The sequence below is a fragment of the Leptospira kemamanensis genome (genome assembly GCF_004769665.1).
Classification (GTDB): Bacteria; Spirochaetota; Leptospiria; order Leptospirales; family Leptospiraceae; genus Leptospira_A; species Leptospira_A kemamanensis.
In genome coordinates this window covers 57672-173014 of the sequence record NZ_RQGG01000007.1, presented here as the reverse complement: position 1 = coordinate 173014, position 115343 = coordinate 57672, and the positions used below count along the sequence as shown (strand labels likewise).

100 protein-coding genes (2 of these 100 cut by a window edge) are annotated in these 115343 nt (G+C 38.9%); 51 read left to right on the top strand and 49 right to left on the bottom strand.

Going from position 1 to position 115343, the window contains the following annotated elements:
* The 4 genes from EHQ59_RS02025 to EHQ59_RS02010 form a co-directional block, all read left to right on the top strand.
* A protein-coding gene (locus EHQ59_RS02025) for a glycoside hydrolase family 36 protein (RefSeq protein WP_135617474.1) crosses the window boundary here: on the top strand, window positions 1-1242 show its 3' portion. It extends 645 nt beyond the left edge of the window; the window shows 1242 of its 1887 coding nt (coding positions 646-1887); the start codon falls outside the window, past its left edge; the stop codon is at window positions 1240-1242.
* 70 nt (window positions 1243-1312) lie between these two features.
* Entirely contained in the window at window positions 1313-1777 is a 465-nt protein-coding gene (locus EHQ59_RS02020; protein ID WP_135617473.1) for a putative lipoprotein, read from the top strand.
* Window positions 1778-1788: 11 nt separating this feature from the next.
* Entirely contained in the window at window positions 1789-3627 is a 1839-nt protein-coding gene (locus EHQ59_RS02015) for a hypothetical protein (protein WP_244245332.1), read from the top strand.
* The gene (locus tag EHQ59_RS02010) at window positions 3624-5246 is read left to right on the top strand and encodes a dolichyl-phosphate-mannose--protein mannosyltransferase (RefSeq protein WP_135617472.1); all 1623 of its coding nucleotides are present in this window, start codon (window positions 3624-3626) and stop codon (window positions 5244-5246) included. Before EHQ59_RS02015 ends, EHQ59_RS02010 begins: the two co-directional genes overlap by 4 nt.
* On the opposite strand, the gene EHQ59_RS02005 is transcribed toward EHQ59_RS02010, so the two are convergent.
* From EHQ59_RS02005 to EHQ59_RS01995, 3 genes are read right to left on the bottom strand one after another with little or no spacing between them, the layout of a single operon-like run.
* The gene (locus EHQ59_RS02005) at window positions 5203-6315 is read right to left on the bottom strand and encodes a SpoIIE family protein phosphatase (RefSeq protein ID WP_135617471.1); all 1113 of its coding nucleotides are present in this window, start codon (window positions 6313-6315) and stop codon (window positions 5203-5205) included. The genes EHQ59_RS02010 and EHQ59_RS02005 overlap by 44 nt on opposite strands.
* 28 nt (window positions 6316-6343) lie before the next feature.
* Complete coding sequence (locus EHQ59_RS02000; protein ID WP_135617470.1) at window positions 6344-7159, bottom strand: hypothetical protein; 816 nt, start codon at window positions 7157-7159, stop codon at window positions 6344-6346.
* Window positions 7159-8058 carry a histone deacetylase family protein gene (locus EHQ59_RS01995; RefSeq protein WP_135617469.1) on the bottom strand — a complete coding sequence of 300 codons (900 nt, stop codon included), beginning with the start codon at window positions 8056-8058 and terminating at the stop codon, window positions 7159-7161. Before EHQ59_RS01995 ends, EHQ59_RS02000 begins: the two co-directional genes overlap by 1 nt.
* Window positions 8059-8150: 92 nt before the next feature.
* On the opposite strand from EHQ59_RS01995, the gene pyk reads away from it, so the two are divergent.
* Window positions 8151-9587 (top strand): pyruvate kinase, encoded by a 1437-nt coding sequence (pyk, locus tag EHQ59_RS01990; protein WP_135617468.1) that lies wholly within the window; start codon window positions 8151-8153, stop codon window positions 9585-9587.
* Here pyk and EHQ59_RS01985 read toward each other — a convergent pair.
* The 6 genes from EHQ59_RS01985 to EHQ59_RS01960 all read right to left on the bottom strand — a co-directional run bounded on the left by EHQ59_RS01985 (window position 9580) and on the right by EHQ59_RS01960 (window position 15748).
* Window positions 9580-10824: a BaiN/RdsA family NAD(P)/FAD-dependent oxidoreductase gene (locus EHQ59_RS01985; protein WP_135617467.1), complete on the bottom strand. Its 1245-nt coding sequence runs from the start codon at window positions 10822-10824 to the stop codon at window positions 9580-9582. The two genes, pyk and EHQ59_RS01985, sit on opposite strands and share 8 nt — an antisense overlap.
* Before the next feature lie 108 nt (window positions 10825-10932).
* The gene (locus EHQ59_RS01980) at window positions 10933-12120 is read right to left on the bottom strand and encodes a sterol desaturase family protein (protein WP_135617466.1); all 1188 of its coding nucleotides are present in this window, start codon (window positions 12118-12120) and stop codon (window positions 10933-10935) included.
* Between the two features lie 172 nt (window positions 12121-12292).
* A complete protein-coding gene (locus EHQ59_RS01975; RefSeq protein WP_135617465.1) occupies window positions 12293-12910 on the bottom strand; it encodes an ABC-type transport auxiliary lipoprotein, LBF_0736 family in 618 nt (205 codons plus the stop codon).
* 5 nt (window positions 12911-12915) lie between these two features.
* The gene (locus tag EHQ59_RS01970; protein WP_135617464.1) at window positions 12916-13863 is read right to left on the bottom strand and encodes an MlaD family protein; all 948 of its coding nucleotides are present in this window, start codon (window positions 13861-13863) and stop codon (window positions 12916-12918) included.
* Window positions 13860-14627 (bottom strand): ABC transporter ATP-binding protein, encoded by a 768-nt coding sequence (locus tag EHQ59_RS01965; RefSeq protein WP_135617463.1) that lies wholly within the window; start codon window positions 14625-14627, stop codon window positions 13860-13862. The genes EHQ59_RS01970 and EHQ59_RS01965 overlap by 4 nt, the downstream gene beginning before the upstream one ends.
* The gene (locus EHQ59_RS01960; protein ID WP_135617462.1) at window positions 14624-15748 is read right to left on the bottom strand and encodes an MlaE family ABC transporter permease; all 1125 of its coding nucleotides are present in this window, start codon (window positions 15746-15748) and stop codon (window positions 14624-14626) included. Before EHQ59_RS01960 ends, EHQ59_RS01965 begins: the two co-directional genes overlap by 4 nt.
* A 40-nt stretch (window positions 15749-15788) precedes the next feature.
* On the opposite strand from EHQ59_RS01960, the gene EHQ59_RS01955 reads away from it, so the two are divergent.
* The 5 genes from EHQ59_RS01955 (at window position 15789) to fliE (ending at window position 19550) form a co-directional block, all read left to right on the top strand.
* Window positions 15789-16925 (top strand): helix-turn-helix domain-containing protein, encoded by a 1137-nt coding sequence (locus EHQ59_RS01955; protein WP_244245331.1) that lies wholly within the window; start codon window positions 15789-15791, stop codon window positions 16923-16925.
* Between the two features lie 113 nt (window positions 16926-17038).
* Window positions 17039-17908: a sterol desaturase family protein gene (locus tag EHQ59_RS01950; protein WP_135617461.1), complete on the top strand. Its 870-nt coding sequence runs from the start codon at window positions 17039-17041 to the stop codon at window positions 17906-17908.
* Between the two features lie 278 nt (window positions 17909-18186).
* Window positions 18187-18618 (top strand): flagellar basal body rod protein FlgB, encoded by a 432-nt coding sequence (gene flgB / locus EHQ59_RS01945; protein ID WP_135617460.1) that lies wholly within the window; start codon window positions 18187-18189, stop codon window positions 18616-18618.
* A 10-nt stretch (window positions 18619-18628) separates the two neighbouring features.
* Window positions 18629-19090 (top strand): flagellar basal body rod protein FlgC, encoded by a 462-nt coding sequence (gene flgC / locus EHQ59_RS01940; protein ID WP_012387770.1) that lies wholly within the window; start codon window positions 18629-18631, stop codon window positions 19088-19090.
* 76 nt (window positions 19091-19166) lie between these two features.
* The gene (gene fliE / locus EHQ59_RS01935) at window positions 19167-19550 is read left to right on the top strand and encodes a flagellar hook-basal body complex protein FliE (protein ID WP_279638174.1); all 384 of its coding nucleotides are present in this window, start codon (window positions 19167-19169) and stop codon (window positions 19548-19550) included.
* A gap of 38 nt (window positions 19551-19588) precedes the next feature.
* On the opposite strand, the gene EHQ59_RS17810 is transcribed toward fliE, so the two are convergent.
* The 3 genes from EHQ59_RS17810 to EHQ59_RS01920 form a co-directional block, all read right to left on the bottom strand.
* On the bottom strand, window positions 19589-20068 hold the full coding sequence (locus tag EHQ59_RS17810; RefSeq protein WP_244245330.1) for a hypothetical protein: 480 nt from the start codon (window positions 20066-20068) through the stop codon (window positions 19589-19591).
* Between the two features lie 10 nt (window positions 20069-20078).
* Complete coding sequence (locus EHQ59_RS01925) at window positions 20079-21011, bottom strand: MBL fold metallo-hydrolase (protein WP_135617458.1); 933 nt, start codon at window positions 21009-21011, stop codon at window positions 20079-20081.
* Window positions 21012-21115: 104 nt separating this feature from the next.
* Window positions 21116-22714 (bottom strand): xylulokinase, encoded by a 1599-nt coding sequence (locus EHQ59_RS01920; protein ID WP_135617592.1) that lies wholly within the window; start codon window positions 22712-22714, stop codon window positions 21116-21118.
* Between the two features lie 250 nt (window positions 22715-22964).
* On the opposite strand from EHQ59_RS01920, the gene EHQ59_RS01915 reads away from it, so the two are divergent.
* Window positions 22965-24170: an MFS transporter gene (locus tag EHQ59_RS01915; RefSeq protein WP_135617457.1), complete on the top strand. Its 1206-nt coding sequence runs from the start codon at window positions 22965-22967 to the stop codon at window positions 24168-24170.
* Here the strand turns inward: EHQ59_RS01915 and EHQ59_RS01910 are convergent.
* Window positions 24167-24820: a TetR/AcrR family transcriptional regulator gene (locus EHQ59_RS01910; RefSeq protein ID WP_135617456.1), complete on the bottom strand. Its 654-nt coding sequence runs from the start codon at window positions 24818-24820 to the stop codon at window positions 24167-24169. The genes EHQ59_RS01915 and EHQ59_RS01910 overlap by 4 nt on opposite strands.
* A 163-nt stretch (window positions 24821-24983) precedes the next feature.
* Between EHQ59_RS01910 and EHQ59_RS01905 the strand changes: the two genes are divergently transcribed.
* On the top strand, window positions 24984-26450 hold the full coding sequence (locus EHQ59_RS01905; RefSeq protein WP_135617455.1) for an aspartate aminotransferase family protein: 1467 nt from the start codon (window positions 24984-24986) through the stop codon (window positions 26448-26450).
* A 54-nt stretch (window positions 26451-26504) separates the two neighbouring features.
* On the opposite strand, the gene EHQ59_RS01900 is transcribed toward EHQ59_RS01905, so the two are convergent.
* Together EHQ59_RS01900 and EHQ59_RS01895 are read right to left on the bottom strand one after the other, a co-directional pair.
* Complete coding sequence (locus EHQ59_RS01900; protein WP_135617454.1) at window positions 26505-26885, bottom strand: PIN domain-containing protein; 381 nt, start codon at window positions 26883-26885, stop codon at window positions 26505-26507.
* The gene (locus tag EHQ59_RS01895; protein WP_135617591.1) at window positions 26882-27097 is read right to left on the bottom strand and encodes a DUF2191 domain-containing protein; all 216 of its coding nucleotides are present in this window, start codon (window positions 27095-27097) and stop codon (window positions 26882-26884) included. The genes EHQ59_RS01900 and EHQ59_RS01895 overlap by 4 nt, the downstream gene beginning before the upstream one ends.
* Before the next feature lie 247 nt (window positions 27098-27344).
* On the opposite strand from EHQ59_RS01895, the gene fliF reads away from it, so the two are divergent.
* On the top strand, window positions 27345-29045 hold the full coding sequence (gene fliF / locus EHQ59_RS01890) for a flagellar basal-body MS-ring/collar protein FliF (protein ID WP_135617453.1): 1701 nt from the start codon (window positions 27345-27347) through the stop codon (window positions 29043-29045).
* Between the two features lie 27 nt (window positions 29046-29072).
* On the opposite strand, the gene EHQ59_RS01885 is transcribed toward fliF, so the two are convergent.
* On the bottom strand, window positions 29073-31634 hold the full coding sequence (locus EHQ59_RS01885) for an adenylate/guanylate cyclase domain-containing protein (protein WP_135617452.1): 2562 nt from the start codon (window positions 31632-31634) through the stop codon (window positions 29073-29075).
* A gap of 77 nt (window positions 31635-31711) precedes the next feature.
* Here EHQ59_RS01885 and EHQ59_RS01880 point away from each other — a divergent pair, with 77 nt between their 5' ends.
* On the top strand, window positions 31712-32608 hold the full coding sequence (locus EHQ59_RS01880) for an alpha/beta fold hydrolase (protein ID WP_135617451.1): 897 nt from the start codon (window positions 31712-31714) through the stop codon (window positions 32606-32608).
* Between the two features lie 89 nt (window positions 32609-32697).
* Here the strand turns inward: EHQ59_RS01880 and EHQ59_RS01875 are convergent, their stop codons facing one another.
* From EHQ59_RS01875 to dapA, 4 genes are read right to left on the bottom strand one after another with little or no spacing between them, the layout of a single operon-like run.
* Window positions 32698-33744 carry a CdaR family protein gene (locus tag EHQ59_RS01875; RefSeq protein WP_135617450.1) on the bottom strand — a complete coding sequence of 349 codons (1047 nt, stop codon included), beginning with the start codon at window positions 33742-33744 and terminating at the stop codon, window positions 32698-32700.
* Window positions 33741-34571 (bottom strand): diadenylate cyclase CdaA, encoded by an 831-nt coding sequence (cdaA, locus tag EHQ59_RS01870; protein ID WP_135617449.1) that lies wholly within the window; start codon window positions 34569-34571, stop codon window positions 33741-33743. Before cdaA ends, EHQ59_RS01875 begins: the two co-directional genes overlap by 4 nt.
* A gap of 1 nt (window position 34572) precedes the next feature.
* On the bottom strand, window positions 34573-35376 hold the full coding sequence (gene dapB / locus EHQ59_RS01865; RefSeq protein ID WP_135617448.1) for a 4-hydroxy-tetrahydrodipicolinate reductase: 804 nt from the start codon (window positions 35374-35376) through the stop codon (window positions 34573-34575).
* Window positions 35369-36253 (bottom strand): 4-hydroxy-tetrahydrodipicolinate synthase, encoded by an 885-nt coding sequence (dapA, locus tag EHQ59_RS01860; RefSeq protein WP_135617447.1) that lies wholly within the window; start codon window positions 36251-36253, stop codon window positions 35369-35371. Before dapA ends, dapB begins: the two co-directional genes overlap by 8 nt.
* 77 nt (window positions 36254-36330) lie before the next feature.
* On the opposite strand from dapA, the gene EHQ59_RS01855 reads away from it, so the two are divergent.
* Together EHQ59_RS01855 and EHQ59_RS01850 are read left to right on the top strand one after the other, a co-directional pair.
* Complete coding sequence (locus EHQ59_RS01855) at window positions 36331-37398, top strand: MraY family glycosyltransferase (protein WP_135617446.1); 1068 nt, start codon at window positions 36331-36333, stop codon at window positions 37396-37398.
* A gap of 27 nt (window positions 37399-37425) precedes the next feature.
* Complete coding sequence (locus EHQ59_RS01850) at window positions 37426-38409, top strand: DUF368 domain-containing protein (protein WP_135617445.1); 984 nt, start codon at window positions 37426-37428, stop codon at window positions 38407-38409.
* Here EHQ59_RS01850 and EHQ59_RS01845 read toward each other — a convergent pair.
* Genes EHQ59_RS01845 through EHQ59_RS01835 form a run of 3 tightly spaced genes read right to left on the bottom strand, consistent with a single transcriptional unit; the run spans window position 38375 to window position 42510 of the window.
* Window positions 38375-39907, bottom strand: coding sequence for an aromatic amino acid ammonia-lyase (locus EHQ59_RS01845; RefSeq protein WP_135617444.1), 1533 nt, complete (start codon window positions 39905-39907; stop codon window positions 38375-38377). The two genes, EHQ59_RS01850 and EHQ59_RS01845, sit on opposite strands and share 35 nt — an antisense overlap.
* A 43-nt stretch (window positions 39908-39950) precedes the next feature.
* Window positions 39951-41426 carry a sodium:proton antiporter gene (locus EHQ59_RS01840; protein WP_135617443.1) on the bottom strand — a complete coding sequence of 492 codons (1476 nt, stop codon included), beginning with the start codon at window positions 41424-41426 and terminating at the stop codon, window positions 39951-39953.
* Between the two features lie 46 nt (window positions 41427-41472).
* Window positions 41473-42510: an MBL fold metallo-hydrolase gene (locus tag EHQ59_RS01835; protein ID WP_244245329.1), complete on the bottom strand. Its 1038-nt coding sequence runs from the start codon at window positions 42508-42510 to the stop codon at window positions 41473-41475.
* Window positions 42511-42540: 30 nt separating this feature from the next.
* Here EHQ59_RS01835 and EHQ59_RS01830 point away from each other — a divergent pair, with 30 nt between their 5' ends.
* The 5 genes from EHQ59_RS01830 (at window position 42541) to EHQ59_RS01810 (ending at window position 47139) form a co-directional block, all read left to right on the top strand.
* Window positions 42541-42999: a hypothetical protein gene (locus EHQ59_RS01830; RefSeq protein ID WP_244245328.1), complete on the top strand. Its 459-nt coding sequence runs from the start codon at window positions 42541-42543 to the stop codon at window positions 42997-42999.
* A 29-nt stretch (window positions 43000-43028) separates the two neighbouring features.
* Window positions 43029-43805, top strand: a complete 777-nt coding sequence (locus EHQ59_RS01825) for a YdcF family protein (RefSeq protein WP_135617442.1) — start codon at window positions 43029-43031, stop codon at window positions 43803-43805.
* A 102-nt stretch (window positions 43806-43907) separates the two neighbouring features.
* On the top strand, window positions 43908-44300 hold the full coding sequence (locus tag EHQ59_RS01820; RefSeq protein ID WP_135617441.1) for a cytochrome c maturation protein CcmE domain-containing protein: 393 nt from the start codon (window positions 43908-43910) through the stop codon (window positions 44298-44300).
* Window positions 44297-46504 (top strand): heme lyase CcmF/NrfE family subunit, encoded by a 2208-nt coding sequence (locus tag EHQ59_RS01815; RefSeq protein ID WP_135617440.1) that lies wholly within the window; start codon window positions 44297-44299, stop codon window positions 46502-46504. The genes EHQ59_RS01820 and EHQ59_RS01815 overlap by 4 nt, the downstream gene beginning before the upstream one ends.
* Window positions 46501-47139 (top strand): cytochrome c-type biogenesis protein CcmH, encoded by a 639-nt coding sequence (locus EHQ59_RS01810; protein WP_135617439.1) that lies wholly within the window; start codon window positions 46501-46503, stop codon window positions 47137-47139. Before EHQ59_RS01815 ends, EHQ59_RS01810 begins: the two co-directional genes overlap by 4 nt.
* A gap of 41 nt (window positions 47140-47180) precedes the next feature.
* On the opposite strand, the gene EHQ59_RS01805 is transcribed toward EHQ59_RS01810, so the two are convergent.
* Window positions 47181-48338 carry an aminotransferase class I/II-fold pyridoxal phosphate-dependent enzyme gene (locus tag EHQ59_RS01805; protein WP_135617588.1) on the bottom strand — a complete coding sequence of 386 codons (1158 nt, stop codon included), beginning with the start codon at window positions 48336-48338 and terminating at the stop codon, window positions 47181-47183.
* A gap of 74 nt (window positions 48339-48412) precedes the next feature.
* Here EHQ59_RS01805 and EHQ59_RS01800 point away from each other — a divergent pair, with 74 nt between their 5' ends.
* Both EHQ59_RS01800 and EHQ59_RS01795 read left to right on the top strand, forming a co-directional pair.
* Window positions 48413-49168 (top strand): SIR2 family NAD-dependent protein deacylase, encoded by a 756-nt coding sequence (locus tag EHQ59_RS01800; RefSeq protein ID WP_135617438.1) that lies wholly within the window; start codon window positions 48413-48415, stop codon window positions 49166-49168.
* Between the two features lie 96 nt (window positions 49169-49264).
* On the top strand, window positions 49265-49621 hold the full coding sequence (locus EHQ59_RS01795; RefSeq protein ID WP_135617437.1) for a DMT family protein: 357 nt from the start codon (window positions 49265-49267) through the stop codon (window positions 49619-49621).
* Here EHQ59_RS01795 and EHQ59_RS01790 read toward each other — a convergent pair.
* The 4 genes from EHQ59_RS01790 to EHQ59_RS01775 form a co-directional block, all read right to left on the bottom strand.
* Window positions 49607-50284: a phosphopantothenoylcysteine decarboxylase domain-containing protein gene (locus EHQ59_RS01790; protein ID WP_135617436.1), complete on the bottom strand. Its 678-nt coding sequence runs from the start codon at window positions 50282-50284 to the stop codon at window positions 49607-49609. The two genes, EHQ59_RS01795 and EHQ59_RS01790, sit on opposite strands and share 15 nt — an antisense overlap.
* Window positions 50281-50811: a phosphopantothenoylcysteine decarboxylase gene (locus EHQ59_RS01785; RefSeq protein WP_135617435.1), complete on the bottom strand. Its 531-nt coding sequence runs from the start codon at window positions 50809-50811 to the stop codon at window positions 50281-50283. Before EHQ59_RS01785 ends, EHQ59_RS01790 begins: the two co-directional genes overlap by 4 nt.
* Window positions 50812-52182 (bottom strand): hemolysin family protein, encoded by a 1371-nt coding sequence (locus tag EHQ59_RS01780; RefSeq protein WP_135617434.1) that lies wholly within the window; start codon window positions 52180-52182, stop codon window positions 50812-50814.
* 204 nt (window positions 52183-52386) lie between these two features.
* On the bottom strand, window positions 52387-54999 hold the full coding sequence (locus EHQ59_RS01775; protein ID WP_135617433.1) for a hypothetical protein: 2613 nt from the start codon (window positions 54997-54999) through the stop codon (window positions 52387-52389).
* Window positions 55000-55052: 53 nt separating this feature from the next.
* Between EHQ59_RS01775 and EHQ59_RS01770 the strand changes: the two genes are divergently transcribed.
* The 3 genes from EHQ59_RS01770 to EHQ59_RS01760 are packed head-to-tail and all read left to right on the top strand — an operon-like array spanning window position 55053 to window position 62195.
* Window positions 55053-58547 carry a PAS domain-containing hybrid sensor histidine kinase/response regulator gene (locus tag EHQ59_RS01770; RefSeq protein WP_135617432.1) on the top strand — a complete coding sequence of 1165 codons (3495 nt, stop codon included), beginning with the start codon at window positions 55053-55055 and terminating at the stop codon, window positions 58545-58547.
* A 40-nt stretch (window positions 58548-58587) separates the two neighbouring features.
* Window positions 58588-60465: an ABC-F family ATP-binding cassette domain-containing protein gene (locus EHQ59_RS01765; protein WP_135617431.1), complete on the top strand. Its 1878-nt coding sequence runs from the start codon at window positions 58588-58590 to the stop codon at window positions 60463-60465.
* Window positions 60462-62195, top strand: a complete 1734-nt coding sequence (locus EHQ59_RS01760; RefSeq protein WP_135617430.1) for a SpoIIE family protein phosphatase — start codon at window positions 60462-60464, stop codon at window positions 62193-62195. The genes EHQ59_RS01765 and EHQ59_RS01760 overlap by 4 nt, the downstream gene beginning before the upstream one ends.
* Before the next feature lie 46 nt (window positions 62196-62241).
* On the opposite strand, the gene EHQ59_RS01755 is transcribed toward EHQ59_RS01760, so the two are convergent.
* The 4 genes from EHQ59_RS01755 to EHQ59_RS01740 form a co-directional block, all read right to left on the bottom strand.
* On the bottom strand, window positions 62242-62922 hold the full coding sequence (locus EHQ59_RS01755; RefSeq protein ID WP_135617429.1) for a hypothetical protein: 681 nt from the start codon (window positions 62920-62922) through the stop codon (window positions 62242-62244).
* Complete coding sequence (locus tag EHQ59_RS01750; RefSeq protein ID WP_244245326.1) at window positions 62919-63413, bottom strand: hypothetical protein; 495 nt, start codon at window positions 63411-63413, stop codon at window positions 62919-62921. Before EHQ59_RS01750 ends, EHQ59_RS01755 begins: the two co-directional genes overlap by 4 nt.
* Window positions 63414-63434: 21 nt before the next feature.
* Window positions 63435-63782, bottom strand: a complete 348-nt coding sequence (locus tag EHQ59_RS01745) for a hypothetical protein (RefSeq protein WP_135617428.1) — start codon at window positions 63780-63782, stop codon at window positions 63435-63437.
* A gap of 292 nt (window positions 63783-64074) precedes the next feature.
* Window positions 64075-65985: an OmpA family protein gene (locus tag EHQ59_RS01740; protein ID WP_135617427.1), complete on the bottom strand. Its 1911-nt coding sequence runs from the start codon at window positions 65983-65985 to the stop codon at window positions 64075-64077.
* 523 nt (window positions 65986-66508) lie between these two features.
* On the opposite strand from EHQ59_RS01740, the gene ilvC reads away from it, so the two are divergent.
* Together ilvC and EHQ59_RS01730 are read left to right on the top strand one after the other, a co-directional pair.
* On the top strand, window positions 66509-67510 hold the full coding sequence (ilvC, locus tag EHQ59_RS01735) for a ketol-acid reductoisomerase (RefSeq protein ID WP_012387727.1): 1002 nt from the start codon (window positions 66509-66511) through the stop codon (window positions 67508-67510).
* Between the two features lie 48 nt (window positions 67511-67558).
* A complete protein-coding gene (locus EHQ59_RS01730; RefSeq protein WP_135617426.1) occupies window positions 67559-68878 on the top strand; it encodes a thiolase family protein in 1320 nt (439 codons plus the stop codon).
* 246 nt (window positions 68879-69124) lie between these two features.
* Here EHQ59_RS01730 and EHQ59_RS01725 read toward each other — a convergent pair whose 3' ends face one another.
* Window positions 69125-69991 carry a hypothetical protein gene (locus EHQ59_RS01725; protein ID WP_135617425.1) on the bottom strand — a complete coding sequence of 289 codons (867 nt, stop codon included), beginning with the start codon at window positions 69989-69991 and terminating at the stop codon, window positions 69125-69127.
* Window positions 69992-70109: 118 nt separating this feature from the next.
* On the opposite strand from EHQ59_RS01725, the gene EHQ59_RS01720 reads away from it, so the two are divergent.
* A complete protein-coding gene (locus EHQ59_RS01720) occupies window positions 70110-70949 on the top strand; it encodes an SH3 domain-containing protein (RefSeq protein ID WP_135617424.1) in 840 nt (279 codons plus the stop codon).
* A 6-nt stretch (window positions 70950-70955) separates the two neighbouring features.
* Window positions 70956-72206 carry a phospholipase C/P1 nuclease family protein gene (locus EHQ59_RS01715; protein WP_135617423.1) on the top strand — a complete coding sequence of 417 codons (1251 nt, stop codon included), beginning with the start codon at window positions 70956-70958 and terminating at the stop codon, window positions 72204-72206.
* Window positions 72207-72208: 2 nt separating this feature from the next.
* Here the strand turns inward: EHQ59_RS01715 and EHQ59_RS01710 are convergent, their stop codons facing one another.
* The 3 genes from EHQ59_RS01710 to EHQ59_RS01700 all read right to left on the bottom strand — a co-directional run bounded on the left by EHQ59_RS01710 (window position 72209) and on the right by EHQ59_RS01700 (window position 75126).
* Entirely contained in the window at window positions 72209-72589 is a 381-nt protein-coding gene (locus EHQ59_RS01710) for a DUF2237 family protein (protein ID WP_135617422.1), read from the bottom strand.
* 156 nt (window positions 72590-72745) lie between these two features.
* Window positions 72746-73948, bottom strand: a complete 1203-nt coding sequence (locus tag EHQ59_RS01705) for a M23 family metallopeptidase (protein ID WP_135617421.1) — start codon at window positions 73946-73948, stop codon at window positions 72746-72748.
* Entirely contained in the window at window positions 73948-75126 is a 1179-nt protein-coding gene (locus EHQ59_RS01700; RefSeq protein WP_244245324.1) for a M23 family metallopeptidase, read from the bottom strand. The genes EHQ59_RS01705 and EHQ59_RS01700 overlap by 1 nt, the downstream gene beginning before the upstream one ends.
* A gap of 125 nt (window positions 75127-75251) precedes the next feature.
* Between EHQ59_RS01700 and EHQ59_RS01695 the strand changes: the two genes are divergently transcribed.
* The gene (locus EHQ59_RS01695) at window positions 75252-75989 is read left to right on the top strand and encodes a glutathione S-transferase N-terminal domain-containing protein (protein ID WP_135617420.1); all 738 of its coding nucleotides are present in this window, start codon (window positions 75252-75254) and stop codon (window positions 75987-75989) included.
* Here the strand turns inward: EHQ59_RS01695 and cutA are convergent.
* Window positions 75959-76282 carry a divalent-cation tolerance protein CutA gene (cutA, locus tag EHQ59_RS01690; protein ID WP_135617419.1) on the bottom strand — a complete coding sequence of 108 codons (324 nt, stop codon included), beginning with the start codon at window positions 76280-76282 and terminating at the stop codon, window positions 75959-75961. The genes EHQ59_RS01695 and cutA overlap by 31 nt on opposite strands.
* Window positions 76283-76333: 51 nt before the next feature.
* On the opposite strand from cutA, the gene EHQ59_RS01685 reads away from it, so the two are divergent.
* Window positions 76334-77122 carry an NADase-type glycan-binding domain-containing protein gene (locus tag EHQ59_RS01685; protein WP_135617418.1) on the top strand — a complete coding sequence of 263 codons (789 nt, stop codon included), beginning with the start codon at window positions 76334-76336 and terminating at the stop codon, window positions 77120-77122.
* Between the two features lie 11 nt (window positions 77123-77133).
* Here the strand turns inward: EHQ59_RS01685 and EHQ59_RS01680 are convergent, their stop codons facing one another.
* Together EHQ59_RS01680 and EHQ59_RS01675 are read right to left on the bottom strand one after the other, a co-directional pair.
* Window positions 77134-78192: a hypothetical protein gene (locus tag EHQ59_RS01680; RefSeq protein WP_135617417.1), complete on the bottom strand. Its 1059-nt coding sequence runs from the start codon at window positions 78190-78192 to the stop codon at window positions 77134-77136.
* A 99-nt stretch (window positions 78193-78291) separates the two neighbouring features.
* Window positions 78292-79386 (bottom strand): DegT/DnrJ/EryC1/StrS family aminotransferase, encoded by a 1095-nt coding sequence (locus tag EHQ59_RS01675; RefSeq protein WP_135617416.1) that lies wholly within the window; start codon window positions 79384-79386, stop codon window positions 78292-78294.
* Window positions 79387-79519: 133 nt separating this feature from the next.
* Here EHQ59_RS01675 and EHQ59_RS01670 point away from each other — a divergent pair, with 133 nt between their 5' ends.
* The 3 genes from EHQ59_RS01670 to EHQ59_RS01660 are packed head-to-tail and all read left to right on the top strand — an operon-like array spanning window position 79520 to window position 85425.
* Window positions 79520-80794 (top strand): valine--pyruvate transaminase, encoded by a 1275-nt coding sequence (locus tag EHQ59_RS01670; RefSeq protein ID WP_135617415.1) that lies wholly within the window; start codon window positions 79520-79522, stop codon window positions 80792-80794.
* Window positions 80791-83109: a hypothetical protein gene (locus EHQ59_RS01665; RefSeq protein ID WP_135617414.1), complete on the top strand. Its 2319-nt coding sequence runs from the start codon at window positions 80791-80793 to the stop codon at window positions 83107-83109. The genes EHQ59_RS01670 and EHQ59_RS01665 overlap by 4 nt, the downstream gene beginning before the upstream one ends.
* Window positions 83110-83157: 48 nt before the next feature.
* Entirely contained in the window at window positions 83158-85425 is a 2268-nt protein-coding gene (locus EHQ59_RS01660) for an arginine/lysine/ornithine decarboxylase (protein ID WP_135617585.1), read from the top strand.
* 51 nt (window positions 85426-85476) lie between these two features.
* On the opposite strand, the gene EHQ59_RS01655 is transcribed toward EHQ59_RS01660, so the two are convergent.
* Complete coding sequence (locus EHQ59_RS01655; protein WP_135617413.1) at window positions 85477-86118, bottom strand: hypothetical protein; 642 nt, start codon at window positions 86116-86118, stop codon at window positions 85477-85479.
* Here EHQ59_RS01655 and EHQ59_RS01650 point away from each other — a divergent pair.
* Entirely contained in the window at window positions 86117-87151 is a 1035-nt protein-coding gene (locus EHQ59_RS01650) for a sodium:calcium antiporter (protein WP_135617412.1), read from the top strand. The genes EHQ59_RS01655 and EHQ59_RS01650 overlap by 2 nt on opposite strands.
* On the opposite strand, the gene dprA is transcribed toward EHQ59_RS01650, so the two are convergent.
* Entirely contained in the window at window positions 87141-88070 is a 930-nt protein-coding gene (gene dprA / locus EHQ59_RS01645) for a DNA-processing protein DprA (RefSeq protein ID WP_135617411.1), read from the bottom strand. The genes EHQ59_RS01650 and dprA overlap by 11 nt on opposite strands.
* 11 nt (window positions 88071-88081) lie before the next feature.
* On the bottom strand, window positions 88082-88999 hold the full coding sequence (locus tag EHQ59_RS01640) for a tetratricopeptide repeat protein (protein ID WP_135617410.1): 918 nt from the start codon (window positions 88997-88999) through the stop codon (window positions 88082-88084).
* A gap of 50 nt (window positions 89000-89049) precedes the next feature.
* On the opposite strand from EHQ59_RS01640, the gene EHQ59_RS01635 reads away from it, so the two are divergent.
* Genes EHQ59_RS01635 through EHQ59_RS01620 form a run of 4 tightly spaced genes read left to right on the top strand, consistent with a single transcriptional unit; the run spans window position 89050 to window position 92093 of the window.
* Window positions 89050-89478, top strand: coding sequence for a GNAT family N-acetyltransferase (locus EHQ59_RS01635; RefSeq protein ID WP_135617409.1), 429 nt, complete (start codon window positions 89050-89052; stop codon window positions 89476-89478).
* Window positions 89475-90248 carry an SDR family NAD(P)-dependent oxidoreductase gene (locus EHQ59_RS01630; RefSeq protein WP_135617408.1) on the top strand — a complete coding sequence of 258 codons (774 nt, stop codon included), beginning with the start codon at window positions 89475-89477 and terminating at the stop codon, window positions 90246-90248. The genes EHQ59_RS01635 and EHQ59_RS01630 overlap by 4 nt, the downstream gene beginning before the upstream one ends.
* 1 nt (window position 90249) lies before the next feature.
* Complete coding sequence (locus tag EHQ59_RS01625; RefSeq protein WP_135617407.1) at window positions 90250-91593, top strand: DUF445 family protein; 1344 nt, start codon at window positions 90250-90252, stop codon at window positions 91591-91593.
* Window positions 91590-92093: a hypothetical protein gene (locus tag EHQ59_RS01620; protein ID WP_135617406.1), complete on the top strand. Its 504-nt coding sequence runs from the start codon at window positions 91590-91592 to the stop codon at window positions 92091-92093. The genes EHQ59_RS01625 and EHQ59_RS01620 overlap by 4 nt, the downstream gene beginning before the upstream one ends.
* On the opposite strand, the gene EHQ59_RS01615 is transcribed toward EHQ59_RS01620, so the two are convergent.
* The 7 genes from EHQ59_RS01615 to EHQ59_RS01585 all read right to left on the bottom strand — a co-directional run bounded on the left by EHQ59_RS01615 (window position 92085) and on the right by EHQ59_RS01585 (window position 101889).
* Window positions 92085-92927, bottom strand: coding sequence for an alpha/beta hydrolase (locus tag EHQ59_RS01615; protein ID WP_244245320.1), 843 nt, complete (start codon window positions 92925-92927; stop codon window positions 92085-92087). The genes EHQ59_RS01620 and EHQ59_RS01615 overlap by 9 nt on opposite strands.
* Window positions 92890-94878: an Lnb N-terminal periplasmic domain-containing protein gene (locus EHQ59_RS01610; protein WP_135617405.1), complete on the bottom strand. Its 1989-nt coding sequence runs from the start codon at window positions 94876-94878 to the stop codon at window positions 92890-92892. Before EHQ59_RS01610 ends, EHQ59_RS01615 begins: the two co-directional genes overlap by 38 nt.
* A gap of 43 nt (window positions 94879-94921) precedes the next feature.
* On the bottom strand, window positions 94922-95407 hold the full coding sequence (locus EHQ59_RS01605) for a DUF3015 family protein (RefSeq protein ID WP_135617404.1): 486 nt from the start codon (window positions 95405-95407) through the stop codon (window positions 94922-94924).
* Between the two features lie 16 nt (window positions 95408-95423).
* Window positions 95424-95927 carry a DUF3015 domain-containing protein gene (locus EHQ59_RS01600; RefSeq protein WP_135617403.1) on the bottom strand — a complete coding sequence of 168 codons (504 nt, stop codon included), beginning with the start codon at window positions 95925-95927 and terminating at the stop codon, window positions 95424-95426.
* 391 nt (window positions 95928-96318) lie between these two features.
* A complete protein-coding gene (locus EHQ59_RS01595; RefSeq protein WP_244245319.1) occupies window positions 96319-98136 on the bottom strand; it encodes a serine hydrolase domain-containing protein in 1818 nt (605 codons plus the stop codon).
* 249 nt (window positions 98137-98385) lie between these two features.
* Window positions 98386-100512, bottom strand: a complete 2127-nt coding sequence (locus EHQ59_RS01590; protein ID WP_135617401.1) for a toprim domain-containing protein — start codon at window positions 100510-100512, stop codon at window positions 98386-98388.
* A gap of 6 nt (window positions 100513-100518) precedes the next feature.
* On the bottom strand, window positions 100519-101889 hold the full coding sequence (locus tag EHQ59_RS01585; protein ID WP_135617400.1) for a DNA gyrase subunit A: 1371 nt from the start codon (window positions 101887-101889) through the stop codon (window positions 100519-100521).
* A gap of 80 nt (window positions 101890-101969) precedes the next feature.
* Here EHQ59_RS01585 and EHQ59_RS01580 point away from each other — a divergent pair, with 80 nt between their 5' ends.
* The 11 genes from EHQ59_RS01580 to EHQ59_RS01530 all read left to right on the top strand — a co-directional run.
* The gene (locus EHQ59_RS01580) at window positions 101970-102842 is read left to right on the top strand and encodes a hypothetical protein (protein WP_135617399.1); all 873 of its coding nucleotides are present in this window, start codon (window positions 101970-101972) and stop codon (window positions 102840-102842) included.
* On the top strand, window positions 102839-104392 hold the full coding sequence (gltX, locus tag EHQ59_RS01575) for a glutamate--tRNA ligase (RefSeq protein ID WP_135617398.1): 1554 nt from the start codon (window positions 102839-102841) through the stop codon (window positions 104390-104392). The genes EHQ59_RS01580 and gltX overlap by 4 nt, the downstream gene beginning before the upstream one ends.
* 93 nt (window positions 104393-104485) lie before the next feature.
* Window positions 104486-105088, top strand: coding sequence for an ATP-binding protein (locus tag EHQ59_RS01570; protein ID WP_244245318.1), 603 nt, complete (start codon window positions 104486-104488; stop codon window positions 105086-105088).
* A 1-nt stretch (window position 105089) separates the two neighbouring features.
* Window positions 105090-106196, top strand: a complete 1107-nt coding sequence (locus tag EHQ59_RS01565) for a glycosyltransferase (RefSeq protein WP_135617397.1) — start codon at window positions 105090-105092, stop codon at window positions 106194-106196.
* Complete coding sequence (polA, locus tag EHQ59_RS01560; protein ID WP_135617396.1) at window positions 106193-109024, top strand: DNA polymerase I; 2832 nt, start codon at window positions 106193-106195, stop codon at window positions 109022-109024. The genes EHQ59_RS01565 and polA overlap by 4 nt, the downstream gene beginning before the upstream one ends.
* Window positions 109011-110717, top strand: a complete 1707-nt coding sequence (locus EHQ59_RS01555; protein WP_135617395.1) for a hypothetical protein — start codon at window positions 109011-109013, stop codon at window positions 110715-110717. Before polA ends, EHQ59_RS01555 begins: the two co-directional genes overlap by 14 nt.
* 83 nt (window positions 110718-110800) lie before the next feature.
* On the top strand, window positions 110801-111754 hold the full coding sequence (locus tag EHQ59_RS01550; RefSeq protein ID WP_135617394.1) for an Lcl C-terminal domain-containing protein: 954 nt from the start codon (window positions 110801-110803) through the stop codon (window positions 111752-111754).
* Window positions 111755-111860: 106 nt separating this feature from the next.
* Window positions 111861-112637 carry a GNAT family N-acetyltransferase gene (locus EHQ59_RS01545; RefSeq protein WP_135617393.1) on the top strand — a complete coding sequence of 259 codons (777 nt, stop codon included), beginning with the start codon at window positions 111861-111863 and terminating at the stop codon, window positions 112635-112637.
* Window positions 112634-113764: a hypothetical protein gene (locus EHQ59_RS01540; protein WP_135617392.1), complete on the top strand. Its 1131-nt coding sequence runs from the start codon at window positions 112634-112636 to the stop codon at window positions 113762-113764. Before EHQ59_RS01545 ends, EHQ59_RS01540 begins: the two co-directional genes overlap by 4 nt.
* Before the next feature lie 80 nt (window positions 113765-113844).
* The gene (locus tag EHQ59_RS01535; protein WP_135617391.1) at window positions 113845-114525 is read left to right on the top strand and encodes a biliverdin-producing heme oxygenase; all 681 of its coding nucleotides are present in this window, start codon (window positions 113845-113847) and stop codon (window positions 114523-114525) included.
* A 3-nt stretch (window positions 114526-114528) separates the two neighbouring features.
* A protein-coding gene (locus EHQ59_RS01530; protein ID WP_135617390.1) for an MFS transporter crosses the window boundary here: on the top strand, window positions 114529-115343 show its 5' portion. The gene runs 439 nt beyond the window's last position; 815 of the gene's 1254 nt are visible here — the first part of the coding sequence; its start codon is at window positions 114529-114531; its stop codon lies off the right edge, out of view.

Genomic DNA, 115343 nt, shown 5'->3' with positions numbered 1-115343 from the left:
CTCGGGAAAAAAGAAGGCCCAACCAATTTACCCAAAAAAGTGCCAACAGGTTGGTGTTCTTGGTATTATTATTATACTGGCATTGATCAAAAAACCATTTTAGACAATCTAACAAAAGTTAGAGAGCTTAATCTTCCTTTTGAATTTTTCCAAATCGATGATGGTTACCAAAGAGAAATTGGTGATTGGCTTTATCCCAATGACAAATTTCCAGGGGGCATGCGAATCCTTGCTGATGAAATCAAACGAGTTGGATTAAAACCTGGAATCTGGCTTGCACCATTCCTTGTTCGGAAAAAATCGGAATTCTTTCGTAAGTATCCAGAAGCAATTCTCAAAGATCAAAATGGCAAACCAGTGCCTGCTTTGTACAATCCACTTTGGGGTCGTGGATATACTTACGCATTGGACATCACTCACCCAACTGCACTCGCTTACATTGAAAAAGTTTTTACCACAATCGTAAAAGAATGGGGTTACCCTTATCTAAAATTAGACTTTTTGTATGCAGGTCTTTTGCCAGGTGATGTCTATAACAAAAGTTTATCACCACAAGCAAGATACCAAAATGCTTTGGATCTAATCCGAAAGGTAGTCGGAAAAAACACATTCCTTTTGGGATGTGGAGCTCCTATGTTACCATCCATAGGTTATTTTGATGGAATGCGAATTTCTTGTGACGTGGCTCCGTTTTGGTATCCGCAAACGTTGCGTGTGTTTCTAAAAGACAGAAATGCACTTTGTACAGAAAAAGCACTGATCAACGATATCACAAGATCCTCGATGCACCGTCATTTGTGGTTAAATGATCCAGATTGTTTACTTGTTCGCAAAAAAAAGAACAAAATGAACGAAGCACAAACCAAACTGATGGCTTCCGTCATGGGAGTGTCAGGTGGTATGTTGCTTGTTTCTGATGATTTAACAAAATTAGAAATGGATCGATTGGATTTATTAAAAAAGGCCTTCCAACTCAACAGAGAATGCCAAGCCTATACACCAATCCCTCTTGGCATTTTTGAAAATGAATTCCCAACTGCTTTATATAACCCAGGTGGTTATTTAGGAATTTGGAATCCAACAGAAGTAGAGAAAGTGGTTCGGATCACATTACCTCCAGGTGTGAAAACCAAAGCACCGTTTCTCGATTATTGGACGGGAACACGAGTGGATTTACAGCCGGTTGAAGGTGGTTTTGAAGTCACACTCCCTGCCTTTGGATCCGTTGTTGTTTCTGTTTAGGAAAGAAAATTCATTGACGAGGAAGGAAAAAAACTTAGAATTCTTTGCAATTCGACGTAAGAGGTTTTTTATGCGTTCCATTAAAGTTTTTACATTGATTTCTGCATTGGCACTATTCATTGCAGTTAACAATTGTTCCTTCCTAGATTCTGCTTCCGGAAGTATTAGCCGTTTGACAATGTCTGTCTCTGATTCCACTTCTGCACTTGTAAAATCAATTTCTAATAGTATCTCCTCCATTTCTGAAGAAAGCAAAGAAAAAGTGATGAACGAATACCAAGAAGATATTATCGCAAGTGTTGCTCTTCAAATTCGTTACGAAAACCAAAAACAAGAATTGGAAAACCAACTTTCCCTCATCGCTAAAAAACATGGACTTGTGGCTTGGAGATCTAAATCAGCAACTTACATTGCGATTGGACAAGGCTTAAAACAAGCAAACCTAACTCCTTCTGAAATGAAACAAGTTGCAGAAGATGTTTCTAAACAAAACCTAACTGTTGCTAAATTGATCTTAGAAGGATACCACCTATAATTCAGTTTGCCTTGGGGCGGATCCGTTCCGCCCTATTCCTCATTTTCTTTTTTTCTACCTGCTTCTCGCTCTTTGCCTCTCCCAAACAACAGGAATATAGACGTTATGGATTTTTATACATCGATTCTAACTCTGGTCAATCCAGTGGTGGTCACTCTGCATTACTGCTCGGGGATCGTGTTTATCATCTGCAATATTCTTTTGAGGACCAAATCTTTCATATCGTACGAGAGAATTGGTATGATTTCCGTTTTCAATACGGTGTGATTGAAAATCGGAATATCGAATTTTATGAATGGAAACTTTCTGATCGTGCAAAACGAATTTTGCGACAAAAATGGAATGAATTGTACTTGGTGCAAGAAACTCATATCCAAAACCAAAAACGTTTGGAAGAAGAATGGGAATGGAAAGAATCCGTTCCAACAAAAGAACCACTTCGACTGGGAATACCAGGTTTTGGATATTTTACGAAGATAGAAGATTTGAATTCCACCTATACGGAATTATTTGCCTTCACCAATGATGAGTACCAAAAAATCAATGCTTCGATAGAGACTCTGAAGTCCCAAGAAAAAGATTTAAATTCCTTTCCTGTAAAAACAAATCAACCCCTGCCAGAAACCAAATCTGCGTTCCAATTGGTAGCAAGCATCCAAACGGAAACAAGTCTCTATATACAAAAGGAAAGGAAATCCTTTGTTCGTAAGTTTTTATTAAAACCAGTCTTATTATATGAACAAGCTTTTGTTCGTTTAGATCCAAATGAATTTGGATTTTCGGAAGAAGAATTGGTGATCCTTCAAACCTATCTCAAAGAACTAAAAAATGAGTTAAAAACCTGTTTATTTGTAGAAGATTGTCAAGATTGGGAAGAGATGACCTTACTCCTCAGGATCATTTATCTGCAAAAATCAATCGAAGAAAAATCCATTGTATTTCCTAGAAAAAATTTTGAAGGTTTTTCTTATATCGACTATGTCAATTTACCAGAATCCGTGTTTGCCACCAAACTGAAAGAATACAGCATCCTTCTTCGAGAAAAACGAAAAGAATTTTTATTATCTTACCATCCCATCCATTTTTATAATTGGGAATCCTTCCTTAGCAGGTATCTCAGTTTTATTGAAGGGAAATCCTATTCCGAAGGAATTGAATTCAATTGGGTCGGACAAAATCCTTATGGAGAAACCCAATCCTTAACCATACAAAAAAGGGAAGAGGATTCCTTACTTTCTGCCAAACAGAATTGGGAAGTTTATACAAAAAACGTACAAGGTTTGTATTCCTATCATTTGGTCTTTCAAAATTGTACAAATGAACTCTTCCAATATATGAATTTGATGTTCCCAGATGGAAAAATTGAAAACCAACAATTTTGGGATCCACTACACAGTTCTTGGATTCATTTCAATTTTGTTCCTTCCATTGCTGCCGTGAAATTAGCAAATAGCCGTTATACGGGACAAGTCAAAGTTTTTCCTTCCTACCGAAATTTAAAACGAAACAAAATCAAAAGTTGGAGTGAAAAAAATCTAAAGGAACGTTTTGTTCCCACAGCAACAATTTACAAACCCAATCCTTTAGATCATTCCTTTTTATTTTTTACCGAAGAGTCGATTTGGAATCGGCCGATTCTAGGTTTAGCCAATGTGGTGTGGGGAATTGGTTATACGGGTATGGGAATTGTGAAATCACCAATGGATCGAGGAAAATCCTTTACCAAAGGAACAGAAACGATCTTTTATAGCTTACCGGAACTTTTTTTCTTTAACATTCGGAAAGGTCATTTTCCATTGATAGCAGCTGAAGAAATTCCAGAAGAGTATTACGAAACAGAAACCGAATGAAATCTTTTTATTTTTTTATCCCTTATCTCTTTGTTTTAGGTGCGCAGTGGTTTCCATCGAAACTCTGGTTTTTCCCTGGAGAATCTTCCACATATATCACATTATCGATTGTGATGATTCTCATCCAAACACTCTGCCTATTTGGAAAGCGATTGGGTTTCTTCAATATCAATCACAATACATTAGAACGATATCTTCTACCGAATTGGATCATCGCTAGTTTCTATTTTTTATTTATGTTAATTTTTCCACTGCGAAACCGTAGTTGGGGAGATGGATTATTACTTCTTGAAACAAATTTATTAGAAACTAAACTTTTTGGTTTTCAATTCACCTTGGACGAAATTTTGGAAAGCATTCTCCACAGTGGACTTTCACAACTGCTCAATACATATCACATTACAAATGATCCCATCGTGTCGTATTCGATTCTTTCCTATGGGGTTGGTATTTTCTTTTTGTTTGGATTTCTACATTTAAGTAAAAACAAACCAAAGGATCTTTCCATTTTGTTTTTACTCTCTTCTGGTGGGATTTTACTTAGTTTTGGATACTCAGAGCATTATACCTTAGTCACTGCAGTACATTTCGGTTTGTATCTCTTTCTCAATCGATACACAAAAGCCCCTAAAGACAACGACATTCTATTGTATGGGAGCACAATCCTTGTCGCCTTAGCCATGTTATTCCATTTGGTTTCAGGTTACTTGGCGATTTTGTTGTTTTATTTATGGTATGTGCACTCACCCAAAGAAAAAAAAATCAAACATTTGTTGTATAATACACTGCTTGGTTCCTTGATTTTGATTCCATGGTTTATCTACTTTAGTATCATTCATGATCCAACAGTAGACAAAAATAGCACTCATCTCATCCATCCTCCCTTTTATCCGATGAAACGATGGATTTCTCTCAACCATTTCAAAGAAATAACCTCTGTCCTCTATTGGAATGCCTTTCTTTCTAGTTTTTATTTATTCTACCAATGGCAATTTCATAAAGACAAATGGAAACAATTCATTCAGAGACCTAATCACAAAGCATTGTTAGTTGTGGTTTTTTGTTTTTTCTTACACGGATTTTTGCATAACCCCCAATTGGGTTTTCCAGCTGATTGGGATTTGATGGGATTTTATTGGTTACCCATTACAGTCCTTGCCTTTTTGTATTGGAATCAGGAAAAAAATATCGATTGGGAATGGATTCCTGTATTTGTTTTTAGTGTTCTCATTGTGATGGTCTCTGCGATCAAACTAAACGAATCAAATCCAAAAGATGAACTGGTTTGGGAAATCACAAAAAAAGCCATTCAAACATATACGGAAGAAAATCAAAGTTTTATCCAAAGTCTTCCCAAGGAAGAGAAAAAGTTTTTTGCCAAAGGAGACTTTTTATTTTTCAAAGGAGAATACATTACAAAACAATTATGTGATTTCCCTGAAAAGAAAATCCTCATCGATAAAATGATCTTACACCGCAAAGATTGGAAAGATGGTTTTTTAAAAGGCAAGTTTCAATCCAAAGCAGATTTAAATGCCTTTTTAACAGAAGCAACAAAAACAAATGTATTGTATCTTAAATCTCTAGAAGCAAATATGATATGTCATCCGATGCTTTAGAAGAAGTATCCAAATATTGGATGTAATTGGATATTTCTGTTTTCATCGCATCAAAACGAGTTTCTCCTTTGGGTAATTGCACCAAGGTCTGCACTAAGGGATGAGTGCTTGAGGCAAGAAGTCCATCAGAATATAAAAACAATATATCACCCGACTCAACAGGGATTTCTTTTTCAGCAAAATCCATTTCTTTCAGAATACCGAGGATTTGACCTGATTGGTCTTGTAAGATCAGAGGAGCACGACTTTCTTTTTGAAACACAATCGGGAAAGGATGACCACCACGCGCATAAGTGATTTTTTTCTCTAAATGATTTACAACGATACTAATCGCTGTCATACTATGAGTTCCAATTTCATTACACAATTCACGATTCAATCTAGATAATAATTCAGATGGTCGAACAGTGGTTGTGCGAGCAAGTTCTTTGTGAATTGTAGTCATGAGTATGGCAATTAGACCAGAGGTAACACCATGACCTTCGATATCTCCCATCAGAATTAAGGTTCTATTTTCATCCAAAGGCAAAACTTGGAAAAAATCTCCTGAAACAAAACTCACAGGTCTTATCTCTGAATGAATTTTTCGTTTTAAAATCGGCAAATTCATTGTTTTTGACTGAATTTTTGCCGCAAGTCTTAGATCTCGTTTGATCGATTCATCCATCGACTCTTTATCTTTCAGAAAATTATAATACTCAAATGCTCTCGAAATGGCAGCTTCAATTGATTTTGTATGAAATGGTTTTAAAATAAAATCAGATGCTCTATGATATAAAGAAGATACAACGGTTTGAATATCATGTTCCCCGGTCATCATGAGAACTTGGGTTTTGGAATCGATTGCTTTGATTTTTGGTAATATCTCCAAACCGGATGTTTGGGGCATGTTGACATCTAAAAAGACAATGGGATTTTTTTCTCTTTCAAAGTATTCCAAACCTTGCAAAGGATTTGTGAAATACCGCACAAAGTATCCGAGTCCATTCACAATTAATTCTAAAGTTTCACAGATTTCTGTGTCATCATCTATGATCAGAATTTCAGGTTTAAAAGAATACTCGGACATCTACGATGATTATCGGATTTTGAACCGCTTATTTTGAGACCAATTGGAATTTTAGTTTTTCTTTTACTTCATCCACACGGCGAAAATAAGCTTCATGGAAAACTTTTTTTTCCAAATATGGGTCGGTGCATGATATCATTTCTCCATACTTCCACTCATATGGTTCCCCATTTTCATATTGAACTCTGTTTTGATGAATTTGAGAAGATAAACTTCTGAGGTTCGTGCCACGAAAATTTTTCACGAGCGCACGAAACGTACCTTCTTTTTCAGGATCAATGAACCGAAATTTCCGTGAAAATAAAACAGCATCATGGAAATATTCAGGAACATTAAAAGCACCAGAAGTTCCTAAACGTTTTGATAAAACTCGTATAAAATCTGTAAATTCGTTAAGAACATTGAGACCTGGATACTCTTGCCCAAAGTACAATTCCTTTTTGATATCACCTGGTTCAAAATTAATATTTTGAGTGAGTAACCAATCGATGTAAATCATTGGGAATTGTTCGTCATCCCCTTTTAACTGGAATTGTGATACTTTAAGACGAGTATGCACTAAAATCTTTTTAGTTTCAGTTTTGACATAGATCCGATTATCAAAGTCATTTAGAATTTCAAGTTCGATGATTGGATTATGGAATCCACGTTTTTCTACCGCAGAAATGAGACCAGCACTCACTAACAACTGTTCTACTTCATAATGAGTAAAACGATTGAATAACTTTGGTTCCATGTTTAAGGAAGTATTTAGCTCTTTTGATACATCTACTAAAGACAAATCATCTAAATTCAACCAATCGGTTTGGTTTTTCTTTTTGTCTGTAGATGAAAAAACTCCCATTATTTTTCACCAAAAGCGGTGATTGTATTGAAGTGAATTTCGACTGTGTCTCGAAAGTCACGTGCATAACCACCTGCCAAAGTCACAACACAAGGAATGTTCAATGACTCTGCAAACTTTCTTACCATTCGATCTCTTTCTTTCAGACCTTTCATGGATACTTTTAGTTCTCCCAGAGAATCATCTTCGTAAGGATCAGCTCCTGCAACATAATAAATAATATTCGAATCAAAATCTTTTCGAATTTGATTTAACGATGTATCTAATATCGATAGATATTCATCATCCTTTATGTTAGGCTCTAAATTTACATCTAAGTTAGATGTTTCTTTCTTGGGATAAAGATTTCCTTGGTGCATCGAAAATGTGTAAACTTTGTCATCATATTGAAAAATATACGAATTGCCATTCCCTTGGTGAAGGTCTAAGTCAATGATTAATGCATTTTGATTTGGTTTGGATTCGCGTTGTTTCCGTATGGCGATGGCAACATCATTTAAATAACAAAATCCTTCTGCTCTATCAGGAAAACTATGGTGGTATCCTCCACCCATATTAAAAGCAAATTGGTGTTTGGCGGAAAGTTCACTCGCATAAACCGTTCCTCCCACTCCATACATAAAACTTTCCACAATACTTCGATTTAACGGTAATTCCGAATACATGGTTCGGGTCGTGTGTTCAAAACTAAACAGATCGTCTAAGTATTCTTTTGTGTGGACAAGTTCCAATTCAGAGTCGTCTGCTTTTTTAGGTAAAAGGATGTCAAAGGAAGCATACACAGGATCTCTTTTGACACGATTGTATAAATGAGAATACTTATGAGCGGGGAAAACATGACCAGGTAATTCGAGGTTGTACGAAGAATGGTAAATGAGAGCGAGTGCATTTGATGCCATTAAATTGAACTTTTTCTCGAAAAATGACACAAGTCAATTCAATCCATACAATTTACTTGCAGGAAAAAACAAAAAAGCCAAGTTTAGGGTCTATGCCGGAAGACGATAAAATCCCTAAAAAACGCACTAAAATTATCTGTACCATTGGACCTGCCTCTGCAAATCGAGAAACGATTCTCAATTTAATTTATGCGGGTATGGATCTTGCTCGGATGAATTTTTCTCATTCTACACACGAATACCACAAGGAGATTTTTGAATTGCTCCGGGAATGTGAACAGGAATCGGGCAAATCCATTGGAATTTTGGCAGATTTGCAAGGACCTAAAATTCGTACGGGCAAACTCGGCGGAGGTCCAATTGAGCTCAAAACAGGGGACCTCCTTGCTATCAACAACCATGCAGATTTTATAGGAACAAAAGACGAGATCGGTTGTACCTATCAGTACATTTTAAACGACATCGATGTCGGTCATAAAATTCTCATTGATGATGGTAAACTAGCGTTTGTCGTAAAATCAAAAACAAAAGAAAAAGCCGTTTTAGAAACAGTCATCGGTGGCATACTCAAAGACAATAAAGGTATCAATTTACCAGGAACTCCCATTTCTGCGCCCGCACTTTCCGAAAAAGACATTGAAGACTTACAATTTGCACTCTCTTTAGGAGTGGATTACATCGCGTTATCATTTGTGAGACGAGCTAGTGATTTAGAAATGGCACGTCAATTTATGAAAGATAGTTATGCAGGCCTCATTGCAAAAATTGAAAGACCGGAAGCCATTCAAAATATTGAAGAAATTATAGATCTTTGTGACGGGATCATGATTGCGAGAGGTGACTTAGGTGTGGAACTCGATACCCAATATGTTCCAATCATCCAAAAGGAAATGATCACAAAACTCAACCAACGCGGAAAACCAGTGATCACCGCCACACAAATGTTAGAGACGATGATCGACAATCCAAGACCTACAAGGGCCGAGGCAAGTGACGTTGCTAACGCCGTGATGGATGGCACCGATGCTGTGATGTTATCTGGTGAAACTGCATCTGGAAAATATCCCGTTGAAACAGTTAAAACCATGACAAGTATCATCCAAGCGGCAGAAGAATCTGAAATTTATTTATCACATTTACGAAGTATGGATCGTTCCGAATTTGAAGTGGAAAGAACCGCTCTTGGAAGTGCCGCTGAATCCATTTCCAGATCCATCCATGCAAAAGCGATTATCAACTTCACAAGATCAGGTTATTCCTCTTTGTTATCTTCTGAATTTCGTCCTCTAAATCCGATCTATTCCTTCACACCTTTTTTAGGTACTGCAAGGAAGATGCAATTATTTTGGGGAGTGGAATCCTACGTGATGCCAATGATGGATAAATTTCCAGATATGATTGCCTTTATGAGTAAAACTTTAAAATCAGAAGGAAAACTAAAATCAGGAGATACGGTAGTGATTTTATCAGGTGCACCAGGATCTGTAGCACAAACAGTTGATTTTATTCAAATCCACAAGATTAAGTAACAAGGATTTTGCGAATGCCTTGGGCGGCAATAACACTTGTCGTCCAAGCATTTTGAAAATTGAATCCACCAGTAATCCCATCAATATCAATCACTTCCCCCACAAAAAATAATTTTGGACAAATTTTACTTTCCATGGTTTGGAATTGGATTTCTTTTCGGTTCACTCCACCTGCAGTCACAAACTCATCTTTAAAAATACCTTTTGCCACCATTTCTAATTTTTTTTGTGTGAGGTTAAGTGATAAAGTTCGGATTTCTGCTTTGCTTAAGTCCGAGTAACGTTTGTTTGCTTGAATATTAGATTCTTTTAAAATCCAATCAAAAAAGCGAGACGGCAATTTCCAATTGGGATCTGGATTTAATTTGTCTTTGGGATTGGTTTCCTTTTTTTTCAAAAATGAATCTTCTAACATTTGAGTGGATTCACCACCAACCCAATTCACCGATAAATCTACTTTGTAATTGGCTTGAAATAAGGTCCGTGCTTCCCAAGCAGAAAGCCTTAAGGCACAAGGACCACTTAAACCCCAATGGGTAATCAAAACTGGACCTTTTTGAGATTTCCCTTTTGGTAAAATTCGAATTTCAGCATGAGGAATGACAAGTCCTGTCAAATCTATGAGATCGGTATTGGCAAGTGTCAGTGTAAATAAGGAAGGAACAGGATCGATGATGGAATGACCTAGTTTTTCGATGATGGACCAAACCTTACGATTCGAACCTGTTGCCATCACAACAAAATCGAAATATTCTTCCTTCCCACCTTCCCATAAAATTCGAAAAACCTCTTTTCGATTTTCAGTTTGATAGATTCCAACTAATGCCTGTTCATATCGGATTGGGATTTTATTTTTTTGTAGTTCATTTAAAAAACATTCGATGATGGTCTCAGATTTATCCGTAGTGGGAAACATCCTGCCATCAGCTTCTGCTTTAAGAGTGACTCCTCTTTTGGCAAACCATTGGACAGTGTCTTTGGGTTGAAACCGTTCGAAGGCCCATCGTAATTCTTTTTGTCCGCGGGGATACTTTTCAGAAAGTGGTTCTGGCTCAAATAATTGGTGAGTTACATTACACCTTCCTCCCCCAGAAATTCTAAGTTTTGCCAAAGGTTCTTTAGATTTTTCGAATATTTGAATGGAAGCATGCCCATCCAACGCCTCATAGATTTGTAGGGCTACAAAACAACCAGAGGCACCTGCTCCAATGACTGCAATTTTGGGCACATTCCCCAAAACTTACCACTCTCCCGCATTGGGCATAGATACCCAAAAAAAATGGAGAGCTTTCTCCAAATTTTGAACACGAATCATTGTATGTAAATATTTCATAGGGTTATCGTTCTATGATTGATAAAAATAAAGAATCAGAAATAGCCAAGAGAAATACTTGGGAATTTCGATAGTAAGCCAAAGTTTTTTTCCCTCTAATAATTTTCCCAAGGAATAGAAGGAAAACACCAGTAATGCGAATACAGAACTGACTTCGCCAAGTCCATAAAGATGCATTCGTTTTAAGAAATACAAAGTCAGAACGGTGGGTATGATAAATTGAAACAGTAAAAACACTCGGTAACCAAATGTTCCGGCAGATTTCCGATACACTTGATTGTGCACTTTGTTTGTTAATTCTAAACGGTGATTAGACAACCAAACTTTTGGATCTGTCACTCCTCGATCCATCGCCATTTGTAAATCATCTGGGCGAACCGAAGGATAAGAGAAAAAAGAAACAATGCCTTGCCATTTGTTTTTGGTTTTGACCAAATCTAAAAACAAATCTTTTAATACATGCACATTTGCATTGATTGGATCGTAATTGTGTAATTGTGTAGTGAGTCCATACCTTGGTTCAAAGGTCTCTTCACAATAAGTCCCGAATAGTTTATCCCAAATGATAAAAACACCACCGTAGTTTTTATCAATGTATTCGGGATTCATTGCATGGTGGACTCTGTGGTGAGACGGTGTTACAAATATGGCCTCAAACCAATTTGGTAGTTTATCGATCGCTCTAGTATGAACCCAAAATTGATAAGTGCGATTCAAAGCATCAATGATCAGATAAGACTCCACAGGAAAACCCAAAACTGCCAGTGGTAGATAAAACATTCCAATTCCAATATTGCGAATAAAGGATTGCCTAAGAGCCACAGACAAATTGAACTCTTCACTGGAATGATGCACCACGTGTGAAGCCCAAAGAATTTTGATCTCATGGCTATAACGATGAGCTAAATAAAACAAAAAGTCTAATAAAACAAAAAGAACTATCCAATGGAGAGGAGATGTTGGAGCCAGATACACTTTAGCAAGTGTTTCCACACCAAAGGATAAATCATATAACTTGGAATAAACAAAAACAAGACCAAGTAAAATCAATCCATCAAAGATACGACTGAGAACTCCCAAACTCAAATCTGCAATGGAGTCCTCAAAAAAATAAAAATTCTTTTTTTGGATACGCGTATAAATGATCTCAATGATCATCAGTACGAAATAAAATGGAACAATCGTTTCAATTAGTCTCATTTGTTTACCTTAAGCATTTCAATTCGGCCATAGGAGTCGATGGGAAAGCAAGTCGCTTTCCATTCGATTTGTAAAAACATGTTCTAAGGAAGGAAAAGAGAACGTTTTCAATCGAAAACAATTTTGATGTTCGTTTTTGTATTTTAAGAAATTCCAAAAAAGAACAGATTCATCATTTCAATTGTTTACTAAGATCGGAATTCATTTCAGAAAAAGCATTACTAAAAGCAGTGTTCCATCCAATCACAAGAGACTCAGCATCTTTTTTCTCCATAGTGATTTGTTGTTTGTATGTTTTACGAAATACAGGTGAGGAGATGGAATCCTTGTCTTCATAAACGACTACTTCAAACTCAAGAACTGCTTTTGGATCTTTTGCCCTAAAATCTCCATATAACTGAGATAAGTTGATTTCGATAAAATGTGTGATACTAAGCCGAGTGTGTAAATTGGCATCCCATTCAAAATTACCCGAACGTATTAAAGATTTAGAAAACTCTTCTCTAAAATTATGAGATGGTGGGATAAAAAACCCATTATAAAAATCCGATTCGTAGACAACATTGTCTTTACGATACACGAACTCTTTTCCTTCAAATCTCGGAGATATAAATACCTTTCTCACTAAAAAGGTTCTAGGTTTTGGTGTTGGATATAGCTGTTTGGTATCAGTTGTTTCGATTAAAAAAAATCGTTTTTCTGGAAAGGTTTTTGTCACACCAAAACAATTCACCAAAGACAAAAAGATCAGGCAAAATAAAATCAATCCAAAACGTTTTCTCAGTTTCATTCGTATCATTTCCAAAGTTTAGACTTGTTTGGTGCATCTCCAAATAGGAACTGCGAAGGGTATTTTTTTGCATTGGCAGTGACTTCTTTTAAGTCTTCGGATGCAATTCGTAAGTTCTCAATCGAAGTGGAGATATCACCTTGGTTTGCGGCAAGTAAAGTATCCAATCGTTTTAATGTCGTTTGTAATTGAGTCACGGATTGATCCAATTTTTTAGGAAGGTTTTGGGATTCTGGGCTCGCGATGAGGGCTTTCACTTCCCCATTTGTTTTCCGTAAATCGACAAGAAGTGATGTTGCTTCTCTAGATAAATCACCAAGCCTTGCATCCAAAATAGTTTGGTTTAAGTTTTTAATGAGATCACCGACACCTAACAATATTTTATCGACATCCGCTTTTTCTACTTTGTCAAAAAATTTATCCACTGAAGCTGTAAATCTGGAGATGGTACTTGGGGCGGAAGGGATATAAACAGTTTTTGGTTCCCATTCGATGGACAATGGTGGATTTTTTTCTGGATTGAGATAATCAACTTCCAAATAGGCAGTCCCAGTTAATCCTTGTGAGGCGAGTCGAACTCTTAATCCACTTTGAATCATTCTTTGTACGGTTTTTTTTAAATCATTTCCATACACACCCTTTACAAAATCTGGCACAGACATCTTAATGAGAACATACCTACCGTAACGTAACTCAGTATCATTATTGAGTTTATCTGCATATTCATTTTGCACAAACGTGATTTCTTGTACGGTTCCTACTTTTACCCCACGATGTTTGACAGGGGATCCAATATCTAAACCTTGTACGGATTCATCAAAGTAAGTTTCCAAACTGACGGAACGTTGGAAGATATTTCCTGCAGTGAAGACGATGAGAAAAAGGATTAGAGTAAAAAAACTAACCAGGACAAAAACTCCAACTTTGAAATAAATTTTATTGGATTGGTTCATAAGGATACATCCTCCTGTGGGATTCGATTAAAAAATTGTCGTACAAATGGATCTTTTGATTTCTCTTTTAAGTCTTTGGGTTTTCCTTCTGCGATGATCCCTTTTTTAGATTTGTCGAGAACAATGACTCGATCGGCCATGGTAAACACAGATGGTAATTCATGGGTGACAATCACAAAAGTGACTCCTAAGGTTCTCGATAAACGAATGATTAAATGGTCGAGTTCCACACTGGTGATGGGATCAAGGCCCGCACTCGGCTCATCCAAAAATACAATTTCTGGATCCATCGCCATGGCTCTTGCTATGGCCGCTCTTTTTTTCATTCCCCCTGACAATTCAGACGGAGCAAGATGAGCAAATGGGAAAAGACCAACCATTTTTAATTTGGTCATCACGATTTCATTCATAATGGGCAAAGGTAGATTTGTAAACTCTTCCAAAGGTAATCGTATATTTTCTAATAAAGACATGGAACCAAAGAGAGCACTTTGTTGGTACATGACACCAATGCGATTCCAAATCCCTACTTTTTGTTTTCCTTCGGCAAGAACGATATCCTCTTCATCAATCCATATCCTTCCACTAAATGGTTTGGTTAAACCAATCATATTTTTTAGGACTGTTGATTTTCCACAACCTGAGCCACCGAGAATACCAAAAATTTCTCCTTTATATACATCAAAGGATATATCTTCCATAATGACAGTATGCCCATAACCAGTTGTTAGGTGTTCGACTCGAATGATGGGTTTGTCTTTCATATACGTAAGTAAAAATACAAAACAGAAAAGATTCCATCCAAGATGGATACAAGAATGATGGAACCAACCACGGCAGAGGTAGTTGATTCCCCAACGGCACCTGCACCAGATGCTGTTTTCAAACCACGGTAACATCCAATGGATGCAATGATCATCCCAAAAAAATAGGATTTGAGTAGTCCCCCTAGAATATCGGAAAGCCCAACAGCAATGTTCACCTGATTCACAAAGGTAATGAGAGGGAATCCAAAACTAATAAGCACCACTGCTCCACCAATGAGACCAAATAAATTGAACACGATGGTTAAAAGAGGAGTAACGATAAGAGAAGCAACAAGCCTTGGGATGATGAGAAATTGGACGGGAGGTAGACCCATCGTTGTAAGAGCATCAATCTCTTCCGATACTTTCATGGTTCCGAGCTCAGCGGCAAAAGCGGAACCTGAACGACCAGATAAAATGAATGCTGTCATCAGTGGTCCCAATTCTCGAAAGAGAGATAGGCCTACCAGGTTTGCCACAAAGATCTCAGCACCAAATTTTCTCATGGGAATGGCAGATTGAAACGACATGATGAGTCCGAGTAAAAACCCAATCATGGCAATGATCGGAAACGCATTCACACCCATGGATTCCGCAACTCGGAAACTATCTTTCCATCTAATTTTGGATGGGTGTAAAAAAGAACGCCAAAAGGAAACAGTAAGTTCCCCAGTAAAGGTGACTAAGTATTTAAATTCCATTAAGGAATCAATTGTCAGTTTTCCAATTTGTTCTGATTTTCGTAGGGCTTCGGCAAACTGTTCTTTGTATTTTTTGCTATCGTCGTTTGTGATATTCAATCGATATTGGAACTTTTCATCTAATCCAAATAAGGCGAACTGGATTTTTTTTGATTCACATTCGATTCTCACTAATTTCAAAAATGAAATTCCGGAACTGTCTGCTTCTCTTAGATCCTTCGCAAAAATGGAAATATTTCTGGGAGTATCCTTTTTTAACTGCTCCATAAAGGTATTCCAGTCTTTGGAAACTTCTATGGTGTTAAATACTTGGGGTAAGTGAATCTCAAGAGTATTTCCTTCCCACAAAAATGATGATTGCCTTTGGTTAGTTTCCACGTTCCAAACGTAAAACTAATTCCGAACGAACACTAGGCAAGTGATTTTATTTTACATTCTAAGGCATTCCCCAGAGTCTTCTATATTGATGGGGAACGTAACAATTCATCTGATCGCGTTTTCGGCAGGATTATCCTTTCTCTTTGCCCTGGGAGAATTTCTCCGAACAAAACTGAGTCGACAGGCCTTTGTGCAAGGTTTATTGTTTTTGTTTGCTGCTTTTTTCCAAACGCATACCTATCTTACTTCAACAGAACTGTACCGCCTTTACCCACATTTTTATTTGGTTCATTTGCCATTTACCGCTTGTATCGGCTCTCTTTTAAAACAGTATTTCTCAGAACTTTGGAATGAAAACCCAAACAAAAATCGATTTTCCTTTTGGGAACTCATACCAGCTGCCCTTGTTTTGGGATTGATGTTTCCTTTTTATCTTTCCTCTGCGGAAGATAAAATTGTGATTCACAATTCTTATTTAGAAAAGGGAGTTCCACTTCGATTCCAAATCATCATTTTACTTGCTGTACTTCCTATTTTTTATGCGGCTTATTATGTATTTTCCCATATGGTTCGTTATGTTCGATGGGAATCATTCAAAAAGTCGGCACACCTTCGTTTGGTGGGACTCGTTGTTGGTTTTGGTGCGATTGCAAGTGCTGTTGGAGTTTACACTTTATTCTTTCACGAGAGACATGGACTTCAAATTGTCTCGTTTTTTATTGCCTGTTTGGTGATTGGCATTTATCTTTTGCGTCAAAAAAGCCCTGAGTTATGGGGAGAAGTACAACGTATTGTCATTGAAGAAAAAAAATACCAAACCTCGCAGCTGGGTGCATTTGATTTAGATACCCTCCACCAAAGACTAAAGTCTCTTATGGAAACCAAAAAAGTGTATTTGGATGAAACCATCAATTTGGAAAAATTAGCCAAACAAATGCAGATGTCAGAACACCAACTCTCTGAATTCCTCAACATCCATCTGAAAAAAAGTTTTTTTCATTTGCTCAACCATTACCGGATTGAAGATGCAAAGGAACTCATCAAAAACCATCCAGAAAAAAACATTTTAACCATTGCTTACGAAGTCGGATTCCCATCCAAATCTACTTTTTATGATGCCTTCAAACGAGAACTGGGACAAAGCCCCAGTGAATACCGAAAGAAATTCAAAAAATAAAAACGAACGGATCGATTCGGAATCTTTTTTCCTTCCGAATTGACCGATTCGGTCGATCACACGAGAAAGGAAAGGTATGATAGGATGAGTCTAAAATAAGCCAGGAGAAAAGTATGTTTGGTGGTCCCGTTCAATGTGAGTTGGTTCTCGATTGTGTAACCAAAATTGGGTTTGCCCAAGGTGTTTTGAATTTAATCCGTTATTATCCGATCGCAGGCTTTGCTTTCCTTTTATTCTATGTTTGGCGAAAGGAATATTTTGAAACCTATCGCATCCAAAAATTATATCCCAAAGCAGAAAAAGTTTGGAAAGAGTTTCGCCAGTCCGCTGTTACTTTACTTGTTTTTACTTTAGTCGCTGTCACAAACATCACACTGATGAAAGCAAAAATTTTTCCAAGTTCTGTTTACTTTGGACCTGTTTCTGGTGTTTGGGAAATCAGTTATCTTTTTATCAGCTTTCTTCTCTTTACGATCTGGCATGAAACTTGGTTTTATTGGATGCACAGATTTGCTCATTTGAAAAAAGTATATCCCCATGTGCACTCGGAACACCATCAATCAGTAAATCCTTCTCCCCTTGCCGCTTACCGGTTCCAAGCGACAGAAGCATTTTTAGAAGCCATCTACATCATTCCATTTGTGATTTTTGTTCCGGTTCACTTTTATATAGTCCTCTTCCAAACCTTTTATGCCATGATCTTAAATATCTGGTGGCACCTGGGGTATGAGTTTTTCCCAAAAGGTTGGGCAACCCACCCCATCACCAAGTGGATCAATACCTCCACTCACCACAACCTCCACCACCAAAAGTTTCATGGAAACTACTCCTTGTATTTCAATGTTTGGGACCGAGTGATGGGAACCAACTTTCCCAATTACGAAGAGTATTACGAACAGGTGATAGGCGAAAGAGAAACGAAACGGAAAGAAAGAAAGTTAAAACGAAAACTCGGGGTAGAATCCGAACTTCTGACATCTTAAATAAATTTGGGTTGTCTCCTAAATTGGAAACTTACTGATTTCACTCCCTAAGTCTGCGGCAGGGATCGAGCGGAAATCCCTCCCCAGACCCAATGGATGGTTTTGTCCTGACAAAGTAAATTAAGGGGAGGATTGGAGGGAGAGCCCGACTCGGCATACGTTCCTGTTTGGTTTTCGGTTCCTTTGGGGCCGCCCCAAAAAAAACAGGCAGAGGTGACATAAATGTCTTTAGGAGGAAGAAAAACCGACCGAAAAGGAAACTAGAGAGGAAGAGAAATATGTTTGAAGCAACACATTTCATGAAAACTCAAGACCTTTTGGAACGAGGGCTTGGCGCGGCGACACTGAAACGAAAGGTGATCTCCGATAACATTGCCAATGCGGACGTTCCCCATTTCAAACGATCCGAAGTGGTATTTGAATCCATGTTAAAACGTGCGATTGAGTCTGAAAAAATTGAAAAAGACAAAGCGGTCCCAACCAAAATCACAAACGACCGTCATATAGAATTCTTTAAACCGCTCGACTACCGGGATGCCAAACCCAAAACCAATTTGGATTACCTCACTACAATGAGACCAGATGGAAACAATGTGGACATCGAAAAGGAAGTGGTTGAGGCCAACCAAAACCAAATGAGTTATAATATCATGATTGATCGGTTAAACCAAAACAACCGTTTGCTTAACATTGTGATGAGAACCAATTAAGGAGTAAACTATGGGTATGTTTGATTCGATTAATATTTCTGCCACGGGTCTTTCCGCACAAAGACTCCGAATGGATGTGATCTCCAATAACATTGCCAACTCCACAACTACAAGAAATACCAATGGAGATGGCCCATTTCGTCGTGACCGCGTCATTCTAACACCGATCAACCTCCGCACCCAATGGAAAAGCCCCGTGTATCCATTTGGAGTGGCTCCTGGCGAAGGGAAAGGGGTCAAGGTGATGAAAATTGAGAAGGACATGAGCCCTCTTCGATTGACCTACGACCCCACTCACCCCGATGCCATCCAAACGGGGCCCAAAAAAGGATATGTGGAACTGCCAAATATCAACATCGTCACAGAGATGACGGATATGATTTCGGCTTCTCGTTCCTACGAGGCCAATGTCCAACTCATCAATGGTTCCAAAGCCATGATGAACAAAGCCATGGAAATCGGCCGAGCGTAAGTTTCGGTCGTTTCTTGAGTCTTTTTTTTATGAGACATAATTTTTTACTTTAGGTTTCCTGACGTTTACCGATGATTTGAAAGAGGAATCACCCATGTCCATTGATCGCATCACTTCCTTCTCCTCTCAAACTTACAAACCGCACTCCCTTCTTCCCCAAGGGGATAAAGTCGGAATCCTTCGTTCTGATGATCGCCATTATGGAAAAACCAATGAGGCAAAATCACCTGACGAAGTGGCGGGCACATTTGCAGATGCTTTGAAAAAAGCCTTTGAACAAGTGAATGACCAACAAGTGGAAGCGGATGAACTCACTCAAAAGATTGTTTTTGATCCAAACTCAGTGGAACTCCATGACGTGATGATCGCAGCAGAAAAAGCAAGGATCTCCCTCACCTTCGCGAAAACCATGTCAGATGGATTCGTAAGAGCTTACAGAGAACTCACAACATTACGATAATCTAAATAGTTAATAACCAATGTTTGTTGCCCAAGTCTTCAATTGATTGGGCGACCGAACACTCGTTCCACGGTTTCAAATCGAATTCGGATTTGGTCATTTGGTCCGACCTTCACACCTCGTTTCAGCTGCATTCCATCCATTCGTTCTCCATTCACATAGACTACCCAACCAGCATCCCAAGAATTTCGGATTCCATTCACTTCCATGATTTCTTCAGTTCTGTTTGTGGAGATAAATCGCATAGAAGGATCTTCTTTTTTGGACAATTCCGCAAGTAGGAAGAGTAAATCCTTACGATCCAAAAGAGAAGAAGGAATGGATTTGGTTTCTTCAAAGTCTTTTGACAAAAAATGGATTTGGATTTCTGGTTCTTTGGATTTGTTTGTTTTCTCGGAAGAAAAACAATTTACAAAAAAAACAATGCAGATCCCAAAAATGATAAAGGCTTTACAATGAAACAAACCTTGCACTTGAATTTGTTCTAACATTCGTTTTGAAAATGGTTTAGGATTCATTCTTAGGGATCTAAGAATGTTTTTCCGATTTTTCAAACGCATAGACCAAACCTTGAGCATTCAAATTCACATCCAATCGCAAAAGGGACCAATCTTTCTCGGTGAGAGAAACAGAATTTCGATTGGCCAATGACTGGATCATGAGTTCCACTTGTTTTTCCATAAAGGAAAGTCGATTTTCTTTAGGAATGTTTTTGAGTTCGAGGATGGCATTTTGGCAGTGATGGATTCCAATTTTTAAATCTTCTGCACTCTGTTTTAAGTTTTGGATCTCACCAAAATGAGTCAAATAACAAACATTAGCCCCTGTTCCCATAATTAAATCAATGGAATGCATGGCTTCTTTGGCATCAAAGTCAGTGGGAGTTGTCGTAGGAAAAATAAACGATTTTCCGTTTTCCAAATGAGGGTATGAAATTCCAAACGAATCACCAGTGAAGACACCATTCAGTTTTTTATCATAAATACAAAAGTGGTGGTTGGCATGACCTTTGGTGTAAATGAATTCAAAACTATGGCCTCTCCAATCCAAAAACTCACCATCTTCCATCACTCGCACTCGTTCTTTGGGGATGGGTTTGATCTCTCCATATAATTTTTGGAAATTTTCTTTTCCATACACAGAGGTTGCACTTTTGATGAGAAGGCTTGGGTCGATCAAATGTTTGGCAGTTTTGGGATGGGCAAGTAAGACCGCATTGGGACAAGATTCAAGTAAGGCCCAAGCCCCACCCGCATGGTCCAAATGGACATGTGTGACAATGATATAATCTAAGTTGGATGGACTCACATTTTGTTTGTCCATCACAGAAAGAATTTTTGGAATCGCATGAGTTGTATTGGTTTCCACCACAATTCCATGCCCTTCTTCTTCGATGAGATAAGCCGAAGCAACCTGTTTTAACTCAGCATATTCCGTATCAATGGTTATAAAAGATCCCATACGCAAACAGTATGGGTTGCAAGAACCACTTTGTCAGCTTAAATTCTTTCCTAAAAATCGGATCTCTTTTGCCCATCTAGCGGGAACTCAGATTTTTTTAGAGTTTAAGAATTTAAGGTCGCAAAATGTTCTTTGTTACTTTGATAGAGTTTTTGAAAGACAGAAAAGTTTCGATCATAGATGGCTTTTAGCTTGGGGTTGGGAATCCATGTTTGGTCTACTGGAATCATTTGTTTGATGTCCTCGTATTCTTTGATGTTTCCAAGTCCTAGTGCTGCTATGGCAGCGGCTCCCATGGCTCCCACATTTTCCGCATGGACCACCCGTTCGATGGTTTTCCCTGTGATGTCAGCTAACATTTGACAGATGAAGCTCGAACGAGCCACTCCCCCTACAAAACGAATGGAGTTCGAAGTGGGAACTTTGGCATTGGATAATTCTAAGATCCATCGTTTGTGAAAAAGAATTCCTTCAATCACAGCTCGAATCAAAACTCGTTTTCCCGTATGTAAGCTGATATTAAAAAAGATGCCTCGTGCTTTTGGGTCTTCAAAAGGACAACGGTTTCCATGTAACCAAGGAGTAAAGATCACACCTTGCGAACCAGGTTCGGTGTCTTTGATGGAATCAAACATAAACTCAAATAAACTCGCGTAAACAGCATCGGGCCCATCCGTGATTTTCTTTTTCTCTAAGTACAAATCAATTTCATCTAGTGCCAAATGGTCTTTGACCCATTGCAAACATTTGCCAGAGGTTTCTTGTTCTCCAAAATAATTATAATATCCAACTCTCGCACCCACAATGGAAGCAATCCTCGCATTGATATCAACGGTTCTCTTTTTGGTGACTGTGCCAATCCATCCAGATGTTCCTGCATAAATATGTGTGTCTCCCTCTGACACTGCTCCCGCACCCACGCCGATGAGTGAGGCATCTCCACCACCACCAAACACAGGTGTATCGGCCTTTAGTCCTAAAAACTCAGCTGCTTCCTTTGTGAGTCCTCCCACTTTTTCTTCCGCATTGATGAGTTCTGGTAAGTGTTCTCTGCGAATTCCGAATAATTTACATAACAGTGGACTCCAAATTCCTTTGCCTTTTCTTGAATTGTATAAAAATGTAGCAAAGGCAGAATCCCTAGTCATCACAGCTTTGTTTGTGCACTTAGCAATTAAGTATTCTTTGACATCAAACCACCATCTCACCTTACTAAAGTTATCTGGTTCGTTTCTTTCCACCCATTTGTATTTCCAAATTGGATCTTTTACACTCGCGGCCACTGCTCCCGTGATCCAGAGGGATACGAGAAGTTTAAATGCGTTGATGCCTTCGATTTTAATACCATGTTCAATTCCTTCCTTCATTTCTTTTGTGGCTCTTTGGTCCATATAACTCATCACATTTCGAACAGGACGAAAGGATTCGTCCGCAAGCACAAGACCTTGCATTTGAGAACAAAATGAAATTCCATGGATGTTCTCTTTGGAAAGCTTAGATTCGCTTAACACATATTTTGTTGTATCTCGCATCGCTTCCCAAAAGTCCTCAGGATTTTGTTCGGCACCACCATTTGGCAATAATTGGATCGGGTATTCTTTTGTGGCAGAAGCAAGCAAACTGAGGGTAGTTGTCACCCGAAAGAGGCAGGTTTTGACCCCAGTGGTGCCAATGTCATAGGCCAAAATACAATCTGAATCCATAGAATCTCCTTCGCCTCGGCAATCGAAACTTCCCATTTTCTCCTGAATTGGGTTTTCTTTGCCTAAATTTGGCATTTTTCTCTCCCAATAGGAAAAAAGTGAGTGATCACTCACAAGGATTGATTAGGATCAGCTCCGTTGGCAATCGATTTTTGATTCCCCTCGTTCTTTTCTGAAAAGAGGACAAAGCGGGCGACAAAAGGGATCCGATGGAATTGCAGTTTCTAAGAGAAGGATGGGAGTCACCACTATGAACCAAATGCCTGTGAAAGTTTATGGATATCGTTGGGTGGTATTATTTTCCTACATTGTGATCACAGCGACGATTTGTTTGCAGTGGTTGTCTTTTGCTCCGATTGCCAGGGAAGCAAAAGAGTTTTACCAAGTGACTCCGTTGCAAATTGATCTATTGTCCTTAGTGTTTTTAGCTGTTTTCGTTTTCATCGCCATTCCTGCCTCGTATGTGATTGATACCTATGGAATCAAAATTGGTGTTGGATTTGGTGCGATCCTAACAGGTGTTTGTGGGCTTCTCAAAGGGTTGTATGCCGCAGAGTATTCTGTTGTCCTAGTTTGTCAGTTAGGTCTTGCCATTGCCCAACCATTCCTTCTCAATGCTGTTACCAAAATCAGTGTGTTATGGTTTCCTATCCACGAACGAGCCACATCCGTCGCCTTGGGAACACTCGCACAGTTCCTCGGAATCATTCTTGTCATGATCCTCACCCCTATCCTCTTACACAGTGGAAACACGATCCCAGAAGTGATGATGGTGTATGGGTTTGTTTCCATGGGGAGTGCGATTCTTTTTTTACTCCTCGTAAAAGAAAAACCTCCCACCTCACCAAGTACACACGGCGAAGACCATGAACTCAGCTTTCTCGAGGGAATCCGTTTTTTATGGAAACAAGTGGACATGAAAAAAATTCTATTTTTGTTTCTGATTGGACTCGGAGTGTTTAATGCCGTGAGTACTTGCATTGATCAGATTTGTGAAATCAAAGGATTAAATACAGAAGAATCAGGGCTTGTGGGTGGTGTGATGCTCATCGCAGGGATCCTAGGTGGTATTTTGATTCCTCCCCTCTCTGACAAATTCCAAAAACGAAAACTATTTTTAGTCATCGCGATGGTTGGTTTTTTATTTGGACTCTCTGTTTTTGTTTTATTCCAAGGATTTATCCCCTTACTCATTGGATCGATTGTGATTGGATTTTTTTTACTGGGGATCGGTGCACCCATTGGATTCCAATACTGTGCAGAGATCACATCCCCTGCTCCAGAGTCCACCTCACAAGGGTTACTACTCCTTGTGGGCCAAGTATCAGGGATTGTATTTATCTTAGGGCTTAATTTTTTTGGAATGGTATCGTTTTTATATGTGTTACTTGCGTTAACTGTCGTGACGTTAGCACTCGTATTCCGACTCAAGGAAAGTCCGTTTATGGAACCCTAACCACCTAAGGCACGCCGTATAAATTTCATGACTGAATTTACAACTGCTTCATCATCTTCAAATACATCATCACCCAAATAAATTTTCATCCGTTCTTTGTAATATACGGTGGCGTAAGAAAACTGTAAGGTCATAAAAAGATTATCGAGTAAAAAGGCAGATAGGTTACTATCTACATCACTGGCAATGGTTCCCTCTTTTTTTGCGGAACTGATCATCTCAATATAACATTTTGCGGATAAAGATTCGAGCTCACCTGACAAACGCGTGATGAGTTCATAATTACTTTCTGTTGTCATTTCGTTATACAATCGAATGATGTCTTGGTTCATCCGAGAATGGCTTTGGATGATCCGTACAATTTTTTCTACTTTGCCAAAAAAATCCAAATCCATGGACAAAACAGTTTCTAATGTTTTTTCTAATTGGGTGATCCCATAATCAACAACAGTGAGGAAAAAATCCTCTTTGGTTTCAAAGTATTTGTATAGGGAACCGACGCTGATTCCAGCTTTCTGTGCAATGGTATTGGTATTAGCGCTTGTGAAACCACGGTTGGCAAACTCAGAGATGGCGATGGATAAAATTCGATTCCGTTTTTCTTCCGAAATCCGTTCGAAACTCTCGTTAAAATGTTTTGTGTCTGCCATACCCATCCCTGTCCTATAAATGAAAAAAGGCTGGATTTCTCAAGGAAATTGATCGTAATTCCCAAAGAATCTCAGAAACTTTCTAGATTTTCCATTTCCTTCTTGACAATGAGTGATGACTCACTCATTGTCAAGTAAAAGAACACGGACGAGGAAACATCGTATGGCCACAGGCTTTTCCATCAATGAATACCCCAATGTAGACCAAGTTTACAAAGACTTACGGAAATTAATTTCCCTACCGATCCGTTCCATTCGCAAAAACGAAATGGAAAACATCATTCAGAACTACTTTGAAAAAAAATGCAGTAAGTCCAAAGCCATGATCACAAAGGCTTCGGAATACATCCCAGGTGGGGTCCAACACAACTTGTCTTTTAATTTTCCTTTTCCCCTTGTGTTCACAAAAGCAGCTGGAGCCTATTTATATGATTTAGACGGAAACAAATACATCGACTTTTTACAAGCAGGTGGACCCACAGTCCTCGGCAGTAACCCTACAAGTGTTCGTAAAAAAGTAATCGAACTATTAGATTCCACAGGGCCAGTCACTGGACTTTTCCATGAATACGAATACAAACTCGCCGAAAAAATTGTCGAACTTGTTCCTTCTGTGGAAATGTTTCGCATGTTAGGTTCTGGTACAGAAGCATGTATGGCTTCTATCCGAGTCGCAAGGCTTGCTACGAAAAAGAAAAACATTGTGAAGATGGGTGGTGCTTACCATGGATGGAGTGACCAACTTGCCTATGGCCTTCGTATCCCTGGCACAAGGCATTTTGAAGCCAATGGGGTTCCAAGATCTATTTTCAAATACACACAAGAATTTTATCCGAATGATCTGAACTCACTCGAATCCGTTCTCAAACGGAATCGTTTTTTTGGTGGAACCGCTGCTGTTCTCATCGAACCAGTTGGGCCTGAAAGTGGAACAAGACCTCTTGATAAAGATTTCAACAAAGGTGTCAGAGAACTTTGTAACAAATACGGTGCCCTTCTTATCTTTGATGAAGTGGTAACCGCATTTCGAATTGGTTTAAGTGGAGCACAAGGGTATTATGGTGTGGATCCTGATCTCACTGTATTTGGAAAGGTTGTCGCGGGTGGTTATCCTTCTGCTGGTGGTCTTGGTGGTAAAAAAGAATATATGAAATATGTATCGGCAGGATTACAAACTGGCACCAAAAAGGCGTTAATCGGTGGAACGATGGCGGCAAATCCACTCAGTTCCCTTGCAGGATACTTCACACTTTGTGAAATGGAAAAAACCAAAGCCTGTGAAACATCTGGAAGGGCTGGAGATAGACTGACGAAAGGATTACAAAAACTCATCCAAAAATACAATCTTCCCTTTGTTGCCTTCAACCAAGGGTCGATCTGTCACCTAGAGACCGTAGGTACAATGTTACTCGATATCAATATCAAAAAGTTTTGGACCATTAAAAAAACCATTGCGGAAGCCCACAAACGAAAACATGCGATGGAAGAAATGGGAGCCGCTTATATGTCGGAAGGACTTGTGACTCTTGCAGGAAGCAGGTTATATACAAGTGCTGCTGATACGGACGCGGTAATTGATGATGCACTCAAACGGTTTGACCGAGTGTTTCAAAAAGTGGAAGGGGTGTAAGGAACTTAAGTAAATTTCCGAAGCACATCATGTAATTGCTGTATTGCGCAGCAATTACTGCCTATGGTAAATATAGGAAACATCCAAGACTTTAAGTATCTTTTTATCGAGTGTCCAAAGTTTACAATTTCTCATTTTGGTTTCATATATTAAGATTGAATCAACCAATCCAATTCCATGTTCAAAGTGTTTTTTTTCAAATGAAAGGGATCCTGCATTGATAAAGGAACCATTGGATACAATCCGATTTAAACTTTCCCAATACTCTAATACAAACTCGAGTTCCGTCTTATTTTTACATCCTTGTAAAATTTCGCCAAATACAACTTCATGAGCAAACACTTCAGATGCTTCAATCAAAGTGATCAATTCAGATAAAAAAGGTTCCTTCCCCCGAAAAAATTCGATCCAAACCGATGTATCTACTAAAATCATTGTGAACGATTCAATTTTCTAATTGTTTCGGCCGAAAAATCTTCAGAAAAGCTCAGTGGTTTTTTTTTCAATTTTTCATTCAGCTTTTTTACCTTTGCAAGTTTGACCCACTCAGAAAGTGCCTTTTGCAAGGAATCTGTAATATTTTTACCTTGAGTGTATTTTTGAACGTCAGTGATTAAATCATCAGGAAGAATTGCAGTTACCTTCATACGATAGAGTATACGATAATAGGTCCGATTCGTCAAAAATTAATTTTCCTTCCCATGGAGGATTTATCTATACCACCTTAGCTTACGAACTAACGTTTCAAATAATGGAACCCAGGAATTGGAACTCCACAAACTCCTACGCAAATTCAGATTCATCCCCTTGCAATTTCCCTCTCCCCCCGAAAAGTACTTGTACAATTCGGGGAATTCGTGGCATTATGTCTCAAATCTCGACGAGGCCCGAACTATGCCTGAACCACTGCAAAAGATCATCGATAATCTAAAAGAGTTATTCAACAAACTCGACAAAACCAAAAAAATGATTTTGGCTGGGGTGCTTGCAGTGGTAGTGGTGGCCGTCATCATCCTCTCCAATGTGTCCTCCCAAAGGAACCGAGTGGTTCTCTTCAAAGACTTGGATTCCAAAGACTTCTCAGAGGTCACAAAAAAATTAGATGCCCTTGGCTATTCCTATGGTTCTAGTGATACAAGCCTCATCACAGTGGATCCCGATCAAAGGCAAGAAATTGTAACCAAACTTGCTCAAGAGAATTTGATCCCAGCAGGTGTGACTGGTTGGGAACTCTTTGATATTGAAAAATTCACCGAAACACAATTTGACAAAGACATTAAAAAATACAGAGCGCTAAAGGGTGCGATTGAAAAGTCGCTTAACACCTTACGCCCGATTGAGAAAGCAGATGTCAACATTGCGATCCCAGAAGGGGATTTGTTTGAATCCAACTCCTATCCTGTTAAAGCCAGTGTCATTTTACACTTCCGACCAGGTGTGGAAGGCATTAGCAAAAAAGAAATCAAAGGGATTGTGAACTTAGTTGCAAGAGCTGTTCCCAAACTCAAACCAGAAAACGTAAGTGTTGCCGATCCAGATGGAAAAATCATTTCTGATTTTGAAGAAGACTTAGAAAAAGAAAGATTAGAATTACGGATTGTCCAAGAGAAACTAAGGATCGAAGAAGAAGAACGTGTCAAACGTCTCATCGATATTCGAAATACTTTACGTTGGTATTTAGGTGGAGAAGACCGAGTGGACATCACTCGATTTGAATATTCTTTTAACTGGGACCAAGAATCCTTAACAGAAAACGAAGTATTACCTGTTGTTGCCGAAGAAGATAACCCTGATACACCATATAACGAACGAAAGCTTGTTGATGGTTATTCCTTAAAAGTATCTTCCAAAGAAACAAAAGAATCTTTTAAAGGTAGAGGTTTTACTCCTGATGGACCTGCGGGAACAGAACCAAACCTTCCTCCTGGATACAAAGATACAGACTACCAAAAAGCTGAGTATTCCAAAGACGAAAATATCAATAACTACGAATTCAACAAACGTGTGAAAGACATCAAACGCCAACCTTGGAAAATCGAAAAGATTGGTTTGTCTGTGGTTGTGGATGGAGTTTGGGAACGTAAAGAACGAGAAGATGGGATGGGTTATGATCGTAAGTACATTCCTGTCGCCGAACAAGACTTAAAACTCATTCGTAAAAACTTAGAAGCAGCCATTGGTTACACTAGATCCCGTGGTGACCAAATCAGTGTCATCACGATCCCCAAAGATAGAACAGAACAATTCCGCGCTGAAGATGAAGAATTCCAACGACAACGTGCGATACGAAATATGGTGATTGCATCCCTTGTGATTCTCATCTTACTCATCCTTGCCATTTTAGTGTATCGTGCGATCAAAAAAGAAATCGCAAGAAGAAGAAGACTCAGAGAAGAAGAACTTGCTGCTCAACAACAAATGATGAGAGAAGCTGCTCTCCGTGTGATGGACGAAGGGGGAGCAGAGGTCGAACTCTCCCTCGACGAAAAACTCAGGCGAGAACTTCTCGAAAACGCAATCAATTTGGCAAAAGAAAAACCAGAAGACGTGGCGCAGTTACTCCGCACTTGGCTTGCGGAAGAAGAACAAACGTAAGTTGGATCAACTTTTAGTTAGCAATCGTTAGGATTCTTTTTTCCAACGAATATTGGCACCACGAGAAATCCGAGCATACACTTCTCGGAAGTATTGGTTAGGTGCCTTACCGTCTGGGTCTTGCGAATAACGAGGCCTTAGGCGGTGGACGAAGTACATATCCAAGTCCCCTTTGTTTTTCCCATGGATTTTCCCTCGGTATTCTGTTTCAAAAAAATACTTCACAAGTTCATAGGTTTCTTTAGAGACATTGATTTTTCCAGTTTCCCCACCAGACTCCATACGGGATGCAGTGTTCACGGTATCACCCCAAATGTCATAAGCAAACTTAAACCGACCCACAACCCCTGCGACAACAGGACCCGTGTGGATTCCCAATCGTAATTCCCAAAAGGGCAGGTTTAAAGCAGTTTTAATTTCCTTGAGTTGGTTCATAAAACTTTGAATTTCGAGTGCCGCCAAACAAGCGTCAATGGCATTGGTTCTGTTTTCCACAGGTAAACCACCGGCACACATATAACTGTCTCCAATGGTTTTTAATTTTTCCAAATTATTACGAAGGATGATTTCATCAAATTGTGTGAAACAAGCATCGAGTTCCTCAATAAGACTTTGTTCATCCATCCCTTCTGCTACTTTCGTAAAACCTTTGAAGTCTGTGAATAATACAGTAGCATTATCAAAACGAACTGGATTTACACTTCCCTTTGATTTCAGTTCTTGTGCAACTTTGTAAGGTAAGATGTTTAATAAAAGTTTTTCAGATTCTTCGCGTGCTTCTTCTGCTTTATCTTGCGCAATGAGTGCCTTTTCTCTCTCTTCATCTGCCTTTTGTTTTTCTAAATCTAACAAAAAATAACTGATATCGAGTTCTTCGGCAAGTGGCCTCGACATGATGTAGACAACCAAATAATTAAAAAGAACGAGAGGCAAAACAATCATAGTGAGATGGAAAGCAGACTCCCCCACTCCATATTGTTCTCGTATCAATGGGAAATACAAAATCGCAGCAATAGCCATAGTGATAAGACCAAGGTTTGCCAAACGTTGACTCAGTTGGATGGTACGTCCTTCCAAAGACAAGGCACCATGTCTGAGTACCGCATAACCGAGTAGAATTGCAGGAATGAATTGGAAATCTGCAATGGGATAAATCGGAATTCCATGACTTGGGAGTAAGGCTGCTAAAAGTAATAGAGCGGATAACAAAAAAGATCCAATGATCCACTTGGATGCAAAGTTGATATACCCTTTGTTCCGAAGGAAGGTAAACAAAACTAATAGTAGTGCAATCGCTCCATTAGTTCCAACAAGAAGTTCGGCAGGACCACCATGATGTACGCGTGACCATGGATAATCATAATAACCCACAAACAAATAAGGAGACGGTGCTAAAATCGCTGCACTAAGACAAAGAATATCGATCCCCTTTAACCACACAGGTGATTTTTGTCCAATGGCTTCAAAGACAAGACGCACCATAATACTTGGTGCAAACGCAAACGCCACAAAAGTCATTTGCGAAATTCGAAGTTGCACCACATAGGAAATATTGAGTTTGAGTGGAACCGATTGAATCACGTAAAACCCAGTGAGAATGAGGGCAAAAGCACAAAGTTGATTGATTCTCGCAGAAGGATTGGCACCTGCGACTATGATCGACAAAAATACAGCACCAAACACAGACAATACGGGAGGAATCCCCCATGGATACCATTTAGCCGATTCATATGCGTTTGGCGAGAGACCAAAGGACACTCCAAATGAAATAAAAATCAAAACAAAGGAAAGTAGAGCAAATAGGAAATAAAACATCCCATTTTTTTGAAACAAAAGTTCGTTTACGTCAAAAAAATCAGATCGAAATACCCCATAGGCAACAAGTAACATTGGGATGAATAAAAAGAATCCACCTGGATACACTTTGAATCCTAAAATGCTGGGTGCATTTAAAGTGGTGAGTAAAAACAACAAATTCACTCCATGGAAAAGTGTTAAGTGATAATGTTTTCGAATGTATTGGTAATGTTTGATGAAGGAAGGAAGGATCAGTAAAAAATATCCCAGTGGGGCAAGGATTCCCCATGGCCTTACAAAGGCACTTCCCCGTGGATATTTACCAAATGGGAATTCGAAAACAGTTGTTTCAAAACCTTTACCAAGAATTACTCCCAAATACAAAACAAAACTCGCAAACCAACATACATAGGAATAATATAATAACAATTTACTTTGTTTCCCAGTCATATGGTAGGCAAGATAAAAGGCTGTCGGAGCTAGTGGTGCGACAAGGAAGTACAACAAATCATTCCACATAACAAGCGTATGCACATCTTGTATCCATGCTCTTGTGGTTAAAACTAGACCTACACAACCAAAACTGATAAAGGAGATGGTCAAGTTCAGATGAAAAAATCCATCATCTTCTTTTGAGTTGCGATACTTTTGGAAGGCAAAATAACTTAAAAATAAACCAACAACAAAGGTGAGAATTCCAGGGGCACCATATGGAATTTGGTACCAAAAATATTCCCAATCAGAGATGGCTCCCTCCGGTTTTACAAAATAGATAAGAGAATATGAATCCATCTTTTATATCATCGGCTTTGAAATATTGAGAAAATAGTAAATTCTTCTATTTGACTCACTTCTCGATTTGTTGTGCTATGTCGGATATGTTAGATCTAAATTTCCCAAAAAAGAACGCTACAGAATGGTTGGCCGCTGGCAAATTTTTTGAATATAAAAAATTCCAAATCTTTTACATCCAAGAAGGCCGAGGTCAAAACTTGATCTTGTTACACGGCTTCCCTACTTCCTCTTGGGATTATTCAAAAATCTTCAATGGTCTCACCAGATACTTTCATACAATCGCCATCGATTTTTTAGGTTTCGGTTATTCATCAAAACCAATTAAACACAAATATACTTTAATGGAACAAACGGATATCATTGAATCCTTTATCGAAAAAAATGCCCTCAAACGTGTAAAATTTGTATTCCATGATTATGCAGTGAGTGTGGGTCAAGAAATCCTTGCACGTCACTTAGAACGTACAGAACGCAAATATGAAATTGATGGTGCTGTATTTTTTAACGGAGGTCTATTTCCTCATCTACACAGACCAACATTAAAACAAAAACTTCTCGCCACACCCATATTAGGTGCAATTTTGGCGAAGTTTTATGATGAAAAAAAATTTGGAGTCGCATTCAGTGATGTTTTTGGAAAAGATACAAAACCAACAGAAAAAGAGATTTCAGTTTTATGGAAACTCATCACATACCCTAACAAAATCCTTATCCCTCATAAACTTTTGAAGTACATCGCAGAAAGAAGATTACATGGTGAGAGATGGAAAAATGCTCTCTTAAATACGGAAGTTCCACTTTTATTCATCAATGGTGGAGAAGACCCAGTGAGTGGAAGCCATTTGGCAGACGAAATCGAGAAACTCCCTATCAAAAACAAAAAACTGATCCGTTGGCCAAAGATCGGTCACTATCCCATGTGGGAAAATCCAGAAGAAAGTTTTAAAGAAATTTACGAATTTTTAAAGTAACTGACTTAAATCCAAACTAACACTAGTTATTTGTTTCACAAAAAGAGACTCTTTTGATTCGAAACATTAAAAGAAAAGAAAGAGTTTTATTAAGAACGATCGGAAGGATCAGGCCCTGGTCCTTCCATTCCAGTCCCATCATCCACTGGATCTGTATCAATTCCTTGATCTTTCACTTTGTATCGAATTTCAATTTTTTCAGGACTGATTTGTAAAATTTCGATCCCTTTTAAATCTTTGTTTTTGATGATTCGAACTTTTGCGACTTGTGGTTGTAATTCGGGAATGATTTTATTTTTGATGGGATCAAAGATATAATTACAAGGAACTTGTGCTGTAATACCTGTTAGGATTTGTGCTGAACGAATTGGTTTGATCGAAAAATACCTTATTGCCACTTGTTCTTCCGAAAGTTCCACATCTAGTTTTGGATCTAAACCAGAACAAACGATAGGAATCCCTGCTGCTGTTTGTTCTCCTGTTTTATAAGAGAGGGGAATGATATTCACATTCACAGTTACATCTCGAGATCCAAGAACACTCACCCCCTTTGGTAAATCGGGAATTTTGACCGTTTTGGCAAAGGGTTCTTTGCGATCCAAAAGGGAGATTTCTGGTAAAACTACCTTACTTATTTTTTCTAAATCTTGTGGTTTGCCACTGAGGGTAATCTTTTGAGGACTTAGGATTTGAGTCAACTTTTCAAAGTTTGGTGGAGGATTTCCTTCAAAAACTACTTCTATCGGAACAATTTTTAGACCCCTGGATTCAATTTCAACAGGCACCGTTTTTCTCAGTTTGGTGACTTTTACTCCGCTTGGAACACCTACAATTTTTTTGATCGGAACTTCAGTAACACCCAATTGGACATCTTCAGGATCGATGACTGCTTTCATAAATTGTGAGTAATAATTCACAACATCTTTCAGTCCTTCTACACGGACAGGAATTGTTTTTTCAGGATTTTTGGAATAACTTAAATTACCAGATAACTTTGGATAGTCGATCGGAACGTTAACAGTTTTAATCAAAACTTTCGAGTTTTGTAAATTTACGTAAAAGATACTCGCAATGATCAGAGAAATGAGTTTAGCTTTCCAATTTCGAACCATTTTTCCAAATAATTTCAAAATCATATAATGACTCCGGAATCTTTGTCTTTGGATTTTCTTTGTGATTCGTCTTTTACCTTTTTATTCCCTGACATAAGTCCACTCACAAGAGCTTTTAACTCCAATGGTTTTACTGGATGGATCATCTCACCTTCGTAACAGATGGTGATGTCCCCTGTTTCTTCCGAGGTAACAATGATGATTGAATCTGTCTCTTCCGAAAGACCAAGTGCAGATCTATGCCTTGCGCCTAAGGTGGAGATTTCAACAGAACTACTCATAGGCAAATAAGACGCAGCACAAACAATTCGATTTTGTTCAATGATGACAGCACCATCGTGTAGAGGTGAATTTTTAAAGAAGATGGTTTGTAAAATTTCAGAGGTGACAATGGAATCCATAGGCACTGCGTTTTCTGAAATATCTTTTAGGCTAATGTCTTTCACAAGGACGATGATGGATCCAATTTTTTCTTGGGACATGGCCCGAACAGCTTCTACAATGGGATCTAAGTCGAATGTCGGTTTTAAAAAAAACAGTCGTAGAAGTCGAATCCGTGCTAAATCACCAGTAAGGCGGCGTAATTCAGGTTGTAAAAGTACAATGATCGCAAAAACCAAAGCAGGCCTGATATTGGTTAAGATCCACTCAAGTAATTCAAAACCTAAGTATTCCGCTAAACTTCCTGAAATCCAAATGATTCCAACACCAAATAAAAGTTGGATCCCTCTCGTTCTACGTAGAGTTGTATAGGTTTTATAAATTAAAAATGCGACGATGAGTACATCTAAACTGATGGAGATATAATTTTTACTCCATGGAATGATGTATAATCCTCGAAAAAAATCCAATTTATATTCCTAAAACATCAAACATATTGTACAAACCTTTTGATTTGCCATGTAAAAATTCAGCGGCTTTCACAGCACCGCTAGCAAATGTTTTGCGGTCTTGTGCTCTATGGGTGATTTCAATCCTTTCTTCTGGACTAAAAAAATAAACAGTATGTTCCCCAACAACCTCACCTGCTCTCATCGTGTGCATGGCGATTTCTTTTTGGTCGCGTTCAGGATACATTCCATGGCGGCCGTAAATCACATTATCTTCACTACGTTTGCTTGCAGCAAGTAACACTTCTTTTAAATACATCGCAGTCCCTGACGGTGCATCTTTTTTGTGTCGGTGGTGGATATCTAATACTTCAATATCAAAATCTTCGTGTAAAACTTTGGCAGCAATTTCCGTGAGTTTAAAGAGTAAATTCACACCAACTGACATGTTGGGAGAAAATACAATTGGTATGGTTTGAGAAGCCGACTGAATAAGAGCCTTATCAGAATCAGTAAGTCCCGTGGTTCCAATCACTAAAGGTTTGTGGTTTTGTAAGGCGGCATTTAAGATCGATTCAAATCCAGTGTGAGTGCTAAAATCAATTAGAACTTCTGAATCTTCACATGCTTTTTGTAAGTTGGAAGATAATAGAATTCCAGTTTCTTTGATACCCGCATGGTTTCCAGAATCAAAACCTGTATAAATGGCACCGTCTCTTACAACTGCAGCACTTAACTCTGATTTTTTAGAAAGAGCAAGGACTTGGATGATGGCTTTCCCCATCCTTCCACCAGCGCCGATAACACCTACTTTGATTTTAGACAATGCCTTCCTCTTTTAACTGGAATACAATTTTTTTGAAGGACTCGGAAGCTTGGCCTTCAGACAAAGCTGTCATAGGCAATCTAAGTTCGTTACTGCAATATCCAAACCAACTCATCGCTGCTTTGATGGGGATTGGATTCGTTTCGATAAAGGCGTTCACAAATACCGGAAGAAGTTTGTAGTAGATTTTTTTGGAAGCTTCTAAGTCTCCACGTAAGTATAAAGACACCATATCCACACATGCTCTTGGAAACAAATTCGATACAACCGAAACCACACCTTTCCCACCAATAGAAAGTACTGGTAAAGTTAAATTGTCATCACCAGATAACAAATCGAAGTCGGACGGACATTGGGAGATCACTTTTGCCATCTGACCCAAATCTCCAGTAGCTTCTTTGATTGCTGCAATTTTGGGATGAGCCGCCAAACGACTGACAGTCTCTGGTAATAAATTCACATTGGTGCGACCAGGGATATTATACAACATCACTGGTTTAGAAGATACATTGGCAATCGCTGTGAAGTGTTGGAACATTCCTTCTTGGGTTGGTTTGTTGTAGTATGGATTGACGGAAAGAATTCCGTCCACTCCGTCCGCACAAGCCGACTCAGTGAGCTCGATGGCCTCTTTTGTGGAATTGGAACCTGTCCCTGCAATCACTTGGATTTTACCCGCTACAATCTGAACGGTTTTTTGGATGAGTTCCTTATGTTCTTCATACGATAACGTTGGAGATTCCCCCGTTGTCCCACAAGGAACGACACCTGCGACTCCAGAGCGAATCTGGTTCTCTAGGATTTTAAAGTAACTATCATAATCGATTTTCCCCTGGCGGAAAGGGGTGATGACCGCGGTGTAGACGCCCTGAAACATAAATTAAACATCGAGGAGGGACTGATTTTTGCAATAAAAAACTGCCAAAAGTCCCCGTATTGAGAAACTTTGCGAAAATGCCTGCTTTTTTTCCTATTTCTTACCTGATTTTGGGTGGTTTCAGCCTATTTTTACACTCGATTTATGTGTATTCACGATTTGGTGTGAAAGATGTGCCAAATGAAAGGAGTTTGCACGATACGGTCACAAAAAAATCAGGAGGGATGTTTTTTATCCCCCTTTTTCTCTCCTCCACGCTCGTTTTTCATTTTTACCTCGAATTATTTGATTCCAGTTCGACAAGTTTTTTTCCTTCAAACGTAAATGATCTTTATATTTTGTTAGTTGGTGTTTTGGTATTTTCAATTTTAGGTTTTATTGATGATGTATACCATCTAACACCTAAGTTAAGATTGGTTTTAGAATTAGGATTTGTTTTTTGTTGTTTGTGGGGGATTACACCAAATATAGGCGTTTTTGGTTTAGGAAATTTCCCTTCGTACATTCAGATTGGTTTTCTCACTGTCTTTTTAGTTTTTGGAATTAACTTAGTCAATTTTATGGATGGAATGGATTGGTACCTTGTTTCGACCTTTGCCATTTGCTTTTTTTCTGTAAGCCTTACTTTACCCGAATTTTATTCGAAGCCACATGCCGGGTACAGTTTATACGGTATTTTATTTCTTTCCATGTTTGGATTTATCTTTTATAATTTTCCAAAAGCAAAATTGTTTATGGGAGATAGTGGATCACTTGCACTAGGTTTTTTTGTCTTCATACTTCCTTTGTTAAATGAAAACGTGAACCAGAAAAATGCAGAGATTTGGGATCTCACAGATTATTTTTATCTTTTCCCGTTCTTTTGGATAGATGGAGTCACAATCCTCTGTAAACGTTTCTTGGAAAAAAAACACCTCTTCCAAGCCCATAGAGAACACCTCTACCAAAAACTGACAGAAACCAAACTGGGAAAAGTGGGTTCTCTTTTTGTATTTTCAATCCTCAACCTTTTGGTTCTCTTATTACACTTTTTTTTGCAACAAGGGGAATGGGGGAAAATGGGAACCTTTTCCATTGTGTTTTTGAGTTCCCTATTTCTATATGGTTGCGTTTGGGTTTGGACCTCTCGAAAAAACCTTGCCTAAAGTGAATCCCAATCCAATCTTTCCGTTATGCCTCTTACTAAAAAAGAAATTCTCTTTTGCATTCTGAATGGATTTCTCATCGGAATTGCAAACCTAATCCCTGGTGTTTCAGGCGGAACCTTTGCTCTTATCTTAGGTCTATATGACAGACTCATCACAGCCATCACTTCCCTCAACTTAGATACCATCAAAGTTTCCCTTTCCTTACTTGTTGGCTTTTGGAAAGAAGAAGTTCGAAGTCGATTTGCTTTGGAGATGAAACGAATTGATTTTTGGTTTTTGGTATTTCTTGGAATTGGACTTTTACTTTCCGTGATCTCTGGTGCCAAAGTCATCCAATACTTATTACAAAACCATCCAGAAGCGACTCTTGCCCTTTTCATTGGTCTTATCATTCCATCCCTCGTTGTTCCCTACAAACTCATCGAAAAACATAGTATCGTTGCTTGGCTCTGTTTACTTCCAGGAATTCTATTAACCATTGTTCCTAGTTTTTTTATGGGAGAAAATACTGGTTCGGAAAATCCGATTTTTGCATTCGTCACAGGTGTGATTGCCATCTCTGCCATGATTTTACCAGGAATTTCTGGTTCTTACATCATGCTTGTGTTAGGTGAATACCAAATTGTCATTGGAAAACTTTCTACCATCTTAGAACCAAGTTCCATTGTATTTCTAGCAGCGTTTGGAATTGGATGCCTTCTTGGCCTTTTGATTTTTACCCATATCGTCAAATGGTTATTTGTTAAATACAAATCTCATACCATGACGTTTTTACTGGGACTCATCCTTGGTTCCTTTTTTATCCTTTGGCCATTTAAGGATTATGCCAATGGACAAGCGGTTGTAGGTCGATCGGGGGAAGTGAAACGTGACATCCAAATTGCCACAGCAAAAAACATCCTTCCCAAAGATTTTGGCGAAGCACAGATTCCACTTGCGGCACTTGTGTTTGGTTTGGTCTTAGGAATGGGACTCAATCGATTGGAGTCGTTACAAGAGAAGAAGTAGAATTACGCACTCGATCCATTAAAGTCTGGATTTCAAAGTCCAGACTTCTATCCACTTCCATTGTCTTAAGTCCTTGAAACAATTCATATTGTGGAACTAAATCCTTTCGTTTGGCAAATAATGAGGATTGGTACACCGCATATCCGAAAATAGAAAGTAGTTTAGTCGCACTAACTACTGTTCTGCGATTTCGTAAAACAGAGATAGCTCCCATCGGTACAATGTCTTGGTTATTGCCATTGGTAGGAATGGACTGCATGGATCCTGGCATACTATCCCTTCGCACCTCTGCCGTTAGGTGAGTCGACATAAGTCCGAGCCCCGATAAACCAGCAAAGGTTCCTGGTTTTGCCGACAACATCAAAGGAAACTCATCATTTTCTTTCGGTTCAAACAAATAATTTAAAAAACGGTCGACCCAAGTGCACCAAACTGCCATCACATTTTGTAATCTGTCAGCTGCAAAACTCACTTGTGATGCATAAAACCCACCACCTTCGGCAAAACGAAAAGAAGTATCGGCGGAACCATTTAATTCATTCGAGGGGATCAGAACAGGATTATCAGATAAAGAATTTAACTCTTGTTCTATGATACTTCCAATGGATTCCATTTCATCCCAAATGGATCCTAAAATTTGTGGGATACAACGAACGGAATAAATATCCTGGATACGTTTTCCTTCCACTTTTTCTTTGGGATTTTTGGAAACGATGGGATGGAGGAACCTTGCAATACGTTTTGGCCCAGAAAATTGTTTGTGTTCATGGTAAGCCGGATGGAAGGCATCAGGGAAAACCGAATGGTAACGGAACAGATATTGTAAAAGTTCAACCGAGTGTAAAAACAAGTTTTGGAATTCCATCACTTGGTAACCAAGTAGGGCTGTGGTGAAACTCGTTCCATTGGTTAAAGAAATGGCTTCTTTTGGTTTCGGAGTCCAAGGAAGACCCGGAATTTTTGAATTTTTCCCATTATGTTTTGAGGGACCTAAGTCCTTTCCTTTTCCGGTAAAACCTGACTCACCAAGAAGGGCCAAGGGAATGTAACTGAGAGGGATGAGATCCCCAGATGCCGAAAGAGAACCCCTTTCCGGAATGACAGGGATACAATCCAACTCCAAAAGTTGGTTTAATACCTCTAAGGTTTCATACCGAATTCCAGACCCACCAAGGGACAAACTAAATAACCTTGCCGCAAGGACTACCCTTGCTTCTTCGTGTGACAAATGAGAATGGGGTGTGCCATCACCAGATAACACTGGCTCTACGGTCAAATGGTAAATCAAAGATTTTTGGATGAGGTCTAGTTCTTCATTGGAAGTAAACGCATGTGGACCAAACCCAGTATGGATTCCATAAATTAATTTGTCCTTGGAATGCAAAAGTATGGATTCTAGATCTTCCCGTTCTTTCTTGAGTGAAGACTTACGACTTGGTAAATGGGAAAAGGAACCGGAGCGGGATAATGAATATAATTGGGATAAGTGCAGAGTCATGAAAGATGAAAAACCGGGGATGGATCCCCGGCATTCTGAAAACTTAGACGAAGAAAATAAACGTAATTAGGATAAAAACAGGAACTAAAATTCCCATTGAATATGCTAAATACCCACCAAACGAAGGCATCTTCACTTTGTTTTCTTCAGCAACTGACTTCACCATAAAGTTAGGAGCGTTACCGATATAAGTATTCGCACCCATAAACACGGCACCTACTGAAATTGCTTTTAAGATCTCTTCTGCTTGGACGTTTCCAATGAATTGGCCAAGAGTCAGTGGAGCAGCTCCTGCTGGTGTCAGGAGTCCTGAAGCAAGAGATCCAAACGTTAAATACGTCGGTGCATTATCGAGAACCGAGGAGAACACTCCAGTTGCCCAATAAAACTGCCATCTTTCTGTAATCCCAAGTTCTTTCCCATGTGCTTCGAGTAATACAAGAGCAGGAATCATGGTGATGAAAATTCCAATGAAGAGGTAAGCCACTTCTTGGATGGGATGTAACGTAAAGTTATTAAACTTTCTATGTTCTTCTTTAGAAGTAAACATGGAAAGACCAATGAGTGCAATGAGCACTGCTTCTCGGATGAATCCAAGTGTTGGTGTTTCGTTGATTTGAGGGATGTAGTTACTGTTTAAAAAAGCAACTGCCAAAATCACACCGAGTAGCCAAATGAAGTTTACTTGGCCGCTAATGGAAAAAGGTGTTGCTAGTTTTGTATCACGAGCCAAATCCTTTTTCGTTTCTTTTTTATAAGCCATTGTATCCCAAATAAAATACACTGTAAGTAAAATCGCAAGTGCGAGTAACATCTCAGGCAATAACTTAAACGTCCAAGTGAATGGAACTCCTTTGAGGTAACCTAAAAACAAAGGAGGATCCCCGAGTGGAGTTAAGGAACCACCAATATTGGAAACAAGAAAGATAAAAAACACAACCGTATGGACAACATGTTTTCTTTCGCTATTTGTTTTTAACAAAGGGCGAATGAGTAACATTGATGCTCCCGTTGTTCCAATAAAGGAAGCAAGACTTGCTCCAATTAACAAATACAAGGTGTTATTCAAAGGAGTCGCTTTGATATCCCCTTTAATCACAATCCCACCGGAGATATAAAACAAAGAACCTAGCAAAATGATAAAAGGAATGTAATCAAAGAAAACAGTATGAACGATATTATGGCTATACCCATAAACAATCAAAACAACAAAGGAGATGGCTCCAAGACCCACTGCTAAAATGAGTTTGTTGTTATTGTCTTCCCACCAATGGGCTGTTTTGTGAGAGGCAACAGGCAAAATGGCAATGGAAAGTAAAATTGCCACAAAAGGTAATACTGTCCAATACGGGAGTTCTTCGTGAACTGATTCCCCATGCGAGGAATGTCCTGTTTCCTCTTGTGTTGTTGTCTCCGTTGGAACCGGAGTTGGTTCTTCGGCAAATAACCCTGCAGTTGTCACAGACAAACATACCAGGAAAACCATCAATGTGAGAAGCTTCTTCAACGTGCTCACCATCCTATTTTTTTTAGGACAGCATACCCGAAAGAGAAATCACATGGAACTAAAAAAAGCGTGATTCTCCAATTTTTAAAGGAACGAGGGCAGATTCGGAGATTCCCGATTCCTTCATCGCTTCTTTTGTGCGGGGCACAGGAGAATCCAGTGGTTCATCCGATAAAACAAAGGTCATATAATGCATGGGCACGAGGAATTTCGCTTTCAGATCCGAAAAAGACCGAACCGCTTCCTTGGGATCCACATGCACAGGTTCCATAAGCCAACGTGGTTCTGTTGCTCCAATGGGTAAAATGGCAACATCAATCTTCGGGAAACGGCTCGCGATTTCTTGAAAATGTGAGTAATAACCAGTATCTCCCGCAAAGTAAACGGTTTCCTGTTTCCCGGAAATGACAAAACTCCCCCATAAGGTTTCATCCCGATCCAAGAGACCACGGCCACTGAAATGTTGTGTCGGTGTGAATGTGAATTGTAAGGAACCAAGTTTCCATTCCTCCCACCAATCCATTTCTTTTACATTTTGTAATCCTTCATCTAACAAGAGTTTCCTGTTACCGAGACCAGTGAGAACCAATGGATGGAATTTTTCTTCTAATCGTTTTAAAGTGGGAAGATCCGTGTGGTCATAATGATTATGAGATAAAAGGATCACATCAATTTTAGGTAAGTCTGAAATGGAGATGCCAGGTGGTGTATATCGTTTGGGACCAACAAAACTAAGAGGAGAACACCTCTCACTCCATATAGGATCGGTCAGAATGTTGATCCCATCAATTTGCACAAGTGTGGTGGCATGCCCAACCCAAGTCACTGAAAGTTGGGAGAGATTGGATTGTAATTGTTTCCCATCATTTTTTAACACAGGGAATGTAGGATAGGATTTAGCGTCTAAACTGTACGGTAAAAAAAACCTGTCCCATTGCCAAACGAGTACATTCCAAAATCCTTTTTTTTGAAAACTAGGATTTGGGTTTTGGAATCCAGACTCTGTATGGTGAGGTTTTCGTGTTTGGGAATCTGCCAAAAGGGCAAAAGCCAATAATAGAATCAAAATGAATGCGGCGGACCATTTGAATTTCACAAAGTTTAGACGGAATCGAGTCCCCAATTGATGGCAAAGATTTTTCGATTGCCTTTTCCAAAACTGGCACCATACTCATTCTTTGTCATGTACCGTTTCGAAGAAACCAAACATCTATTCATCGCCTATGCCAAATGGAGAGATGCTGTGGATCGTACAGAAGGAAACGAAACTGTATTTGGTTCCAATGCGGAGATTTCAGAAATCGCGAGGGACTTACGGGAAGATGCGGAATTTGAACTTCGAATCCTCATCCAGGATTTAAAAAAACAAAACCCAGCTGCTATCAAAGAATGGGTGGAACTCACCAAACAGTTTTTAGTTGCTACGGAACCAAATATTCCGGAAGAAACAATGAACAAACGAAAACAAATTGCACGTGACTGGAAGTTTTCTCGTTCCCCTTTGGGAATCTCCGTTCGTTACCCTCACCCATCTCAATATTGGGGAAGTGGAATCGGAGTGCTTGGCCCCGATTTGGACTGGTAAAAAACAATGGATTTCTGAATCCTTTCTTTATGGATTCTCTCTTTTTTATTTTCTCCAAAGTTCTTACCATTTTTCTCTACCCTTTACCTGTATTTTTTTTATTTTGTATTTATCTTTTGTTTCGCATCAAACAAGGGAAAACGAAGTTTCTCTTTTTCCTCATTTGTCTCTTTTTATATCTATCCTCTAGTTCCTATGTAGCAAATGCACTTGTGACTGGATTAGAAAAAGACTACCCTCCTGTGTCATTAGAAGAGGTTCCAAAAGCTGAAGTTGCCATTGTTCTTGGTGGGATGATCCAAACCATCTCCTCAGTCAAAGCAAGGCCAGAGCTCTCCGATTCAGCAGATCGCATCACAGACGCCATTCGTTTGTATCGAGCAGGAAAGGTCAAAAAAATCCTGTTTACTGGTGGATCTGGTTTGTTATTATCCGATGAATACCGGGAAGCGAATTTAGCCAAATCGTTGTTAATCGATCTTGGTGTCAAAGAATCAGACATCATTTTAGAAAACAATTCCAGGAACACATATGAAAATGCGGTAGAAACAAAAAAAATCATCGAAGAAAAAAACTTCCAATCCTATATTCTGGTTACGTCTGCCTTCCATATGAAACGATCCGTCGGTTGTTTTCGAAAACAAAACTTGGAAGTGATCCCGTTTCCAACAGACTATCGCTCCTTTCAAATGGATTCTGGTGCCTTTGAATTGTATTTACCGTCGGCAGGATATCTCGATACGACTACGTTTGCTATAAAGGAATGGGTTGGGTATTGGGTGTACCGTGCCAAATCCTACCTCTAAAACCGCAATTTTACGACAAAATTCCAAAGACCTTTTTGTTTGACCGAAACCATGAGTCGGAGAGGTTTGAGGAAAGACGTGATTTCGTCTAAAGAATGGACTATGAATCGTAAGTTTTTAACCCTTTTATTCCTCATTGCAATCTCCCTCGGAGGAATTGCTTATTTTTCTTCCCAAGAAACATCTTACCTACTCCTCGATGCTTCCGAACTTGCTGCCAATCCTACAAAGTATTCGGAACAAAACTTAAGAGTGAGAGGGTTTGTGCGAGTGGGCAGTTTGGTCCGAGAAGGAAAAAAAGCCAAATTTGATTTGGAACTGAACGATCAAATCATCCCTGTATTTTTTACAGGAGAAACTCTTTTGCCTGATGCTTTCAAAGAAGGAGCAAGGGCTCGTGTGGATGGAAAATTGGATAAGGGAGTCCTTGTCGCAAGCCACGTAGAAGCAAAATGTGCTTCCAAATACGAAGCAGGGTATGCTGAGGAAAAATGAATAACTTAGGAACCATCTTACTTTCAGCCTCCCTTGCCATTTTACTTTTCTCTGCCTTCCAAACTATCTACGGGATCATTTCGAAAGAAAGAAAAGCAGTAGAACTTGGCCGATTGGCACTCATGACAAATCCTTTTGTCATCATCTTAACGTTTATTGTTTTACTCACACAACTCGTTCGATCTGACTATAGCAACTATTATGTGGTCATGCATTCCAGCGAACACCTTCCATTATTTTATAAAATGACTTCGATTTGGTCTGGGTCTTCAGGAAGTTTACTGTTTTGGAATTTGATTTTAAATGTCTTTACCTTTATCGTGTTATGGCAAACTCGTAAGTCCATCGAAGACAGAATCCCTGTGATGAACCTCATCCTTGCAGTTTTATCTGGTTTTTTTAGTTTCCTTGCTGTGTTTTATGGAGACGCACAACCCTTTCGTGAATTTGTTCCAGAAGCAGCGGCAGGACGTGGACTCAATCCCCTTTTACAACATTGGGCAATGATCATCCACCCTCCCATCCTTTACATTGGTTATGTGAGTATCTCCATTCCATTTGCAATTGCCATGTCGGCTCTAGTCTCAGGTCAACTTTCAGAAGATTGGATGAAGTTCATTCGTAAATGGACTTTGTTTTCTTGGTTTTTTCTCGGTACAGGAATTTTACTCGGATCCAAATGGGCCTATGAAGAGTTAGGTTGGGGTGGGTATTGGGCTTGGGATCCTGTTGAAAATGCGTCCCTTATGCCATGGTTACTCACAAGTGCCTTTGTCCATTCCGTTGTCATCCAAGAACGACGGGGTATGTTGAAGTTTTGGAATATGTTACTTGTGATCCTTGCCTTCCACTTTAGTCTGCTCGGAACATGGATCACTCGTTCAGGTGTTCTCGAAGGGCCTCATAGTTTTTCAAAATCAACAATTGGAACACCATTTATCGTTTATATCATCGCGAGTTTTCTTTTTTTCACTGGTTTTGTGATCTACCGAAGAAAAAATCTAACTCCAGAACGAAACCTAGAAGCCATCACATCCAAAGAAGGAAGTTTTTTACTCAACAACTTCCTTTTGGTGTTATCGACCGCAGCAATCTTGTTAGGTGTTTTTTCTCCCCTTCTTTATGGAAAGGAATTCAAAGCACCTTGGTTCAATTCTTGGGGTGTACCTGCTGGGATCTTTTTATTATTACTCATGGGTTCGGCACCCTTACTTGCTTGGAGAAAAGGTGCTGGAGCAGTCTTTTTATCCACACTGTTAAAACCATTCCTCTTTGGAATCTTAGGTGGTGGATTGTACATTCTCTTTTATTCTCAAAACTTCACCAAACCCGATACCAAATACGGTGATGTATTGGCAGAGGTGTATTCCGTTCTCACCGTGGGGATTGGAGTGTTTACCATTGCTGGGATCATCCAAGAATACTACCGAGGAATCAAAGCTAGACGTGATGAACACAAAGATGAATCTTTGTTACGAGCTGGAGTAAACTTACTTCTCAAAAACAAAAGAAGGTATGGTGGGTATTTAGTTCACTTCTCTCTTGTTCTTATATTTATCGGATATGCAGGAAATGCATTTAAGATCAATACTTCGGTGCGTTTCTTTTATGAACTCCAACCACCAACTTCGGAAGAAATCGTCTACCAATCGATCGACAAAGCGATGATAGGTGGATACCAAATAGAAGCAAATACTTTAAAACTCAAACCCGTCCTCATTTCAGGGCTTGGCGGAGAACCTAACATTCAAAATGTGATTGTTTCCCAAGAAGCAAATTACGGCATTTATCGTGGTTTGGAAAAAATTGCATCCCTAGATACGGAAAGAAGGTTTTACCCTCAGATCTCTCACCTAACAGGGGATTTTGAAACTCATATTCCAACCAGTGAACCTGCCATCCATTCCATGGCGAAGGAAGATTTTTACATCCAACTTGGTGCCATAGAAACTTCGGATCTAAAATCCGAAAACCCTGACCTACCACTGATGTTTATGCAGTATTATTTCACACCAGGAAGTGAAACGGATAAACTCAAACTTTTCCTAAACTTCCCACGCCAAATTGTGGCGAACTTAGAAGTGTGGATTAACCCTCTTGTGAAATTGATTTGGGTTGGTTCTCTCTTGTATTTTATGACGGGGATCTTTCTCTTATTACCGATTGGGGAACGAACAAAACAAACCAAAGGAAATGTGGCATGAAGCAACTAAACCAACTCCATTTTCTTTCTATTCCAAGATTTTTGAGATTCCAAATAGATTCAAAAAAAATTTCATTTGTTGCCCTTCTTGTATTCTGTTGTTTGTCTCCAATTGCCTTGTTCTCTCAAAAAACCACCACCAACCTCAAAGAAGAAAGCCAAGTGCAAACCTTCTTGAAGGTCACAGAAAAAATTCGTTGTATCTGTTTGCCAAGCCTTCCCATCCAATCCTGTTCCTTCAATATGTGTGCCGCGTCCAGTTACATCAAAACCTTTATTGAAAATCGAATCAAAGAAGGGATGGGAGAAGAGGAAATCATCTCTAAGATGGAAAATGGATTTGGCACTTCTGTTTTACAAGACCCAATCATACTTATGTTCCAAGAAAATGGAAACCAAGGAATGATAGATTCCATCGTATACGGATTTGGACCTAAAATTTTAGCAAAACCTGATGACACTTGGATTAACGCCACCTTACTCGGACTAGGTGTTCTTGGATTATTCGGAATCTATCGATATGGAACCAAACGGTCGAGAGAAAAATCCGCTGTCTCCCAAACAAACGCCAAAACCCCTTCCACTTCCACAACAGAATCCATCAAAGAAAAAATTCGCAAATTCGAAGAGTCATAAGGGATTTCTTATCAAAGTGATAGATTTCAAAGGATAAATCTTTAAACATGATCCCACTCGTTTCTAATTTGAACGAGTGCTAATACCAATCTTTGAATCTCTTTTTTCGAAAGCTTCGCATTCAAACTAATCCTTAACCTGGGCGACGGAACCGTTGGTGGTCGGATGGCGCGCACATCCAGCCCCATTTCTTGTAATGATTTTGCATAAGCCATTGCTTCCGCTTCAGAGCTAAGGAGTAAAGGTATGATATGAGAAGCAGTACTTGTGATCGAAAAACCAAACGAACGTAAAGATTCTTTTAACTCTGAAGCCAATTCTTCTAAAATCTTTCTCTCAGAATCCATCGAACGAAGTAGATCCAAGGCAAACGTTGCCAATTGGGAAATGATGGGAAGTGGTGCTGTGGAAAAAATAAACGGCCGCATGACATTAACTAAATGGTCTCTACCCATTTGTTTTGTGACGATGATTCCTCCTTCGAGTCCAAATGACTTTCCTAAGGTATACACTCGGTAATCAACCAACTGGATGTCTTCCTTTGGCAGATCACGAAACAAGATTCCTTTTCCCTCTTCGCCATAGACACCTAAGGCATGGGCTTCATCCACCACGAGGACAAAACCATATTGTTTTTTTAAGGTTATGAGTTTTTTAAAATCGGGGTTATCTCCATCCATGCTAAATAGGGATTCGGTGACAACGATGCGTTTTTGTTTTTGGTTTGGATCTTCGGCATTTGTTTTGTCGAGAAGAGATTGCAGATGTTCCAAGTCTAAGTGATTGAAGTATTTTTTTTTGGCCCCAGAGATTCGAATTCCATCCAAAATGGATGCATGGTTCAACCTATCCGTAAACACATAACAATCGGGGGCGGTTATGGAATCGATTAAGCCAAAATTTGCGACAAATCCATTGGAGACTAGAAGTGCCGCCTCTCCTTCCACAAAACTGGCAAATTTTCTTTCAAACAAATCCATGGAATCATAATTTCCCCGAACAAGCCTAGAAGCTGTGGAACCAAAGGGATATAGGTTTGTTAAAGACCGGTAGTATTCCAACATACGAGGGTTAGTGGCAAGACCCAAATAATCATTGGAACAAAAATCAATTCCTTGGTAGGTTTTTGTTTCGCGGAATAATTGTTTTTCCTTGATGGACTCCAGTTTTCTTTGAATTTCTTCCCAATGACGGTTCACATTCACCAGATTTCCTGGCCTAAAATATTTTCCGATTTAAATTTTCTAAGAATTTGTTAGAATGAACCAAAGAAATGGACCTACTCCCCAAGGAAACTTTAGAAACCATTCGAAATGCAGAGAGGATTGTATTTCTCACTGGAGCTGGAATCTCTAGCGAAAGTGGAATTCCAACCTTTCGTGGGGAAGGTGGACTTTGGAAAAATTTCCGAGCTGAGGATTTGGCCACACCAAGTGCCTTCCAAAAAAATCCAGAACTTGTCTGGGAATGGTATGATTGGCGGCGAGGGATTTGCAAAAATGCCAAACCCAATCTCGGTCACATAACAATTGCAAAATGGCAAAATAAATCGAACGGAGTATTTCTCATCACACAAAATGTGGACGGGCTTCACCCACGTTCAGGAAGTAAATCTATCATAGAACTCCATGGAAATATCTTCCGAGTCCGTTGCATCAATTGTTCAGCAAAATATCATCTGGAAGAGGATGGTTTGGAGACAGAGGGACTCAAATTTTGCAAACAATGTGAATCCCTACTTCGGCCAGACATTGTTTGGTTTGGAGAAGAGTATGACCAATCACTGCTCACAAAAAGTTGGGAAGTTTGCAAACAATCACAAGTGGTCTTTGTCATTGGAACCAGTGCGAATGTTTCGGTTCCCGCTCAATTGGCACTCACCGCCATTCGGAATGGTGCCATAGGGATTGAAATCAATCCAGAATCAACGAGTCTCACGCCTTCCATGAAACACCACTTTGGTGGAAAATCGGGAGAAGTGTTACCCAAAATCTGGAACGAAGTATTCCCAAACGAATCACTGAAGTGAATGAGTCGAAGATCAAGAGAATAAACAAATATTGATCTGAAACAAAATGACACCCAATTTTAACTCAAACCAAAGGAACAAACGGAATTTTCAAATATGTTAACAGTTGTTTTACTCATCTTATCCAATATTTTTATGACCTTTGCTTGGTATGGCCATTTGAAATATGCAAAATCAAACCAGATGTTTTATGTGATTTTGTTTTCTTGGGGCATTGCTTTTTTTGAATATGTGTTAATGGTTCCCGCCAATCGTATTGGGTATACGGTTTATAAATATGAAGGGTTCCAATTAAAAATCATCCAAGAGATCATCACAATCTTTGTTTTCATTCTATTTGCCACCTTGTTTCTGGGTGAAAAAATCAAATGGAACTACATTGTGAGTTTTGGATTGATATTACTAGCAGGTTATTTTGCGTTTGGGTTTGGGAACAATTCAAACAGTCACTAAAAATTGAACGAGGGACTTTGCTAATTCCTCTTTTGGCAAAGGCCCAATCTCTTTCACAAGTCCACTTGGTCCAAAGATGCGTAAGATGGATTCCACTTCTCCAAATCCTTTTCCATGACCCACAACATTCCCAACGATATAATGTAACCCTTTGCGAACGAGTTTTTCTCTGGCATGTTTTTCTAAATCATTTGTTTCAGCTGCAAACCCAACACGGATCGAATTTTTGATTTGGTTTTCTTTGATGTACTCATCCACTTGTCTTAAGACATCTGGATTTTCTTCTAATTCGAGTAATAATCCCTTACTTCCTTCAGAGGTTCTTTCTTTTTTGATTTTGTGTTCGGCCGTCATAATCGGACGAAAGTCCGCCGGGGCAGCAGCCATCACGAGTAAGGTATCATCCAACATTTGAGACAAAACGGCATCTCGCAATTGCATCGTTGTTTCGACTTCTAAGTTTTGTTTGGCGCCTTCCACATTCGCATAACGTTCTAATGTGTTTCCATGGATGTAAATCACATCCACTTGGTATTGTAAAAAATACTTCGCAATCTCATATCCCATTTTCCCAGAAGAAGCATTGGAGATATAACGAACGGGATCAATCCACTCTCTTGTAGGACCTGACGTAATGACAACACGTTTGAATTTTAAATTCATGAATTCTTTTTGTGAAGTTCGATGATTTGTTCCATGATAGTTTCAACTGTTGCCAGTTTGCCATACCCTTCATCACCACAAACCACAATGCCTTTGTCTGGAGATACAATGTGTACACCATCAGCTTCTAATGTTTTTAAATTCCTTTGGACAGCAGGGTGTAAATACATCCCAGGATTCATGGAAGGAGCAACGAGCACTGGTGAGGTGAGGGCAAGGTAAGTAGAAGTCACCAAATCATCTGCGATTCCATTGGCCATCTTTCCAATGATATTGGCGGAAGCGGGAACCACAGCAAAAACGGAGGCCATGTTTTTGATTTCGATATGAGCCATACCCGTATCAAATTCATCAATCCGAACAGGTTTACTGGTAAGTGCTTCAAAGGTAATTTTGCCCACAAACTTGGTGGCGTTCGCTGTCATGATCACGCGCACAGGGTATCCGTTTTTGGTAAGTCCCCTTACCAAATCACAAGCTTTGTATGATGCGATGGAACCCGAAACTGCGATGATGATTTCTTTCATTTACCGATCCTCGTAGGACAATTCCCGTTCCATTTCGGAATCATGGTCTTCTTCTAGTTTCGGAGTGAAGAGGATGGAAATGATTTTATTTCCTTCCATTTTTTTCACTTTGAGGCTACCTTTTTTGATTTGAACGATGCTACCTTCTTTAGGCATATCTTCATTTTTTTCCATAAAGTAACCGGCAATGGTGCGCACCTCTTCCATATCAGAAGGTTCTTCCCCTTCCAAAATATCTGTTAGGCTAGAGAGTTCCGTTTCTCCATCTAGTGTGATGGTTTTGGTTTTTTTATTTTTGGATGTGACGTCCACTTCGTCAGTGTCTGTTTCATCCCGGATTTCACCAAAAAATTCTTCGATAATATCTTCTAACGTAAGTAAGCCGGAAACTCCACCATACTCATCTATGACGATGGCCATGTGTTGTTTTTTCTCACGGAGTTTTGTCATGACTCGTTCGATGGACATGGATTCAGGAACCTTTACAAAATCCTTTTCCATGATAACGGTGATTTTTTCTTTTTTGCCTTTGGCAGAAAGATGAGCCGCTTGCCATTTTAAGTATTTTTGGACGTGAACAATCCCTACAATATTATCTAAGGTTTGGTTGTACACAGGGTATCTTGAAAAACTATGTTCGGCAATGAGGGGAAGTAATTTATCAATCGTTGATTCTTGCGCAATCCCAATGATAGAAAGACGATGTGTCATTACATCTTTGGCTGTATGTTCCGAAAAATCAAAAGTCTTTTGGATGAGTTGCATTTCTGCATTGTCAATCCGACCTTGTTTTCTTTGTTCCTCAATGATGATCATGAGTTCTTCCGCAGAGTGAACATATTTATCACCTGTTCGTTGCAAACGGAACAAAGTGAGAATGCCACCAGCCAATCGGTTCATGATAAACGTTACTGGAAAAAACAAATAATAGAAGAGCCACATGGGAGCCGAAACACCGAGCGCAATCGCTTCTGTATTTTGGATCGCCAGTGTTTTGGGAACTAATTCTCCTAAGATGACATGAAGGAGAGTGATGAGTGTAAAGGATACTCCAATAGAAATACTGTGAATGGTAACAAGATCCAATTCAATTTGGAACATGCGAAGAAAACCAGTGACAACACTTGCAAATAAAGCTTCACCAATCCAACCAAGGAGTAAACTCGCAATCGTAATCCCCACTTGGCAAACCGATAACATATCATCGATTTTGGAGACCGCTTTTTTAGTGATATGGGACATGGCCCGGTTTTCTTTGACAAGCTCCTCGAGACGTGAGGGTCGAATTGATACCATCGCAAACTCAGCAGCGACGAAGAAACCATTGACAAAGACAAGGAGGAAGATGAGAAAGATGCCGATTATTTCCATAGAAACTCGAACACCACTAAAGTTTTAAAATCAGGGTCCATTGTATAGTGAGGAACAGAATTAAGTATTTTGGACCGATCCTCTAGTGTCGCCTACAATTTGAGTGAAATTTCCAGGAAATCACCGAAGAAATCTCTAGGAAAGGCAAAAGTTTAGCGGTTCTCCGATTCCATTTGTCCTTTCCAGGAGAACATTATGTCCCATTTACTGGGCAGTCGCGTAAACCCAAATTCCATCTTCCTTATAGGCAGTAGGTTCTGTGAGGCTTTGAAAACTCGTCGGATCCATTGTGGGAAGAGAAGGAAGGTAACCTATCTTTTTTGTTCCAGAGCGAAACCAAAAATGTAACCATTGGTGGTGGAGTCCTGGATCAGACCACGATTTCCCTAACACGCGTTCAGTGTATACAATCATCTTAGGAACCGTTCTGTAATCGATACGGCGAAATAATTTCAAAAGGGATATTTCCTCGGTGACACCCGTTTCTCCTCGACAAGACCAACTGAGAACAGGGCCGAGAGTGGATACATTGTTACTAGCAGGAAAATCCCAAAGGTGTAGGCGATCTTTGTCCTTTAAAATCCGTGAGCCTTCGAAATATGCGGTATCCACAAGTGAAATGCCTTTTCCATCCATAGAACGCATGTTTGTCGGACATTTCCAAGAATACAAATTGAGTGGTTTTTGTGTGTCTGTATTCGGATAGAGACTAAAGAAAAAGACTAAGGATTGTTCCTTCATTTCTTTTTTGAGTGATCTGGACAAACCCATGCCAGGTTCATTTAGATAAATCTGAATTTTTTCATGTTCTTTGTTTGCCAAAACCAGTTCTTTCACTGTATCAAGTATGTCAGAAGCATCTGGCCTTTGGGAACGAACCAGTTTCCAATTCAATTGGTTCCGTTTGGATTCTTTAGGATTGAATGTAAAAAGATAAAACTCTTCTTTATAAGGAAGTAAAAATACTGTCGGAAGTTTTACTGATTCCAACGAACGAGTGTTTTCTTCTTCTGTTTTTCTTTGGATAGAATTTTCGGTTTCCCTACTTTCCGCATAGGTAGAATCAAAAAACTTAGATTCCCTTGCGGTTCCAAATCCTGATAAAAATTTAAACTGTTGGTTTACATAGGGAATTTGAAATAAAGAATGAGGACTTCCTTTCAGATTCCTTTGTGTTTTGACAGCGTTCCATTTGAAAAGAGTATCAAAAAGACCCCAAACATCATTGTCATCTCGCAAATGACTTAACGCGTATTCAAAAAATAAATCTGTAGAGAAAGCTAAGGGTCTATAATTACGAATGTAATACACATCTTCATAAGAATGATTTAAGAGATAATCACTCACACCATCACGAATATTTCCATTGACGGGGCCTTTTTTTCCAGAAGCGGTGTGCGCAAAAATAAATCCAAAATTCCGTAAAAACTCTGCAGCAAAAAAAGAATTCTCTTCATCTAATATGCCACGACTTTTTGTGAATTCAATCGTTGATTTCCGATATTCCTTTCTGTAAATCTGATTATAACCTTGTAAAATGGTAGCGGCATATTCCAAACGTCTCCATTTTTTTTCCTGAGCCATGTAAATGATTTCGTCTGTCATTCGAGATGACAACTCAGGATTTTGATCCATTAACATCTGCGAAATCCGTAGTTTGGGCCAAATGTCGGCTTCTGTTAACTTTTCAGGATCTTTGATTTTTTGTAAGGCTTTGAGAGCGGACTCAGCACCGTTCACTTTGTACAGAGAGACAGAAATTAAATCTTTCACTTCTGCAAGTGTCATCGGTTCATTTAAAAATGGATGATTGATGTCGGAAGACCAATTGTTCAAATCCAATTTTAAATAATAATCCAAAGATTTTTTATAATCTTTTTGGAAATAAGAGAGTGCACCTAACTTCACATAAATGCGATTTAAAATGGATGTTTTTTTTCCACGTGCTGATTTTAAAAATTGTAAATACGATTCTTCAGCACCGACCATATCACCTGATAAAATTTGGAAAAACGCCATCCTTTCAATGGAGTTTTCATTGGCATTTCCCTCTGTGATTCTTTCCAAATCCATAATCATTTTTTGAAAATGAATTCCTTCTCTCGTAAAACCCAAAAAAGCTAATTTTGCTGGTAAATCTTCATCAATTCGATCGAGAAGTGGAATCCATTCCAAATTGCCATCTTCAAAGAAAGGAGAGCTAACACGCATTATATTCACAAAATGTTTATGCATGTCTTTGTCTTTTCCAGTTGGGAGATCGATGTAATATTGTAATCGAAACACTCGGCAAAGAGAATAGTAAGGTCTAGATTTCTGGCAATCCATCCGAACCATTGTTTTTTTTTCATCTTCTCCCGATTGAAAAAGATTGGTTCGCATATTCTTTGCTAAATTTCGTAAATAGGTATTTGGTTCTTTTTGGATGTAAGTGTCGAGCATCTTTATGGCTTGGACTTCATCCCCTTGTGATTGTTTCCAAAGAGAAGTGAGTAAAAAATCGGCAAAGGAATACTCACCTCTTTTGGTACGAAGGTCATACAAAACTCGACCAATCCCTTCCTTGTCTTTGGTTTTGAGAAAGTATTCCCCAAGCATTAAATAATAATCAATTTCCTGATTGGTCGCCAAATTTTCAGGAGATTTGAAACGAAAATCATCTCGGATTGTGAGTTGTTCCTTTCCTTGGATGTATAATTTTCCTTGGTTTCCTGACACAACCCAGCCATGAATTCTTTGGTTTTGTGCGTATATAGAAGTAAGAGAACCTAAGATGATGAAACTGAAAAAAATAGAAAGTGACAGTCGACTCTTCATCGTATCTTTGATTCTCTAGGACCAAGTGATTTGGTCAAGTGACATAAAGGGAAATGGCAGAAAGTTTCGATTACCAAACGATTGTGGAAAGTTTTGACGAGTTCCTGCTCATTATGGACGGGAATTTGGAGATTCAATTTTCCCAAACTTCACCCAACCTATACCTGCCAAAGAATTCCATTGCTGTCGGCAAACACATCAAAGAACTCCCCATTGTCCCAAGAGATGGACTGATTTTATCCAATTTATGCCAAGAAACGATTACAAGAAGGATTCCATTTCATTTTTCCACCTCCCTACTCGGAAACCCATACCGGATTTTGGGAAGGTTTCTCGAAACAAAATCGGGACCATGTGTGATTTTACGGGGAGAACCAAATTTTAATATCGAAGGGGTGGTCCTCGACAGTGGTCCCTATGTCATTTTTCGATATAAATTTGATTCCGAATTTCTCATCACTTATGTATCACCCAATGTATCACATAACTTTGGTTACCAAACAGGTGATTTTAAAAAAGGGAGTTTGAGTTTAGAAAGTTTAGTCCATCCTGAGGACAAAACACAGTTTGAATTAATAGAAAAAGAATCGATCAAAAACAAACAGAGAACCTACCAAAGAGAATTTCGATTTCGAAAACTCGATGGCAGTTACATTTATCTTTCTGAATACAGTGTCGTCAGTTATTATGATTCGTATCCAACAGAAAAGATTTCTTATTTATCAGACATCAGCGAACGAAAAGAAAAAGAATTAGAAATCAAAAACCAAAGAGATGAACTGAATCGAATCCGTGTTCTATTTGAAGAAACAAATGCCGCCGCCAATGTGGGTGCATGGGAAGTAGACCTAGTCCAAAACAAAATCTATTGGGCCAAAGAAACAAAACGAATCCATGAAGTCCCAGAGGATTATATTCCCAAATTAGAGAACGCATTCCAATTTTATCCCATTGCATCCGAACAAAATGCACTAAGAAAAGCATTTGAAGATACAATACAAAATGGAAATTCCTATGAATTGGTTTTGCAAATCAAAACACTCAATGGAAAAATCAAATGGGTGCGTACCATTGGACATGGAGTGTTCGAAAATGGAACTTGCATTCGAGTGTATGGAAGTATTCAAGACATCACAAATAGTGTCAATCTAGACAAACAAAAAGAAGAAGCTTTATCCAAACTCGAAACCATATTAGATGCGACCACACATGTGACTATCATCGGAACCGATATCAATGGAATCATCACACACTTCAATAAAGGTGCCGAATACCATCTCCAATACACAGCAGAGGAAATGATTGGGAAAACTACTCCAGCCATTTTACACAAAGAAGCAGAAGTTTTATTCCGAGCAGAATCATTATCTTCCGAATTTGGTGTAAAAATTTCTGGATTTGAGACCTTTGTCTACAAAGCAAAGTTAGGTGCCTATGAATCTCATGAATGGACATATATCAGAAAGGATGGATCCGAATTCCCTGTACAACTTGTTGTCACGGCAAGCCGTAACCAAATAGGAGAAATCACTGGTTTCTTAGGAATCGGGATTGATATCTCTGCTCAAAAAACCACCGAAGAAGCATTACGTGAAAGTGAAAGGCGTTGGCAATTTGCTTTGGAAGGTTCTGGAGATGGAATTTGGGATTGGAATGCAACAACCAACCAAGTGTTCTTCTCTCGCCAATGGAAAACGATGTTAGGTTTTGCAGAAGATGAAATAGGAACTGATCTTAACGAATGGGAGTCACGAGTTCATCCAGAAGATAAAGAAAAATATTTTTTTGATCTCAACAAACATTTCCAAGGTGAGACCAATATCTACGTCAACGAACATCGCATGTTGTGTAAAGATGGATCTTACAAATGGATCCTTGACCGTGGCAAAGTGATCGAACGAACAGAGGATGGCAAACCACTACGAGTCATTGGGACACACACAGATATCACACAACGTAAAAATTTAGAACATGATTTAATCATTGCTAGAGAAAAAGCAGAAAACGCATCTATCGCAAAATCCAACTTCTTAGCCAATATGAGCCATGAAATTCGAACTCCTCTCAACGGAGTGATTGGTTTTGCGGACTTACTCATGCGTACCGACTTAAACCAAGTCCAAAGAAAGTATATGGAGACGGTTCATCTCTCTGCCTTATCTCTTTTGGATTTGATTAATGACATTCTTGATTTTTCTAAAATTGAATCTGGCAAAATGGAACTCTACAAAGAAAGAGTGAATATTTTTGATTTGTTACACCAAATCGCAGAGATCGTTAAACACAAAGCATACGAAAAAGGGTTGGAACTTATTTTAAATATCTCTCCAAGAGTCCCAAGGAATGTTTTTGTCGACTCTCTTCGATTACGTCAAATTTTACTGAACCTAATTGGCAATGCTCTTAAATTTACGCTCACAGGGGAAATTCAAATCAAATTGACAGCAACACCAGTGAGTCAAAATAAATTTGAATTTTTATTTGAAGTGATTGATACAGGGATTGGGATCGATAAAGACAACCAAAAGAAAATTTTTGAAGTATTTGCCCAAGCAGACAATTCCACAACACGTCAATTTGGTGGGACAGGACTTGGTCTTTCCATCACCTCCAAACTCCTACAATTATTCGGATCTAAAATTGAATTAGAATCAGAGTTAGATCATGGATCACGTTTTTATTTTAAATTCACAACCCTTGCTGATAACGAAAGGTATTTAGAACCTGATTTAAAATCGATTCAAAAGGTAATGGTAGTCGATGACAACAAAACAAATCTCTCTGTGATTAAGGAGATGTTAGACTATAAAAACATTCAAACATTTTTATTTGACTCTCCTACATCTGCATTAGAAAACATCAAAGCTGGTGAAGTTTTTGATGTTGTGATTTCGGATTATAATATGCCGGAGATGAATGGACTCGAATTCATTGAACGATTAAAACATTTTTTACGTCAGAACAATCGAAAAATTCCACATATCACAATCCACTCCTCTTCCAACGAAGAAATCATATATCAAAAAGGAAAAGAATTGGGTGTTGGAGTCATTCTTTTAAAACCGATTCAAACAAATATTTTATACGAAAGTTTATCAGATTTAATCACAGGTAGGACTTCGGAAGAAAATCCAATTGAGAAAACTAAATTGAGTCCAATCGTTACCCCAGAAAAAACAAAGGTGATGATTGTAGAAGACAATCCCGTGAATATGATGTTAACCAAAACCATTGTACTAAAAATATTACAATCGGCCATCATCATCGAAGCAAACAATGGAGTCGAAGCCGTTGAATATTTCAAAAAAACAGAGCCTGATTTGATCCTTATGGACATCCAAATGCCTGAGATGAACGGTTATGATGCCACAAAAGAAATCCGAAAACTAAGCATTGGCCAAAATGTTCCCATCATTGCCCTCACAGCAGGAACACTTTCGGATGAAGAAAACCGATGTTTAGAAAGTGGAATGAATGATTATATTTCCAAACCTGTTGTTTTGAACACCATTGCTGACAAAATGAAACACTGGCTTCTTAAAAATTAAATCTTGAATACGATTGTCCGAATGAGCCTTGTTCCATCTCATGGACATTGTGCTAGTCTCTGTCTCCAAACTTTCCAAAACCATCGGCGAAAAAAAACTTTTTTCAAACCTTGATTTCTCTATCAGCGAAGGAGAAAAACTCGCCATCGTTGGCATCAATGGCTCTGGTAAGTCCACCCTACTCCGTGCCATCTTAGGAAAAGAAGAAACAGACTCTGGACAAATCATCAAAAACAACAATCTCAAAATTTCTATCTTAGACCAAAACCCAGTCTTCGATGCAAACGAAACGATCCTCGATCATATTTACCAAGGGGATAACAAACTCGTAAAAACCATACGGAAATACGAAGACATTTGTGAACGAATGGGAGAAGGGGAAGAAGGACTCGATGATGAGTTTACAAAAGCGTCTCAGGAAATGGATCGCCTCTCTGCTTGGGATTATGAAGGGCAAATTAAGTCCATATTACGAGAATTAGGTGTAGAAAAACTCGAACGTAAAATGTCGGAGTTGTCAGGAGGAATGCTCAAAAAAGTAGAACTTGCCAAATCCCTGATCGATGAAAGCAATTTACTCATCTTAGATGAACCAACAAACCACTTAGATGTAAAATCCATTTTATGGTTAGAAGACTATCTTGCCAATTTAGACAAAGCCATCCTACTCATCACCCACGACAGATACTTCTTGGATCGAATCGTGAATAAAATATTGGAACTCGATCGTGGGAATTATTTTTTATACGAAGGGAACTATTCTATTTATCTAGAAAGAAAAGTAGAAAGAGAAGAAACTCTTCAAAAGCAAGAAGACAAAATCAAACAGTTTTTGAAACAAGAAGTGAAGTGGCTCAAACGCCAACCCAAAGCCCGCACCACCAAACAAAAAGCAAGGATTGATCGAGCAAACGAACTACAAGGTAGAGAAAAAAGAGAAATCCAAAAAGATTTAGAACTCAGCGTCGCTGCCAAACGTCAAGGGAAAACCATTTTAGAAATTCATAATCTAAAAAAATCCATTGGTGAAAAGGTATTAATCAATGATTTTACTTATACATTTAAAGCCAAAGAAAGACTAGGGATCATTGGACCCAATGGGATTGGGAAATCCACTCTTCTGAATCTTATGGCAGGCCGCCTGACGCCTGATAGTGGATACTTAAAACCAGGACTCAATACCAAGGTTGGCTATTTTGACCAAACGAGTTCAGAGCTTCCCTTAGAAAGAAATGTATTGGAATACATTAAAGATGTAGCTGGGGAAATGATTGAAACCGAATCAGGGGAAAAAATTTCTGCGTCCAAGATGTTGGAACGATTTTTATTTGATGGGAAATTACAATACACTCCGATCGCCAAACTTTCTGGAGGCGAAAGACGTAGACTTTTTTTAGTGCAGATCCTCATGACGGGACCAAACTTTCTCATCTTAGATGAACCTACCAATGATTTGGACATCCAAACACTATCTGTATTAGAATCCTTTTTGGATGAATTTCCTGGCACTGTTGTTATTGTTTCTCACGATCGTTATTTTCTCGATCGCACGGCAGAAAGCTTACTCATCTTTCGCAAAGAAGGAAAACTAGATCATTATATAGGAACCTTCTCTTCCTTTTTAGAAGTGGATAGTTTAGAGATCGAAAACGAACCAAGTTCTATGAAACAAACTCAGCCACAACCAGTGGTTACCACTGTGGAAAAACCTAAAAAGTCAAAACAAGACCAAAAGAAAATATCCACTTTAGAAAAAGAAATTGCGGCACTCGAAGAAAAAAAATCAAATCTCGAAGGGAATTTGAGTACATTCGCAAATGATCATATGGAACTCCATAAAATAACGGAAGAAATCCAAAAGATAGAAGCGGAAATTCTTTACAAAATGGAGGAATGGGAAATGTTTCATTCCGAATGAAAACAGTCCATACGACAAGAATTCTCATCTGGACTCCCATCATCTTCATTGGGTATTTCATCTCAGCGCAAATTGGATTCAATATCGCGTTTCTCAATAGCCAAGTTTCTCCTGTTTGGCCACCAGAAGGAGTTGGTTTATCCTCATTATTATTACTTGGACCTGTTGCTTTACCTGGGATTTATCTCGGTGCCACTCTTGCTAACTTCTATAACAACCCTCACTTCCAAACAGCGTTTATTATAGGGATCGGCAACACTCTCAGTAGTTATGTCAATTATCGCATCATCAAACGTGTCACAGAAAAAACTGACCCACTTTATTCTACAAAAGACTTAATTTATTTCTTAAGCCTTGGAACCTTTCCTGGTTCATTTATCAGTGCAGTGATGGGTGTCACTAGTTTGTGGTATTGGGATTTTTTATCGACTGAATTGTATTTCAACGTGTTCTTCACTTGGTTTTCGGGTGAGATGTTGGGTTTTCTCATCGTGGCTCCCCTACTCTATGTTTGGTTTTATCCCAAATCCAAATTAAATTTAGATCTCTCCAAACAATTGGAACTTTTTCTATGGATCGTCATTGTATATATTTCTGGATCAATTGCCTTTAGCGATGAATGGCCTCTACTCTTTGTTCCCATTCCTTTTGTGATTGTGACAAGCATTCGATTTCGGCAATTTGGAGCCACCTTATCCACTGTTATACTGTCTTATACAGCAGTGACACTTACAATTGAAGGCAAAGGAGTTTTTGCCAGAAGGGATGCCAGTGGACTATCCATCAATGACTCTCTTATTTTCCTCGATGCCTTTTTATTTTGTATTAGTGGGATTGCCTACTTCCTTGTGACAGCCACAAGAGAAAGAGAACGAGCCCAAGAAACATCTCTCAAGTCCTTACAAGTATTAAATGAACTGAAAGAAAAAGCCAATGAAGAATTGGAACAAAAAGTGTTAGAACGCACTGCAGTCATCGAAGAACAAAGGATCGAAATTGAAAAACAATTGGATATGGCTAAACGGATCCAAGAGTCCCTCTTTCCTCAAAAAGAAATTACTCCAAAGGGAGTCGAACTTTTATTCAAAAACATTCCCATGATGAAAGTGGGAGGTGATTTGTATGATTTCGTTTGGAGACAAGACAAACAAGAATTAGGTGTTTTTATTTGTGACGTATCGGGACACGGAATTCCTGCGGCACTCCTCAGTGCACTTGTAAAAACATCACTTGAAAAATGGAAAGAAGACCCAAGGGATCTAAAAGAAAACTTAGAGTCCATCAGAAATCAAATTATGCCCAACTTAAGGGAACATTTTGTCACTGCTAGTTTACTCCATTTACATTCAGACTCTGGTGTATTAACGTTTGCACGAGCAGGACATTTTCCCCTCTTTATCATACGTAAGTCAGGTGCCCTCGTAAGTTTGAAACCCATGGGACGGATCATCACACCGATTTTTGATATTTTAGCCGAAGAAGAAAAATTCCAATTAGAACGTGGGGATTTGATTGTCCTTCTCACAGATGGACTCACTGAAGCCAGAGATCCTTCCTCATTGCAAATGTTTGGCGAAGATAAATTATTACATTTGGTAACCGAACTTCGAAATCATTCTTTGGCGAAAATTCGAGATGAAGTATTTCAGTCTGTGATCCAACTTTCAGGGGGAATCCAAGCAATTCAGGATGACCTAACTCTTGGTCTCATTCGTTATACGGGAGTTTAAGGGAGGTAAACAATACTCATTACCTAAACAAAAACGAAAAAAAAAATCATCCATCCTTTCCACGAGATACTTTGAGAGTATTCGTATACATCTCATCAATCGCTTCCTGAAAGCCATTGAGAAACAGGGCCGTTGGCAAACTTGGTTCATAAGCTAAATTTCCCAAATCCTTCATCTGGAATTCTCCAGGAAACAAAAGATACCAAGGACTGATATGACGGCTACCTGACTGGATCGTCTTTTTTTCGGCCACCAAACTATTTTGATGGAAGAGTTTTACAGTGACTTCCAAGGAAATTGTTTCAGAGCAAGGTATAAGACAAAAACTAATTACCTGTAAGGTTTGCAAAAAACTTCCTTCTTCTCGATCACTATGAATTTGTCCTGCTGCGACAAAAAATACATAATCTGATTTTACATCTGTCATTTGAAATCTTTCATCGGAAACATCGAAGATGGAAATTTCTTTCCATTGGTATCGAGACTTGCCAATTTCAGTTTGTTTTCTTTTAAAATATTGAAACGTAGTTTCGTTATCCAAAGGTTTCTTTTCTACCCATCCAACATATTCCCGAGTAAAATACATTCGATTGTAATTGAGGATTGTGATGTGATCACTCGGAAGACTTTTGTTTGATGAGACCGGAAAAGGTTTTACCTTTCGATTGAGGTTTGCAAACGAACACTGCAAAAAAAAGAATAAAAGAATCAAAACACAAGATTTCAAAGATCGTTCATGTCCTTCACTTCTGATACACTTAAAAATTCGTCCACACAAGGAATGAGGATTTCAGAGCGTTCTATTTCATTCATAGGTCCCAAGTCTCCCCCTTTTCGCATATACCCTCTTGTATAGTCTGCGTAATTCACAGTAGAGATCATATTATAAATTTCTAATTTTCTTTTCTCGATTGCTTTCACGATTGCAGTACAGGCAATATAAGATCCAAAAGATGTATGTTCTTTTCTGAAGTAAGTGATTTTGTATTCGGAATCACTGATTCCCCGCGTCCAGAGTCGTTTCGGAAATTGGTTCTTCTTACTATCCATCCAAGTATGAATATCCATGCCTTCTGGCATCAAAACTGGATTTTTTGGATACACTCTTCGTTCTGGAGGAAGAAGGCTTGCACATCCTATTCCAAACGAAAACAAACAAATAAAAATCAAAACGAAGTGAAATAGAGTGCGAGAGGAACAATCAACTTTCCATGGCATGAATCTCTTTTGTTCCAAAATCTATAACCTCCATTTCCCTGGGCTACCGATGTTATTGAAACGCCCCCCCGGAACATGGAACGGATTGTGACCCCCACCACCGGATCTTGGCATTTGGTATTGGTTTCCACCATAATACGGAACCCCATACCTTCCTGAGTAACCATGGTAAGGATAGGGATACTGACGGTAGTTATGCCCATTATGGCTTGGATGCCTTGTATAATAGGAATCATGCATATAATCAGGAGTGACACAACCTCCACCTAAACTTGCAAGTCCACCGACCAAAAACAAGGTACAGAAAAACCTAACAAACTTTTGGCGGTTCATTTTTTCGAGAGATTCAAAATTGATTCGGTTCATCATACGGTTAGTATAGATGGAAAATGGGATTCATGGAATAGAGGGTTTCCGCAATTGCGGATATCACCTATGAGATGATTTTCTTTTGTGGATCCAGAGAGGATATTTCCCTTCCGACTTTGCTTGGTTGAAAACCATCTTGGTTCATGATTCATGTAAAGATGGGTGCAAGAATCAAGCGATTCGATGAGTGGAAAATTGGCAATCGATGCGAAAAAGGAAGCCTTTGCCAAGATGAAAGGAATATTGGTTTTCTGGTAATCCGTAATGGATATCCAGAAAACCAAATCTAAATCTATTTTCCTTTTAAAAGAAACTCAATTCTTCTATTTTCTGCCTTACCTTGTTCAGTTGTGTTGGGACGAATGGGTTCTTTCGCACCTTTCCCTTCTACCGTGAGGCGAGATTCCGAAACGCCATTGGCGACTAAGTAGGATTTGACTTCATTTGCCCGAGAAAGCGATAGTTTTAGATTTTCCGCATCGTTTCCAACATGATCCGTATGTCCAACAATTATAATATTCAAATCTGATATCGATTTAATTAAAGTTACAGTGCGCAGTAGTTCTTTTTTTGAATCTTCTTTTAAATCAGATTTCCCCGAATCAAAAAGGATTCGATTGCTATAAAAACGAGATCCAGGTTTTAGTTTTGTTAAGTTGATCTCTGGATACTGCCAAATGTCTTCGTCTTTTAATGTTTTGGTCAAAAAGGAGTAACCAGGTGCTGAAAAGGAAATCTCTAAATCATAACTTGGCAATTTTCGATCAAACATACCATTTCCATCGGTTTTGGATTGGATCTTTTTTTTACCATCAAAATCCGTTAACAAAGAGATTTCAATGGAGGCATCGGGAAGAGGTTGTTTTGTTTCTAAATCAATCACTTTGGCTACGATTCTTTTTTTTCCACTGAATGGTGAAGAATACAGTATATCATTTTGATTGACATCCCAATGTCTCAAAAAATTCCCATTTGGTGAAATTTCGATGTTCGGAGATTCATTACATGCATTGAGAGAATTAGACAATTTGAATGTATCAAGTAACGAGCCTGTCTTTGTTTCATATAACTCGCCTATGGTGCAAGAATCATTCAACTGAAACCGATAACTACCATCATTGGTTATATTCCAATAATATCCTTGGCTATATAAAATCGGACTTAAGGATTTTCCTTTTTGAATTGTCTCTTGCTTTTGTAAGTGAAAAAATCGAATTCCATCCTCACCTACTGTCATTTTCTTAAAGTCCTTGGTTTCAAAACTGGGACGGACTGGTCCCGAAGAAGGAAGGCTCATAAAATAATTCATTCCAAAACTTTTGTATAGAGTTTTTCCATCTTCGCTGTATACCAATCTTCTTTCTTCGGGTGTCGAATCTTCCGTAAATCCTTGAGAAGGCATGTCAATATCTCCTTCACGAATTAGTTTTCCATCCGCTAGAGAAAAAGTGAATAAATTGCCAGAAAAAACTACTGTCACTTCTTTTCCGTTAGGTGAAATAGCTATAGCTGGAGATACCGTACCTGCCGTATAACGCGGAGATATGGGCAGTTCAAATTTCCAGAGAGGTTTGAAAGATCCAAATTCAGAAGAAACAACCGTATGTTTATTTTGACAGTAGGGTTTTTCATATGTACAATACTCGTATACATCTTTTCCTTTTCTGTAATTTTCATCGTATTTGGACTTCCACTCTGATGGTTTCCAATCGACATAAACAAACCGATTTTCCTTCGAGTCGATCGCAATTTTTTGAGGCAAATAGGGTTGGATTGTTTTCACAATCTTTAAACTAGGTATGGATACGATGTACATAGCATCTCTTGCCACTTCCGTTTTAAAAAACACAAAATATTTCCCATCCGATGAAAATCCCTTTTGATAAAACTGTATCTTGGGTCTAAAGGAAGCATCACAAGGTAGACTAAGGGTCGATACAATTTTACCTGTTTTGGTAGAATTGAGAACTAAAGTACTTCCACTTAGATGGATAAAATAATTTTCATCGGGACTATAATTGGAAAAATAAGATCCGCATTTTCCAAAAGGAACAGTATTGATTGTGGATACTTTTTTGATTCGAGAAGTTGCATCTTCTTTTGCGGCACTATGCAAAGATTCCAATTGTAAACTTTCACTGGATTTGCATTGAAAGTTCAGAATCAAAACGAGTGAAAGTGCAATATATACGAATTTATTCATAAGGAAAAAACTCTAATCCGCTACTGAAAAGAATCAAATCAATTTTTTAAGAAATACGAATGAATCTCGTAAGAATCCCGGCCCGACCGAGGCAGTTGGAATTGACTATCTCCATATGAGTTATTATAGAAAGCAGATGAGGAAACGCAATAGAGGGTTTCCGAAGTTACGGATATCACCTATGAGATGATTGATTCCTCAAACACAATGAATGGCGATGGTCTATACGAATTTTTGCTAGTTTCATTATGTTAGTAGCAACGATTTAACTCACTCAGTTAGCTTCGTGAAATTTCTCCGAGAAGTCTTTTAGTAGAAGAGCAGAGTGTAGAACAAAGCAATACAATATTATGTCACCTTGCGCCCTTGATGCGCAGGAGGCGGTAGCCGTCCGAAGGACCGAAGCGAACGCGAAGTCCGAAGACAGCAAGGAAAGGCGCCCTAATTCGTTCTTGTTTCCCTTGTTATAGTTCAAAATGATGGAAAAATCAGTTAAATTTTCCGCAGGAAGTGTGCCCCATCCATGGCAAATATCTATTACGACGACAGTTGCGATCTAAATCTCCTTAAAGGTAAAACCATTGCAGTGATTGGCTACGGAAGCCAAGGTCACGCCCAAGCTCAAAACATGAAAGATTCTGGTTTGAAAGTCATTATTGGACTTCGCGATGGATCTAAATCAGTGAAAGAAGCAAAAGAAGCTGGTTTTGAAGTTTATAATGTTGCGGAAGCATCCAAAAAAGCTGACATCATCCAAATCCTTGCTCCCGATACCATCCAAGCTGACATGTATAAGGCGGACATTGAACCAAACCTTAGCGAAGGGAAAGCTCTTGTTTTCTCTCACGGCTTTAACATTCACTACGACCTCATCACTCCTCCTAAAAACGTAGACGTGTATATGGTAGCTCCTAAAGGACCTGGACACCTCGTTCGCCGAGTTTACACAGAAGGTGGTGGAGTTCCTTGCCTCATCGCAATTTACCAAGATGCAACTGGACAAGCAAAAGCTCGTGCACTCGCACACGCAAGTGGAGTCGGCGGGGGAAGAGCAGGAATTTTAGAAACATCTTTCCGTGAAGAAACAGAAACAGACCTCTTCGGAGAACAAGCAGTTCTTTGTGGTGGTGTGGCTAACCTCATCATGAGCGGATTTGAAACATTAACAGAAGCAGGATACGATCCAGAAATCGCTTACTTCGAATGTTTACATGAAGTAAAACTCATCACTGACCTCATTTACGAAGGTGGACTAGCTCGTATGCGTTTCTCCATCTCTGATACAGCAGAGTATGGTGATTACATCAGCGGACCACGTGTGATTGATGCTGGCGTAAAAGCTCGTATGAAAGATGTTCTCACAGACATCCAAAAAGACAAGGGAGCCGCGTTTGCAAAACGTTGGATGGCTGATACAAAAGCTGGATACCCTGAATACAAAAAACTCAAAGAAAAAAATGCGGCTCACCCAATTGAAGCAGTAGGAACAAAACTACGCTCCATGATGAAGTGGCTTGCAAAGTAATTGTTTAGTTAACTTAAGTTAGAAGAAAGAAAGGAAGAAGGATTTTATATGAAAGTAACACAAAAGATTATACTCGCAGCACCTGCTCGAACTCCTTTTGCACAAATTGGTAAGGCGCTTGCACAGTATCCAGGTCACCACTTAGGTAAAATCGTGGGTGAAGAAGTAATGAAACGCAGTGGTTTGAAACCAACTGACATTGACGGAGTGATCGTGGGAGAAGGTTTTGCCAATGCACCAAACTCTGCTCGTGTGATTGCAAACCTAATGAACCTACCTTTAGAAATTCCATGTTTAACAGTGGCAAACAACTGTGTATCAGGACTTGAAGCAGTAGCAGAAGCATCTCGCCGCATCATGTTAGGTGAAGGTGAAGTTTTCCTCGTAATTGGTGAAGAATCTCAAACTTCTATGCCATTCGTTGTGAAAAATGCTCGTCTTAACAAAAAAACAAACAGCTTAGATTCACTTGTAAAACTCCTTCCAAATGACCTTCCTGAAGGTGTTGAACTTCGTGATACATTAGAAGACGGTCTCGGTGATGGGGAAACTTCTTATGGAATGCAAGTGACTGCAGAAATCCTCGCACAAAACTATGCCCTTCCACGCGAAACACAAGACAAAGTAGCTTACGAATCTTTCAAAAGAGCATTCGAAGCAACACAAGAAGGTCGTTACAAACCATATATCATGGAAGTAAAAGACGATGAAGGAAACCCACTCCAAGCGGACGAAGCGGTTCTTCTTCGTGAAGGTCTTGTGAAAAACCCAACTCGTATGGGTCGCGCTATGCTTATGTTTGATAACCCAGCGATGAAATTTGATGCATGGAAAGAAAAATACGGCAAAGATTTGAAAAAATCTCATGGCCCTACTGTTTCCATCTTCAATGCAAGCCCACGTTCCGATGGAGCTGCTGGAATCATCGTCGCTTCTGAAGCGGCAGCAAAAAGACTCGGACTCAAAGCAGAAGCAGTAGTTTCTGGTTTCAAAATGAAAGGTGTTGCTCCAAACCTTATGGGTCTTGGACAAGCAGAAGCTACTCTAGGACTTCTCGAAGAAGTTGGCGAAAAAGTGGAAAACATCGACGTGATCGAAATCCATGAAGCATTCGCAGCAACTGCAGTAGCAGCTCTTGAAGAAATCAAAATCAGAACTGGTTTTGATTGGGAAAAGAACTTTGATGCAAAGAAAATCAATCCAAATGGTGGATCGATTGCCATTGGACACCCGTTTGGCGCTACTGGAGTAAGATTACTTCACAACGCCATCATGGACTTCCATGAAAACAAAGATGCAAAGAAAGTTCTTGTGACTGCTTGTGCACACGGTGGAATCGCAGGTTCAATGATCGTAGAAAGACCATAATTCGAACCTAAGATTCAATTTTGTTCGTTCGAAAGATCGAAGAAAAAAGCCAAGGGAAACCTTGGCTTTTTTTGTTATTTAAGAATGATTAGTTTTTTGGGAAGGAAGCGGTGAAAGAATGAACTTTTTTAAAAAGAATTTTCCGTTTTCTAGAAGGGGTTTGTAAAAAGGAAAGAGATGTGGTAGAGAGGACGTATTGGGTGGCGGGTGGTTCACCCCACCCAATTTAGGGCGGGGACTGTACACTCACACCTTCCCCCCAAACCGCGCAAGCATCGGCACAACTCCATCCCGCGACTGCCTTGCTGTATCGTAACCTGGAAATATCTTATACAATTTCAAGTAAAACTGCTTTTCCACACGTTTGTTTCCTGAAATCGTTTTTTCCAAAATGTCTTTAGTAAAAAGATGAAACTCAAAAAAACCATTTTTAAATTTTCCATCCACACTCAATTTCCCACCAACCTTGATTCGTATAGGATGCGTTAGTGGGACACTTTCAAAATTGATCTCATTTTCAGAATTCAAAACATTCGAAATATAGAATGTTTCTTTCATTTCCATTTCATGAAACTCTTTTTCTGTAGGAAGTTGAAGTAAAACTTTTCCTTCTCTTCTCAACTCCACACGATAAGACAATGCCTCAAGATTTTCGATATCCATTGGATGTATATCGATTGTTAAATGGTGATCTAAAATTTCTGTGGATCGAGTGATCACATTTCCTTCTCGTTTCCCAATCAAAATCAAACGATTCCCAGGATTCGGTATAGAAAATCTATAAATGATTCCAGGTTCAGGCAAATCTTTTCCAGTGACTGTGAGTGGGTGGTGAATCGGAGTTTGTGTGATCGTATTGGTATCAATGATGTTTGTCTCATCATCACTCTCTGGACCCAAGTCTGTTCCATTTGATTTAGAACTTTGTTTGGATTTAAATACTTCTGAATTTCTAAATTTCGCAATCGTGAGTCTTTGCATGACAACAACTAGGATAAGTACGGCAACCAATAACACCAAAACAAATACCCAAGTCTCATAGGCATTCATCTTCTCTTCTAAGATACGAATTTGATCTAACGAATAGGGTTTCACAATTTGTCCAAGTAACATTCTGTATCCTTTATACAACGAAACCTTTTTATAAGTATCGACCTCCTAGATTCAGAAAATCACCCTCCCCTCTGAAAAGAGGTCGACTCTCTTTTCTCACTTTACTAATTTTTACACTATGTCTGCTTATTTGTTTACACTTGCGTTCTTGATTATGTTCGTTGTGACCCCCCTTTTCTCTCAAAACCACTGGGATGACTATATTGCAGAGAAAAATATCGGATCCACCTATCACCTATTTGGTGATAATGTAAACCTAAGAGAGTCTGGAAGTCTCAACGGGAAGGTAAAAAAACAACTCAATTTGGGCCAATCCGTGAAAATCCTTTCAAAAACGAACCAAATCTTGGAACAGAATTCAGTGAAGGAATATTGGTACGAAGTAGAAAGTGGAGAAGACAAAGGTTATCTTTGGGGAGGATTTATCTCCGACTATTCTTTTCCATTAAAAGACACACAAGTATTATGTAAGAACTTAGGTGTGAAAATACGGAAACTCGAATTAAAAATCATACGAGATTCAAAACTTTTAAGTCAAGCTTCTTTGGAAGTAGGACCAATGAGCAATGAAACTTGGGATCATACCATTTATAATGAAAAACTTTTTTCACCAAGTCCAAGAGCATTATTTGCTATCAAAAATTTAATCTTTTCAGAGATTGAGTATGGTTATACAAATGAACAAATATTCACTTTGGATCAAAATTACAAAATACAACCTCAATTTTCTTGGAATCCAGGTGCATGTGACCCACCAGCTTGTTCGGAAACATGGTTAGTGTTTCCAAAAGAAACCCTCCCAGAAGATCAAAAATTAATGCGAAAACGAACCAAAGGTAAGGACAACACAATACTGGAACTCATGCATAGTTTTGATATTGAAGAACCAAACCAACATGATTATTACCAATCCGAATACAATTGGAACGGACATATCTTCCAAAAGAAGGAAAATTAAATACCGATGAAAAAATTTATCATTTCATTAACACTTGTTACTTTTACGATTCCCTGTTTTGCTTGGAATAACCATGCAGGAATCACTTATTTGATCCTAAAAGACCATTGGAAAAACCAAACTGTTCCCATGGTAAAAGTGGAATCACTAAATTCTTTTTTGAACCAAGAAAGAGACTCAATCCAAGAAGTTCTTTCTATATCTGAAGATTGGGCATTAACAAAACTTCCTCATCTAACAAAAACAAGTGAAGATCTAAAATTCTCTCCTAAAAAAAATGATACAAATTTGGTACCACAATTTTACAGAGCACTCCGGGTAAATCCCAATCACAAGGCTGCACTTTATATCCAATCAGTTCCAACAAAAGAAGGGAAAAAACTTTCGTTAGAGGAACTCACAACCTTACATGAAAAAGGAAAATTAGTAAATGAAACTTTTATCTCTTTGATAGAAGGAGAGATGATTGGTGCTGATGAAGTATTAGTAACAGCAACCGATGAACCAGATTATGACCTAGACCTCCATTTATTTGAGGATAACAATAGTGAGGTTGGAAAACTTTATGGATTTGGAACCCAACCGTTCGGAAACCCAGCAGTGGAATTTTCTTCTCAAGCCCCATTTCATATGGGTTTCTTTTATGAACCAAAAATCATTTTTACATTGGCTGGATTTTTAAAACGAACTTACCCAGAACTACGTATCCATCAGTTCACAGAACTTTCCAAATTAGCATTTCGAAAAGGACATTCCTATTGGGGATATCGGTTCGCTGGTTGGGCATTACACTACATCCAAGATCTCACACAACCTTATCACTCTTCCGTTTTACCGAGAGTCAGTGCAGCTAAACAAATTGGTGTTCAACTTGTCTCTTTTGTCGGATACCAAACACCAAAAAACAATATGATCGAATTTGTTTCCGGAAGACATACCTTAATTGAAGAATACCAATACTATCTAATCAAAAACCTGATCCAAACTAAAAATTGGAACCATCCAGTTGCATCCTCCATCATGAACCTGAAGGATACTGAGGAAACAAAATGGAATCGTGTGGATGATCTGCGCGTGAATGTTTGTAAAGAAGCATATGATGCAGGGGAAGCCGCGGATGAACAATTGGAAAACTTAAATATCACAAAATACGAAAACCTATATGAAGAAGGCCATCCGATTCATTCCATCCTTGCTACCTTACTTAAAAATATGTCCAAACACACCAGGGCGTATTTGGATCATTTAATAAAATAATTTTAGTCGAAAGATTCTACCGCAAATCGCTCTAATAGTTCCAAAGGAATTATCTCTAACGCGCGTTTGTGGGTAGACTCTAAATAAACTTGAGGAGCAACTCCATTTCGGTAGGCCTCGAGCCACCGAGAAGCGCACAAACACCAACGTTCCCCAGGTTTTACACCAGGAAACGAATATTGAGGCCAAGGTGTGATCAAATCATTCCCTGAGGCTTTTTGAGACTCCAAAAATTCAGTTGTGGCCAACACACAAACTGTATGCGAACCCAAATCCTCATCAGAAGTATTACAACAACCATCACGAAAAAAGCCCGTTAAAGGATCAGTGGAGCAAGGCAATAAAGGTCCACCGAGTACGTTGATTGAATCATCCATATCCATAGCAATTGTTATGGAAAAAGGAAATGCGATGGGAGGAAAGTTGTTTCTACTTTGTTTGGTAGAAAAAAGAAGGGGGTTTGCACCCCCATAGTACGACCAAATGGTCTTGGAAAGCCCATAGACATAATACTATACATATATTTACTTGTCAAACGATTATGGGTCAATTTGGAAGAAAAATTTCTTCTTTTCTTCCCCATCCACTTTGATCACCATTTTCCAATTCCCGACAAAATTTCGGTTTTTAGGGATTGTAAAGTAACGATATTCCAACAAGTTTTCATTCCGAATGTTCCATTTTTGATAATAAGGTTCTACCGTATTACCATCGATCGTTAAGAATAATTCAACTTGTTTGATTGTTGGTTTATTGAACTCCAGCTGAAGTGCATACATCTCACCTAATCGAAATTTTCGATCATTACACTGAGATAATATTTCATTCCCTCTTTTACGACATAACAATATATCTTCATCCAACAAATCAGTATTTGGTGGATCAATTCCTTTCTCTGGTTGCCAATACAAGTATAAGTAATTTAAATATTCACGATCCGAATATTGTGTTTTAAAAAAAGTAGGAATGGTTTCCACCGTAGAACCTTTTTTAGGTTTATGAACTTCGAAATGCAAATGAGGTCCTTGCGAATATCCAGTATTTCCAGAGTAACCGATAAGCTGACCTTCCTCGACGTAATCTCCTTCATTTACAACCACACCATCTTTTTTCAAATGTGCATAATTTCCAATCGTTCCATCGTCATGTTGGATCAAAATAGAATTTGCTTTAGACAAAAGATCATTTCGAATTCCACCTTCGGTATACTTTTTGACAACTTGAACAACTCTTCCCCTTCTCGCAGAATGAATCGGTGTTCCAATTGGCAAAGTAAAATCGATTGAATACTGGAGAGCTCCTACATGAGTAAAATGCCCGTTATATCCTTGTCCAATCCTAGAACGAATTCCTTTCGGAAAAGGTAATGAATATGTTACCGTATCATCATGAATTGCATCCCAATCCCCTAAATAATCGATAACGGATACAGAATAAAATATTTCCTTTGACTCGTTTTCAACAGCTAAACTTGTCACTCGAATGGGATCACTACTTCGTAAAACATAGTATTGTGGAAACACTAAATCTGATTTTAAATTTTTAAGTGAAAGATTTAAGGTAATGGAACGAGTTATATTTGCATTAGGTGCTCTGTTTACCAAATAAAAATCATACCCATTTTCTGTAGGACTCATAAAGGTACAAATATTGTTTGATAAACAAACTAAATTGGTTTCAGTGATTGCTTGCGCAGAGACTGTCGAAACTAATAAACAAAAAATAAAAATAAACTTTTTCATTATAAACTCGTTAATTGAAACTCAATTTTCTTCTGTAAAATTCCATTGGACCAAATACTCAGAACCCATTCCCCATCCAATGGTTCCTGGAAGTCCTGAAAGGGAATCATAAAGGAACTAATCCAATCTTCCTTTTTTGTTTCCCATGTATATTCATATCGAATCGAACTTTCTTTTTTCTGCAACTGTAATTGAAACGAATAAACATCAGGCCGAAGGAGAGGCATTATGATATAGATAGGTGATAAATTAGAAAATGAAGTTTGTTTGCAGCTATCATCTGTTACGCTATCGATTTGATCACAGATAAAAGTTCCGTCGACGTCCATTACCTTTTTTTCGACTGTTATACCACTTTCCCTTCTCCATAACAGATCCCCTTCCTGGATCAATTCTGCATCAGACATTTGTGTTCGAAATTTTGTAGGAATGGTTTTTTTTCGTAAGGTTTTTGTGGGTTTATACACTTCGAAATGTAAATGAGGGCCTTCACTGTAACCTGTGCTACCCGCATGACCAAGCACAGTTCCAACACCTACCTTTTGCCCAATTTTGACGAGAACTCCCATATAGCGAAGATGTGCATATTCCGCAACAGTACCGTCATCATGAAGGATTTTTACAAAGTTTGCAGATTGTTTAAATTTTAGATCGAAACCACCCTCAATGTTTTTTTCTTCTGTATCAATGACAATACCTGGCCTTGCTGCAGTGATGAGTTCGTCTTCCTTTAATCCAAAGTCGATCGAATAACGATTATCACCAGTGTGGCTTTTTTTCCCAAAATAACTTTGAAAGACTCTCACTTTGAGTTTTGAATCAAAAGGTAACTCATAGATATAATTTGAGTTATGTTTGGAAAGGTAGTTCCCTAAAATCCATTTGTATTGTATTTTATATGATACTTTCTTTTTAGGATGGATGGGATGAAGTTGGAAAAGTTTTTTCCTTTTCTTCCCCTGTAATACTGTTAACAAAGGAAGTGGAACGGAACTTTTCATATTGGCCACAACCGCACTTACCAATATAGAAGTTTCTGTTTGATTCGTTGCGATTTTATTTTGGAAGTATACATCAACAGCATTTCGTTTGGGAACAAATTCAACACATACGCGGTTCATGGAACAATAAGAAAGTGGTTCTTCGGCAGATAACATCCCTAAGGGAAAAGATAACAAACACCAAAACACCCAAATTCTCATAAAAGTAGGTTCATCATAAACAAACAAAAGCCATTCGACAATCCATTTTCCATATGAAAAACATTGTTGCCTAAAGAATTATTTTTTATGAAAGTCGACAGATGAGTGCAAAGCTTTATACATTTCCAATTTCTCACTTCTCAGAAAAAGCAAGATGGGCTTTAGATTTAGCAAACTACCCGTACGCATTAAATCCCTTGGTTCCTGGCCAACACATTCAAACCTTAAAACCTCTGGTAAATGATTTGTATGTACCTGTTTTAGAAACAGAAACGGGAATTGTCCAAGGTTCTGGGCAAATCTTAGATTTGGTGGAAGAGAAGGCGTTTGGTACCAAAGCATCAACCGAAGAAAAACAGATGGAAGAAACCATCGACATCAAAATTGGGAAAAGCCTACAAACCTTACTTTACTTTTTCATATTAGATTATCCTGAAATTGTAGGAAAATTATTTCTATTATCACCAAAATCAATATCTGATACGGTTCCACCTCCAGAACATTTTGAATTGATTGCATTATCTCTCAAACGAAGGTATAAAATTACTCCTAAAAACTTAGAAGTTGTAAAACAAGCATTAGATGAGTGTTCCAAAGAACTAATAGAAATCTATAAAACTAAGAAGTATTTTAATGGAAAATCATTTGGCCGAGTTGACTTAACGCTCGCTAGTTTAATGGGTATGTTAGCGGAACCAAAAGAATCACCCGCTTACCCTTGGTTTACATCCGTCAGAATGCCTGACTCCTTTCTCCAATGGAGAAACGATCTAGGTTACGAACTGTTGTTTGAAAAAATCCGAGAATTTTACAAGGACTTTCGAATCCAATCTAAATAATCGACATCACCACTGAGAATCGGCCAAACCACGATGCAGGGAGTTTCATAAGAATGATTTTCTTTTATTCTTTGCATGAGTGGTTCCGATTTCTCTTTCGTTGTTTTAAACAAACAAATCACTTCATTTGATTCTTCGATTTCATCTTTCCAGACATAAATTGATTCCATTTTGTCCACGAGATTGGCACAAGCTGCCAATTGTTCTGAAATGACAATCCTTGCGATCTTTTTTGCTTCTTCTTTCTCGGGAAAAGTGGTGTAAACTGTTACATATTTGAATTCTGATTCCATAAATTATTTTTCCTACTTGCTCTTTCCATTAGATACTTATGATTTTGCTGTATGAATCTTCGTATTTTCAAATCAACATTACTGATCGTAAGCATTTGTTTGCCACTTTTTTCCGAATCATTAAATCCACCCATCATCACCTCATCAAGTCAACTCCAACCCAAATCTAAAAAATACATCCCCGTATTTGCGATGGATGGAAAATTAAAAACAAGTTGGGTAGAAGGAGCGGAAGGAGAAGGGATTGGGGAATCACTTCTCATCAAATATAAAAACCCGATCCACTTTCGATCCTTGTCCATTTATAATGGATTTGGTGATCCAAAACTTTGGGCAGCCAATAACCGAATCAAAAAATTAAAAGTGACCACTGAAACAGGAAACGAAGAGATTATCACACTCAAAGATTCCCTTTCCAGACAAGTCATTTCCTTCAAAAACGAAATGAAAGCCAAAGAAATTTCTTTGACCATCCAAGAAATTTATAAAGGCACCAATACAGAAAACACTGCCATTGCAGAAGTGATGTTTGATTCAGAACAAGCAGGTTCCGCATTAGTTCCTCCGAAAAATACTTGGGCGATTGGAAAATGGAAAACAAAATCCAACATCGCAAGAATCCAACTCCATAACGATGGAACTTGTGAAATGGGTTACGAAACAGCAAAGATGTTATGTACTTGGACAGAAAAAGGGGACAAAGTCATTGTCAGCTTAGAAGCAACTTTACCTCTTACCAACACTGATATTTTAGAAATCAAACGTAGAGGAAATGCAACGGCACCTACAATTGAAATCAATGGAAAACACGAATTTGTTTTAAACCAAGACGAAGTTTAGATCATCTAATTTTAATTAGGTTCTGTCCAATTCGACCAAATCGTTTCGACCACAGTGGACTCGTTTTCAACTGTGGTTTCAAAATACAAAACAGCATTTTGGTAAGCTTTTCCAGTGAGGTCTCTCACTGGCGTAAGTAAAACCAATTCACACTTCAGTTCGTTTTCCAAATCAGTTAACATTTTCCATTCCAGAAGTTTTCCTTGTTTTGGATAGGGAAGCACTAATAACCCACTCACATGGTCCAATTTGGTGTTCCGTTTTTTTCGGACCTCCCACAAAATACGACCGATCGAATAACGGAAATTAAATTCTGATACAGGTTGTACAACGGTAAGTCCATTTTCAGAATATAAAAATCCATCAATGGCACAAGGACCCATATATTCATTTGGAATGAGATTCTTTAAACTTTTGACCAAATCATATACTTTGGGTAAAAATAAAGTTTGGTATTCACTTTCTCTTCCCCCAATGCGAATTCCGCGGAATCCTCCATCGGGATCAATCCACATGGAAGTCGAAGTGAGATAAAAAAACTCACCATCCTTCACATCCCAAAGTGTAGAAAAATCATAAAATCTGCTGTCTCCTACCCAATCTTCACAGACAACAGGAAACCCAAACAAGCGTTTGTTGAGTTGCGCGAGTTTCCATGAATCAGACTGGGTTTTAAAAATGATATGATTACGACCTGCCAGTCCAAATTCACTTTTTAAAACCACTGGTAATTTGGCTTCTTCCAGATCGGCAAATAGATGTTCTTCGGATGTGATGACTTTTGCAGGTAGTGGGGAATGGTTTTTGCGAAAGTCGAGTTGAGTGACTTTTGAATTTAAATACCGAGCCATTTCCAACTGAATTGGATCGACAACAAGTTCCCCCTCTTCCCAAACATGCCTCTTCCCCCATTCTACAAGTGTTACCTCTTGTAATAATGAGTCCAATTGGGTGGGAATGCCAGGAGTGAACCCTTTTTGTTTCCAGTGCGAATACAATTCATCAGAAGGAAGTTCTTCTACGAGAACATAGTCTTCTTCGTTTGTGATGGGAAAAAATAATTTCTCCAAACAACGATTCCTCCTCTTTAGTGAGGAATCTAAGTTGAGTGGAGGAGAATGGAGTTTATACTCAAATAATGAGTCTAAATAATATAACTTTGGCACCAATCAATAGATACGTCGAATCGCAGTCGCAATCCTTTGCACATTATCTTTGGTTAGGTTAGGATAAATTGGAATACAATGTCCTCTTTGAAACAACCTTTCTGCATTTGGGTATTCTAAGTGGTTTTCTTCCAATACTCGGTGAAGAGGTTCTTCCACAGTCCGTTGTGTTCCAATATGAATTGATTTAAAATATCTTTGAATCTCTTCATAATTTTGTCCAGATACAACGATTGGAAATCTTTGAAATGTATCTTCAGTCGGATTTTGAAAGTATGTTTCGAGACGAGAGTTCTGAACCGCTTGTAAATATGCAGATGCAATTTTTTTCTTACGTTCTAAAATCACACCAAGTTTAGATAATTGTTCAATTCCAAGTGCAGCTTGGTAATCTACCAAATTATAATCATACTTAGGTTCACCAAAGTTTCGTTTCGCAGAAGTTCCAGACTTGTAGGATTTCACGACACTTGCTACGTTAGTTTCTGCCGTGATGATCATCGCACCATTTCCAGTAGTAATGATGTTTTCGGCACTGAGTCCACAAATCGCAATTTTAGATTGTTTACCCACTGTGATGGTTTCGGAAGTAGCGCCAATGGCTTCCGTGAAGTCTTCGATGACTTCCAAACCTTCTATAGAATAATCACTGAGTCGAATGAGAGAACCAAAACTGTGATCAAACAAAGCAAACTTTGCACCCGATTCATTTTTTTTACGTAAAAATTCTTCCGGGCAAGGGTGAAAGGAATTTCGTTTTAAATCCACAATCACAGGTTTTGCTTGGATTAAAAAGATTGCATCCAAAGCAGAAATCGGTGCATAACTCGATAATAATACCGAGTCACCTACTTTCACGCCTAACGCAAGCAATGCGAGATGATACGCGGAAGTTAAGGAATTGGAGGAAATGGCATATTTGATTTTGAAAGTATGGCCAAACGTTTTTTCAAAACGTTCCACAATTTCACCAGTGGAAAGATGTTCTTCCACGAGACATTCTAAAACCCCTTTCAGATCTTCTCTTGAAAGTGTCGGTTTGAAGAATTCGATGTTTTTTTCTTTTCGAATCGGTCTTTGTATTGTTTCGGTGCTCATCCAACAGCACTCCTATATATTATGTCACTTAAGTACTCTATTTAGGAATTATGTCACTTCATTTTTCGAAATGCGAACATAATTTTAGAAAATCCTCGGAAAATTGGTTCTGAGTGGACAAAGTTTTCAAAAAATGACCGAAACCATGGACCAAAATTACTCCATTTGGGCCAAACGGCTCCGTGAAAACCAAGGGATTCGATCTCTGATGGAAGACCTCGGTCAAGCCACAGGCCATCCCGATGAGATCCTTCTTGGTGGTGGAAACCCTGCTCATATCCCTGAAGCGGAACAAATTTTCCAAGAAGCCTTTAGCAGTTTGGCAAAAGATCCCATGCTTCGGTCACTACTTGGCGACTACCAGGCGCCTATCGGCAATGATTCGTTTCGTTCCTTGGCTGCGGACTACCTGTCCCCCTTTTTCCAAACGAATCTGAAAAAAGAAAACATCGCCTTTTTTAACGGAAGCCAAAATGCCTATTCTTACTTACTCAATCTCCATTCAGGTCCGATGGCAGATGGAAGTTTTAAAAAAATCCTATTGCCGATTGTTCCAGAATACATTGGTTATGCGGACCAGTCCATAGCGGATCATACATTTATAGCGAGTCCACCAAACGTCGTGACAACGGGGAAAAACCGTTTTCGATATGAACTCAATCAAACTACCTTCGACTTAAAAGATGTTGGAGTTCTTGCCCTTTCCAGGCCAACAAATCCGACTGGAAATGTATTATCTCTTTCTGATTTAGAATGGATGGAAGAACAAACCAAACACCGAAAGATTCCTCTGCTCATTGATCTTGCGTATGGAAATCCGTTTCCCAATTTGATTGGGGAAGAAGCCCCTGTCCCTTACAAAGAAGGTCGGACTTTGTCGCTTAGTTTTTCCAAAATTGGATTACCGGGTGTGCGATTTGGGATCATCATTTCCGATTCGGATACCATCCAGACCTTATCTTCGTTCGCCGCAGTGGGAAACCTTGCCGTAGGAAATTTGGGAGTGTATTTAATGGCCCTCCTCTTCCAGAAAAACATCCTTCCTTCGTTAGCCAAAAACATCTTACGTCCGTTTTATGAATCAAAACTAAAACTCGCCATCGAACGATTCACCACAGAGTTTCAAAAGATGGGTGTGGACTATGAGATTCACGATCCCATGGGTGGTTTTTTCCTTTGGATTCGGTTCCCATCTCTTTCCATATCCAATCATGAATTGTATCAACTTTGTAAAGAGAATCGACTCTTCATTGTATCAGGACATTATTTCTTTCCTGGTTTAAATAGGGATTTTTCGCATACGAAAGAATGCATACGTTTGACATATTGCCGCGAGGAAGAAGAATTAGCCAGGGGAGCCCAAATCCTTGCTAAAATTGTGGCCTCTCACCAGACAAAATCCGAATGAGCGAAGATAGTATCGATTTATCAGACACAGTCTTAGAGAATCCCTCATCCAGGGACGAATCTTCTTCTGACAAACCTTCCGCTCAATCTTATATTTTTTTATCCGACTCTGTTGGGAGCCTAACACCAACCGCACGTTGCATTTTAGATGAACTCAAAGACTGGCACAAACGTGTTGAAAAACATGGGAGTAAGGAAAAACACGCATCTTATCTCATGACTGTGGATAAACTTCCAGAGGCATTGGGTAAGTATACAAATCTTGGAGCACAAGGAAGATCGGAAAACGCCATCCATCATGCACTCCGCCAAATTTTAGATATAGACCACCGTGGCCAAAATAGAGCCGCTTACGCTTATCCCTATCTCATTCGGACTGGGAGTAAAATTTCCTCAAAAATTGCTCTCGTTGCACCACAAAACGAGAATAAGACGGACACACAACCGTATCGGCAGGCATGTTTTCGTTTTTCACAAGAACTCATCAAAGTATTATTAGAAAACCGTGCTAAAAAAGGTAGGAACTGGGACGAAGATAACCCAGGTTCTCTTCTATTACAAAAAAACAAAGATGGAAATACTTGGCTTTATCCCAAGTTAGGTTCCCTCGAAGCAGAAATTTCTTCACTCGTAAGAAAAGGTTTTGGGAACTTACCTTATATCCCAATGCCCGATTTTTTACAAGACTTCACTTTGTTTGCAAGAGAACAAAACTTGGCTCTTCCTATACTAACAGATTATCACATTGTCATTGATGAACTGAATATTTTACCTGATGGAAGTTTCAAACGACTTCCAGAAGTAGTAAACCAAATCCTCGCCCATTTAAATGGATTGGAACATTTTGCTAAAGAACAACTCACCAAACTGGCAAAAGATGCTAAATACGAATCCTTTTTAGCACAATTTAGTGCCTACAATTCCATTCCAAAATTTGCGTCATTAGAATCGAAAATGAATCCAGAAGAGGAAGTGAAAAAGTTTTTGGCCATCATCGAAAACTTTCCATTTCCAGTAGAAAAAAACAACCGAGCCCTTTCGATCAAAGAAACGATCGACCTTAGTGTTAAAATTCTAAAAAGACTCTCGGAAGAAAAGGGATCTGTTTTAACCAGAAAAGATGATAGCATATATGGAACGGTAAAAAACGCCGTTATCAGTAAAATTCCGGAACATACAAAAAATCATAATACACTTTTACGGATCAACTTTGAAGAAGAAGTGGCCAATGCAGGCATCACCGCTCCAGAAAAAGTATCTGAATACATCAAACGTTTGAAAGACGATGTATTCTCAGAACATTCTTATTACGAAGAAAAAACTCCTGATGGTCGTTCCGTTTACTATGTTGTTGACCATGGTTTTATGGCTGCTGTCATCCACAAACTCGCGTTTGAAGGGAGAACTAACCCTGAATACAAAAAACAATTGGGTTATGCCAAAATCATCAATCACAAACTTTCCAATCCAAAACACCCTGGCCTCAATAGCAAACTCAAACCCGAGTTAATTGCAAAACTCAATGCAGATGTTAAAAATATGGAAGTGGAAGAGTTGGAAAAAGAAAGATCCAACGAAATCCGATCAAGGTTCAATGTCATTCCAGGAATTTTAACGTTTGTGGTGAGTACGATGATCTTTATCACAGGAGCGTATTACTTACGTTCCGCGATGCCCATCTTTTTTGGTGTTCCGTTTTCTGTGGTTCTTGGATTTTTGGCCGCCATTTATTTTCGAGAAAAAACAACGGATGAAATTCGTGAGGACATCAAAAACTCAGGGAAATTCTCTGGTGTGGGTGACTGGGGAAAACCAAGTTATTCTTCTGGTTCCACTTCCAGTTACGAAGAAGAACAAGAGACAAATAAAAAAGAAGAAAAACTCTCTCATATTTACAAAGCCGCAGACAATTTTGTTTTCCCAAAACGATTTAACAAAATCACAGATAAGGTTTTAGATCCAAAATCCTTACGTTCTCGTATCTACGAAAATTTGGACAACATCAAACGAAACAACATGACACTCGCCAAAGAAAAGGACGAGGACAAAGTGGCATCCACTGTTGAATATGCAGTTTTACAATCTGTGTCGACAATCCTCATACCTGATGATGTAGCCGTGCGTGACCTTCCCAATACCATTCTCATCAACCGAAATGATATGAAATCTGCACTTTTCCGAAGCCAATTGGCAGATTTTTACCGCGAAGAGATGAACAAAAAGAAGTTCGATAAAAAATTAGTCAAATATTACACCTATCTCATCAACACCGTTGAGATGGAGTATTACAAATACCTACCGAAAAAACGCGTTTAGAAACTAAAATCATTTGATTCTCTGTGGGAAATACCTCCTATGGAGTTGATGTATCAAAACGGTATCATACAATTTCCTATCATCATCATTGATGAAGATTTTCGTTCCGAAAATGCCAGTGGTCTTGGCATTCGAGCTATTGCAAAGGCCTTAGAAGGCGAAGGGATTGAAGTTCTGGGTGTCACCAGTTACGGAGACCTAACCAGTTTTGTACAACAGCAAAGTCGGGCATGTGGTTTCATCCTTTCCATTGATGATGAAGAGTTTACTCCTGAAACGGAAGGAGAGGTGCCAGACGCACTTCGCCAACTCAAAGATTTTGTGACCCAAGTGCGTCACAGAAACGCCGACATCCCTCTGTTTTTATACGGAGAAACGAGAACAAGCCGCCACATCCCCAATAGTATCTTAAAAGAACTCCATGGTTTCATTCATATGTTTGAAGACACACCAGAGTTTATGGCACGTGCCATCCACAGAGAAGTAAAATCTTATTTAGATAGTCTTCCTCCTCCGTTCTTTCGTGCCCTCACCCAATATGCACATGATGGAAGTTACAGTTGGCATTGCCCAGGGCACTCTGGTGGTGTTGCTTTTTTAAAAAGTCCAGTGGGTCAAATGTTCCATCAGTTTTTTGGTGAGAACATGTTACGAGCTGACGTTTGTAATGCGGTAGATGAACTAGGCCAACTTCTAGATCATACAGGCCCAATTTCTGCCAGTGAACGTAACGCTGCACGGATTTTCCAATGTGATAGTTTGTACTTTGTAACAAATGGAACTTCTACATCTAACAAAATTGTTTGGCATAGTACAGTTGCCCCTGGTGACGTTGTGATTGTTGACCGAAACTGCCACAAAAGTATTTTGCATGCCATCACGATGACAGGTGCCATCCCAGTTTTCTTAATGCCAACAAGGAACCATTTTGGGATCATTGGCCCTATTCCCAAATCCGAATTCACTTGGGAAAACATCAAAAAGAAGATCGCAGAACATCCGTTTGCGAAAGAGGTGAAAGGAAATCCAAGGATTCTGACAATCACCCAAAGTACATATGATGGAATTTTATACAATGTCGAAGACATTAAGTCAGAGTTAGATGGTAAAATTTCAACCCTTCATTTTGATGAGGCATGGTTACCACATGCATCCTTTCACCGCTTCTACACGGGAATGCATGCCATTGGTTCTGACAGACCTCGTCCGAAAGAAAGTATGATCTTTGCCACTCAGTCTACGCACAAACTGCTTGCAGGATTATCACAAGCAAGCCAGATCCTTGTCCAAAACAGTGAAAAAGAAACTTTAGATCGAAATTTATTCAACGAAGCTTTTTTGATGCACACAAGTACAAGTCCACAGTATGCCATCATTGCCTCTTGTGATGTGGCGGCAGCCATGATGGAATCTCCTGGTGGGAATGCACTTGTAGAAGAATCTATCGAAGAAGCTTTGGATTTCAGGCGAGCCATGCGCAAAGTTGGTTTGGAATTAGAAGAAGACTGGTGGTTCAGTGTTTGGGGCCCAGAAGCTCTCGCCGAAGAAGGTGCAGGCGAACGCGATGAATGGATTCTCAAAGCAAACGATCGTTGGCACGGGTTTGGTGACATTGCAGAAGGATTTAATATGTTAGATCCGATCAAAGCCACTGTCATCACACCTGGTATGAGTGTGGAAGGGGAATTTGCCGATTGGGGAATCCCGGCTCTCATTCTTACCAAGTATCTTGCCGAACATGGGATCATTGTTGAAAAAACAGGACTTTATAGTTTTTTCATCATGTTTACCATTGGGATCACAAAAGGCCGTTGGAATACTATGGTCACCGAATTACAACAGTTCAAAGATGATTATGATTCGAACCAACCATTATGGCGTGTGATGCCAAAGTTTACAGTGGCGCATCCAAAATACGATCGTATCGGCTTACGTGACCTTTGCCAATCCATGCATGAAGTGTATAGAGCCAATAATATCTCTCACCTAACAACGGAGATGTATTTGAGTCCGATGATTCCTGCGATGAAACCATCGGAAGCATTTGCTAAGATGGCACACCGTGACATTGAACGAGTTCCGATTGATGAATTGGAAGGAAGGATCACATCGGTGTTACTCACACCGTATCCACCGGGAATTCCCCTCCTCATCCCTGGAGAAAAATTTAACACAACGATCATACGTTACTTACAGTTTGCTCGTGAGTTTAATACAAAATTCCCTGGGTTTGAAACAGACATCCATGGCCTTGTAGAAGAAAAATCAGAAACTGGAATTTTGACATACTTCGTTGACTGTGTGATTGAGTCCTAAGTAGAGAAAAATAAAAACCAATTCTCCCGTGCAGAGTGATCTGCACGGAGTTCATTCCCATTCAATCATTCGCACAACATCTTTTAAACAATCTTCTCTCACCAGTGGGTCACCTTTCGTGGCAGGCAAACCAGAATACCACTTCCCATCTGGAAATTTTAAATCCACCCAGTAGGTAAACAAAGTGGTTTCCCCATTATTGTTTTTGATTTCGATGTTCAGTAGTTTTAAATCAGAAACCCCTGTTTCCTTATAAAACACTTCTCCGTTTTTTGTACGGATACGAATTTTTTTGGGAACCACTTCATACGTAGTCCCTTTTTTTTCTTCGCGTTTTAGTTTGAGTTCCCAGGTATCCATTTTGATGGAATCAAGTTCGTTCACATTCAATTTCTTTTTGTATAAAATTCCATCTTTTGTATGTTCGAAAAATATCGACTGACTACCGCTAGTTGATTCTCCCCGCACAGTTCTACCGTCACAAAGAGTTAGGTTCAAAACTTTTGGTTCACCCGAATCTTTGTCACCACGAGCGTTCCTTGGTTCTTTGGTTTCTTCACTGGGAAGGGATGGTAAACTCGGTTCTTTGGGGATTCGTGGTTCTCCGAAGGCAGGAGATAAAAAACCGAGGGTTCCGAACCAAAGAAAGAGTCGCAGTCGAAGTAAGTAATCCATATTCTGACCTTTATCCATGGATGCATATCTGACTGCAACTTTTCAAACCCTTCCCTTACCCTTACTTGTCCTCGTGATCATTGGTTCCATCCTTGTCCTCGGAAAAGCCGCGGATGTCTTGGTAGACGAAGCTGTTTCCCTTTCCGCAAGGTGGGGTGTGCCGAAGATGATCATTGGAGCAACCATCGTTAGTTTAGGAACCACTCTTCCTGAAGTTTCCGTCTCTGTACTTGCTGCCCTCGAAGGAAATCCAGGAATTGCCCTTGGAAACGCAGTGGGATCCATCATCTGTGATACGGGACTCATCTTAGGAATTGCGATTCTCATCTCTCCACCTGACATTGACAAACGACTCGTCAATCGCCAAGGTTGGATCCAAGTACTCAGTGGATTTTTACTTGTTTTTGCTGCGTTGCCATGGTCAAACCTAACATCAGTATTTACGACTGGCGGACGAATTGACCAAGGGACAGGAATTGTATTTTTAATTTTGTTAGGAGTTTATGTTTACTTAAGCATCCGTTGGTCGAGATCCAAACCAGGAGAACTGGAAGCAGGACTTGATGTTACAACCGAATACGACGAATCTCCTTTTTGGATCATTTTTCTCAAACTCGTAACAGCAATCACACTTGTGATTTTATCTTCCAAAGTGCTCATCCCTTCTGTCCAAGAAACAGCCGTTCGGTTGTCGATTCCTGAATCAATCATTGGAGCAACACTTGTTGCGTTTGGAACCAGTTTACCAGAACTAGTAACAGCCATCCAAGCTTCAAGAAGGGGTCACTCTGAACTTGCAGTGGGAAACATCATCGGTGCTGACATTTTGAATGTACTATTTGTTTCGGGGGCAGCAGCAGCTGTTACACGAAATGGTCTGGAAGCTCCAGTGAGTTTTTTCAGTTTTTATTTCCCATCTATGTTAATTGTTCTCATTTTATTTCGAATGGGAATTGTTTTCTCTAAAGACAAAATCAAACGACCATTTGGTGTCTTTTTACTCATTATCTATGTGATTGCAACAGTAGCAGGTTTTATCTTTAAAGGATAATTTGGAAATCACTCACCTCCTCACGTTTTCGCACGTAGGAGGTGTTTTTTTCTCTAAACCACTCTTCATAACTTACGACTTTAGGATCTAATTGATTCCCTTTCTCCTCTGATTCTGCAAATTGCACACGAACAGGTTCAGCCCCTTGGCGTAGTAACATTTTCCCTCCTTCGTTATCAAATTGTTTAGGGTGATCAAAAACAAAGATATCTCTGTTTTGTTCCATAGCACTTTTCGCAGTGGAAATCGTTCCCGATTTTTTCCCTGATTCCATAATGAAAACTTTTTGGGAAAGACCAGAGATCACACGATTTCGTTTGGGAAAGGTCCACCTAGCAGGTTCCGTATATAACAAAAATTCCGAAAGTAACAGTTGTTTGGGATCGAGTTTCATCCGTTTGTAAAGATCACGGTTCCCCGGTGGGTATTCAGTCCCGAGGGTGGTGCCAAGAACACCCACAACAGGAATTCCCATCTCTAGAGCGGAAACAAAGGCTTGCCTATCAATCCCAAGTGCCATCCCAGAGACGATGGAAATCTGTTTCCATTCAGAAAGAGAGCGAACTAGAGCTTTTGTGGCGGTAAGCGAAATGGGAGAAGCTTTTCTTGTGCCAACGATGGCCACAAGTTCCCTCTGCAATAGAGTGACATCTCCCATACACACAAGCACAAGCGGAGGATCAAATATTTCCAACAAAGATCTTGGATACAACTCATCATCATACGTTAGTAGTTTCCAATGCGGATTTTTTTCCTTTTCCCATTTTTGGCATTCCCTTAGCCAACTTACCCAATCTTCCTCAGGAAAAAATTTAGGAAGTTCCTCAAACAAAGTTTGAAAACGAGGATACTTTCGCCAAATTCTTGTTTTGCGTAAGAAAGAAGATACTTTGGGATGGCCCAAAATGGAAACAACCACAGAACATGAGGTCAGTTAGATTTGTTTTGGGCCCCTAAAACGTTTAAATTATTTAAGACATTTTTGTAGGATGAATTTTCTTCCAATGGTTCACGGATGGTACCATTTTCTTTCATCTGCTCTAAAATGGATTTGATACGTGTGTATTCTTCGTAGGCGAGTGAAGATTTCCCAATTTGGTATAAAAAGTTGGCCTTGGCAAATCGAGTGGGTACATTGTAGGGTTCTTTTCTTAAAATTTGATCCAACAAAGAAAAGGCGGTCTCTACTTCATCAAATCCATTTGAAAGTTTTCCATTCCATGCTTCGTCTTTTAAAGAGGAATCAAAATAAACCAATGCCAATTGAAAAGGGAAACGTGAATCCTCTTTGTCTAGTTTTGCTAACTGTTTGAACAAAGCAATGGCACGGTTTCTTCTTGTAGGTTCCCAACCCATATCTTTGGATGCATTGGCATAGGCAACAGCTGTTTCGTATAATAGCTGTTTATCGAGTTTACCGGATTGGATTGCCTTTTCAAAATAGGGTAATGCAGACTCATAAGAGTGGATTTCGAACCCACCTTCTTTGGCATTGGGGATGGATTCGGAAAGTGCTTCTTCGTAGTAACGAACTCCCACATCAGCAGATCCCGCTCTCATATAGGCTCTTGCTATTTTCCAGGAAAGAGCCGCCGATTGGTTGGACTTTTGTACCAACTTTCGAATGCGTTTATCCATCTCTTCGATTTCCGCTTCTTCCAAGGCCAATTTTTCTTTCCAATTGACGATGTCTTTTTCCGAGGTTGGTTCGCCTCCGATTCGTTTGCGGTATCTGGATTCTGTGAGTGACTTTAAGTATTCACAACCACTAAAAAATAGGACCAAACAGAAAGCCAACCCCCACTTTCGTAGGAAAACCAAGGAAAACCTGCTGTTTTTTATGCCCATCGGTTCGATTTTAGTTTCTTTCTTTTGGATGAAAAGAAAAAAATGTGATTATGTCTCTTAGTTTTCGAAGGTTGGGTGAACAGGATTTGACTCAGATCTTGGAGTGGGAACATTTCTGTTTTCCCTCGGAAGAATGGACAGAGAAAATGATCCAAACCCATTTGGAATTCCATGTAGCATTTGGAATCGGGAATCCAGAAACCCAATGTTATGCGTTAGTTTGTGAGACACCTTGGGAAATTGAAATTTTCAGAATCGCAACACTTCCCAAGTTCAGGAAACAAGGGTTCGCAAAACAAATGTTAGAAAATCTATTCCTGGAATTTCCAAAAAAAGAATTTTTTTTAGAAGTAAAGGAATCCAATGAAGCAGCGATCAAACTTTATTTATCTGCTGGATTTTTGGAACTAGAGAGACGTAAAAAATATTATCCAGACGGATCAACAGCCGTTCTTATGAAGAGGAATCCCATCGAATGAAAAATGCATATGTAACTGGCGCATCACAAGGTATCGGAAAAGAATTTGTTCGAGCACTCGGCAAAGATTATAACGTATTTTTAATCTCACGTACAGAAGCCGATTTAAAAAAAGTAATTTTAGAATTAGAACCTAAATCTCGGGGCATGTTAAAGTATTATGCACTGGATCTTACTAAGAAAAAAGATGTAGAAGAAATCGCAAGTATCATTGAAAAAGACAAAGATGCCGAAGTTTTGGTGAACAATGCAGGATTTGGAACCGTCGGTGAATTTGCTGCCCTTCCGTTAGAAAAAGAATTAGATGAAGTCAATTTGAATGTCAAAACATTAGTTCATCTCACTCATACTGCTCTCAACCGTTTCAAAAAAAATAAAAAAGGATTTCTCATCAATGTAGCGTCTATCGCTGGTTACTTGCCAGCACCTGGTAGCGCGATTTATGCCGCTACAAAAGCTTTTGTAAAATCCTTCACAGAATCCATTCATGAAGAAGCAAAAAACTATGGCATTCATGTGCAAGCATTATGTCCTGGACTCACTCATTCTGATTTTCATCAGCGTGCAGGAATCAATAAATCTAAATATCCATCCTTTATGTGGCAAAATGCTGACGAAGTTGTAGAAGAATCATTAAATGCACTCAAATACAACCAAGCTGTTTGTATCACTGGAAGTTTTAACCAAGGTGCGATCACTGTTTCCGAACTCATCCCACGTGGTTTTTTACGTAAACTCAGCGGAAGATACTTAAAACTAGAAGAGGATTAAAATGGATGTTGCTAAACTAGATACATGGTATCGTAGACTCCTCGTATTATCTTCGGTAATTTGTGGTGGATTTCAAATCTATTACGAAGGAAATGTTTGGATCAACGCAACCTTTGTTATCCTGATGGCTGGAATGGTGGGATATTATACCAACTTCCTTGCCATTAAAATGTTATTCCAACCTAAACATGGTAAGGTGCTAGGTTGGTCAGGTCTTGTTCCTAAAAACAAATCCAAAATCGCAAAGTCACTTGGCGAAAGCATTCAAAGTAACTTACTTCACCCAGACATCATTCTTGCTTATATTTACGAAAGGAATTTGGTCGAAACCGGGATTCAAAAGATAGTCAAAGAAATCGACGAAGCAATCCACAACGAAGAAATTCGCACATTACTGGTCACAAAAATCATATCAATGTTAAAGGAACGTGGTCCTGAAATTTTGGAAGTGATTTTTGACTTTTCAGAAGAGACCATGAAAAAGATGGCAGAACGTCCAGAAGAAGTGCAAAAACTTTGGGAATATACCAGAAATCGCCTCACATACTACTTAACGGAAGAAACCAATCGCGAAGAATTAGGACAACAACTACGAGTGATCTTACTCGAAGAGATGCCTAAACTTGCAAACTTACTGAACGAAGGACTTGAAGAGTATTTAAAAACCAGAAGTACACTTGGTAAAATTGGAATCGGTGTTAAAAAAATCTTTTCCTTCAACGAAGATGCCATCCGCGAGTTACTCGAACGGTTTGTCAAAGATCCAGAAACATCCGATCAATTTATGAAGATGATGGATGATATGATGGCTGGTTTACAAGAAAGACTCAATTCTAAGGAAACACAAGAATTCATCACAGGAAAAATTTCCAATTGGTTAGAAGCCAGTGGTGACTATGCTAGGCAAAACTTATTACCATCGGGTATTGAACGACTGCAAGCTTACTTAGATGATCCAAACAATTGGGAAGAAATTGAAAAAAACTTCTTTCGTGCGGTGGATTGGGTGAAAAAACGCCTTCTCGAATTTATGAACAGTGAAGAAGGAAAGGCTTATCTCAAAACCAATATTGAAAAGTTTGTTCATAACATCAATGTGACAGCTCTCGTGGAAGAACGTGTGATGGCACTCGATACAGATGATTTGGAAAAAATGATTTTAGACAATACGGGTGGAAATTTGGTCGTCATACAATTCTTAGGTGGAATTCTAGGAATGATTGCTGGCCTAATCCAAGTTCATATCTATTTTTCTGTTCCTGTAGGTGCATTAGTTCTTGTTACTTACATTGCCCATTACCGAAACCAAAAAAAATTCGACCCAACTCAGGAGACCTTGTCATGACATCGTTACGATCCTTTTCAAACTGGGTATTTTTCTTTTGTCTTAGTGTATGTTTAGGAATCCAATTTCAATGCACCACCAAAACCAAATTCCAAAAATTAGAAACCAAACAATTGGACACAGGCCTTGTGTATGTGATTCGACCAGAACATACATCACTTGCTCTTTGGGATTACGATTGTATCATCTCGAAATACCCTGAAAAATTTTCTACTTCTGTGACCCCAAAACCCATTTATAAAATCAATTTAGAAAATGGATCCCTCGGTTATCTACGCCTGTCACCTGGCACCTACCGATTGGATGTAGAAGGAAAATCAGATGTTACGAAAGTATTTCAAATCAAAGCTGGGGAAGAAAAATACTTTGAACTCAAGATTTTTAGCGAAACAAAAATGTCAAAAAGTGAAATGATGTTTCGAGAAGTGAACAAAGAAGATTCTCTTTCTGAAATTTTATCGGTTCCGTTTTTTATCGAAGTAAAATCAGAATCAATATAAATGTCTGTTGAGTAAAAGGAGAAAGTCTTTGGCAAATTTAGATTGTCCGAGACCCATCCAATCCACATGACCTCCGCCTCTAATTTCCCAAAACACTTTTGGTTCGCCCGCTAAACCAAATATCTCTTTTCCATTCTCAAAAAAAACAACCGTATCGTCAGTTCCGTGGATCACAAGCATGGGGATCGGTGCCAAACTAGGAATGGAATCTTTTGGACTTGTGGCATCATGAAATAACCAAGCAAATAGATTTCCAATCGGTGGAAATATCACATGATTCATGGTTTGTTTGGCGACTTTACGATACGAAGCAAACGATCCATCGATACATAGAAGTACTACATTCTGTTTTCCTTCCCACTCGGCAAGAGAACGCATGGCAATCGCTCCCCCAAGACTTTGTCCATACACAATGAGTTTTACACCTTGATCATTTGCTTCCTTCAGTGCTAAATCTAAAACCAATTTACTATCTTCGATATTATCATCTGGATCAGGTTCCCCTTCTGATTCTCCATAACCACGATAATCAAATACAATCAGTTCGTATCCATGATTGACTAACCAAACGAGAGACAAAAAATGAGAACTCATGTTTTGCCCATTCCCATGGAATTGTAAGATCACTGCTTTTGGTGTTTCCACCTTTTGGTTTTTAATTTTCCAAACATTGATTTTAACATTATCTTTTGTTTGAATCATTTCGGAAGTATAAGAAAACCCCATTTGTTTTGGAGTAAAATAAGTTTGTTTTGTTGGATGATAATACAATGAAGAACATTGCAAAAACAAAAAACTAAAACAAATAATGATAAGACAATAATGTTTCTTCATAAAATCTTTCTCCATTCACTTCTAATCGTAGTTCATGTGTATTCGAAAATGCATATCTCAATTTAAAGGTAGCGTAATAGGAATTTAGATTTTGACTCAATTGGTAATTTTGAGCGGTAGCACCTGACAAAATTTTCCAAGAACCCCACTCTTTTTGATACAATAAACTAAAATTCACCCCATATCTGACATCGTTCTCAAACATCCTTCCATTTTGAGCTTTGACACCAGCAAGCACACTTAACACACCTAAACTCATTGGATTTTTTCCAAATTCATTGGTGAAAGTATATCCAAATCGTAAATCAAAATTACCAACTTGTTTCCGAAGTACTTCGTCGTTGTTTTTGTAAACAGCAGTTTGGATTCCAGTATCTAAAAAATAGGAAAAGTCTTTTGAGATTCCATTATAAGGACTTAACGATGAAACTTTGACTATACTCATGGTTGTCAGTTCTGGCCGTTTGTTTTCATAGGTTCGAACCGTTGTGTCAAAAAAAGACAACTCCGAGTTAGGTGCATGACCCCGACTTACATTGAGTAAATCATGATAGGCAATTCGATATTGGAATTCGGCAAAATTTCCAAGAGAAGACACACCTCCCCCAACTGCCACTCGACTGAGAGGATGGGAAGTTTCCGGTGGAGAGGATAAAGGAATGTCTTCCTTTGTTGTGTATTCATCATTTTGTTTACTACGAAACACCAATAGTTTGTCATAATAGTCTTTATGATGTTTGGGAATTTCATTTTTGTTGGCGTATCGATAACGGTATGTATCAAGAACCGCATCTGTGACAAGGGATAACCTTACATTTTCTTTAGATTCTGGAACAAATGCTTTGTCAAAACGAATCATTTGCCAAAAGACATCTCGTTCTTCTTCCGACATCTCAAAAACTTTGTATTTGATTTTGGAATACAAGGAAGGCCTATACTTCTTTGAGAGGACAAATCCTTCTTCTGCTAAGTAAAACTTGATCGTGTCACTCGGAGCAACAATCCAACCAGGTTTGTTACTGATTTGTAAATCAGGTTTTGCCACTTCCAAAATTTCCATTAAATGATAAGAACAGTTTTCATTGATAAAATAATAATCAAAATCAGCGCGACCCATCTCCCATAAATGTCGTAAAAACCGTTCCCGTTCTTCGGGAGCCAAATTTAATTTGTATTCCCAAATGTCTCGACTCTCCATATCATTATATTCATTCACTTTGATATAATAAGGAAAGATTGCAAACGTACCAGGATATCCACCGGTTAAACCTTTGTAGGAATAAGAGAATGCATTCATCTCACCAGGGTTTGCTGCGTAATTGACTCCATAGTCTAAAAGTTCCGCGTTTTCATTTACCTTGTTATTGAGTTTGATTAAAGTATGACCAAACATAGAAGCAGGTGCTTGCATATAGTAGGATGAAAAAATAATCGAAAGTGACTCTGGATTTAATGCATTTTTCCAAACTTCAAATCGAGGACAACTGATCTCCGTAATTCGATTGGGATCAAACGAAAGTTTTTCTTTGAGCCAATGGTACCGTTCGGGAAAGGAACACTGCGGGTGCAAAAGCCCTTCAGGGATAGGGTCTTCCGTAAAAAAACTATGGAGAGTGGCAATGAGTTCTTTTTCTGGGTTATACTTTCCTTCACTGGATAGAAAATAACGTTTGTTATCGACTTCACTTTCCCAAACACCCATCCTGGTTTTTTTAAATCGCATCAAACGAACCCAATGACGTTCTTCCGCTAAATGGATTTCTTTGGCTTGTTGGATGAGTTCTTCGAGGTATTGTTTGGACCGAAGTGACTTCGGAAATGATTCCCCTTGTTTGCGTGAGGTCTGAAAGTCTAACTCAAGAATTTGAGAATCAGTCAGTGGCTCAATCGCGTGCAGGGAAGTAGTGAATAATAATAAAAGATAAAATTGAAAACGGTACAGAGGGTACACCAGAGTATCCAAACTAAAGAATACTCTGATTTTTTACAAAGGACTAGATTTTACAGTAATTTTTTACTGTTTCGTCTTTTTCTAAAGTTTCATGAAGGTTAGACAACATCAAACTTGGATTTGCCTTAGATTCTTCAGTGAAGATTTTAGAGTAGTTTTGTTTTACTACTTCATTAAAACGAACACCAGATTTACATTCAAAAAGAGAAGCTAGGTTAGAAAGTTTTTCACCTTTACCAGCTGCCATTTCTTGCTCTAAGCTATCAAAGTTCATGTGAACGTAGATTTCTCGAGCATGTTCTTTTTGTGCAACGCCGTCAGCAGTACAGTTGGAAGTTCCAGTTGTGATACCAAAAGTTTGGCTACCAGCTGTTCCGTTCGTTGTAGCTGCAAGTACTTGGTTTCCACCAGGCATTACAAGAGTTCCGAGTCCACATCCTGCCATACCGTATTTAGGGGCAGCGGACATTTGAGAAGCGAGAAGAACCATAGAGATTCCGATTGTGGAGATGAGTGTTAACTTTTTCATTTTATTTCATATCTCCTTAGATTTGTGAACAAGATTTAGCGAGGATTTTGTCGCTTTTAACTTCAGATTTTACAGCAGAAAGAACACTTGCTGGAGTTGAATCTTCAGTGATAAGTTTAGCATAGTTTTCTTTCGTTACTTGGCCAAATCGAGACAATGAATCGCTAGAACATCCAAGAAGACTTCCTAAAGACTCTAATTTTTCCCCTTTTCCTGAAGCCATTTCTTGGCCTAAAGAATCGTAGTTCATAGTCACGAACAACTCTTGTACTTTTTCTTGTTTTACAACACCGTCAGCAGTACAGTTGGATGTTCCAGATGTAATACCAAAAGTTTGGTTGTAGTAAATACCGTTAGAAGTCGCAGCAAAGATTTGTGTTTTATCATTGCTTGTGATGATCAACGAGCCTAATCCGCAACCAGCCATACCATATTTTTTTGCTTCTACAGCAGTAGATGTCATTGTGACAGCTACAACAGCAGCAGACAAAAATAGGATTGAGGTAATTCTTTTTCCCATTTCGAAATCTCCTTTTGAAACTTTCGATTCAAATTGGGTCGAAATGTATCAGAGGTTTTTCTTTAGTCAAAAACTTTTTTGACTCTTTTTATGAAATTATAGAAACATTTTTGTAATGGATTCACTCAAAATAGAAGAAAAGTGAGAGACTTTTTAAATGGAAATTGTCGCCAATGGCAGGATCAACCTGGGTATCTTACTATTTTTTACCAAACTTGGATTCACCCAAAGGAAGACCGTTAGGTGATTTCATGCGGGAATGCTAAAAAACGAATATCCGGCATCATTTTCTGAACTAGGTTCAAAGAATTTCGTTCTTCGCTTTTACCCCACCTTTCCTTTGTATGCTCTCACTAAAAATAAAATGAATCATGGTAACTCGATCTTTCCGTTATTTTTTTTCATAGATTCCTCCCGAGTAACGAAGGGAAGGTTTTCCTTCTCTTCTATCTAGGAGTAACGTTTCTCCTAAATTCCTTCCATATCCTAAGATGCGTAAGGTGTCTTTCGATTCCCATTGGCAAGGAACTTGGATTGAGTTTTCCATTCCACCTAAATGGTAGTAGATGGTCAGAAGTGGAAATCCTCGTTTGTCTTTTTCCAATTTGAGTTTGGGGATGATGGCATATTTCTCTTTTGTCAAAAAAATTCCAAAATAATCTGAGTTTGGAAAATGGTTGTCAGGGGAAAATTTGACTCCAATCCCAGTTGTTCCCTTTGGTAATCCTTTTGCATATAAAGTGAAAATGGTGGATCCTTCCCATGTTTCAAATTCAACGCGCATCTCACTGATTTGTGGATCTTTAATGGAAATCAGACCAAATAAGATCCGTAAGTCGATTCCATAACGATGATCTCTTTCGACAAGACCTACATCAAATCCCATTAAACCTAAAGTGGGAGGGTTCCCATGTTTATATTCGTGGATGCCCATGGGTGAAACATAATATCCCTCTTCTCCAGCGACTACTGTTCTAGATTTCAGTGTCGGAAGTGGACTCGGTTCTGGTCGTTTGCCCATTTTTTCTTCCCATAGAATTTCCATCACATTGTGATTGGTAGTTTGTAAGTTTCCTGTTTGCAGTCCGAGGGTATTGCCTGCCACAAAGGAAACAATTTCTGTTTTTGGATCATACACAAGATCAGCAAAAAAAGGTGGTAAGGAACCTGAGTGACCATAAAACCAAATTTGATTTCCATCTGCGGTATAACTTGTTTTCAACACAGGTAAACCTAACTTCATTTCAAAATTGGCTTTTGGACTTTTTTGAGTTTTGTGAAATTCATCGAAACTGGCCAGAGACAAAAGACCTTTGTTTTGTTTGCTTCTGAAAAATGCCTTCATAAAAAGACCCATATCTTCTCCCGTTGTGGAGATGGAACCTGCAGTCAAATCTCGAATCACAGGGCGAATGGTTTGGGTTTTCCATACATAACCAGAATATCCAGAGATCAATTCTGAATCAGGAAGAGATTCGAGTAAGGTTGTATGTTTCATTCCCGCTACTTTAAAAATATGGTTTTGGAAATAGGACTCTATACTTTCACCTGACGAACGTTCAATGACATTCCCCAAAAGTCCAAAACTCAAATTGGAATAGGAATGAATTTTCCCAGGTTCCCCACGTTCCATTCCGATGATTGCCTTCGGTAAGTTTCGAAACGAATCTAAAATCTCTTCTTCCTTTGCTTCAGGGGAAAGGAAAAAACCATTCGCCACATCCGAAGGAAGTCCCGATTGGTGGGTGAGTAAGTCTCGAATCGTGATTTCACGATAACCGCTTTTTCGGACTTTCATTTGATTGATTTCGGGAATCCATTTTGTGATAGGATCATCTAACTTTAGTTTACCGGCTTCTTGCAATTGCAAAATAGCAATCCCAGTAAAGAGTTTTGTAATGCTTCCAATTTTAAAACGATCCACTTGATTTTCTGATTTGTTTCCTAATTGGCCATGATGGATTTTTCCATCACTCATGATGAACATATAAGAAAGGGATTTGATTCCTGATGGGGCAAGTTTCTCCCACTGGGAGATCATTTCGGATTTCGTGGTTTCTAAATTTTGAAAATAGGAAGGACTTTCCTTTTCTCGATTCGTTTGGCAGTGAACAATGAATGTGAAAAAAAATAAAAAGAGAATGCGCATCGGGAAAATGGAATCGAGATTCGGAGACTTGGTTTTACGTTTGGCCTTCACCGATTCCATTTTGGTTTGGTTAGTTTTTGAGATTGATTTCTTTTCCTTTCTGTTTCGAGAAGGGATGTTTTTTTCTTCCTTCGATTGCATACCCCTCAAGGAAAAAAGCATTGGATTTCAGAACAAGCCCTTAAAATACAAAACTCCTCAAACCTATGGAATGAGGAGTGATCGCTATGCGAATCGGAAAGAACAACAAAACTGGCCCTCGTTTGGAGCCTGTTTGTTGCTTTGCAAAACTTGGGATTTTTGTGTGAATTAGTCTTGGATCACACTCATTGAGTATTCAGAAATCGCTTCTCGGCGTTTTTCTGCAAAGTCTTTGTGAAACCATAAGTCTTGAGTGGTTTTCGCTGATTTTTTATTACCAATAGTGATGGTGGTCATACAATGATCCACCGCATACTTCATGGCTTCTTTTCCAGTTTCCCCAAGACCTTTGTTTCGTTTTTTACGAGTGATCTCTGCACCTTGTTTGTTGACACGAGCAACTAACTTATCATAGTCGGAGTCATCAATACAGAAAACAGTTTCTTTTTTACCATCTTTCCACTTTACATCCACCTCATAGAGTGGTGCTGCGGAAATATTGATAAAACCTAAATCAAACAGTTCAGGCCAATACTCATAAAAGAAAGACAACATCAAAGAACGAATCGCATACCCATCAAAATCGGCATCGGTGATGATACTGATTTTATCATAATTCAATTCGTCGATGGATTTCACTTTTTGGTCGAGAGGTAGTCCCACAATTGCCACGATGTTTTTCATCTCTTCGTTTTGCATCGCTTTGGCAAGTGACATGCCTTTACAGTTCAGTGGTTTTCCCCGAAGAGGGAAAAGACCATGTAATTTGGGATTCCGAGCTGGACGTAGACCCGCAATAGCCGAGTCCCCTTCTGCTACGAACAAAATTCGACCTGGATCGTTTGGTTTGCCTGTGGGAGGCATCAGCTTAGGGATATTGTTCCGAGACGCCTTACGGAGGCCTTTCTGCGCATCCTCGAGCTGTTTGAGTTGGGTTCTACGCTCCATCACCATCTTAATTTCTTCAATGAGGCCCGTTTTTTTCAACAGTTTGTCGAGGTGTTTGTCCACAGACTTTCGGATGTCCTCATTTAAGTCATTGATGAGGTAAGATTTATCTTGGGATTTAAAACGTGGGTTTAAGATCCGAAGGTTCACATACATGTGAAAACAACTTCTCACATCGTTACGTGTACATTGTGTATTCAGTTTCTTTTCTAAACTCACAATTTGAGATTTTTTACGGATCTCATCACAAAGTCGGTTTTCTAAATACTCAATTGCCGATCCACCTTGTGGACAAAAAATCGAGTTTACCCAAGTGAGAGTTTTGTTTTGTCCCACAACCACATACGTATCCATATGGATTTGTGATGCAGATGCCTTATCAGAATAATCCAATTTGTAGTACACCATCTCGGAGTTACTAAAGATCTCATCAAAACCTTTTTTGAACTTATATTTTTCTTTTCCCGTTTTGTGAATAAAAACAACTTCAAGGCCAGGGTTTGACATCGCAATGTCTTGGAGGTATTGTTTCACCAAATTGATGTTAAAAGAAGTATCTAGGTTGTTGAAGTATGCTGGGTTCAGTTCAAATTCAACTGTCGTTCCATGGTCTTCTTTTTTCGCAGCTTCTACAACCGCAGTCATCCCTGTTTTGTCACAAGGGCCTTTTAGTTGTTTGATTTGATCAGCGGAAAGTAATGGGCAATCCACAAAGGTTCCATGCTCATCATAGTACAAGTGAACACGTTCTGTATCTTCTTTGGAAAGTTTGAAACTGCGGATGACTTTTTTTACATCATCATGGATGCTAAACATTTTTTTGTAAGCTTTTCCACCATTGATGGTTTTCACTCGAAAGAAAGAGGAAACCATTCTCACAAGTGAAATCCCCACTCCGTTTTGTCCGGCAACATGGTCTTCTTTCACTTTGTCGTCAAAGTTTTCCCCATACATCAAGTGGAGATAAACTCCTTCGGCATTGTCTGCAGGAATCCCACGTCCATTGTCTTGGATGGTCACACGTTTGCGATCCGTTGACAATTGGATGATGAGTTTGTTCATCTTGTCTTTTTCGGGAATGGATTTGTCGTTTAAGTTCTTCCTGTATTCATCCACACAGTTCATACATGCTTCATCCAAACATTTGAGTTTGGCTGGGATGTCAGAAAGTTCTTCGTGGACGATATCATACTTACCAGAGTTGTCTTTGGTAAAAAAATGTTGTTCAAATGTGGAAAGGGAGTTTTGCCCAAGCCACATTCCCGTACGCATCCGTACGTGTTCTACGTTTGATAATTTCTTAAAATTTCGCGAATTTCCTGAGGTTTTTTCAGTTTTTTGAGCCATAATACTTTATTTCGGATCCCATTTTTTCTTCAGTTCATCTAACTCATCTGTCATAAAACCTGTGAGTTTTTTATCATCTTTTTGTAACGCAGTATACTCAGTGTATTTGGTTTTTGCTTCTACAATGGCATCTTCACATTTACGAACTTCTTCCAAAGTCATACGGTAAACAGGAATGGAACTCAACCATTCGAAGTAAACGAACTTGGCTGCTTTTAGTTTGTCCTCAAATTCTTTCTTGGATTTAATGCCTGTTACCTTTTCGTTCCACTTTTCTTTGATGAAGCGAATGAGTTCGGAGTTCCGATCAATTTTTTCTTTTTCGAGTCCAGCAAGTCGTTTGAATCTGCGGATGAGATGGGTTTTTCGGAAATCACAGAAACGTTTGATGATTTCTTCTGGAACAAAATTACGAAGTTTTCCTTCATGTGTGATGACATTGATGGTTAGAACTTCATTGTTTTCTTTGGAAAAAAGTTCTTTGATTTCTTTTTCAGAAGGTTCTTCCCCTTTTTTGGCAACCAATTCAATTTTGAAGGTTTGGCTGGAATGATCAATGTAGTCTTTTAGCCAATTGTCTTTTCGTTCGATGAGGTCATCTAAGTAGTTCACCACTTTTTCGCGGTTCCAGTTCATGGGTGAATCAACAAGAAACAATTTCCCATCTTCTTTTTTGAAACCAAAGGTAGTCGACATCACAGTGCTACCATTGTCATTTTTGGACAACTTCACTTCTCCACCGTACCCTTTGTACCATGGTGTGATCTTTTTTGGTTTTCCTGTTTTTAAATAGGTCACTTGTGAATCGATGACATCACTCAGTTTGTGAGCAGGAATGAAACAACGAAATCCCGTTGCAATTCCTTGGATGTTATTGAGTAAAACGACAGGAACCTTTCCTACAAAATGAATGGGTTCATCTTCCGTTTCATCGTAGTTTTTGACATAATCAATATCAGGAAGGCTTTCGAAAAAACCTAAGTCTTTGGCAAAGTCAGAAAGTTTGACTTCTGTATAACGTGGGGAAGCAATTGCATTGGGATCGAGTACGTCTCCAAAGGTTCCTTCTCCATGTACCAAAGGATAATTATTGGCAAAGGCAAAGTCTTGTGCCATTTGCGAAAGGGCATCTTGGATGGACCGGTCACCATGCGGATGGTATCCCATCGCAAGTCCTGCGACTTTTACGGTTTTCGTGTGACGGTTTCTCGCATCGGAGTTCCACATAGCCCAAAGAATTCGTCGTTGAACAGGCTTTAGGCCATCAATTTCTTGCGGAATAGCTCTCGAATCGCATACATAGCGGGAGTATTTCCTTTGGTCATCATTCACTTGGTCTTCAAAGGGGCGTTTCGGATACTGTTCTTCGTTCTTCATGGTTCCAAATGACACACGGGTGCGATGAATTGACTTGTCAAGCGGTTTTCCCTTTTTAGACTGGCGATACGCACCTATCTATGTCCCTACGAACTCAAGAATATACCCGTTTTCATTGGCTTTTATGGTTCTTGATTTTTTTTTCAGGATGGAGTTGCCAAAACCTAAATAGCCTTCTCTTTCGTGAGGCAAAATCGGAAATTCCCGCATCTGTTTTGTTTCTCAAATCACCACGAAAAATGAATCCTTCTGTCTTCAAAGATGGCTCCTCTCATTACCGATGTATCCAGTGGGAACCAGGCAAACTGAGTGGTTATGTAGAGAAAATTGAATTCAGTTTCATTGCTTACGACCCTAATTTTGTTTCTAAAATCAACTTTGAGTTTGGAAATGAAACCATTGAGTTATATAAAATCATTTGGACTCGCAAAGTAGGCAAATTCCAAAAAGACAAACTCGAAAAAAAATATCTGTTCCAATACAAAGAATCTTTTTTCAAAGAAGTGAAAGGAAACAACATTCAATCCCTTCTTGAAAACCAAATTGCTTATAAAGAAAATAAGACATCCATTGATGAAATTGAAGTTTTTGAAATCGTAGGTGATACGGGCAACTTAATCGAAGAAGGAAATCGTTCTGAAATTGGGGGAGAAAATCGTTGGTCTCATAGCATTGGTTCCAATCAATTTTTTACATCCTCCAGTCTATTTACAAAAATAAACAACCAAACCATTTCCACAGAACATGCTTCCACTCATTATGATTACCTCCAACTCAGTTATGAATGGAATGAATCAGAACCAGATAAATTATTCTTCAAACCTATATTTAAAGAAAACGATCTGCAATTATACTTTGTACCTCCCTATACGAATGGTCTCACAACCAAAACCAAAGAACCATTTGGTTACAAACGAATGGGAGATTTTTTACTCAAAGAGGAAATGAAATGACAGAAGTTCGCACACGATTTGCCCCATCTCCATCTGGTTTTCTTCACGTCGGTGGAGCAAGAACTGCCCTATTTAATTATTTATACGCGAAAGCCAAAAAAGGTAAGTTCCTATTACGGATCGAAGACACAGACCAAGACAGATCCACGGAAGCATCATTCAAAATCATTTTAGAATCCCTAAAATGGCTTGGAATGGAATGGGATGAAGGTCCTGGAGTGGGTGGACCTAACGGACCATATACGCAATCGGAACGAATTCATATATACAAAGAATACACAGACAAACTCATTCAGGAAAAAAAAGCATACCGCTGCTTTTGTACGCCAGAAGAATTAGAAGGCAAAAAGAAGCAAGCAGACGCCATGGGAATCCCATACATCTACGACGGAAAATGTTCTGATTTATCGGAAGTAGAAATTGGTTCCCAACTCGAGAAAAAAACTCCTTTTACGGTTCGTTTCAAAACTCCTCACAAAATAGTGATCGTGGATGATATGATCCAAGGCAAAGTGAAGTTTGAGTCCAAACTCATCGGTGATTTTATCATCGTAAAATCTGACGGATTCCCATCGTATAACTATGCTGTGGTGATTGATGATGCTCTGATGAAAATCACTCATGTGATCCGAGGTGTGGGTCATCTTTCCAATACTCCGAGACAAATTTTAATTTTTGAAGCCTTTGGATTCCCTCTTCCCAGATTTGCACACGCGAGTGAAATCGTAGGAACCGATGGGAAAAAACTTTCCAAACGTGCTGGCGCCACGTCAGTCCTTGCCTTTCGTGATTTAGGATACTCCAGTGAAACCATGCGAAACTACATGGCCCTCCTTGGATGGACTTCTCCTGATGGAAAAGAATACATGAGTGATGAAGAATTGTGTTCTGTGTTTGATGTGGAACGTTGTTCGAAATCTCCTGCGACCTTTGATGTCTTCAAAAAACTAAAAGAAGAAGAAAAGGAAACAGTTGATTTCAATAAATTAACCATCCTTGGACTTGCAGAATACTTAAACCCTAAATCCAAACTCAATTGGATGTCGAATAAATACATCCGCGATGCTAAAATCGAAACTCTTGGCAAAGCGTTAGAACCTTTCCTGCGTGATTGCCAAATTCCAGAAGCATACAAATCAGGAGAGAACCCACAACTTCTCTCTATTTTGGATTCGGTTCGGGTGTACTTAGATAGGCTCATCCAAGCGCCTCCTTATATTGAAGAATTCTTTTTAGAAAATGTCAGTTTTGAAAACGACGAAGCCAAACAATTGGTTCTCGATGGCAAAGGAAAAGAAGTGGTCACTCAGTTTTACCAAATCGTGAAAGGTAGTTCTCTTACCACTCCTGATGCTTACAAAGACGCGATGGCAAAGGCGGGCGAAGCAACTGGGGAAAAGGGACGCACCTTATTTATGCCGATCCGTGCCATCACGACGGGAAAATCCCATGGGTTGGAACTACCCATCCTCTTTAGCCTCCTCGGACAGGATAAGATGGTGAAACGGATGGAACAACTCGCAGGGATCTTAGGCATTTCGCTTAGGTAAATTTTTTACAGATCTGTTCGGATTTCAGGTATTTTTGGCTTTTTTTCTCACTTCGCATCGTGTAATATGATGTGAGAGAGGAAACGGCGGCCATTGACAGCACCATCTGAAGTGATTCCCTATCTGTTAAGCCCATCGCCTGGGTCGTACGCCATGTTTTTGCCTCCTGATATGTCCTCTGTCAAACAGTTCCGACACGAACTCAAACGAACTTTGTTAGATAACGGGTTCAGTTTCGAAAATATCATGCAGATTGAACTCGCAGCAGACGAAGCACTGACCAATGCAGTGGCAGCCAATGTCTCTTGTGCCTGTGATGAAACCATCATCTGTCGTTGGCGAATAGACGCAGCAAAGTTCACTTTGTACATATTGGATTATGGATCAGGACTATCTGGTGAGTCTCCTGTCCCAGACAATGACAAAGAACTTTTACGTTCGAACCAATCACAATGTTTTTCAACTTTCCTCGATCATATCAAAAACCACCAAAGCAAAAAACCACAAACACTACCTTATAACGGTTCTGGCCAAAAACATAAGAACATGGGAAAAGGATTGAAAATAATCAATGCCATGATGGACTCCGTTAAAGTAATGTTTCACGGAGAAGGAATGGTAGACGAAGCTCCGGCGGGGTTCAAAGTAATGGGCTCCATCATCGCACTCGAATACGACCGTTCCAAACACTTATAATTTGATCCTACATATCAACACTTCCCGCGAATGGCGCGGCGGAGAACAACAGCTTTATTATCTCGTTCAAGGATTGGCAAATTACAAAATCCCACAAATGGTTGTTGGCCAACCAGGTTCCCCACTTGAGGCAAAATGTAAGGACAATGGATACGAATTTGTTCCCATTGAAATGCGGGGAGAATGGGATAGAAAAGCATATAAGAATATTCGATCTCTCTGTTTATCGAAAAATGTCAAACTGATTCATACACATACCGCTCATGCGCATACATTGGCATTACTTGCCAAACGAAATCATCTCAAAATCCCTCTCATCGTTTCTAGAAGAGTGGATTTCAAACCTAAAACCAGTTTCTTTTCCCGATGGAAATACCAACACCCAGCTAACGATTATTATTTGCCTGTTTCCGAAAAGATTAAAGAAGTAATGATGAGTAGCAAAATTGATCCAGAAAGAATCATTACGGTTTATTCTGGCATTGACTTAAAACGATTTTCCAAACCAACTGCGCATGAATACTTACGGGAAGAGTTTCACATCCCAAAAAAAGCCATTGTGATTGGAAATGTTGCGGCACTTGTCGACCACAAAGACCAAGAAACACTGATTGAAGCCGTCTCGAAAATGAAGACCAATCATGATTTTCGTGTGATGATTGTAGGTGAAGGGAAATTAGAAAAAAAACTCAAAAGCCAAGCAGAAAGTTTAAATTTAAAAGATAAAATTATTTTTACAGGTTACAGGAAAGACATTCCCGCCTTACTTTCTTTATTCGATATTTTCACTCTCACCTCAAAAGAGGAAGGTTTAGGCACTGCAGTGTTAGATGCAATGGCATGTGGTCTGCCAATTGTCGCTACAAATGGTGGAGGCATTGGTGAAATGTTGGATCATAACGAAGGTGCTTTTGTTTGCCCAGTGGGAGATTCTGAATCCATTGCCCAAGGTTTAGATCGATTGGTGAATTCAGAAGACCTACGGTCCCAATTTGGAAACTTTAACAAAACTTCCGTGAAACGATTTTCGGTTTCCAAAACAATCGACAAAACAAAGTTAATTTATTATTCCTTTTTAGGGGATACTCTGTATGGAGAAAGCAAATGAGTGGAAGATTATTAATCATCGATGGACACGCACTTGCCTTTCGGGCATACTTTGCATTTGCTGCTTCTAATCTTACCAATTCTAAAACAGGACTTCCCAGTGGAGCTATCTTTGGATTTTGGAGGATGCTTTTCAAACTATTACAAGATGAACATGTCACTCATATTGCTTTCACCTTTGATCCAGGCACAAGGTTAGAACGTAACGATTTGTATGAAGAATACAAAGCTCATAGAAAACCTATGCCCGAGGATTTAAAACCTCAAATTCATAAGATCTATGAGATGTTACAAGCGTTGGAATTTCCCATGTATAAAATCAATGGTATCGAAGCAGACGATATCATTGGTTCCTTATGCAAAAAATTTGGGAAAGAATTTGAAGAGATTGTCATCCTTTCTAGTGATAAAGATTTATACCAAGTTTTAGACAAAAACATACACATGTTACGTGGTAAACGTGGAGTCTCCGAATTTGAAAAAATTGATCCTAAGTGGGTGAAGGCAAATATTGGAATCTCAAAAGAACAAGTTCCCGATTATATGGGACTTCTGGGTGATGCATCCGATAACATCCCAGGTGTCAAAGGGATTGGGGAAAAAGGTGCTGCCAAACTCATCCAAGAATTTGGAGATTTAGAAACCATTTATAAAAAAATTGATAAGGTAAAAAACAAATCACTGATCGATAAACTCCTCGCTGAAAAAGAAAATGCCTTTTTATCCAGAAAACTAGCAACAATTGTTACCAATCTCAAACTCGATATCAAAAAGTCAGATTTAAAACTACCCAACTATTATGATCCTAAAAAAGTGCAGTATTTTAAAGACGAAGGTTATAATGTCCTGCACAGAGATTTAGCGAAACAAGCTGGTATCCCCATTGTCAGCGACGGAGACTCGAAAGAGGATTCACCAACTTCCAAAAAATCCAGTAAGGGAAAAAAAGAAACAAATTTGGAAGAACCTTCTCTTGGTTCCAAAAAAGGAAAGGTTGCCCGTTCCACTTCCTCAGTCGTTGCCAAACAATCTTACAAACGAATTTTATCCATTGATGAACTCAAAAAAATTGTCTCCAAATTAATTTCGAAAAAACCATTATCTATCGATACAGAAACCACTTCACAAGATCCCATGTTAGCGGAGTTACTCGGTGTATCTTTTTCGGAAGAACCTGGCATTGCCTATTACATTGCGTTTTCCCATTCAGAATCCATTTACAGCCATCTCCTTCCCAAAGCAGAAGAAGCACTTCAAATATTAAAACCAATCTTAGAAGATGCCAAATGGAAAAAACTAGGGCAAAATATTAAATATGATTTTTTAGTGTTTCGCAATTATGGAATTGAGCTAAAAGGAATTTATTTTGATACAATGCTTGCCTCCTACCTTTTAAATCCAGGGGAAAGACGGCATAATATGGATGATATGGCAGTTGACTATCTCAACTACAAAACCATCACATATGAAGAGTTAGTTGGTACAGGAAAAAAGAAACAAAACCTTTACGACATAGATCCAGACAAAGTATCTGAATATGCCTGTGAAGATGCTGACATTACTTTACAACTCCACAATGCCCTTGCACCAAAAATGGAAGAAGGGATTCATCAAAAATTATTTTATGAAATCGAGATGCCAGTATTACTCACCTTGGCCGATATGGAGTTTGAAGGGATTGCTGTAGACAAAAAATACTTTGAGTCTTTGTCAGTTACCTTTGATACCAAAATCAAAGAACATGAAAAGAACATCCATTTTTATGCAGGTAGGCAATTCAATGTAAATTCTACAAAAGAATTGCAAACCGTTCTATTTGAAGACTTACGACTCCCTGCAGAGAAAAAAACTCAAACTGGTTATTCCACAGATCATTCTGTTTTGGAATCGTTACAAGGTACTCATCCCATCATTGATGATTTATTAGCCATTCGTAAATTTTCCAAATTAAAATCCACTTACACGGATACATTGCCAACTCTAGTGAATCCAAAAACGAATCGGATCCACACAAGTTATAACCAAACCATTGCAGCGACTGGTCGACTTTCCTCCACCAATCCAAACCTACAAAACATTCCCATCAAAGATGAAGAAGGTAGATTATTACGGAAAGGTTTTATCGCCAAAAAAGGTTTTGAAATCCTCTCTCTCGATTATAGCCAAATAGAACTTCGAATCATGGCTCATTTTTCCAATGATCCGAATATGATTGATGCTTACAAATCGGGAGCAGACATTCACAAACGAACGGCCGCAGGAATTTTTGGAGTTTCAGAAGACCAAGTAACTCCCGATATGCGAAACAAAGCAAAGGTAGTGAATTTTTCTGTGATTTATGGTGTAACCTCATTTGGATTGTCCAATAATTTACGAATCAGCCGAAAAGAAGCAAAAGAGTTTATAGAGAAATACTTTGCCGCTTACAAAGGTGTTGCCACCTATATGGAAGAAATTGTTGAGTTTTGTAAAGAAAATGGATATGTAGAAACCTTACTGGGTCGTAGACGATATCTTCCCGACATCCATTCTTCGCATAAAATGGTAAGTGAAGGTGCCAAACGTGTTGCCATCAATTCACCGATCCAAGGCACTTCGGCTGACATGATCAAACTTGCCATGATTCGCATCCATGAAAAAATCAAAAAAAAATCCTTTCGATCCAAACTCTTATTACAAGTCCATGATGAACTTGTTTTTGAAGTAGATCCAAAAGAAAAAAATGATTTTTATCAAATGGCAAAAGATGAAATGGAATCTGCAATGAAACTCAAGGTTCCCATTGTCGCACAAGGCAAGTTTGGTGGAAATTGGGATGAAGCACATTAGGCCTATTTTTGGCCTTCTCTTCTTTTTTGTTCTTTATCTCTGGAACTTTCCCGTCATTTTCCAATCAAATGAACTGCTCGGTAGATTTGATTGGGATTTGTATACTTTCCATGTGGAATTTTTACGAAAATCCTTTGTAGAATTTGGAAGTTTTCCTTTCTGGAATCCTTATTATGGAGCTGGTTTTCCTGTTTTTGAAAACCCATCGAGTAAGGTTGGAAGTTTCACTCACCTCTTCGCAATTTTTGTCTCAGGACTTACTGCTCTCAAACTGAGTTTTGTTTTCTATTTTGTTTTTACAGGAATATTAAATTACCATTCCTTTCTTTTATACAACAAGATATCTCATCTAACATCAATTCTATTTGTTTGCCTTTTCCAATTCTCTGGTTACTTTTTTCAAAAACTGTATGCAGGTCACATGAACCAAATCCAAGGATTGTTTTTACCAGCATTTCTGTTTTATTTTTTATACCTCATCCAAAATAAAAATAAATGGATATTCTCCCTTACGATTCTAATCGCCTATATCATGTTATCGGAAGGGGCCATTTACACAATCACCCAAGTTGCATTTTTACTAGTATTTTTAAGTGGTAGAGAGATTTTTATATCGGATCAAAAAAGGAAATCCATCTCACGTTTTTTCTTTTTGGTTGTTTGCATCCTTTTTGTGCTCTCTTTCAAATGGGTTCCTATGTTTCTATTTGTCCACCAAGTAGGAAGGTATTTTGTTCCCGACCAGTTTCCACTTTCTCTTTCTGATTTATATCCTATCTTTTTTGGTTCATCCCAACACCCACTTCTATCCCAATCTCTTTCCCAAATGCAATACCGATTTTGGGAATATGGAAATTATATTGGCCAAATCCCCTTTTATGCATTTCCACTCCTACTTTTCACCAAACGTCGGTTCTATTTTCTATTAGGACTACTGGGAATTACGATTTGGATCATGTTAGGAAAAACATCTATCCTTTCGCCTGCCAACCTCTTAGAACAATTACCCATCTACTCACAGGAGCGAGTGTATCCGAGGTGGAGTCTCAGTGTTGTTTTTTTATATGTTTGGTGTTTGGTCGTCTGTATCGATACTATTTTGGAAATGGTTCGGCCAAAATTCAAAACCTATGTTTCCATTTCACTTTTCATTTTATTATTCCTTCACACACTCGATGTGCGTAAAATGAATACCAAGTATTTGGATGAAATCTTTATTTTAAAACCACCGACTCTCTCCATAGAAAACAAGGAATCATATCCCATCACAGTATCATCATTACCCGATTACGGCTCTGATTCGAGGATGGTTCCTGCAATCCGAAACAATCTCTCAACGAACGACATCTACGAAAACCTAACCTTCCTTTTTGCAAACAAGACAATGGATACAAAAGATTACCATGGTGAGTTTTATTTATACCCTTCCTTCGAAAAGGTACAACCCATCCAATGGAAACCAGATTCCTTCCAATTTGCAGTACTTCCCAAAGGACAAATCCTTGTGATCAACCAAAAGTTTCATCCTGGATTTGTAACAAACCTTCTGGAGGTGACACCATGTTCATGGAACGGGTATTTGGCGGTACCGATCGAATCTCAGATTCAATCTTTGCAAGTAAAATATTCAATCAAAAAATCCTTTTTCAAAAATGTAACTGTAAACTCAAATTGCCAGATTGATTTTAATTGAATTCGAACCCAAGAACATTTATGGAAATTTATTTCTTTACAAACAGAATTCATAGCCTTAAACTCATATCCTGAGATTAAAACATGAAGTTGATTTATCTAATTCTGATACTTGTAACTTTGATTTTTTGCAAAGGACCAGAATTAAACAATCCAAGTGATCCAAAATCGAAAGACTTTATCGAAACACAAATTTTGGAATGTAACACAAGAGGTTCTCTCCTTTGTCCACCTTTTCGTGTAAAAGGTTTTATCTCAGGACTCACAGCAGGAAATACTTTACGTATACAATATCTTTTAGGTGCACCTTCTGATGAAATAGTCACGAATGGACAATTTGACATTATTACAAGAGGAGGATTATTTCCTCAAGTTTATGTTTCAAAACAGCCAAACAACTTACATTGCATAGTGACAAATCCAGGCAGAAAATCAGGAGACGATGTAGAAGGTTTAGAAATCACATGTCCACTCTTTAAAACTTTTACAAACAATAAAGAAGTTGGGATCAGCCGTTGCGCTTATGGACAAGAATGGAATCCATCCGGAATCGGAGACTGCACTGGAGCAGGAACATCAGGAACTCAATATAATATATCTCTCTATTTGAATTTTTGTAATATATCGCCCTCTCGCGGATGCACAAATGATATTGCAGGTGGAGAACTTTCCTCACCTCCCTGGATAGGTTCCGCTGACAGTGATATCTACAATGCATGCAGCCAATACAACACTAATAAAAAGTTTCAAATTACAAATTGGAGAGTACCAACAAAAGATGAACTTAAACAAATAGTTGTATGTAATTCCGGTCCTTCTGTCCCATTAAATGACTTTATCGGATGTAATGTGGGATATACTTCACCAACATTAAATACATCGATATTTACAAATTTATCTTCATCCAATATTCTATGGTCTTCCACATCTTATAGCTTAGATGATATCCAAGCCTTTGCACTTGATTTGAATACAGGTCAAATGTATACTCCAGACCAAGACAGTACAAACCAAGTCCTATGTGTCACTGATTTGTAATGAACCAATTACCACATTCTTTCTTGGAAATTCATTGGAATGTCACATAATCGTAACCGAGATCCTTTAGCTTAAATGGCAGATAAACAAGAGGAAACCAAATCCTATGAAACCAAATACATTAAATAAAACAGAACGAATTTTAGAAGTTCGTTTAGCAGAAAACCAACTCGAAATTGAAAGAGCACTTGCCTTACGTTATGAAGTGTTTAATTTAGAAATGGGAGAAGGTCTGCCACAATCTTCTGCTACTAGAAAAGATCGTGATGAATATGATTTATACTGCCACCATTTGATCGTGATTGATAAATCCACTGATGATAAAAAAATAGTGGGTACTTACCGAATCCTCACGCGCCAAAATGCTAAAAACGGAATTGGTTTTTATAGCGAAAACGAATTTGATATCACATCCATTTATAACCTACCAGATGAAATTGCAGAAGTAGGTCGTTCTTGTGTTCACCCAGAATATCGAGATGGTTCCGTAATCTCTTTGTTATGGCAAGGTCTTGCAGAATTCATGAACAAACATAATGTTCGTTATCTCATGGGTTGTGGATCCATTCACTCCACAGATGCGGAAGTTGCGTCTCAATCTTTTGGATTCTTAAAAGCAAAAGATGCCATCGCTCCAGAAGAATTCCGTGTATATCCTAATCCAGATTATATCCTTCCTGGGTTTAATGAAAATTTCCATGTAGAAGATCCAAAATCAATCTCCAAAAATATCCCACCACTTTTGAAAGGATATCTCCGAGTGGGTGCTAAAATCTGTGGAATTCCTGCACTGGATTCAGTTTTTGGTACTACAGACGTGTTTATTCTTTTCGACCGCAAGGAAATTACGGAGAGATATGCGAAACACTATATGAATGCATGAGCCAAAACCAAGAAATTGATTACCAACACCCTACAAAACAGGACCAAATTCGATTTTTCGGTTTGACCCTTATTTTGGTGATGGGAATCACTCTTGGTTATTTTTTAGGCATTCCTCGGTATTATCTCGGATGGTTTTCTTTCGCGATTGCATCATTCTCTGTGGCAGGAAATGATGCGGTCCAAACCATCGGGACCTTTATCGAAAGTAAAAAGTCAGTCCATTGGCTCCAAAAGATCCTCGTCTTCGGTGGTCTTTTATTTTTTGTACACTTACTTGCTTGGTTTTACCATGGTGGGGAAATCCACTTCCACCGATTGGACACCATCCCCGAAACAAAAGATTTCAATTTAATCCAACTACTCGCTCCCGTATTACTTGTAGTCATCACAAGGCTTAGAGCTCCTGTATCGACAACGTTTCTCGTCTTAGGATTGTTTGGTGGTAAAAGCATCGACCAAATGTTAACCAAATCCTTTTTTGGATACGGACTGGCATTTCTTGTGGCCATAGTGGTTTGGGCTGTTTTAGTCAAAGTTGACCCTCACGAATACCATGAAGTGCATACACCCGATCCTGTTTCCGAAAGGCGATGGTCTAGGTTACAATGGTTGTCCACAATGTATTTATGGGTGGCATGGCTCTTCCAAGACACAGCCAATATCGCCGTGTTTCTTCCTAGACAATTGGGATTTTTCGAATTCCTAGTGGCCGTATTCATCCTAATCTTTGCCCTTCTTATCATCATCCGCACAAATGGTGGCACCATCCAACAAGTTGTCTCCGAAAAGTCAGACATCCAATGGGCAAAGGCAGCGACCATTGTGGATTTGGTATATGGAAGTTTGTTATTTTTTTTCCAAGCCATCAGTAACATTCCGATGTCCACCACTTGGGCCTTTCTTGGCCTCCTTGCCGGTCGTGAGATCATCTTAAACGTCATCACTTACAAAGACTTACCCTATTTGGACACCTTTCGCAAAGTGGGAAAGGATGTGGTTCTTGCCACCTTGGGGATTGTAGTCTCCATCCTCATTTTTTTCCTCTCCTACTTTCTCTACCCAGAAACAAGACAATCTACACCACTTGAGTTCTGGAACTCAACAATTCAGGAAGACTCCCTATAAAACGTTTTGACAGTTCCCTCGATTGTCAGGGAAGTGTCATATATGAGATTGATTCTCACAATAGAGAAGAAGGAGTCATTATGTCGGTTGCGATGATGTTACGAGAGGGAACGGCACAAAAACACGAGGAAACGGAAAAAGTTCCCTATATCCGAGCGATTTTTCGAGGGGGACTCGATGCACAAACCTATACCTACCAACTAGAGAGCCTTCATGCCGTCTACCAAGTGATGGAAGAACTCTACCGAGAGAACAAAGACAATCCTATCCTTGCTAAGTTGTACTTTCCTAGTTTATTTCGCGAAAAAACTTTAGCTGAAGATATGGCCACTTTCCAAAAAAAGTTTGGAACGAAACTTAGAGGGGAAGTTTCCAAAGCCACTCAAAACTACATCGACCACATTCGAAAGATTGCAAGTTCCAAACCAGAACTTTTGGTAGCACAAGCTTACGTGCGTTATCTGGGAGATTTATCAGGTGGGCAGGCGATTAAAAAAGTGGTGGCAAAAACCTTTGGACTCGAAGGAAATGAAGGAACAGCCTTTTATGAATTTCCAGAGATTGAGGACCTAATGGCATTTAAAGGAATTTACCGACAAAATTTGGATACCTTACCTTTGAATGATTCCCAAAAAGTGGAACTTCTAGAAGAAGCAAAAACCACATTTGATTTAAACAAATTTTTGTTTATTGAACTCGATTCCGATCTCAAAGAGAATATTGGAATGGAACGTTACCAAACTCTTTTACCGGCAGGATAATTTTTGGGATTCCCTTACACTCTCGTAACATTAGTATTTTTATCGATGTTGCCCGTCACAATGATTGTGCCGGTTGTCAAAGACGTTGTGAAAGATAGATTACTCGGCTCGAATTGGGAAGTCGCTTATTTCACAAGCATACCAATGTTAGGTTCCTTTCTTTTCGCGCCAGTTGCGGGAATGATTTCAGATCGTTTTAAAAACAGAAAGTATTTCATCAGTTTTTTCTGTTTTTTAGACGCTGGTTTATTTTACCTTCTAACTATCATTAAAGACATGGATTTATTTTTGTTCATTCGATTTTTAGAAGGTGCCTCCCATATCTTCATCATAGGTTTACTCTTAAGTTCTGCTGCAGACCAAGAAAATGATCCTAAAAACAAAAGGTATTATGGCAAAGGAATTCTTATGGGAATCACGGGAATGTTTTTATCCCTTGGTGGAGCCTTTGGAATGCCACTCGGAATTTTAGGAAGGAATAATCCATTATTACCATTTTATGTGGGGTCAGGGATTTTAGTTTTTGTTGGAATCGCTAGTTTTTTTATGTTGAAAGACAAAGGAATTCATAAGGTCAAAGATTTTAAATTAGCGGACTTAAAAAATGCTATTTTTGAAAACCCGTTTCTTTTTGTTCCTTTCCTCTTCAATTTTATTGATCGTTTTACTGTTGGATTTATCATCTCTTCATTAAATCTCCATTTAAGAGAAACTTTGGCCTTCCATCCAGGAATGTTAGGTGTATTTTTAGGACTCGTGTTATTTCCAATGAGTTTATTGTCTTATCCTTCCGCTTTACTTTCTCGCAAAACAGGCGT

Coding starts and splice junctions, on each gene's coding strand:
- EHQ59_RS01845 (WP_135617444.1), bottom strand. CDS start 39,907: ATGACTCTGCACTTATCCCAATTATATTCATTATCCCGCTCCGGTTCC.
- EHQ59_RS01660 (WP_135617585.1), top strand. CDS start 83,158: ATGTATCAAAACGGTATCATACAATTTCCTATCATCATCATTGATGAA.
- ilvC (WP_012387727.1), top strand. CDS start 66,509: ATGGCAAATATCTATTACGACGACAGTTGCGATCTAAATCTCCTTAAA.
- EHQ59_RS01590 (WP_135617401.1), bottom strand. CDS start 100,512: ATGGCTCAAAAAACTGAAAAAACCTCAGGAAATTCGCGAAATTTTAAG.
- EHQ59_RS01840 (WP_135617443.1), bottom strand. CDS start 41,426: ATGGTGAGCACGTTGAAGAAGCTTCTCACATTGATGGTTTTCCTGGTA.
- EHQ59_RS01800 (WP_135617438.1), top strand. CDS start 48,413: ATGGACCTACTCCCCAAGGAAACTTTAGAAACCATTCGAAATGCAGAG.
- EHQ59_RS01900 (WP_135617454.1), bottom strand. CDS start 26,885: ATGATTTTAGTAGATACATCGGTTTGGATCGAATTTTTTCGGGGGAAG.
- EHQ59_RS01895 (WP_135617591.1), bottom strand. CDS start 27,097: ATGAAGGTAACTGCAATTCTTCCTGATGATTTAATCACTGACGTTCAA.
- EHQ59_RS01630 (WP_135617408.1), top strand. CDS start 89,475: ATGAAAAATGCATATGTAACTGGCGCATCACAAGGTATCGGAAAAGAA.
- EHQ59_RS01855 (WP_135617446.1), top strand. CDS start 36,331: ATGCCTGCTTTTTTTCCTATTTCTTACCTGATTTTGGGTGGTTTCAGC.
- EHQ59_RS01885 (WP_135617452.1), bottom strand. CDS start 31,634: ATGGATTCATATTCTCTTATCTATTTTGTAAAACCGGAGGGAGCCATC.
- EHQ59_RS01555 (WP_135617395.1), top strand. CDS start 109,011: ATGAAGCACATTAGGCCTATTTTTGGCCTTCTCTTCTTTTTTGTTCTT.
- EHQ59_RS01550 (WP_135617394.1), top strand. CDS start 110,801: ATGAAGTTGATTTATCTAATTCTGATACTTGTAACTTTGATTTTTTGC.
- EHQ59_RS01980 (WP_135617466.1), bottom strand. CDS start 12,120: ATGAGACTAATTGAAACGATTGTTCCATTTTATTTCGTACTGATGATC.
- EHQ59_RS01810 (WP_135617439.1), top strand. CDS start 46,501: ATGAAGCAACTAAACCAACTCCATTTTCTTTCTATTCCAAGATTTTTG.
- EHQ59_RS01725 (WP_135617425.1), bottom strand. CDS start 69,991: ATGTTACTTGGACAAATTGTGAAACCCTATTCGTTAGATCAAATTCGT.
- EHQ59_RS01880 (WP_135617451.1), top strand. CDS start 31,712: ATGTCGGATATGTTAGATCTAAATTTCCCAAAAAAGAACGCTACAGAA.
- dapA (WP_135617447.1), bottom strand. CDS start 36,253: ATGTTTCAGGGCGTCTACACCGCGGTCATCACCCCTTTCCGCCAGGGG.
- EHQ59_RS01665 (WP_135617414.1), top strand. CDS start 80,791: ATGAGCGAAGATAGTATCGATTTATCAGACACAGTCTTAGAGAATCCC.
- EHQ59_RS01695 (WP_135617420.1), top strand. CDS start 75,252: ATGAGTGCAAAGCTTTATACATTTCCAATTTCTCACTTCTCAGAAAAA.
- EHQ59_RS01745 (WP_135617428.1), bottom strand. CDS start 63,782: ATGATGAACCGAATCAATTTTGAATCTCTCGAAAAAATGAACCGCCAA.
- EHQ59_RS01850 (WP_135617445.1), top strand. CDS start 37,426: ATGCCTCTTACTAAAAAAGAAATTCTCTTTTGCATTCTGAATGGATTT.
- EHQ59_RS02020 (WP_135617473.1), top strand. CDS start 1,313: ATGCGTTCCATTAAAGTTTTTACATTGATTTCTGCATTGGCACTATTC.
- EHQ59_RS01740 (WP_135617427.1), bottom strand. CDS start 65,985: ATGAATAAATTCGTATATATTGCACTTTCACTCGTTTTGATTCTGAAC.
- EHQ59_RS01760 (WP_135617430.1), top strand. CDS start 60,462: ATGAAAACAGTCCATACGACAAGAATTCTCATCTGGACTCCCATCATC.
- EHQ59_RS01775 (WP_135617433.1), bottom strand. CDS start 54,999: ATGAAGAGTCGACTGTCACTTTCTATTTTTTTCAGTTTCATCATCTTA.
- EHQ59_RS01730 (WP_135617426.1), top strand. CDS start 67,559: ATGAAAGTAACACAAAAGATTATACTCGCAGCACCTGCTCGAACTCCT.
- EHQ59_RS01625 (WP_135617407.1), top strand. CDS start 90,250: ATGGATGTTGCTAAACTAGATACATGGTATCGTAGACTCCTCGTATTA.
- EHQ59_RS01780 (WP_135617434.1), bottom strand. CDS start 52,182: ATGGAAATAATCGGCATCTTTCTCATCTTCCTCCTTGTCTTTGTCAAT.
- EHQ59_RS01910 (WP_135617456.1), bottom strand. CDS start 24,820: ATGGCAGACACAAAACATTTTAACGAGAGTTTCGAACGGATTTCGGAA.
- EHQ59_RS01655 (WP_135617413.1), bottom strand. CDS start 86,118: ATGGATAAAGGTCAGAATATGGATTACTTACTTCGACTGCGACTCTTT.
- EHQ59_RS01795 (WP_135617437.1), top strand. CDS start 49,265: ATGTTAACAGTTGTTTTACTCATCTTATCCAATATTTTTATGACCTTT.
- polA (WP_135617396.1), top strand. CDS start 106,193: ATGAGTGGAAGATTATTAATCATCGATGGACACGCACTTGCCTTTCGG.
- EHQ59_RS01825 (WP_135617442.1), top strand. CDS start 43,029: ATGGATTCTCTCTTTTTTATTTTCTCCAAAGTTCTTACCATTTTTCTC.
- EHQ59_RS01710 (WP_135617422.1), bottom strand. CDS start 72,589: ATGGATATGGATGATTCAATCAACGTACTCGGTGGACCTTTATTGCCT.
- EHQ59_RS01815 (WP_135617440.1), top strand. CDS start 44,297: ATGAATAACTTAGGAACCATCTTACTTTCAGCCTCCCTTGCCATTTTA.
- EHQ59_RS01620 (WP_135617406.1), top strand. CDS start 91,590: ATGACATCGTTACGATCCTTTTCAAACTGGGTATTTTTCTTTTGTCTT.
- EHQ59_RS01905 (WP_135617455.1), top strand. CDS start 24,984: ATGGCCACAGGCTTTTCCATCAATGAATACCCCAATGTAGACCAAGTT.
- EHQ59_RS01650 (WP_135617412.1), top strand. CDS start 86,117: ATGGATGCATATCTGACTGCAACTTTTCAAACCCTTCCCTTACCCTTA.
- EHQ59_RS01790 (WP_135617436.1), bottom strand. CDS start 50,284: ATGAATTTAAAATTCAAACGTGTTGTCATTACGTCAGGTCCTACAAGA.
- EHQ59_RS01965 (WP_135617463.1), bottom strand. CDS start 14,627: ATGAAAGACAAACCCATCATTCGAGTCGAACACCTAACAACTGGTTAT.
- EHQ59_RS01595 (WP_244245319.1), bottom strand. CDS start 98,136: ATGGAATCGGTGAAGGCCAAACGTAAAACCAAGTCTCCGAATCTCGAT.
- EHQ59_RS01585 (WP_135617400.1), bottom strand. CDS start 101,889: ATGAAGAACGAAGAACAGTATCCGAAACGCCCCTTTGAAGACCAAGTG.
- EHQ59_RS01635 (WP_135617409.1), top strand. CDS start 89,050: ATGTCTCTTAGTTTTCGAAGGTTGGGTGAACAGGATTTGACTCAGATC.
- EHQ59_RS01995 (WP_135617469.1), bottom strand. CDS start 8,058: ATGGCATCAAATGCACTCGCTCTCATTTACCATTCTTCGTACAACCTC.
- flgB (WP_135617460.1), top strand. CDS start 18,187: ATGTTTGAAGCAACACATTTCATGAAAACTCAAGACCTTTTGGAACGA.
- flgC (WP_012387770.1), top strand. CDS start 18,629: ATGGGTATGTTTGATTCGATTAATATTTCTGCCACGGGTCTTTCCGCA.
- EHQ59_RS01820 (WP_135617441.1), top strand. CDS start 43,908: ATGAATCGTAAGTTTTTAACCCTTTTATTCCTCATTGCAATCTCCCTC.
- EHQ59_RS01925 (WP_135617458.1), bottom strand. CDS start 21,011: ATGGGATCTTTTATAACCATTGATACGGAATATGCTGAGTTAAAACAG.
- EHQ59_RS01770 (WP_135617432.1), top strand. CDS start 55,053: ATGGCAGAAAGTTTCGATTACCAAACGATTGTGGAAAGTTTTGACGAG.
- EHQ59_RS01950 (WP_135617461.1), top strand. CDS start 17,039: ATGTTTGGTGGTCCCGTTCAATGTGAGTTGGTTCTCGATTGTGTAACC.
- EHQ59_RS02010 (WP_135617472.1), top strand. CDS start 3,624: ATGAAATCTTTTTATTTTTTTATCCCTTATCTCTTTGTTTTAGGTGCG.
- EHQ59_RS01535 (WP_135617391.1), top strand. CDS start 113,845: ATGTCGGTTGCGATGATGTTACGAGAGGGAACGGCACAAAAACACGAG.
- EHQ59_RS02005 (WP_135617471.1), bottom strand. CDS start 6,315: ATGTCCGAGTATTCTTTTAAACCTGAAATTCTGATCATAGATGATGAC.
- EHQ59_RS01640 (WP_135617410.1), bottom strand. CDS start 88,999: ATGGGCATAAAAAACAGCAGGTTTTCCTTGGTTTTCCTACGAAAGTGG.
- gltX (WP_135617398.1), top strand. CDS start 102,839: ATGACAGAAGTTCGCACACGATTTGCCCCATCTCCATCTGGTTTTCTT.
- EHQ59_RS01915 (WP_135617457.1), top strand. CDS start 22,965: ATGAACCAAATGCCTGTGAAAGTTTATGGATATCGTTGGGTGGTATTA.
- EHQ59_RS01970 (WP_135617464.1), bottom strand. CDS start 13,863: ATGAACCAATCCAATAAAATTTATTTCAAAGTTGGAGTTTTTGTCCTG.
- EHQ59_RS01615 (WP_244245320.1), bottom strand. CDS start 92,927: ATGAAGAAACATTATTGTCTTATCATTATTTGTTTTAGTTTTTTGTTT.
- EHQ59_RS01670 (WP_135617415.1), top strand. CDS start 79,520: ATGACCGAAACCATGGACCAAAATTACTCCATTTGGGCCAAACGGCTC.
- EHQ59_RS01600 (WP_135617403.1), bottom strand. CDS start 95,927: ATGGGAAAAAGAATTACCTCAATCCTATTTTTGTCTGCTGCTGTTGTA.
- EHQ59_RS01545 (WP_135617393.1), top strand. CDS start 111,861: ATGAAACCAAATACATTAAATAAAACAGAACGAATTTTAGAAGTTCGT.
- pyk (WP_135617468.1), top strand. CDS start 8,151: ATGCCGGAAGACGATAAAATCCCTAAAAAACGCACTAAAATTATCTGT.
- cutA (WP_135617419.1), bottom strand. CDS start 76,282: ATGGAATCAGAATTCAAATATGTAACAGTTTACACCACTTTTCCCGAG.
- EHQ59_RS01785 (WP_135617435.1), bottom strand. CDS start 50,811: ATGAAAGAAATCATCATCGCAGTTTCGGGTTCCATCGCATCATACAAA.
- EHQ59_RS01705 (WP_135617421.1), bottom strand. CDS start 73,948: ATGAAAAAGTTTATTTTTATTTTTTGTTTATTAGTTTCGACAGTCTCT.
- EHQ59_RS01540 (WP_135617392.1), top strand. CDS start 112,634: ATGAGCCAAAACCAAGAAATTGATTACCAACACCCTACAAAACAGGAC.
- EHQ59_RS02000 (WP_135617470.1), bottom strand. CDS start 7,159: ATGGGAGTTTTTTCATCTACAGACAAAAAGAAAAACCAAACCGATTGG.
- fliF (WP_135617453.1), top strand. CDS start 27,345: ATGCCTGAACCACTGCAAAAGATCATCGATAATCTAAAAGAGTTATTC.
- EHQ59_RS01720 (WP_135617424.1), top strand. CDS start 70,110: ATGTCTGCTTATTTGTTTACACTTGCGTTCTTGATTATGTTCGTTGTG.
- EHQ59_RS01875 (WP_135617450.1), bottom strand. CDS start 33,744: ATGATTTTGAAATTATTTGGAAAAATGGTTCGAAATTGGAAAGCTAAA.
- EHQ59_RS01685 (WP_135617418.1), top strand. CDS start 76,334: ATGAATCTTCGTATTTTCAAATCAACATTACTGATCGTAAGCATTTGT.
- EHQ59_RS01830 (WP_244245328.1), top strand. CDS start 42,541: ATGGCAAAGATTTTTCGATTGCCTTTTCCAAAACTGGCACCATACTCA.
- EHQ59_RS01675 (WP_135617416.1), bottom strand. CDS start 79,386: ATGAGCACCGAAACAATACAAAGACCGATTCGAAAAGAAAAAAACATC.
- EHQ59_RS01580 (WP_135617399.1), top strand. CDS start 101,970: ATGTCCCTACGAACTCAAGAATATACCCGTTTTCATTGGCTTTTATGG.
- EHQ59_RS01715 (WP_135617423.1), top strand. CDS start 70,956: ATGAAAAAATTTATCATTTCATTAACACTTGTTACTTTTACGATTCCC.
- EHQ59_RS01920 (WP_135617592.1), bottom strand. CDS start 22,714: ATGGATTCAGATTGTATTTTGGCCTATGACATTGGCACCACTGGGGTC.
- EHQ59_RS01605 (WP_135617404.1), bottom strand. CDS start 95,407: ATGAAAAAGTTAACACTCATCTCCACAATCGGAATCTCTATGGTTCTT.
- EHQ59_RS01750 (WP_244245326.1), bottom strand. CDS start 63,413: ATGCCATGGAAAGTTGATTGTTCCTCTCGCACTCTATTTCACTTCGTT.
- EHQ59_RS01765 (WP_135617431.1), top strand. CDS start 58,588: ATGGACATTGTGCTAGTCTCTGTCTCCAAACTTTCCAAAACCATCGGC.
- EHQ59_RS17810 (WP_244245330.1), bottom strand. CDS start 20,068: ATGAATCCTAAACCATTTTCAAAACGAATGTTAGAACAAATTCAAGTG.
- EHQ59_RS01975 (WP_135617465.1), bottom strand. CDS start 12,910: ATGAAACTGAGAAAACGTTTTGGATTGATTTTATTTTGCCTGATCTTT.